The following is a 114,711-nucleotide window of genomic DNA, read 5'->3' as shown; positions in this document are numbered from 1 at the left end:
CTTCGTTGAGCATCGCGCCCCATTCCGGCATCGGCGGCTGCGCGCCCATGCCGAGGAACGACAGGCTGGCGGCGGTAATGATGGAAGTGCCGATGCGCATGGTGAAATACACCACTACCGCCGACACCGTGCCGGGGAAGATGTGGCGCAGGATGATGGTGCGGTCGTTGGCGCCTATGCTGCGCACCGCTTCGATGAAAGTCAGGTGCTTCAGCGCCAGCGTATTGCCGCGCACCAGGCGGGCGAAAGTCGGGATGCTGAAAATCGCCACCGCGAAAATCACGTTCGACATGCCGTTGCCGAGGATCGCCACGATGCCGATCGCCAGCAAGATGCCGGGAAAGGCGAACAGCACGTCGCAGATGCGCATGATGATGCGGTCAGGCCAGCCTTCGTAATAACCGGCAATCAGGCCGGCCAGGGTGCCGGCCACGGCGCCTACCGCAACCGACGAAAAGCCGGCGGTCAGGGAAATCCGCGTGCCCATCAGGATGCGGCTGAAAATGTCGCGCCCCAGGGAATCGACGCCGAACCAGTGCGCCAGCGACGGCCCGGCGTTCAGGGCGTCGTAGTCGAAATAATTTTCGGCGTCGTAAGGCGTCAGCCAGGGCGCGGCAATCGCCACCACGATCAGGAACAGCACGAAGCAGCCGGCCGCAACCGCCAGGTGCTGCTTCTTGAACTTGCGCCAGAATTCGCTCCAGGGCGTACGTATGGTGCTCGGCAGCGGCGCGGCGGCAATCGCAGTTGTGGCTGAAACCACGGGATTGGATGGCGTAGACACGGATGGCCTCACTTGTAACGGATGCTTGGGTTGATGACGGCGTACAGCACGTCAACCACCAGGTTGATGAAAATGAATTCCAGCGAGAACAGCAGGATCTCGGCCTGGATCACCGGGTAGTCGCGCATTTCGACGGCATCGATCAGCAAGCGTCCCATGCCGGGCCAGTTGAACACTTTTTCCACCACGATGGAGCCGCCCAGCAGGAAGCCGAACTGCAGGCCCATCATGGTGACTACCGGGATCAGGGAGTTGCGCAGGCAATGCTTGAGCACCACGATGGTTTCCGACAGGCCTTTGGCGCGCGCGGTGCGCACAAAATCTTCCTGCAGGATTTCGACAAACGAGGAGCGGGTGAAGCGCGCCATCACGGCCGCCACCGCTGCGCCCAGGGCCAGCGACGGCAGGATGTAGTGGCGCCAGCTGTCGGCGCCGATAGTCGGCAGCCAGCCCAGCTTGACTGAAAACAGCTCCATCAGCAGCATGCCCAGCGCAAACGACGGAAAGGAAATGCCGGACACCGCGAGCGTCATGCCCAGGCGGTCCGGCCACTCGTTGCGCCATACCGCGGAGACGATGCCGATCACCAGGCCGAACAGCACCGCCCACACCATGCTGGTGACGGTGAGCCAGAAAGTAGGCCAGAAGCGTTCAGCGATTTCGGTGCTGACCGGGCGCTTGCTGCGCAGGGAGGTGCCGAAGTCGCCGCGCAAGGCCTTGCTGAAATAGTTGATGAATTGTTCGTGCATGGGTTTGTCCAGGCCCAGGTCCTGGCGGATCAGCTCGACTGTCTGCGAGTCGGCTTCGGGTCCGGCCACCAGCCGCGCCGGATCGCCCGGCAGCAGGTGGACAAACAGAAATACCATGACCGCCACGATCAGCAAGGTCGGTATCAGGCCCATCAGGCGTTTTAATATATAGGGAAACATGGCATCCAGTCTGTTGCGGTAAGACGCAGGCCGGACCGGCGCGGCCGGCCTGCTGATCTTGCTTGTGTATTGCTTGTGTCTTGCTTGCGCGCCGCTTATTTCAATTCGATTTCATCGAAATTGAAGGAGCCGTCAGGCATGACATAGATGCCTTTCAGGTTCTTGCTGCGTACATACAGCAGTTTTTCAGTCACTAGGAAAGCCCACGGCGCATCTTTCCAGATTTCCGTTTGCGCATCTTTATAGAGCGCGGTCTTTTCCATGCGGTCGGTGGTGGTCAAGGCTTTGGCGATATCAGCGTCGACTTTTTCGCTCTTGTAATAGGCTGTGTTGAACAGCTTGGGCGGGAACGATTCCGACGCCAGCAACGGACGCAGGCCCCAGTCTGCTTCGCCAGTTGAGGACGACCAGCCGGTGTAGTACATGCGCACCGGCGCGTTGGCAGGGACCGGTGCGCTTTCGACTTTCTCTACACGCACACCGGCTTCCAGCGCCATGACCTTGGCCTTGATGCCTACCTGCGCCAGCTGCTGCTGCACGAACTGAATGATCTTTTGCGCGGTAGTGTGATTGTAGGCGGACCACAATTCGGTTTCGAAACCATTCGGATAACCAGCTTCAGCCAGCAGTTGCTTGGCCTTCTTGGGATCGTATGGCCATGGCCCGGTCTTCAACGCATAGTCGACACCTTGCGGCAGCACGCCATCCTGTGGCGTTGCGTAGCCGCTGAAGGCTACTTTGACGAGTGCTTCCTTGTTGATCGCATAGTTGATCGCCTGCCGTACTTTCGGATTGTCGAAAGGCTTTTGCAGCGTATTCATCGAAATGTAGCGTTGCACGATCGACGGCGAGGAGATCAGGTCCAGATTTGGCTTGCTTTTCAGCAGCTCGGCTTGTTCGAAAGGGATACGGAAGGCGAATTGCGCTTCGCCTGTCTGCATCACGGCGCTGCGGGTATTGTTGTCGATCACCGGCTTCCAGGTGATGCTGTCGATCTTTGGATAGCCCTTTTTCCAGTAGCCGTCGAATTTGGTGACCTTCATGTAGTCGGTCTGTTTCCATTCCACGAACTTGAACGGACCGGTGCCGACTGGGTGAAAACCGATGTCCTTGTTGCCGTACTGTTTCAGTGCGGCCGGCGAAATCATCGCGGCGGAAGAGTGCGCCAAGGTATTGATGAACGGCGAGAACGGCTCTTTCAGCGTGATCTTGACTTCATAGTCGTTGACGATGTCGACCTTGGAAATGCGGTTGAACAGGTTGAAGCGCTTGAGCTTGTTTTCCGGGTTGATGACCCGTTCCAGGCAGATCTTGACCGCATCCGCCTTGAAGTCGGTGCCGTCCTGGAACTTGACGCCCTTGCGCAGGCGGATGGTGTAGACCAGGCCGTCCTTGCTGACTTCGTAACCGTCGGCCAGCACGTTGACCACCTTCAGGTCCTTGTCGAAACCGAACAAGCCTTGGTAGAACGACTTGATCGCCGCCTGCGACAGCGTGTCGTTGCTGTCGTACGGATCCAGCGTGGTGAAGGTCGAGTCGACCGCCAGCGTGACGTCCTTGGCGGCAAAAGCGTGGCCGGCGGCAAACTGGGCGGTCAATGCAACGGCGGTGCCGGCCAGCAGTTTTCCGAAATGTCGATTAGTGCGCATGTGCTACTCCCCTGGGTCAAAAAGTCATCGAAGATAAACAAACAGATAAACAAGCAGATAAGGCAGACAACAACGGTTAAGCGGTTAAAAAGCAGCTGAAATCCGGTGGGTCGCAACAAAGTGTCCCGGTCCCACCTGTTTCAGCGGCTCGACCAGCGGCAAATCGCCGACATTGCGGATCGGGCTGGGAATTTCTTCCGGCAGCATCTCGCGCAGGCGATGACGCTGGTTCGGATCGGCGACCGGCACCGCCGCCATCAGTTTCTTGGTGTACGGATGCTGGGGGTTTTCAAAGATCGCGCGGCGCGGGCCGATCTCGACGATCTGCCCCAGGTACATGACCGCAACCCGATGGCTGATGCGCTCCACCACGGCCATGTCGTGCGAAATGAAAATGAAGGAAATCCCCAGTTCACCCTGCAGGTCGAGCAGCAGGTTGACGATCTGGGCCTGGATCGAAACGTCCAGCGCTGACACCGATTCATCGGCGATCACGATCTTCGGGTTCAGCGCCAGTGCGCGGGCGATGCAGATGCGCTGGCGCTGGCCGCCGGAAAATTCATGCGGATAACGCTGCGCATGCTCCGGCAGCAAGCCGACCCGTTCCAGCAGCGCCGCGACTTTTTCTTGCGCGCCTTCAGCCAGGCCGTGCACTAGCAGCGGCTCCATGATGGAATAGCCGACTGTCAGGCGCGGATCGAGCGAGGCGAACGGGTCCTGGAAAATGAACTGGATTTCGCGCCGCAGCGAACGCAGTTCCGAGCGCGGCAGCTTGGCCAGGTCGCGCCCGCCGAACTCGACGCTGCCGCTGGTGATGTCGACCAGCCGCAGCAGCGAGCGGCCGGTGGTCGATTTGCCGCAGCCGGATTCGCCCACCAGCGCCAGCGTTTCGCCCGGATACAGGTCGAAGCTGATCTGCTCCACCGCATGCACGCGTTGCTTGACGCGGCTGAAGATGCCGCTTTTGACGTCGAAGCGGGTGGTCAGGTTGCGCACTTTCAGCAGGGGCTGCTGCTGCGGATCTGAACCTGGAATGCTGCGCACCAGCTTGGCTTCCGCTTCCATTTCAGGAGTGATTGTTGCGCCGGCGATGGCGATCCGCTGCGGCAGGTCGGTGCCATGCATCGCACCCAGGCGCGGCACGGCCGCCAGCAGGGCGCGGGTGTAAGGATGCTGCGGCGCTTCAAAGATCGCATGCACATTGTTTTCTTCGACTTTTTCGCCGCGGCACATGACCACTACCCGGTCGGCGATCTCGGCCACCACGCCCATGTCGTGGGTGATGAAGATCACCGCCATCTGCATTTCATCCTGCAGCGCGCGTATCAGTTGCAGGATCTGCGCCTGTATCGTCACGTCCAGCGCCGTGGTCGGCTCATCGGCGATCAGCAGCGACGGCTTGCAAGACAGGGCCATGGCGATCATCACGCGTTGCCGCATGCCGCCCGACAGCTGGTGCGGATGGCGGTCCAGGATGCGCCGCGCTTCCGGGATGCGCACCGTTTCCAGCATGCGCAAAGCCTCGGCGCGCGCGGCAGCCATGCTCTTGCCCTGGTGCAGGCGTATCGATTCGGCGATCTGCTCGCCGACCGTGAACACCGGATTGAGCGACGTCATCGGCTCCTGGAAAATCATGGCGATTTCCGAGCCGCGGATGTGGCGCATGGTGTTCTGGTCGGCGCTGGCCAGGTCTACCGTGCTGCCGTCGCGCCGCTGGAAATTCATCTTGGCGCCGGTGATGCGGCCGCCGCCGTAGTCGATCAGGCGCATGACCGATTGCGACGACACCGACTTGCCCGAGCCCGACTCGCCGACGATGGCCAGCGTTTCACCGGCGTCGATATGGAAGGACAGGTTGCGCACCGCTTCCACCTTGCGTTCGGAAGTGGTGAAGCCGACGCTCATTTGTTCCACCGTCAGCACCCGGCGGCCGATTTGTCTGTTCATGGAATTGCTTCCTGTGGTTGGCTGCGTCATTTGTAGATCGCCGTTACCGGCGCCATGCCGACCTTGGCGTAACCGCGATACATGCCTTCAGTATTGAACGGCAATGCCAGGTTGCCTTGGGCGTCGATGGCGATCAGGCCGCCACGGCCTTTATACCGCGGCAGCAGGTCCATCACCACCTGTTCGGCGGCGTCCGCCAGGGATTGCCCGGCATATTCCATGCGCGCCGAAATATCGTAGGCCGCTACCGTGCGCATGAATGCTTCGCCGGTGCCGGTGGCGGAAACCGCCACGGTGCGGTTGTTGGCGTAGCAGCCGGCGCCGACCAGGGGCGAGTCGCCGACCCGGCCGACGCGCTTGTTGGTGATGCCGCCGGTCGAAGTGGCCGCCGCCAGGTTGCCGTGCATGTCGACCGCAACGGCGCCCACCGTGCCGAACTTGTTGTCAGGATCGATGGGGGCGATTTCGGCCGCCTTGCTGGTAGCGTCGTGGTCGAGCAGCAGCATACCTTCCTGGTCGCGCGCGCGCAGCCATTGGGCGTGGCGGGCTTCGGTATGGAAGTAGTCCGGCTCCACCAGTTCCACGCCGTGCTGGGCGACGAAAGCTTCCGCGCCGGCGCCGACCAGCAGGATGTGTTCGCTGTGTTCCATCACCGCACGCGCGCCCAGTATCGGATTGCGCACGTGGCCGACGTTGGCGATGGCGCCGGCATCCAGCGTGGCGCCGTCCATGATCGCCGCATCCAGTTCGTGGGTGCCGGCATGGGTGTAGACCGCGCCTTTGCCGGCGTTGAACAGCGGACAGTCTTCCAGCATGCTGACGGCGCAGGCGACGGCGTCCAGCGCGCTGCCGCCTGCGGCCAGGATCTTCTGGCCGGCGCCGAGGATTTCCGCCAGGGCGTCGTGGTATGCCTGTTCCTGCGAGGTGTTCATGGCGCTGCGCAAGATGGTGCCGGCGCCGCCGTGGATGGCGATGGTGGCGATGTCGCCGGGAATGGTCGTACTGTTGTTCACGTTATTTCGCTTTCGCTGCGGATTTTTTGGAAACGGGTTTGCCAGCCTTGTCGGGTGTGCGGCCATCCGGATGATGCAGCCAGGGCAGCACGGCTTCAGTCATCTTCGAGGCGGCATGCACCGAACGGTTGGCGCGGTGGGCGACGGCATCGCATACCGCCTGGATCAGGGCCAGCGCGGCCGCATCCGAAGTCGGCGACAGCAGCCGCTCGGTCTGTGCGTACAGCGTGACGTCAGCCAGCGGCACCAGCGGCGAAGTCGGCGCATCGGTGAGCGCCAGCACCGGCGCCGTGCGCTCCTTGGCGCGGCCGGCCAGTGTCACGGTATCGGTGACGTAGCGCGGGAAGGCGAGGGCGATCACCAGGTCGCGCTGGTCCAGCTTGAAGAATTGGCGCGCAGCCTGCGAAGGGCCGCCAGGGCCCGCCACCGACAGCACCGTGCGGCAATACGGCTCCAGCGCATGCGCCATGATGCCGGCCAAAAAGGCGCTGGCGCCGAAGCCGAGGATGAAGATGCGGTCAGCGTTGATAATCATGCTGACGGCCCGGTCGCAATGCGCCGGCGACAAGGCGCGCTGGGTAGCTTCCAGGTTTTGCATGTCGGCCCTCAGTGCGGCAGCCATGATTTCGGCGCTGCTGGCGGGGCGCAGCACCTGGTCGCGCAGCTTTTCCACCGGCGCCAGCGACGAGGCGAAATCCAGCACCAGCGCCGCGCGGAATGCGGGGTAGCCGTCGAAGCCCAAGGCATGGGCGAAACGGTTGGCCGTCGCCAGCGAAACGCCGACTGCGTCCGCCAGTTCGTCGATGGTCATGGTGGCGGTATGGAACACGTTCGCCAGTACATAATCGGCGGCCTTGCGGTGTGCTTTCGACAGTTCTGGATAGGCTTTGCCTATGCGCGCTGCGACCGCGCTTTCGCGTTGCCATGCCGTGATTGCGGAATGTTGCACCATCTGCCCCTTGGATTGATTTTTATAATTTGTGTAAATATATTTTCATTTTCATCGCAAGTAAAGGAAATTTATTTTCTTTTTTGAGGTGTGTATTTTGTGCCATCGGATATGCGCGCAACTGGTGCGCGGATGGCTTGGAAATGCGGCTTTGCACCATTTTTGCCGGGTGATTGTCTGCAACGGTGCATGGGGAAACCAGGGAGGAATTACGGCGGAACGTAGTTGCGTGTATTCTGCTGGGCAGGCGCAAAGCGCAGTTCATGACGCCGCCATAACGGAGAAAAAATGAGTGAAAACGCAGAGAGTTTGAGCCGCCGGCTGATCCGCAACTTCAATGACGTGCCGCTGGAGCATCAGGTGCGCGAACCTATGTACGACACGCTGTGCGCGCGCCTGGCCACCGGCAGCGCGGCCCGCAAGCTGGGCGCCAGCGTGGATATCGTCGCCCCCGGCAAGATATCCTGCCCGTATCATTTTCATTACGCGCAGGAAGAGATGTTTATCATCCTGGAGGGCAGCGGCACGCTGCGGGTGGCGGGGGAAATGCTGCCGCTGCGCAGCGGCGATGTGATCTTCATTCCGCCCGGCCCGGAATATCCGCACCAGCTTGTGAATACTTCAGACCAGCCGCTGAAGTATCTTTCAATCAGCACCAAGGAGCAGCCCGAGGTCTGCGAATATCCCGATTCCGGCAAGTTCCTGGCGATGGCCGAGGCCGGAGGTGAAAGGGTTTTCGACGTGATCCAGCGCAAATCGAATGACCTGGATTACTGGGAAGGCGAGCCTTAAGGAAAACAGAGCCTGCCCGCCCGGCGCAGGATCAGGCAGCCGCGTTGCTGTTCTGGTCAAGGCCGACATCGCTGTTGGCCGCATTGTAGATTTCCAGGTCCAGCAAGCCTTCTTCCTTCGCCACCAGCACCGGCACCAGCATCTGTCCGGTAACGTTGGTCATGGTGCGCATCATGTCGAGGATGCGGTCGATGGCGACCAGGTAGCCGATGCCTTCCAGCGGCAGGCCGGCCGAACTCAGCACCAGCGTCACCATCACGATTGCGGTGCCGGGTACGCCGGCGGTGCCGAACGAACCGAGCACCGAAGCCAGCATGATGATGAAATACTGCGACAGGTCCAGGTGCAGGCCGAAATACTGGGCCACGAAAATCGACGCGATCGCCGGGTAGATGGCGCCGCAGCCGTCCATCTTGATGCTGGCGCCGAGCGGCACTGCGAACGCGGCATATTCCTGTTTCACGCCGAGGTTATGCACCACGCTGCGCAGGGCGATAGGCATGGAAGCAAAACTCGATGAGCTGGTGAAGGCTACCTGCATGGCCGGGAAGGCGCCGCGGAAAAAGCGGATCGGGTTGAGGCGGTGCGTGAGCAGCAGGCCGCCGTACACCACCACGATGTGCAGCGCGCAGGCGATGTACAAGGTGAAGACGAAGTTCCCCAGCGGCAGCAGGCGTTCGAAACCGTAGGAGCCGACCAGCGCGGCGATCAGGCCGAAGGTGCCGAGCGGCGTCATTTCCAATACAAAACGGGTGATCTGGATCATGGCGCTGCTGGCTTCGCCCATCAATTCGCGCACTTGCTTGACCTTGTCGCCCAGCTTGACCAGCGCCATGCCGAGCAGCGCGGCGAAGAAAATCACTTGCAGGATCTTGCCTTCGGTCAGCGCCTTGAACGGGTTCGACGGCACCACGTCGAGCAGCACCTGGATCGGCGTCGGCACTTCACGCACGGTGTAGTCGGCGGCAATCGCGAGCTGGCCCAGGTTCTGGCCGGGATTGGTGAAATTGGCGACCAGCAGGCCGACGCCGACCGCCAGCACCGCGGTGATGGCGAACCAGAGGAAGGTCTTGCCGCCCAGTGCCGCGACGCTCTTCATGCCATGCAGGCTTGAAATGCTGTTGGTGACGGCAAAGAAAACCAGCGGCACGGCGATCATCTTGATCAGCGTGACATACAGCTTGCCGAGCGGGCCGAACCAGGTTTCGGCAGGGGCGCCAACCAGCCAGCCGGCCAGTGCGCCAAGTACGAAGCCGCCCAGTACACGTTGCCAAAAGGGGATGCGGAACCAGAAAGAAAAAATGTTCATAGAGTGATCAGGGAATAAGTATGTGTCTTGCCGTAAAGCGGAGGCAAGAGCGTGGCAAGCCCGAGAAGGCGCGTAAACCGGATGACCCGAGAGTATCGGGGCTGGCCGCACGTGCGTCCAATATTTTTTTGCTCTATCGATATGTTTTGTTGTTATGTTGATATCGAAGCCGCATAAATAAGAAAGACGGTGAGTGGGCACATCTTGCCTACGCATTACGTCGAAAGAAATAGCAGACCTGATTAGCCGAAACACACCGAATAAACCGGCGGCATGGAGTTGGAAATGGTCTGCCAGCTGTCGCCGCTGTTTTCCGACAGCCAGACGTTGCCGGTAGTCGAGGCCATCAGCAGGGTGCGTCCGTCATCCGCCACAGCCAGGCCATGGCGATAGATCAGGTCGTAGCAGTGCTGCTGCGGCAGGCCGTTGCGCAAGGCGGTGAAGGACTTGCCACCGTCGGTGGTGCGTGTGACCGCCAGGGCGGCATCCGACGGGATGCGTGTCTGGTCAGCCTGGGCCGGGGCAAACCAGGCGGTATTGCCGTCGCCTGGATGCACGGCCACGGCGAAACCGAAATTCGACAAAGGCGCGGTGCTGACTTCCTGCCAGTCTGCGCCAAAGTTGCTGGAGCGCCAGATGCCATTGTGATGCTGGCACCAAAGCTGATCGGGGGTATCCCTGGCTCCTGCAATCCGATGCGGATCTTGAATATTCTGATCGTCGACGCGCTCCGGCGGCATGTAGCTGGCGCTCATGCCTTTTGCGCTCAAGCGCCAGTTGTCGCCGCCGTCATGTGTAACCCAGGCGCCGCCGCAGGAAATGCCGACCAGGACATGGCGGCTGTCGCGCGGGTCGACGCAAATGCTGTGAATTCCCGGAACGTCGTAGCCGCCGCCGAACCATTCCCTGCGCTCGGGCGCATCCCACAGGGAACTTACGAGTGCCCACGATTCGCCGCGGTCGCTGGAACGGAACAAGCCGCCCGGCAAGGTGCCGGCCCAGATGGCGCCGGGCTGGTCGGCGCCGCCGCAAGCGAGCGACCAGATGAATTTCACGCTCCAGTCGACCGGATCGCTTGCGTCTTCGGGCTTGAGGGGATAAGCCGGCGCGGCAATTTCAGTCCAGTGCTCCGCCCCGGCATCCTTGCGATGCAGCTTTACACCGAAATGGCCAAGGTTCAGCGCGGCGTAGAGTGCGCCGTCGCGCGGGTCCGCCAGCACCATGGAAACCGGCTCGCCGAGAAAGGCAATTGGGCCCAGGGCCCAGCGGCCATCTTGCTTTTGCAGTGAAAATAATCCTTTGCGGCTTGCGATCCAGGCGCGGTCATTCATGGTCAACCTCCGGAGAGAGCTTGCAGAACGTGCACCTTGCTGTGCGCCGCCAGCGGCGCGTTCAGATGCACATGGTCGCGTACGGTATGGCCGTCGATGAAAATCGCGACATTCGGCCGCAGGCTGCCTTGTTCATCGAGCAGATAAGAGCGCAAACGCGGGTTGGATGCGAATGCTGTTTCCAGCCCTGCGCGCAAGGTGAGGGCGTCGGTGTGGATTTCCGGCACGGAAATAAAGCGGGCAAGCTGCGGTGTAAAAATGAGTGTCGCCATGGATAATCACCATCGGTCACCAGAACTGTTGAATCGCAGCCACAGTCATATTGCGCCTGCTGTAGCTACTATAAATCGATACTGTATTTTTTTGCGATGCCTAGGTGATAACTGCCGCTGAGGCCCTAGGCAACAGTTTGATTTTTATTATTTTCACTATAATGAGCCCATCCTTGGCCTCTGTCACCGTCCGGTTTGAAAACAACGCGCCAACCCCTCTACCAACGTTTTGCCGAGCAGATCAGGGCTTCGCTGCAGAATGGCGTGCTGCGTCCCGGCGATCGCCTGAGTTCGGTGCGGCAGGCCAGCCAGCAACACGGCTTGAGCATCACGACCGTGGTGCGTGCCTACGAACTGCTGGAAAGCGGCGGCTTGATCGAAAGCCATCCGCAGTCGGGTTATTTTGTGCGCGCCCGGTTTGGCGCCGAATCGACGTCGACCTTGGCATCGGCCTTGGCGCATGATCCAGCGTTTCCTGTCGCCCATGTGTCACCGGCTGAACCTGACCGGTCGCAGCCGCTGCCGGTATCGGCCGAGGTAGATGTCAGCCGCCACGTATTGGCGACCCTCAAATCGATTCACCAGAACGATGCCGTCCCGCTCGGTTCGCCATACCCCGATCCGACCTTGTTTCCGGCCCGCCGCATCAGCCAGTACAACGGCGCCATCTTGCGCAGCGGCGGCCCGCTGGGTGTGCTGGACGATTTGCCGCCAGGCCATCCGGACCTGATCCGGCAGATCGTCAGGCGTCACCTGGAAACCGGCCTTAGCGTCGATCCCGGCGATGTGGTGATCACGGTGGGCGCCACCGAAGCCATCAACCTGTGCTTGCAGGCGGTGGCGAAAGCGGGCGATACGATCGCGGTAGAGTCGCCGACCTTTTACGCGATGCTGCATGCGATCGAACGGCTTGGCATGCGCGCCATCGAAATCCCAACCGATCCGCGCTTGGGAATGGATATCGCGGCGCTGAAGAAAGTCATGCAGAGCCAGCCGGTTGCGGCTTGCATGGTGATGCCGAATTTCCAGAATCCGCTGGGTTTCGAAATGCCGGAAGAAAATAAACGGCAACTGGTTGAGCTGGGTTCACGCTACAACATGCCGATTATCGAAAACGGCGTCTGCAACGAGCTGTATTTCGGCACGGCGCATCCGAGCGTCCTGAAGGCTTACGACAAGCGCGGCATCGTGCTGTACTGCTCATCGTTTTCCAAGAGCCTGACTTCCGCTTACCGCATCGGCTGGACCTTGCCGGGACGTTATCGGGAGCAGGTGGAAAAGCTGAAATTCCTCAACACGCTCAGCACTTCGACTTTGCCGCAACGGGCCATCGCTGCTTATCTGACGGCTGGCGGCTACGACCGTCATCTGCGCCGGGTGCGACGCACCTTGCAACAACGCTGCGACATCATGAGCGCTTTTGTCGGCCGTTTTTTTCCAGCCGGCACGCGCATCACGCGGCCGGCCGGCGGTTATGTGCTGTGGATAGAATTGCCGGCGGCGATCGACTCCATGATCTTGTATCGGCAAGCGCTGGCGGAAGGCATCACGATTGCGCCGGGCCGCTTGTTTTCCACTTCAGACGCCTACCGCAGCTTCATCCGCATGAACTACAGCTACAGCTGGACGCTGCAGATCGAACAGGCGATCCGGCGCCTGGGCGAGATGCTGGCCGCCATGCTGGAATGACTCAGGCGGTTGCCGCCTGGCTTTCATCCAGGGCGTCGAAAATCGCCATCCCGAACGGCGTCAGGGCAGCGCGGCCGGTGCCGTCTTCGTTGAGCGCGACGCTGACGATTTCCGCGTTTTCCAGCGCGCTGAGATGACGCCGCAAGGTGCTCATCCTTTGCTCCACCCGCTTGCTGAGTTTTGCCAGCGACATGCCGGGGCCGGCGCTGCGAGCGCGTCCATCGCCGGCCTCGGCATGCAGCGCGGACAAGATCGCCAGCACCGCATCGTCAATCTGATCGTCCCGATTCATCATTGCATCACGCTGCCATCTGCATGGAGCGGCGCATCAGCACCGGGATCGACTTCGAGGTTGGCGTCCGTGCTTTATCCGCAAAGCTGTTGAGCGGCACCAGCGGATTGGTTTCCGGATAGTAGCTGCTGATGCAGCCGCGCGGGATATCATATTCCACCAGCAGGAAACGGTCGGCGCGGCGTTCGATGCCGTCGTCCCAGACGCCGACCAGGTCGACCCAGTCGCCCGGCGCGAAACCCAGCATCTGGATGTCGAGCAGGTTGGCGAACACTACGCGCCGCTGCCCGAACACGCCGCGGTAGCGGTCGTCGAGCCCGTAGATGGTGGTGTTGTACTGGTCGTGCGAGCGGGTCGTCATCAGGGTCATCAGCTCGGGCCCGTATTTGCGGCGCGCCTGGTGGATCGGCGTGTCCTTGGGAATCGCATGGACGATGAACTGGGCGCGGCCGCTGGCGGTTTTCCAGACCCGCTCGCGCGAAGCGACGCCCAGGTGGAAACCGCCCGGATGCTTGATGCGCGCGTTGTAGTCCTTGAAGGCGTCGTACACTTTTTCGATGTCGTCGCGGATCAGGGAGTAATCCTTGACGTAGTCCAGCCACTGTATGCGGCTGTCCCTGAGCGTGGCGTGCGCCAGGCGCGCCACGATGTCGATTTCGGACAGGCAGGTCTTGGCCACCGGCTTGTTGATGCCGTAGGAAATGTGCACCATGCTCATCGAGTCTTCCACCGTCACGCCTTGTGCGCCGGTTGCCTGGATGTCGATTTCGGTGCGGCCGATGGTCGGCAGGATCAGGGCTTCCTTGCCATGGATCAGGTGGCTGCGGTTGAGCTTGGTGGTGATGTGCACGGTCAGCGCGCAAGACTGCAGCGCTTCCCAGGTGCGCGGGGTGTCGGGCGTCGCCATGGCGAAATTGCCGCCGAGGCCGATGAAGACCTTGACCTGGCCTTGCAGCATGGCTTCGATGGTGCCGACCACGTCGAGCCCGTGTTCGCGCGGCGGCTTGAAGCCGTACACCTTTTCGATGCGGTCGAGGAAAGCGGCGGTCGGCTTTTCGTCGATGCCGACGGTGCGGTCGCCCTGCACGTTGGAATGGCCGCGCACCGGGCACAGGCCGGCGCCGGGACGGCCGATATTGCCGCGCAACAGCATCAGGTTGGACACCATCTGGATCGTCGCCACGCCATGCTTGTGCTGGGTCAGGCCCATGCCCCAGGTGGCGATCACGTTCTTGCCGCGCACGTACACCTGGGTCAGGCGTTCGATGTCATCCCTGGCGACGCCGGATTCGGTGACGATGTCGTCCCAGCTTTCGGCGCGGATGTCGGCTGCGAATTCTTCAAAGTAAGCGGTGTGCTCGGCGATGAACTGGACGTCGATGATACGTTCGCCATTGTCCTGCAGGGCTTGGTCGTCCAGCTCCAGCACGCGCTTGATCACGCCCTTGACCAGCGCCAGGTCGCCGCACAGGGTAGGACGGATGAACATGTTGCTGATCGCGGTGCCGGCGCGCGACAGCATGTCGGACGGGTGTTGCGGGCTGGAGAAACGTTCCAGGCCGCGCTCGCGCAAGGGATTGATGGAAACGATGGTAGCGCCGCGCTTGGCGCACTCGCGCAGTTCGCCCATCATGCGCGGGTGGTTGGTGGCCGGATTCTGGCCGAAGATCAGGAAGGTGTCGGCCAGGTCGAAATCGTCCAGCGTCACCGTGCCCTTGCCGACGCCTACGGTTTCGGGCAAGCCGACGCTGGTCGGCTCGTGGCACATGTTGGAGCAGTCGGGAAAATTGTTGGTGCCGTATTCGCGCACGAACAGCTGGTACAGGAACGCCGCTTCATTGCTGGTGCGGCCGGAGGTGTAGAACGACGCCTGGTTCGGATCGTCCAGCGCGTTCAGGTGATCGCTCATCAGGGTGAACGCGTCTTGCCAGGTGACAGGCCGGTATTTGTCGCTGGCGGCGTCATACGCCATCGGTTCGGTCAGGCGGCCGTGTTCTTCCAGTTCATAGTCCGATTGCTGCAGCAGGGCGCTGACGCTGTTCTGCGCAAAAAAATCCGCGGTAACCCGTTTGGAGGTGGCTTCCGCCGCCACCGCCTTGACGCCGTTTTCGCAAAACTCGAAGGTCGATGCGTGATCGCGGTCCGGCCAGGCGCAGCCGGGGCAATCGAAGCCGTCCGGCTGGTTTTGTTTCAGCAGGGTGCGTATCCCGCCGCCCGGCACTTTTTCCTTCAGCAAATGCAGGGCCACATATTTGAGGGCGCCCCAGCCGCCGGCGGGGTGGTTGTACTGCTCGATTTTCTGGTCGCTCAATTTCATTCCTTGTGGCGCTGCCGGCCTGTAACGCGGGTCCGGTGCTTGCGCAAAACGCGCAGGGTCAGGTGGAGTGTAGCCAGGGCTTTGCTGCGGTAGCACATACAGTGGACGCGGTAGATTTAGAGCACAGTTACATATTTATGAATTACTGTGCTTTTATTGTAAAAAAAGAAATGAATCCCGAGTGTTGGGTAGGGATATTGGTCGGCATTTGTGAACACTGCATACAGGAAATGTGTCTATTTCCAGCTTTTAATTAACTTAAAATTAATCGCGCTGCATGTCTGGCCTGCAAAAATAACGATCTGATGCGTGTGCGATAAACAAGGGAAGCGTGATGACTACACTCAATATCAATGGGACTGCGCATCAGGTCGATGCGTCCAATCAGAAACCGCTGTTATGGGTCTTGCGCGACGAACTTGCCATGACGGGCACCAAGTTCGGCTGCGGCGCTGCCTTGTGCGGCGCCTGCACCGTGCATGTGGACGGCTTGCCGGTGCGTTCTTGCGTGACGCCGGCGGCGGCTTTGGAAGGCAGGAAAATCACCACGATCGAGGCTATCGGCGACCACCCGCTCGGCAAGAAGGTACAGCAAGCCTGGGAAGAGCTGAATGTGCCGCAATGCGGTTACTGCCAGTCCGGACAGGTGATGGCAGCGGTTGCCTTGCTGGCCAGCACGCCGAAGCCAAGCGATACGGATATCGACCAGGCCATGTCGGGCAACATCTGCCGCTGCGGCATGTACCCGCGCATCCGCGCCGCCATACATAGCGTTGCACAGGGCGGAGCGAAAAAATGAGCATAGCCAATCCTCCCCAAATTTCGCGCCGCGGGTTTCTGCAGGTGAGCGCCCTGGTCGGCGGCGGCATGCTGGTCGGCTGGCACATGAGCAGCACCATGCGCGGCGCCATCGCCGCCACGCCGCAAGCCGGGACAGTGCTGCAGCCTAACGCCTTTGTCCGCATCACGCCGGATAACTGGATCACCGTAATCGTCGGCCACACCGAAATGGGGCAGGGTGTTTCTACCGCCTTGCCGATGCTGGTGGCGGAAGAGCTGGATGCCGACTGGGACAAGGTGCGCTGGGAACAATCGCCGACGGCGCCTGCGTATGCCCATCCCCTCATGCATACGCAACTTACCGGCGGCAGCATCACCACCATGGCGCAATACGAGCCGCAGCGCAAGGCGGGAGCGGCGGTGCGGGCGATATTGCTGGCGGCCGCAGCCAGGCGCTGGAACGTCGACAGCGCCAGCCTGCATGCGGAAAAGAGCCGGGTGATCCACGCCGCCAGCGGCCGCAGCGCCAGCTACGGTGAGCTGGCCTCGGAAGCGGCCGGGCTGGCGGCGCCCGAGAAGGTGGTGCTGAAAGATCCCCGGGATTTCAAGATCATCGGCCGTCCCGTCAAGCGCCTGGACGGCAGGACCAAGTCGGACGGCAGCGCGAAATTCGGCATGGACGTGATGGTGCCCGGCATGCTGACCGCCTTGATTGCGCGCCCGCCGATTTTCAAGGGCAAGGTGCGCAGCTTTGACGATAGCAAGGCGCGCCAGGTTGCCGGCGTGCTTGGCGTGTACCAGGTGCCGGCGGGCATAGCGGTAGTCGCCAAGGATTTCTGGGCGGCCAAGCTGGGGCGCGATGCGCTGGCGATCGAGTGGGATGCCGTGGTGGGCGAGCGGGTGTCGTCGGACATGCAAAGCATCGTCTACCGGCAGCTGATGGATGTGGCCGGCACGGCGGCGCGCAACGACGGCAACGTGGCCGCGGCCCGAAAGAATGCAAAACAGAGCTTCACGGCGGACTACCAGTTCCCCTACCTGACCCACGCCACCATGGAGCCGCTGCACGCCGTGTTCGATGTGCGCGCCGACGGCTGCGAAGTATGGCTGGGCACGCAATGGCCGGGCGGCGACCAGCAGGCGATTGCGGCGGTGCTCGGGATGAAGCCGGAGCAGGTCAAGCTGAACACCATGTTCACCGGCGGCGGGTTCGGCCGCCGCTCCAGCCTGGGATTTGACGTAGTGGTCGATGCCGCGCACGTCGCCAAGGCGGTGGCGCAGGACCTGAAGAAGCCGGTGAAAGTGGTCTGGACCCGCGACCAGGACATCAAGGGCGGCTACTACCGTCCCGCGTCGTATTGCCGCCTGAGCGCAACCCTGGACGAACAGGGGCAGGTCACTTCATGGACCGACAGGATCGCGGTGCAGTCGATCGGCGGCGGCAGCATCATGGAGCCGTTTATCGTCAAGGACGGCATCGATTCCCTATCGACCGAGGGCGCGCAGGATATTCCCTATGCCATCCCGAATGTCATGGTCGACCTGCATACCACGCACTACCAGGTTCCGGTGCTGTGGATGCGTTCGGTGGGGCATTCGTTCAATGCCTATGCGGTGGAAACCTTCATCGACGAGCTGGCGCATGCGGCGGGCAAGGATGTCTACCAGTTCCGGCGCGCGCTGCTGAAAGACAAGCCGCGCCACCTGGGCGTGCTGGATGCCGTGGCAAAAGCTTGTTCCTGGCCGCAGCCGGCGGCAAACGGCGTGCACCGAGGCATCGTGGTGCACGATTCCTATGGCAGCTTTGTCGCCATGGCGGTCGAAGCCAGCGTCGACAAGAGTCGCAAGCTCACCGTGCACAAGGTGTTCTGCGCCATCGATTGCGGCGTGGTGGTGAACGCCGACCTGGTGCGGGCGCAGATGGAGTCGAGCGTGGTGTTCGGCTTGTCGTCGGCACTGTTCGGCGAGATCACTTTGAAGAACGGCGTGGTCGAACAAAGCAATTTCGACGACTATCCGGTGCTGCGCATGTACCAGACGCCAAGGATCGAAGTGATCCTGGTGCCGAGCAGCGCGCATCCCGGCGGAGTGGGCGAGCCGGCGGTCGCTTGCGTCGCTCCGGCACTGGCGAACGCTATATTTTTTGCGACAGGCGAGCGTATACGTTCGCTGCCGCTGAAAAACCATCAGTTCCAGATTGCATAGGGTGACGCGATGAAATATCTCAATTTGCTTGGCGCACTGCCTGCCTTGCTGCTGGGCTGCGCCGCGGCGCTGGCCCAGCAAAGTCCGGCGCCGACCGGGCAGCAATTGTTCGAGCCGATCGCCAGCGTGGTGATGGGGCCGCGCTGCCTGAACTGCCACCAGGTGCAGGCGCCGCATCAGAAAGACATCGGCATCGAGCATGCGCAGATGGTGATGCGCGGCCAGCACGACAGCGGCGTCGCGACCCTGCAATGCGCCGCTTGCCACCAGGCCGGCAACAGCGCCGACGGCAAGGTGCCCGGCGCGCCGCACTGGAAGATGGCGCCGGTCAGCATGGCCTGGCAGTCGCTGAGCAAGGTGCTGATTTGCCAGTCGATGAAAGATCCGAGCAAGAACGGCAACCGCAAAACCATGGATGAAGTGATCGAGCACATGAAGACCGATCCTCTGGTCTTGTGGGCATGGAATCCCGGAGCAGGCCGTACCACGCCGGTGATGTCGCACGAAGAATTCGTGCAGAAACTGCAGGCCTGGGCGGCAGCCGGCGGACCTTGTCCCGGCGACCCGGTCAAACCGGCCGCTAAATAAGTGCTGTTATCGGTGCTGCAGCAGCAGGTTTTCTATCCAGTCTATGAATACCTGCACCCGGCGCGACAAATGGCGCCGGTGCGGGTATAGCGCATAGACCGGCATGGCGCCGGCGCGCGCTTGCGGCATGACTTCCTGCAGTTCGCCTGCGCGAATATGGCCGCGCACGTCGTAGGCCGGTATCTGGATCAAACCCAGGCCGGCGAGGCAGCAGGCGATATAGGTTTCGGCGTTGTTGACCGCCATGCGACTGCGCATTTCCACGGTGCTGAGCACGCCGTCCTCGATATATTCCCAAGGCGCGTTGCGGCCGCTGGTGGGCGACATGTAGCTGATCGCCCAGTGCCGCGCCAGTTCCGACGGCGTCGCCGGCACGCCATGCTGCCGCAGGTAGGCCGGGCTGGCGCAGTTGATCAGTTCAAACTGGCCCAGCGGACGCGCAACCAGGCTGCTGTCTTCCAGCTGGCCGACACGCACCACGCAATCGACGCCTTCCTGGATCAGGTTGATGGAGCGGTCGGTGCAGCGCAGTTCCAGCTCGATGTCGGGATACAGCTTGAAGAATTCCGGCAAGGCGGGAGCCACCACCAGCCTGGCGAGGCGGCTGGGGACATCCACCTTGAGCTTGCCGCTGGCTTGCGCCGGGGTTTGTTTGAACAGTCCCGATATCTCTTCAAAATCGGACAGCAGCTGGTGGCAGCGTTCAAGCAGGGCGCTGCCATCCTGCGTCAGGTGAACCCGGCGCGTGGTGCGCTGTAGCAGGCGCGCGCCCAGGCTGGCCTCCAGCTGCTGGATCGCGGCGGAGACGGTGGCGCGCGGCAGTCCCAGGCCGTCGGCGGCCTTGGTGAAGCTGCCGGTTTCGGCCACCCGCACGAACACTTGCATGGTTTCTACTCTGTCCATCGTCGCTCTTTGGTTTGCGGGTTCTGGATAGTCTAGTAAATTTGCAGCGGTTTGTATCGGATTTATTGAGCAATGGGCGCTGTTGTGACGTTTGTTAACACAATGCCGCCGCTAAAAAGAAAAAGCCCGGCGCCGTCTTGCGAGACGGACCGGGCTTGTTTCTTGCGACGGAGACTTAGACGTTAAACAGGAAATTCAAGACATCGCCATCCTTGACCACGTATTCCTTGCCTTCAGCACGCATCTTGCCGGCTTCCTTGGCGCCTTGTTCACCCTTGTGGCTGATGAAGTCATCGTAGGCGATGGTCTGGGCGCGGATGAAGCCGCGTTCGAAGTCGGTGTGGATCACGCCTGCCGCTTGCGGGCCGGTGTCGCCGACATGGATGGTCCATGCGCGCACTTCCTTGACGCCGGCGGTGAAGTAGGTCTGCAGGCCGAGCAGCTTGAAGGCGGCGCGGATCAGGCGGTCCAGCCCTGGTTCTTCCATGCCCATGTCGGCCAGGAATTCGTGCTTGTCGGCTTCGTCGAGGTCGGCGATTTCCGATTCGATGGCGGCGCAGATGGCGACGATAGGGGCGTTCTGCGAAGCAGCGTAAGCAGTCAGCTGGTCCAGCAGGGGATTGTTGGTGAAGCCGTGGTCGGAAACGTTGGCGACATACATGGCCGGCTTGGCGGTGATCAGGCACAGCGGCTTGATCAGGGCCATTTCTTCCGCGTCGAGGCCGCAGGCGCGCACCGGCTTGGCCTGGTCCAGTTCCGGCATCAGGCGTTCCAGCAGGGCCACCAGCTTGGCGGCATCCTTGTCGCCTGAACGGGCTTTCTTGTTTTCGCGATGGATGGCTTTTTCCACCGTGCCCATGTCGGCCAGCGCCAGCTCGGTCTGGATCACGTCGATGTCGTCCAGCGGGTTGATCTTGCCGGCGACGTGGATCACGTTGTCGTCTTCAAAGCAGCGCACCACGTTGACGATAGCGTCGGTTTCGCGGATATGGGCGAGGAACTGGTTGCCCAGGCCTTCACCCTTGGAAGCGCCAGCCACCAGGCCGGCGATATCGACGAATTCCACGGTGGCAGGCAGGATGCGCTCCGGCTTGACGATCTCGGCCAGCGCCTTGAGGCGAGGATCAGGCACTTCAACCATGCCGACGTTCGGCTCGATGGTGCAGAACGGGTAGTTTTCGGCAGGAATGCCTGCCTTGGTCAGGGCATTGAAGAGGGTAGATTTGCCGACGTTAGGGAGGCCGACGATGCCGCATTTGAGACTCATGGAAAAACTTTCTAAATCAATAATAGGTTAGCTGTGTTTTATATTCGTTTTACAAGCCAACTACGATCGAGTTAGGCTGAATTGAAGTTGCACAGTGAAAATTAAAACCGGGACAGGCCGAGCACGTTTTGCCGTTTTTTCCGTGCTCTAATCCCAAATATGCCAATTGTAACTCTGTCGGGGGCGCTTATCCAAAGGCCGACGGTAAAAGGCCGCCGGACATTTGGGGGACATCACTGGCCCGGAATCTCCCTTACGGCCTCGCTTGCGGTCCCGCCTTCATTCGGATTTTGTCCGTAAGCGCACCTCGGTCAGTCCGAAATAACGGGCAAAACAAACATTTTCCCACTCCGCGGGGCTGGCTTTGATTTCATTGAAGAAGGTGATCGGTTTCGGTTCGTGCGTATATCCGGCGACTTCCAGCGACTTTCCTCTTGCCTGTCCAGCTGCGGCAAAGCGGGCCGAGAGGAGGGATTTCAAATCGGCGGATGCAGTCATGCCCTCGACAACAGGTCGCCATGTGTGGTTTGGATAGAAGATGAAACCCGCCACCACCAGCACAGTCACGCCTGCAAAGAGGGCGCCGGCCAGCGCGGATTTACGTTTCTGCTGATCGGCAGGGCGGCGCCGCGCATGAAGATGGGCGGCAATCAGGAACGCCATGGCGTTTACCAGCATGAAGTCGATCGTTCTCGCGCGCTCTGGCCCGAGGTCGTTGAGGACAAATGTCCTGGCAAAGATGCTTGCCCACAGGGCCAGCACCAGGAACACCGAGAATCCGAATACCACACGAGCCGGGAATGCGATTTCCCTTCGCGGCTTGACCAGCGCGAAGAAACAATAAACGAGCAGCAGGCTTACCAGAAACGAAGCTACGTATTTAACCAGGATCAGCTTGAGGGAACTCCAGACAGCCAGCACCACATTGATGTGTTGCGGCATCGTTGCAGCCCGCAAGAAATTACCTGGAGCAGCTCCCGAAATAACGGCGCCGATGATCGCTGCTGCCAATATGCAGGCGACAGCCCTGTCCGTTTTCCGTACGAAGCAGCAAATCACGAGGGGAAACAGCAGCGCGATGTGGGCCAGCATGACCGTTTCGTTAAAACTGGCCAGCAGCACGCTCGCCAGCGACAATACGGCAATGCGTTTCCTTGAAAGAGCGGCATTTCCGCGGAATATGCGCAACTCTTCGGCGATCAGGGCCAGGAAAAGTGCACAAGAGACGCCATAGGTTGCGCCGCCGGCCAGCCAGAACAACGATTCCCGCACGCGGAACGTCGCCATCAGCATGACAAAGAAAAGCAGAAGGAAAGCGGCGTTCTTGATACCCGCGGTTGACAAGAAATGGCGCGCAGCCAGGAAATTCAGCGCCAGGATAAGCAATGGCACGATGTAGTAATGGTGCAGCAACACCTCATCGGAGACTGCAAATGCGCTAATCAGCAATGCCGGCGTATAACGGCCACCCCAGGTCAGATATTCTGTCACTACATTTTGGAAAACGCCGCGGCTTTGCGCTCCAAAGCCATAGCAGAAGTCGTCCGCCGAGGGAACCGCGTGGAATGCGTTCCAGAAAATCCATAGTAAAAATAGTACTGCTATCGCCAGCAAGCCGTTGCGGGCAAGAGCGGTCGACCCCTGGGAAATATTGAGAATGCCGTTTGGCAGAGCGCGGACAGTTTGCACTTCTTCAATCTTCAATTTGATCTCTTTTCTCGGTCGTTTGACATCGGGTCGCGGAATTGCCGGCAGCGCGCTTATTTGGCGGTATGCAATTGCATGGTCGCCGCTTCGAATTTGCCTTCGCATAGCAGCGGGATGATCTTCAGGCTGTCGGCAATCGCTTCTTCGATGGGAACCTGCTCGTCCTTGCGCGGCCGGTGCAGCACGAAATCGGCCACCACCTGCTGCAGGTTCAGCGTGCGCGGATGGCCGATGCCCAGCCGCAGGCGCCAGTAATCCTGGGTGCCGAGCGCGGCCGTGATGTCTTTCAAGCCATTGTGCCCGCCGGACGAACCGCCTTTTTTCAGCTTGGCGCTGCCGGGCGGCAGGTCCAGTTCATCGTGCACCACCAGGATCTCGTCCGCTGCGATCTTGTAGAAACGCGCCAGCGCGCCGACCGACTGGCCGGAGCGGTTCATGAACGTCTGCGGCTCCAGCAGCCAGACTTCCTGGCCGGCGATGCTGGTCTTGGCGACCAGGGCGTTGAAGCGCGCTTCCCGGGCCAGCTTGCGGCCGAGGTCGTTGGCGAGATTGTCGACCAGCCAGAAACCGGCGTTGTGGCGCGTTTGCTCGTATTCCTGTCCGGGATTGCCGAGGCCGGCGATGAGGCGGATAGACATGGGCTATTGATTTTCGTATGGATGGCTTGCGCAAATTATAGAAGAAGACAGCGGCCAACAATAAAAAACCCGCCACGAAGGCGGGTCTCAGCTTGCTGATTACTGCCAGAAAGCTGCTCTGGCAAATAGCTTGCTATTACTTCTTGTCGGCAGCAGGAGCATCGGCAGCTGGTGCTTCGGCAGCTGGTGCGTCAGCTTCGACCTTGCCTGCAGGGATCGATGCAGTAGCGATAGTCAGGTTCTCTTGCGACACTGCAGCAACGCCCTTAGGCAGCTTCAGGTCAGCCAGGTGGATCGAGTGGCCGACTTCGATGTTGGTCAGGTCGACTTCGATGAACTCTGGCAGGTCGGCTGGCAGGCAGGTTACTTCCAGTTCAGCAAAAACGTGGCTGATGATGGCGCCGGACAGTTTCACTGCAGGAGCTACGTCTGCATTGATGAAGTGCAGAGGCACTTTCACGTGGATTGCCTGTTTTGCATCAACGCGCTGGAAGTCAGCGTGCAGGACCAGTTGCTTGTATGCGTGGACCTGGAAGTCGCGCAGCAGGACTTTCTGTACCTTGCCGTCGATTTCGAGATCGAGGATCGAGGAGTGGAAAGTTTCTTTTTTCAGCGCGTGGTACAGCGCGTTGTGGTCCAGCGAGATATTGACCGGCGCGTCGGAACCACCATAAACGATACCTGGTGTCTGGCCAGCATTGCGCAGGCGGCGGCTCGCTCCGGTCCCCTGCTCTTTGCGTACAAATGCGATTACTTTCATTTTGAAGCTCCATTGTGTGCCGGATTGAAGTCCGGCGGTAAAAACCCTCCGCGACCAGAGGGTTTTGTTAGCCTGCCATGCCTGCCTTTCGGCCGACGCAACAGGGAATACGAATTCAGCAGACTGAATATTTATTCGGCAAACAGCGACATGACCGAGTCGCCCTTGGTAATACGCTTGAACGTCTCGGCCAGCAGCTCCGCACACGACAACTGGCGGATCTTGCCGCAAGCCTTGGCTTCCGCCGACAGCGGGATGGTGTCGACCACCACCAGCTCGTCCAGCGGCGAATTGACGATGCGCTCGAGGGCAGGGCCGGACAGCACAGGGTGCGTACAGTAAGCCACCACTTTCTTGGCGCCGCGCTCTTTCAATACTTCAGCGGCCTTGGTCAGGGTGCCGGCGGTATCGACCATGTCATCCATGATCACGCAGTTGCGGCCTTCGACTTCACCGATGATGTTCATGACTTCCGACACGTTCGCCTTCGGCCGGCGCTTGTCGATGATCGCCAGGTCGCAGTTCAGGCGTTTTGCCAGCGCCCGGGCGCGCACCACGCCGCCGACGTCCGGCGATACGACCAGCAGGTCGTCGTAGTTCTTGCTTACCAGGTCGCCCAGCAAAATCGGCGATGCGTAAATATTGTCGACCGGGATGTCGAAGAAACCCTGGATCTGGTCAGCATGCAGATCCATGATCAGGACGCGTTCGACACCGGCTTCCTGCAACATGTTGGCGACCACCTTGGCTGAAATCGCAACCCGCGCCGAACGCGGGCGGCGGTCCTGGCGCGCATAGCCGTAATAAGGAATCGCGGCAGTGATGCGGCCAGCCGAAGCGCGCTTGAGCGCATCGACCATCAGCATGATTTCCATCAGGTTGTCATTGGTCGGCGCGCAGGTCGATTGCAGCACGAAGACATCCTTGCCACGCACATTCTCGTTGATCTCGACCATTACTTCGCCGTCGGAGAATTTGGTGACGTTGGCTTTGCCTAGCGGGATACCGAGTTGCTTGGCAACTCCAATAGCTAGTTCCGGGTTTGCGTTGCCGGTAAAAACCATCAGGTTTTCGTTTGCCATGGAGATCCCTGGATACAGTCGTTAAAAAGTTGAAAAGCCGACAATGCCCGACTATTCTAGTCTTGCGTTGGCGGCTTAAGTATTCGCTGTGTGCTGTTGTTGTATTTCTGAAGCGGCTAAATCGGCTGCCGCTGTAAGACCCGCAATGACACTATTTCTTGCTGGACATTCTTGTCCGTATTTAATGGCAGGGGAACAAGGATTCGAACCTTGGAATGCTGGAATCAAAATCCAGTGCCTTAACCAGCTTGGCGATTCCCCTACGCAACTTGTTGTCTATCATAAATCCGCGCCGCATATCAAAACAGCGCTTGAATCTGATGCTAAACCGAATTCTGTATTACCTTTTCAACGATCTGCCAGTCCTGCGAGCGGATGTTCCTGCATCGCCTTGGCCTTCCATGCTTTCCAGTGACCCGGCACCAATTTCAGTACCTCATCTGCCTGTTTTTCTTGCGTAAAACCACAAAAAACACAGGCGCCGGATCCGGTCATTCTGGCATCGCCATGATTGCCTAGCCATTTTATGGCATCCGCAACTTCCGGGAACTGCCTGGCGGCCACGGGTTCCAGATCGTTTTTTCCGAAGAGCTTTTTGCTAGCTATCGAAAAGTCCGTCATTTTGACGGGTTTCGTATTCCTTGTCAATTCCGATGATGAAAAAATTAATGCGGTCGGAATTGTTACGCCGGGCTGAATTATAACGAACCATAGGTCGGGCGTGTCAAGCTTTTGCAGGCTTTCTCCGATTCCTTCTGCAAACGCATTTCGGCCGAACAGGAAAAACGGCACATCGGCGCCCAGCTGCAGGCCCAAAACCATCAATTCCTCGCGCGACAGGCCGCCTTGCCACAGGTGGTTGAGCGCCATCAGCGTGGTGGCGGCGTCGGAGGAGCCGCCGCCCAGCCCGCCGCCCATGGGCAGTTTTTTTTCAATGGCGATGTCGGCGCCGAATCCGCCGGCGCCGGTGCGTTCCCGGATCGCGTTTTGCAGCAGCCTGGCGGCGCGTACGATCAGGTCGCTCTCTTGCGGCACGCCCGGAATCTCGGTAGTGCGCCGGATCTGGTCGTCGGCGCGCGTCTGGAAATGCAGCAGATCGCTGAAATCGACCAGCTGGAACACGGTTTGCAGCAGGTGATAGCCATCCGGGCGGCGTCCGGTAACGTGTAAAAACAGGTTCAGCTTGGCTGGCGCCGGGCAGTTGTTCAGCGTGCGGGTCATTGCGGGTTTCAGTGTGGTTGGCGGCTGTCGATGACGATGCGGATTGCAACCTCGCCGGCTTGTGCGGTATTGCGGGCCAGGTCTATCCGTTTCGGATAACTTTCGGCGCCGTTGTCCTGGGCTTGCCAGTTGGTGTACTGGATCAGCCATTTGTCGGCGGTGGTGACGCTGAAGCCGTCATCCGCGGCCGCGGATGGCGCGGCGCTGAAGCGCTGGCCGGCGGCGTTCTGGCCGAAACCCTGCAGCCAGTCGCGCAGGCCGGCGATCGGCAGGGGCCAGCCCAGGGCTTGCACCGTCAGGGCGTCGACATCGCCGGCGCTGCGCGCAGGCTGGCCGCTTTGCTTGAGGGTCGCCTGGTCAGCCGCGATATTGATGGTGGCCAGGGTTTGCCCAAGCGGCGAGAGCAGGGTGATCACGGTTTCCTGCTTGCCTTGGGCCCAGGTGAAGCTGCCGTGCATGGCTTGTTCCTTGCCGTCTTGCTGATAGCGGATCGACAGGCGGCCGCTGACATCGATGGCCTGGTGGTATTGCCGCGCCGCGCCGCTGGCTGCGGTAGCAGCCGGCGCGGACGATTGCGACAGCGTGCTGCAGCCGCTCAGCGCCATGGCAGCCGCCGCCGCGGCCAGCAGCGCGCCGCGCCGGATCGCCGGCAATACCTGCCAAGCGTTCTTGCCAGGCGCCCGCATCATAATCTGGCGCCCAGCCGCGCCAGGGTGTTTTTCAGGGCGTCGTTCTGCGGATCTTTCTGCTGCACTTCGCGCCACAGTTTTTGCGCATCGGTTTTTTGTCCCTTGACCCACAGGACTTCACCGAGGTGCACGGCGATTTCCGGATCGGGCATCAAGCTGTAGGCGGTGCGCAGCCGGGTCTCGGCTTCGCCCAGGTTGCCCAGGCGGTATTGCACCCAGCCCATGCTGTCGACGATGAACGGGTCCTGCGGCGCCAGCGTCAGCGCTTTCTGGATCAGCGTCAGCGCTTCCGGCAAGCGGATATTGCGGTCGGCCAGCGAGTAGCCGAGGGCGTTGTACGCCTGCTGGTTTTCCGGCGCCAGCGCGATCAGTTTGCGCAGCGCGGTTTCCATGGTGCCCAGGTTATTCAGTTTTTCTGCCGCCATGGCGTAGTCGTACAGCAGGTCGGGGTTGTCGGGCTGCGCCTTGAGCGCGGTTTCCAGGACCTTGAACGCTTCCTGCGGACGGTTGGCGTCGCGCAGCAATTGGGCTTCCACCTGGGTTACCTGGGTTTTCTCGCGTTCGCCGTTGGTGTCGATCTCTGCCAGCACGCGCCGTGCGCCGTCGAGGTCGCCGCGTTTGGACAGCAGCTGGGCGCGGCGCAGCTGGGCGTCCAGGTAGGCGTCGCCCGGTTCGACCTGCGCCAGCCATTTCAATGCGGTGTCGGTGTCATTCCGGTCTGCCGCAATCTGCGCCAGGATCAGCAGCGCCTGGGTGCTGTCGCGCGCTTCGTCCGGATGCTTGGCCAGCTGGTCGATATAGCTGACCAGGTAGCGTTCGGCAGCTTTGGTATCACCGATTTGTGCATTCAGCAGGCCCAGCGCGAGCAGGGTGGTGGCGTCCTGCTTGTCGCTCTTGAGCAGGATTTCAAATTGGCTGCGGGCTTTTTCGTATTGCTTCTGGTCGATCAGGGTGCGCGCATAGGCCACCCGCACTTCACGCGAGCCGGGATATTTCTTGAGGAAATCGGTGAGGATGCGTTCGACCTCGGTATTGTCCCCCGCGACTTGCGCGCTGGTCAGGATCGCCAGTTCAGAGTCGGGTTTCAGGTTCAGCGCAATTTTCGCTTCTTCCTGGGCGCGGGTGCTGTTGCCTATGCTGAAGGCTTCCTGCGCCAGCGCCAGATGCGCTTCCGGCATCGCCGTGTAAGGCGTGACCAGCTGCTCGAGCAGGGCGAACGCGCCGGCCTTGTCCTGCGCCCGCGCCAGCAGGCGCTGGATCTGCAGCATCATGACGCCGCGCGCTTGCGGCGGCGCATCTTGCAGGCGCTTTTCGAGGATCGGCTTGGCTTCCGCCAGGTTGTTGCTGAGCATGATGAAGCCGAGGTAATACTGGGTCGCCTCTTCGGAATCGGGAGCCAGTTCACGCCACAGGCGGATGGCCACCAGCGCTTCGCTGGCCTGTTTTGCGCTCAGCGCCATTTCCGCCGCGCGTCGGGCCAGGCGCGGATCGCGCGTCTGCTGGGCGGCTCCCAGCAGGGTGACGTATGCGGATTGCCAGTTGCCGCGCTGGAAAGCGATTTCGGAGCTGAGTACCTTGAACAGGATTTCCTTGGTCAGCGGCACCGCCGGCAGATGTTCTTCCGGTGGTTTGACCGGTGTTGCCCTGGTTGCCAGCTTGCGGCTTGCGATCTGCTCGGGACTTGCTGCAGGAGTAGCCGCAGGCGGCGTGCTGGCAGCAGGATTTGTGGCGTCGTTGCCCGGCGTTACACCGGCGCAAGCCGACAGCAAGGTAGAGAGCGTTACAATGGCAAGGGTTTTTTTCAAGGGATATGTCCTGGCATTCAAAGGTAAGCTTGATTTTACGCCCAACCAGAGAGCAGCGCGCAGCGGCCGCCCCTGGATTTGTTTCAAAAAATTTATAGCCGATTATGCCATTTCATTCCGGACGCGCTTTTCCAACGATGCCTGACGATGCCAGAATTACCTGAAGTAGAAGTCACCCGCCGCGGCGTCGCGCCGCATCTCGACGGCCGCGTGGTGACTGCCGTCACCTTTCGCCACCGCGGCTTGCGCTGGCCGTTTCCGCTAGACCTGCCGGCGCTGCTGGTCGGCCGCAAGGTGCGCGGCACCGGCCGCCGCGGCAAATACCTGCTGCTGCGTTTCGACCATGGCACCGTGATCATCCACCTGGGCATGTCGGGCCACCTGCGGATCCTGGAGCTCGGCGTTGAGCCGCAAAAACACGACCATTTCGACCTGGTGGTCGGCCGCCAGCTGCTGCGGCTGACCGATCCGCGCCGTTTCGGCGCGGTGCTCTGGCATGCCGACGCCGACGGGCCGGTGGAGCAGCATGTGCTGCTGGCCGGGCTGGGGCTGGAGCCGCTGGAAGATGTTTTTTCGGCGCAGATCCTGTTTCAAAAGACCCGCAACCGCAGCGCGCCGATCAAGCAAGTGCTGCTGGCCGGCGATATCGTGGTCGGGGTAGGCAATATCTATGCGTCAGAAAGCCTGTTCCGCGCCGGCATCAATCCCAAAACGCAGGCTCACCGCATCAGTCTGGCACGCTACGAACGGCTGGTTGATGCCATTCGGATAATCTTAGCGGCCGCAATTGACAAGGGCGGCAGCACTTTACGTGATTTTATTGGGGCTGATGGGCAATCCGGTTACTTCCAACAGAGTTATTTCGTCTATGATCGTGCTGGGTTGCCTTGTAGAAATTGCGGCACCCTGATTACGCAGATCAAACAAGGGCAGCGTTCGACGTTTTATTGCAAAAAATGTCAAAAATAAATATCAGAGAACATAGGCGAGAGAGATAGTGAGCAATCTAGTCCAAAAATTCCAGGAATACAGTGAATGGCGCACCGGCGTGGCCAGTGCATTACGGCGTTACCAGACATGGGCCAGCGCCTCGAAATTGTCGGACGTGGCCAGCGAACAGCGTATCGGCCGAGCCTTGGCGCGCCTCACCGACGACAAATTGTCGATCGCATTCGTGGCGGAATTTTCGCGCGGCAAGTCAGAACTGATCAACGCCATCTTTTTCGCCGACTACGGCCAGCGCATCCTGCCGTCCGCCGCCGGCCGCACTACCATGTGCCCGACCGAGCTGCTGTATGACGCGTCTTTCCCGTCATGCATCCGCCTGCTGCCGATAGAAACCCGGGCCGAATCGCAGTCGACCAGCGATTACAAGGGCGCGCACCACGTCTGGACCGTGTTGCCGCTGGATATATCCTCCACCGACGGCATGCTGGAAGCATTCAAGCAGGTCAGCCTGACCAAATGGGTGCCGGTGGAAGAGGCCAAACGCTACGGCCTGTATGACGAAGACGATCCCGACGCGGCCCTGGCGGTCGACGTGCTGGGACGGGTCGAGATTTCCCAATGGCGCCATGCCATCGTCAACTTTCCGCATCCCTTGCTGAAAGAAGGGCTGGTGATCATCGATACGCCGGGCCTGAACGCGATCGGCACCGAGCCGGAGCTGACGCTCAACCTGATTCCCAACGCCCATGCGGTGCTGTTCATCCTGGCGGCGGACACCGGCGTCACCAAGAGCGACATCGATGTCTGGCGCCATCACATCGGCAGCGGCGCCGGCCGCATGGTGGTGCTGAACAAGATCGACAGCATGTGGGACGAGCTGCGCTCGCCGTTCGAGGTCGAGCAGCAGATCAGCAGGCAGGTGTCGAGCGTGGCGCAGACGCTGGGCCTGGCGGAGGCGCAGGTATACCCGGTATCGGCCCAGAAGGGCCTGGTCGGCAAGATCAACGGCGAGCCGGACCTGCTGAGGAAAAGCCGCTTGCCGGCTTTGGAAAATGCCCTGTCGCGCGAGCTTATCCCGGCCAAGCGCGACATCATCCGCTCGCAGCTGATCGGCGATATCCATGACCTGACGGTCACCAAGCAAGCCCTGATGTCGGCGCACATCCGCAGCGTGGTCGAGCAGCTGCTGGAATTGAAGAGCCTGCGCGGCAAGAACACTTCCATCATCAGCCACATGATGAAACGGATCGACATCGAGAAAAAGGAATTCGACGAAAGCCTGCTGAAGCTGCAAGGCACGCGCATGGTGTTCGCGCGGCTGTCGGCCGGCGTCTTCACCACGCTCGGCATGGGCTTGCTGAAAGAAGAAATCCGCAAGACGCGCGAGACCATGGAAGGCAGCATGTTCACCGCCGGCTTCCGCCACGCGGTCAAGGAATTTTTCGACAAGGCACAGGAAAACCTGATGCTGTCGGGCCAGAAGACCGATGAAATTTCGGAAATGATGACCATCATGTACCGCAAATTCTCGACCGAGCACGGGCTGGCCTTGTCGACGCCCATGGCATTTTCGCTGGACAAGTACCGCAATGAGATCAAGGTGATCGAGACCGCCTATCATCGCCAGTTCGGCACGGTGACGCTGGTCAAGACCAGCCAGGTAGTGCTGATGCAGAAGTTCTTCGATTCGATCGCCTCGCGCGTCAAGCAGAGTTTCCTGCAAGCCAACCGCGACGTCGATGCCTGGCTCAAGGTGGTGATGGCACCGCTGGAAGAGCAGATCCGCGCCCACAAGTCGCAGCTCAAGCAGCGCACCGATTCGATCGAGCGGGTGCATGTGGCGATCGATAGCCTGGAAGAAAAAATCCAGTCGGTGGAGATGCTGCAGAACGAATTGACGGCGCAAAGAAACACGCTGGTGGCGCTGGAAACGGATTTGAGGAATGCGCTGGGAAGTGAGAGCTATGCCGGGACAGAGTTCAATAGCCACCGAAACGTGGCGAATTACTCTGTACCCATCTGATCAGATGGGTAGTTTGAAGCACGTACATGTCGTTATAAAACCGCAGTGAGACAGAGTTGAAAATTATTTGCAGCACCGCGAACGACCTCGCATCAGCTGAATTTGCCGATCCGTCATTTTCCGCCGCGGTGATTGCGTGGCAGAAGCAGCACGGCCGCCACGCATTGCCCTGGCAGCAGACGCGCGATGCCTATCGCGTCTGGCTGTCGGAAATCATGCTGCAGCAGACCCAGGTGGCCGCGGTGATTCCTTACTACCAGCGTTTCCTGGCCAGCTTTCCCGACGTGCAGGCGCTGGCAGCGGCGCCTAGCGAACAGGTGATGGCGCATTGGAGCGGCCTGGGTTATTACACCCGGGCGCGCAATCTGCATCGCTGCGCGCAGCAGGTGGTGGCTGAGCATGGCGGGATATTTCCGCGCGATCCGCTGCTGCTGCAAGAGCTGCCTGGCATCGGCCGTTCCACCGCAGCCGCCATTGCTGCGTTTTCCTACGGCGTGCAGGCCGCGATTTTGGACGGCAACGTCAAGCGTGTGTTCTCCCGGGTGTTCGGCATCGACGGTTATCCCGGCGCCAAGCCGATCGAAGAAGCGATGTGGCGCCGTGCCGTGGCCTTGTTGCCGGAGCAGGGCGTGGAGTCGTATACCCAGGGCCTGATGGACCTGGGAGCGACGCTCTGCACACGCAGCAAACCTTCCTGCCAGGCCTGTCCGCTGGCGCAGCGCTGCGTCGCCCTGGCAACCGACCGGGTCAGCCAGCTGCCGGTGCGCAAACCGAAAAAAGCGATTCCCGAAAAACATACCTGCATGCTGGTGATCGTCGACCGGCGCCAGGTCCTGCTGGAGCAGCGTCCCGACAGCGGCATCTGGGGCGGCTTGCTGTCGTTGCCGGAAATTGCGCCGGGGCTTGCCTCGAAAGACGATTTCGACGCCGCGCTCAATCGCGCCACTGCAGCCTTCGGCCCGGTGGCATCGTGCGAGCCGCTGCAGCCGTTTACCCACGTCTTCACGCATTTCAAATTGCAGATAGCGCCGTTCCAGATCGCTCTTGAACATCGGCTGGATGGCGTCGCCCATGCCAACCATGTCTGGTATCCGGCTGACAAGCTGGCCGGCGCGCCGTTGCCGGCGCCGGTCAAGAAGCTGCTGCTGGAAGTTTTTCGCGAAGCGGACTTGTTTGCCTGAAGCGGCTTGTCAGATGATGTGGTGTTGCCGCAGATATTGATGGACTATGCCGAGCCGCTCGCGGCCGTCGGTCAGTTCGAGCAGCTTCTGGCGCGCTTTCAAGGGAATCGGCAGGATTTCGCACCAGCGGTTGGCGACCCAGCCGGCATTGTCGAATTGCAGCGGCAAGGCAAACGGGCTGGCGAAATTCTCCCCATGCGCGGCGCGGCCTTTCTTGTTGATATCGTCGATCACCAGCTTCAAGGTGCTGGCGCATTGCAGATGGGCTTCGTCAGGCAGCGTCGCCGCGTCGGAGTCGATCAGCGTTACCTGCGCTTCCAGGCGCTGGTCGGACAATACGCGCTGCTGCACGATCCGGAAACGCTGGCCGCCCTCGGTGCGCAGCATCATCACGCCCAGGTCTTGCATGTCCCATTCGATGATCCTGGTCAGGCAGCCGACGCTTTCCGGCTCGGCGGCATTGCCGACTTCCTGCCCTGACTTGATCAGCACCACGCCGAACGGCTGCTCCAGCCGCATGCATTCGCGCAGCATGTCGAGGTAGCGTGTTTCAAATACCTTGAGCGGCAGGACGCCGCCGGGAAACAGCACCGCGTTGAGCGGGAACAGCGGTATCCAGGAATTATTTTCGGGCATAGGTTGTGACGTCGACTGCGGAGAGAGAGTGAACTGCGTTGCGGGGGCTGCGCAGCCGGCTAATTGTCGCCGGCGCGCCTGGCCAGTTCGCGATGGCGCCGCACCACGCGTTCGGATACCTGGAAATATTCCGCCAGCCGCTCCACCATGTAGACCGAGCGATGCTGGCCGCCGGTGCAGCCGATGGCTACCGTCAGGTAGCTGCGGTTGTCATCCTTGAACGACGGCAGCCATTTTTCGACAAAATTGCGGATGTCGTTGAGCAGGTCGCCCACTTTCGGCAAGTCTTCCAGGAACGCGATCACCGGCTGGTCGCAGCCTGTCAGCGGCCGCAGTTTCACGTCGTAATGCGGATTCGGCAGCATGCGCACGTCGAACACCAGGTCGGCGTCCAGCGGCACGCCGCGCTTGAAGGCGAACGATTCGAACAGCAGGATCAGCGGCGCCGGTTCGGTATAGACCAGCTCCTTGATCCAGCTGCGCAAGCGGTTGGCGCTCATGTTCGAAGTATCGATGGTGTGGGCGATGCTCTCGATCCCGGCCAGCATCTCGCGTTCATTCAGGATGCACTCGGTCAGGGTCAGGCGGTCGGCCGGATTCTGGCCGGGACGCAGGCGGTGCGACAGCGGATGGCTGCGGCGGGTCTCGGAGAAGCGGGCGATCAGCGATTCGGTCTGGGCGGTCAGGAAGAACACCTTGACGTCGTGTCCTTCGGCTTTCAGTTGCCGGATATCCGAGGGCAGGCCGGCCAGCGAGTCGGCGCTGCGGGCGTCGGTGGCTACCGCCAGCATTTGCGCGCCTTCGTCGATGCGGGTGGCGACCAGGTCGCGCAGCAGGATCGGCGGCAGGTTATCGACGCAAAAATAACCGGCGTCTTCGAGCACGCGAAGAGCGACCGATTTACCTGAACCGGAAATACCAGTGATGAGAATTATGCGCATTGCGCAATGATACCGTAACTACGGCAGTCGAGAGCGCGGGCGGCCTGCCCGCTATCTTTAAAGATCGCTGTCGCTGTCCATTGCAATGCGCTGGCGCGCGATGAAATCCTTGAGCGTGTCGATGCCGCGCAGCTGCAGGATGGTGTTGCGCACCGCGGCTTCCAGCAGCACCGCGATGTTGCGGCCGGCGGCTACCGGAATGATGACTTTGCGGATCGCCAGCCCCAGTACTTCCTGGGTATGGGCGTCGAGCGGCAGGCGCTCGTAGTTTTCTTCCAGCGTCGCGCGCCGCACCAGGTGCACGATCAGCTTGAGGCGCATTTTGCGGCGCACCGCGGTTTCGCCGAAGATGGTCTTGATGTCGAGCAGGCCCAGGCCGCGCACTTCCAGCAGGTTCTGCAGCAGGTGCGGACAGCGGCCTTCGATCATGTTCGGCGCGATGCGGGCGAATTCGACCGCATCGTCGGCCACCAGGCCGTGGCTGCGCGAAATCAGTTCCAGCCCCAGCTCGCTTTTGCCGAGCCCGGATTCGCCGGTGATCAGCACGCCGACTCCCAGCACATCCATGAACACGCCATGCATGGTGATCCGTTGCGCCAGTTTTTTCGACAGGTATACCCGCAGGTAATCGATCACCTGCGCAGCCGGCAACGGCGTCGAAAACAGCGGGATGTTCTTTTCATCGCAGATTTCGAGGATGTCCGGCGGCGTCGCCAGGCCCTGCGCGATGATGAAGGCGGGCGGCGCGCCGGCCACCAGTTCAGCGGTCTGGTAGACCCGCGAAGTGGCCGAAAGGCGCTGGTAGTATTCGGTTTCCTGGTGCCCGAAGACCTGGATCCGGCCCGGGTGGATCAGGTTCAGGTGGCCCACCTGGTCGGCGGCCGAAGCGGCGTCGCCGGAAATCAGCCGCTCGCCGCCGGGGAAGCCGGCAAACCAGCCCAGCTGCAGCGATTCGCGGTTTTCGTCGTACAGCTGCTGAATCGAGAGGGGCGTGGAAACTGGCATGGTCGGCGTCTGACGTGGTTAAGGGGTTAGATCGCCTGCAGGCGACTCAGACAGGGTGATGTCTTAAACTAAATTATGTCGCATTTTCCGTGCCCATGGGCTGCCAGGCCACGATGTGTGCGTGCACCGAAGCGGGATCGGGATCGCTGCTCAGGATGGAGCGGAAGGCGTCGCTGGAAAACATCTCGGCGATTTCCGACAGGATTTCCAGGTGCTGCTGGGTGACGTTGTCAGGAATCAGCAGGAACACCAGCAAGCGGACCGGTTCGCCATCCGGCGATTCAAACGGAATCGGTTCGGCCAGGCGCACAAAGGCGGCCAGCGGCGCTTTCAATCCCTTGACGCGGCCATGCGGCACGGCGACGCCATGGCCAAGGCCGGTAGAACCCAGGCGTTCGCGCGCAAACAGGTTGTCGGAGACGGTAGAGCGGGCAATGCCGCAATTGTTTTCGAAGAGTAAACCGGCTTGTTCGAAGGCGCGTTTTTTACTGGAGACTTCCAGATCCAGCGCTACATTTTGTGCAGGCAGGATTTTTGCAAGATTAGTCATAATACAAATTGGTATGCGGCACAATACGGGTGGTTGTGTCTAAGTCATTGTAAGCCACCACTAATATGGCCGCAGCACTTCAAAAACATGCCAATCCCGGGCTGGCGCTGCTAGCCGCGATAGCGTGCGGCAGCTGTTGTCATGGTAACGCCTTCCCGATCCTGGCCCGAGTCAGCATAGCCCAGGCTACGGTCTTAATGGCTCCCAACCCGGATTATAGACTTGATTCCGGCCAACAACACCAACTTGCGGTCATGGTCTTGCTGGAGCCGTGCGATGGCTTTTATTTAACTTCAAAGCGCGCAAATATCAGCCAGACGTCGCCGTTGCCTTTGTTCTGCGACAGGCGAGGCACGTAAGATCCCATCAATTTGGCTCCCTTGACGCCCAGCGAGACCACGGGCAAGGCGATCGGGAACGGGAAGCCGCCGAAATAATCCTGGCGGCTCATCATCATGGCGGTATAGCCGGCGCCGACTTCGACCGGCGTCTTGGGGACATTCCAGATCCATTCATAGGCATATCCAGCCATGATCTGCGGCTTGAAATGCGAGTCGCGGATCGCGAACAGGTACAGCGATTCGTCGTTGCCGTCGGCGTTGCGGATGGTGCGGCCGCCGCCCAGGCCCCAGGCCTTTTCATTCAGTTCTTCGATGCGCTCTTTAGTGTAGGTGCGGCGGCCGTGATAGGCGTAGCCCGACAGATACACTTCCATGTCGCCGTTTTCGACGATGTTGTCGAGACGATTCTTGGTCTGCGAGAGAGTTTTGCTGAACCAGCCGGTGGTGTCCGGGGTTTCCTGGGCCTGGGCTGGAGCAGCCACGGTGACCAGTGCTGTAATGCAAGAGATCAAGGCAGTGCGCTTGAGGGTAGTGAAACGAGAAAAAAATGTCATAAGCGAAAGAGTCCTTTTACGGCGAGGTCGTACGGTAGACGTTGATCCTATGGACGTCAATATTCCCGACCAAATTACTACTATTTAGTCACTTGAGTGCTGTTTTTTTGCTACGGTTTGTAACCGAACGTAAATTATTGCCTTGCCTGGCGCCAATTCAACGGTGGCTGCGATGTGGAGAAATTGCTGCGCCAGGGATTGATATCGAGACCACCGCGCCGGGTATAGCGCGCATAGACAGACAGCTTTTGTGGCCGACAGTTGCGCATCAGGTCCATAAATATGCGTTCCACGCATTGTTCGTGGAATTCATTGTGCTCGCGGAAGCTGATCAGGTACTTGAGCAGGCTCTCCTGGTCGATGGCGGCGCCGACGTAATGGATCTGCACGCTGCCCCAGTCCGGCTGGCCGGTGACCAGGCAATTCGATTTCAGCAGGTGCGAGACCAGGGTCTCTTCCACCACTACCTGGTCCGGATCGCTTTTCAGCAGCGACGGATTAGGCTGGTATTCGTCCACTTCGATATCGAGCCGGTCCAGCAGCAAGCCTTGCGGTTCTTGCAGCTTGAGCCCGGAAAAGGCCTCGGCCGTGGCCAGGGTGACATGCACCGGTGCGCCGAAACCGTCCGATATGTCAGTGCGCAGCAGCTGCAGCAGCGCGTCCTTGTCCGCCAGCCTGGTCTGGTTGAAGGAGTTCAGGTACAGCTTGAACGACTTCGATTCGATGATGTTGGGGGAATCCGCCGGTACCGTGAAAGTGGCGATCGCCACTTGCGGCTTGCCGCGCAGGCTGAGCCAGGACACCTCATATGCATTCCAGATATCGACGCCGAAAAACGGCAGCGTGCCGCTGATGCCGATTTCTTCGCGCTTGCCCAGGCGGGCAATCGGGAACAGCAGCGAAGGCTGGTACTGGGTCTGGTAGGCGGCGGGTTTGCCCAGCGGCGAGGCGTCAGGCGTGTTGGGGATAGTCATGGCTTCTGCTTGTGCTTAAAAGCAGTATTTTGCCAGATAAGCTACAGCTCCCCGATATTCGCCGCTTGATGGCGCCTATCGGGAGCGTGGCCGGGCGTCTTAGCCGAGGAACAGCTTGTAGACCGGATTGCTGCTTTCATCCCAATAGCGGTAACCCAGGCTGGACAGGAAAGTGCGGAAAATCTTCATTTCTTTTTTCGGCACTTGCAGCCCGACCAGGATGCGGCCGACGTCGCCGCCCTGGCTGCGGTAATGGAACAGGCTGATGTTCCAGTCGGGCGCCATCGAATTGAGGAAGCGCATCAGGGCGCCCGGACGTTCCGGGAACTCAAAGCGGTACAGCAATTCGTTTTCCGCCAGCGGGCTCTTGCCGCCCACCAGGTGCCGCACGTGGACCTTGGCCAGTTCGTCATGGGTCAGGTCAAGCGTGCTGAAGCCGTGTTTCTCGAAATTCCTGGCGATCTGCTTGGCTTCTTCGCCGCTGGTCGTCTGCACGCCGACAAACACGTGCGCGACTTTCTCGTCGCTGATGCGGTAGTTGAATTCGGTGACGTTGCGCGGCCCCACCAGTTCGCAGAAACGGCGGAAGCTGCCGAACTGTTCCGGGATGGTGACGGCGTACACGGCTTCGCGCAGCTGGCCGATGTCGGCCATTTCGGCGACGAAACGCAAGCGGTCGAAATTCATGTTGGCGCCGGAGGCGATCGTCACCAGGGTCTGGTCCTTGACCGGCTTGCGCGTGGCCTTGGCGCGTTCGACATAGGCTTTGGCGCCGGCCACCGCCAGCGCGCCGGACGGTTCCAGGATGCTGCGCGTATCCTGGAATACATCCTTGATCGCGGTGCAGACGGCGTCGGTATCGACCAGGATCACTTCGTCCACATGCAGGCGCGCCAGGCGGAAGGTTTCTTCGCCGACCAGCTTGACCGCGGTGCCGTCGGCGAACAGGCCGACATCCGCCAGGGTGACGCGGCGGCCCGCCTTCAGGCTGCGCGCCATGGCGTCGGAATCGGTGGTCTGGACGCCGATGATCTTGATCTCGGGCCGCACCGCCTTGACATAGGCAGCGATGCCGGCAATCAAACCGCCGCCGCCTATCGGGACGAAGATTGCATGGATGGGCCCGGCGTGCTGGCGCAGGATTTCCATGCCGATGGTGCCTTGGCCGGCGATCACGTGCGGATCGTCGAAAGGATGGACGAAGGTCAGCTTGAGTTTCTTTTCCAGCGTCAGCGCGTGGTTGTAGGCGTCGGTGTAGGAGTCGCCGAACAGAACGACTTCGCCGCCGCGCGCCCGTACTGCGTCGACCTTGACTTGCGGCGTGGTGGTCGGCATCACGATCACGGCGCGGCAGCCGAGCTTGGCCGCCGACAGCGCCAGTCCTTGCGCGTGGTTGCCGGCCGAAGCGCAGATCACACCGCGCTTGAGCTGGGCCGGGGTCAGGCTGGCCATCTTGTTGTAGGCGCCGCGCAGCTTGAAACTGAACACGCTTTGCACGTCCTCGCGCTTGAAATAAATCTGGTTCTCAATACGCTTCGACAGCGTTGGCGCCAGTTCAAGAGGGGTTTCGACCGCGACGTCGTAGACGCGGGCGGTGAGGATCTTCTGCAAATAATCTGTGGTCATGTCGTTGTCAAATTGGGGATGTCGAGCGCGCTCGACAACAGGATCAGGCCGGGGGAAACAGCGGATCATTATAATGGACGGCTTTTAATCGTCACCAGGTTTTGTCGGCCGCATGCCATTTATTCGCGTGCGGCCGGGTCTGCCGTCTTTCTCCGAATAGTTTTCCATGATCGAATCCGCTGTTTTATGGTTGCTCAAGACGCTCGCCGTGCCGACGGTCGGCCTGACTTCCGTCTTCATCATCAGTTTTGTCGCCGCCACCCTGCTGCCGCTGGGTTCCGAGCCGGCCGTGTTTGCCGTGATCAAGGCCAACGGCGCGCTGTTCTGGCCGGTGATCCTGGTCGCGACCGCGGGCAATACGCTAGGCGGCGTGGTGGATTACTGGATGGGTTACGGCGCCAAGCAGGCATTCGCCCGCGAGCGCGGCAGCGGCTGGTTCAACTGGCTGCAGCGTTACGGCGCCAAAACCATGCTGCTGGCCTGGGTGCCGGGCATAGGCGACCCGATCTGCACCCTGGGCGGCTGGCTCAAGCTGCCGTTCTGGCCCTGTGTCGCGTATATGGCGGTCGGCAAGTTCGCGCGCTATGTGTTCGTCGTCTGGCTGCTGATGAACGTGCCGGACGGATTCTGGCGGCAAGTCGCAAGCTGGCTGGCGTGAACCGGAACAAGAGCCGGATCGCCGCCGAGATCGCCGCCGAACTGCGGCGGGTTTGATCAGAGCGCGGAAAGGCCGGCCCAGAACATCGCCGGCGTGATCAGCAGCAAGATCAGGTAGGGCAGCATGCGCAACGGCCATGCGCGCTGGCGCAGCAGGTAGGACATGCCGAAATAGGGATTCCTGCGCGATAAGGAAACGGGTGTCATGGCTTGCCTCCGGGGTACGGTGAATCAGCCCTTGCACTGGCCGTAGTCGGCCAATGTGCAGGAAATGCTGTCGAGGATTTCACTGATGATCTCGCTAAACATGATGGCTCCTGAAAAAATGGGTATGGATACATTGTAGTTAAAGACTATTAATATATGAAAATTGATTGTTTTTATTGATTTCATTGCATTTGCCTATTCGCAGCCGCTCAATGCCTTGCACTGCACAAATCGGCATCTTGCCCTCGTGACGCAGCGCGATAAGCTAAAATGCAGGTTCAGTAGCCGCAGTCAACTTTCATAGACCAATGAACGCCCCAGTCAAAATCCAGGCATTATTGTCAGACGCGCCACACGGCGCCGCTCCTACGCGCTTGCGCGAGATTCCTTATAACTACACCTCGTTTTCAGATCGCGAGATCGTGATCCGCCTGCTGGGCGAAGCATCCTGGCGCCTGCTCGACGAACTGCGCAGCAAGCGCCAGACCGGCCGTTCCGCCAGGATGCTGTATGAAGTGCTGGGCGACATCTGGGTAGTGCGGCGCAATCCGTATCTGCAAGATGACATGCTGGATAACCCGAAGCGCCGCCAAGCCCTGATTGATGCGTTGCATCACCGGCTCGGCGAAGTCGACAAGCGCCGTATCGTCACCGGCGAGGGCGATGCCGCCGGCGATGAAGAAGCGAAAAAACGCAGCGAGAATGTGGAAGCGCTGCTGGCCGCCGCGCGCAAGGCGATCGCCGCCTTCGCCGACGAATTCCGCCAGACCTACGATCTGCGCAAGCGCGCCAACAAGATCCTGGGGCGCTATACCGCCAAGGACAACATCAAGTTCGACGGCCTGTCGCGCGTATCGCATGTGACCGACGCCACCGACTGGCGCGTCGAATATCCGTTCGTGGTGCTGACGCCCGACAGCGAAGATGAAATGGCCGGCCTGGTCAAGGGCTGCATCGAGCTCGGCCTGACCATCATCCCGCGCGGCGGCGGCACCGGCTACACCGGCGGCGCGATTCCGCTGACGCCGTTGTCGGCAGTCATCAACACCGAAAAACTGGAACAGCTGGGCGCAGTCGAAATGGCCGTCCTGCCAGGACTCGACAAAGAATACGCGACGATCTATTCCGGCGCCGGCGTGGTCACCAAGCGCGTGTCCGACGCCGCCGAAAAAGCCGGTTTCGTGTTCGCGGTCGATCCGACTTCGGCCGAGGCATCCTGCGTCGGCGGCAATATCGCCATGAACGCCGGCGGCAAGAAAGCCGTGCTGTGGGGCACCGCGCTGGATAATCTGGCGAGCTGGCGCATGGTCGACCCGAACGGCGACTGGCTGGACGTGACCCGTCTCGACCACAATTTGGGCAAGATCCACGACACGCCGCTGGCGCGCTTCCAGCTGGAGTGGCGCCATCCGGCGGAAAAGGGCCGGCCGAGCGAAAAGCCGTTCAAGACCGAGATCCTGGAAATCGCCGGCCGGGTATTCCGCAAGGAAGGCCTGGGCAAGGACGTGACCGACAAATTCCTGGCGGGTTTGCCGGGAATCCAGAAAGAAGGCTGCGATGGCCTGATCACTTCCGGGCGCTGGATCCTGCACAAGATGCCGAAGCACACGCGCACCGTCTGCCTGGAATTCTTCGGCCAGGCGCGCGATGCGATTCCTTCGATCGTCGAGATCAAGGACTTCCTCGATGCCGAAACCAGGAAGGGCGGCGCCATCCTGGCCGGCCTGGAGCACCTGGACGAGCGTTACCTGCGCGCGGTCGGCTACACCACCAAATCGAAGCGCGGCGTACTGCCGAAGATGGCCTTGTTCGGCGACATCGTCGGCGACGATGAAAACGCGGTGGCGCAAGCGGCGTCGGAAGTGGTGCGCATGGCCAACAACCGGGTCGGTGAAGGTTTCATTGCAGTCAGCCCGGAAGCGCGCAAGAAATTCTGGCTGGACCGTGCCCGCACGGCCGCCATCGCCAAGCATACCAACGCCTTCAAGATCAATGAAGACGTGGTGATTCCGCTCAACCGCATGGGCGAGTACACCGACGGCATCGAACGCATCAATATCGAGCTGTCGGCCAAGAACAAGCTGCAGCTGGTGGATGAGTTGCGCGATTTCCTGCTCAAGGGAAATCTGCCGCTGGGCAAGGGCGACGACGCCGACGGCGACGACATTCCCGCTGCCGAAATACTCGAAGACCGCGTGCACCAGGCCGAGCAATTGCTGGTCGAAGTGCAGGCGCGCTGGACTTACCTGCTGGCCAACCTGGACAAGCCGCTCAAGGATGCGAAAGACGAGCTGGCCGCGCTGGGGCTGGAAAAACTCGGCCTGGTGTTCGAGCAGCGCCTGCTGCAGCAGCCCAACGCCACCGTGTTCGACGTGGTGCAGGACCGCACCGTGCGCGTGTCCTGGAAACAGGAAGTGCGCGCCTTGCTGCGCCAGATATTCAACGGTGCTTCGTTCAAGCTGATCCTCGACGAGTGCAGCGCGATCCACAAGCGGGTCTTGCGCGGCCGCGTATTCGTCGCCTTGCACATGCATGCCGGCGACGGCAACGTGCATACCAACCTGCCGGTCAATTCCGACCACTATGAAATGCTGCAGGATGCGCACGCCGCAGTGGCGCGCATCATGACCCTGGCGCGTTCGCTGGACGGCGTGATTTCGGGCGAACACGGGATCGGCATCACCAAGCTGGAGTTCCTGACCGAAGACGAGATCAAGGACTTCCGCAGCTACAAGCTGCGGGTCGATCCGGAAGGCCGTTTCAACAAGGGCAAGCTGCTCAACCTGCCGGGTTTCGAGGCCGACCTGAGCAATGCCTACACGCCGTCGTTCGGCCTGATGGGACACGAATCGCTGATCATGCAGCAAAGCGATATCGGCGCCATCGCCAACAGCGTCAAGGACTGCCTGCGCTGCGGCAAATGCAAGCCGGTGTGCGCCACCCACGTGCCGCGCGCCAACCTGCTGTACTCGCCGCGCAACAAGATCCTGGCGACCTCGCTGCTGGTGGAAGCCTTCCTGTACGAGGAGCAGACCCGGCGCGGCATCTCGATCAAGCATTGGGAAGAATTCGAAGACGTGGCCGACCACTGCACGGTCTGCCACAAGTGCGTCACGCCATGCCCGGTCGACATCGATTTCGGCGACGTCTCGATGAACATGCGCAACCTGCTGCGCAAGATGAACAAGAAATCGTTCAATCCCGGCACCACGGCTGCGATGTTCTTCCTGAACGCCACCGATCCGGCCACCATCAACATGACGCGCAAGGTCATGACCGACTGGGGTTTCAAGGCGCAGCGCCTGGGCAACGACATACTGAAGAAATTCGCCAAGAAGCAGACCAAGAAACCGCCTGCCACGGTTGGCAAGGCGCCGATCAAGGAACAGGTGATCCACTTCATCAACAAGAAGATGCCGGGCAACCTGCCGAAGAAGACCGCGCGCGCCTTGCTGGATATCGAAGACGACAAGATCGTGCCTATCATCCGCGATCCGAAGAGCACCACCGCCGATACCGAAGCCGTGTTTTATTTCCCGGGCTGCGGTTCCGAGCGGCTGTTCTCGCAAGTCGGCCTGGCTACGCAAGCCATGTTGTGGCAGGTCGGCGTGCAGACCGTGCTGCCGCCGGGTTACCTGTGCTGCGGTTATCCGCAGCGCGGTTCGGGCGATTTCGACAAGGCGGAAAAGATCATCACCGACAACCGCGTGCTGTTCCACCGCATGGCGAATACCCTGAACTACCTCGACATCAAGACCGTGATCGTTTCCTGCGGCACTTGCTACGACCAGCTGCAGGGCTACCAGTTCGACAAGATCTTCCCGGGTTGCCGCATCATCGATATCCACGAATACCTGCTGGAAAAGAATCTCAAGCTGGAAGGCGTGAGCGGCACGCGCTACATGTACCACGATCCTTGCCACAGCCCGATGAAACTGCAGGACCCGATGAAGACGGTGAACGCGCTCATCACCACCGACAGCGGGACCAAGATCGAGAAGAACGAACGTTGCTGCGGCGAGTCCGGCACCTTCGGCGTGAGCCGTCCGGATGTCTCGACCCAGGTCCGTTTCCGCAAGGAAGAGGAGATGAACAAGGGCGCGGACAAGCTGCGCGCCGACGGTTTCGGCGGCGACGTCAAGATCCTCACTTCCTGCCCGTCTTGCCTGCAAGGGCTGTCGCGCTACAACGATGATTCCGGCACCACAGCAGACTACATCGTGGTCGAGATGGCGCGCCACCTGCTGGGCGAGAACTGGCTGCCGGACTATGTTGCACGCGCCAACAACGGCGGCATCGAACGGATCCTGGTGTGACCATGGCAATGCATTCAGCTGATTGCGAACTGTGCAACGGCGACGGTGGGGAAGTACTCCACTACGCCGAAAAATTCCGCGTGGTGCTGGTCGACGATGCCTCTTATCCAGGGTTTTGCCGTGTCATCTGGAACGATCATGTGAAGGAAATGACCGATCTGCCGGTGGCTGATCGCAGCACATTGATGGCTGCGGTCTGCAAGGTGGAGTCTGCGGTGCGTGCTGTCATGCAGCCGGAAAAAATCAACCTGGCCAGCCTCGGCAACATGACGCCGCATCTGCACTGGCATGTGATTCCACGCTATGTGGACGACGCTCATTTCCCTGGCCCGGTGTGGGCCGAAGCGCAACGGCAGCCATCGCCAGCCACGCTGGAGCAACGGCAGGTGTTGCTGGGCGCATTGCGTTCTGCCGTCTCCGGGCAGTTTTAATCTCATTTACGGGCAACCCCAATGACCGGTTCCAAGCAATCAGCCCCGGCGCCTGCGCCGGTGTCATTCGTAGTGCACAAGCAATCGTGCAAGCTGGAAGTCGCCTTCGACGACGGCGCGGTTTTTTTGCTGCCGTTTGAATTGATGCGCGTGTATTCGCCCTCCGCCGAAGTCAGCGGCCATGGTCCCGGGCAGGAAGTGCTGCAGACCGGCAAGCGCAATGTCGAAATGGCGGCGCTCGACCCGGTCGGCAATTATGCCGTCAAGCCGACGTTTTCCGACGGCCATGTCAGCGGCATTTTTACCTGGGCCTACCTGTATAAATTAGGACGGGACCAGGAGGCGATGTGGGAAGACTACCTGCAGCGCCTTGAAGCAGCCGGCCATACCCGGGAATCCGGCCGCGACCTGCCGATGACAGCCAAGGCCGCGGGCGGCCACGGTTGCGCATAAGCTAGCCGGACCCCGTCTCCGCAATATCCGGCCGGCTTGCATCGTCAAGAATTGCCGGCGTTCCTTGCCTTGATTCCCATCTCGCGCAGTGCATCGCCGATCGCATGCACTGCCTGCCGCATTTCCTGCGCGCCGATAGAACCGATGCAACCCACGCGGAAAGTCTCGGCCTGGGTCAGCTTGCCTGGGTACAGGATGAAGCCCTTGTCGCGCACCCGGTTATAGAAATCCTTGAATGCGTAACTGGCGCTGTTCGGCGCATGTATCGTGACGATGATGGGCGCCTGGATTTTTGCCGGCAGAAACTGGATCAGCCCCAGTTCGCGCATGCCCGCCATCAGGGTATCGTAGTTCCTGGTATAGCGCGCCAGCCGGGCCGGCTGGCCGCCTTCCGCAAAAAACTGGTTCAGCGCCGCATGAAAAGCCACCACGATGTGGGTCGGCGGCGTGAAGCGCCATTGCGTGGTTTTTTCCATGTAGGTCCACTGATCGTGAAGGTCGAGCGACAGCGACCTTGAATTGCCCGCGCTTTTTTCCAGTACGCTTTTGCGGACAATCACGAAGCCCATGCCCGGTGGTCCTTCTATGCATTTGCCGCTGGCCGCGATCAGCGCATCGAAACTGATTTTCGCCGCATCGATTTCCAGTGCGCCGAAAGAACTCATGGCGTCGATGACCAGGCTTTTCTTGTGCTGCGCCACTACTTCGGCAATTTCATATAGGGGATTGAGGATGCCGGTGCTGGTTTCGCAATGGATCACGCCGATGTGCGTGATGCTGCGGTCGTTGCCCAAGGCGCGCTCGACATCGGCAGCGGTGGTCGGCACATCCTCGGCCGTTTCCAGCACGGATACCTGGCGCCCCATCATCTCGACGATTTTCGCCATGCGCTTGCCGTAGGCGCCGTTGATCAGCACCAGCATGTGGCCGTTGCGCGGCAGCAGGGTGTTGATCGCCGCTTCTATCGAGAACGTGCCGCTGCCCTGCATCGGCACGCACACATGGCTTTCGTGCGCATTGGCGATGTCGAGCAATTGCTTGCGTACTTTGGCCGTGATGGCGTTGAAGGCGGCATCCCAGGAGCCCCAGTCCTGCAGCATGGCGCTCTTGGTGGCGAGGGAAGTGGTCAGTGGTCCGGGGGTCAGCAGAATCGGATCGCGGCTATGCAGGCTCATGGGGGTGTCCTTGGTTTGATATCACACGTTGTTTCATGTATATTGTAGACAATCTACACTTGCTTGAGTTAAAGTGCAATCATCAAACGTCTAAAAAGAACGCCATGACCGTCAACCGCACCATGAACACTATCGCCCTGGTCCAGAAAAACTCGCTGCCTTCCTTAGTGCAGAAAGAACTGGAGCGCATGATCCTCACCGGCGACCTGGTCGCCGGCGACAAGCTCAACGAGGTTTCTCTGGCGGAAATGCTGGGCGTTTCGCGCGGCCCGGTGCGCGAGGCGTTTCGCGCGCTGGAAGAGGCGGGGCTGGTGCAGCAGGAAAAAAACTGCGGCGTGTTCGTGCGCCAGATTTCGGTCGAGGAAGCCGACGAGATTTATGAGGTGCGGGCGGCGCTGGATGAATTGATCGGGCGCAAGCTGGCGGCGGCCATCAAGCCGGCCCAGGTGCAGGAGCTGCGCACGCTGCTCGATCGCATGGACGGCATGGTGGCGCTGGGCGACGTCGACGGCTACCTGAAACTGAACCTGGCCTTCCATGATGCGCTGGTGCAGTTCACCGCCAACAAGAAGCTGCTGCATACCTACCGCCGCCTGGTCAACGAACTCAGCCTGTTCCGCCGCTCGGCGCTGGCGCAAAAGGGCAGCCTGCCGACCTCGACTGCCGAACACCACAAGATCGTCGACGCCATCGCCGCCGGCGATCCGCAAGCCGCCGGCGACATCATGCGCGAGCATGCGGTGGCCGGGCGCAACCGCATGCACAAGGCGCAGGCAAAAGCTGCCTCGGCCGCGCCGATCACCTTGAAGTAAAACCTACAAGCAAGTCTGACCCACAGCGAAAGCAATGCCATGTCCAATACCAGAACCCTTAACGTCAATGGCCGCAGTTATCAATCGATGCGGCAGCCGCTGGTGGTGGTCTGCGTCGACGGCTGCGAACAGGAATACATCAACCAGGCGATCCAGGCCGGCGTCGCGCCGTTCCTGAAAAAGATGACGGAGCAGGGCACGGTGCTGGGCGCCGACTGCGTGGTGCCGAGTTTCACCAATCCGAACAACCTGTCGATCGTGACCGGGGTGCCGCCGTCGGTGCATGGCATCTGCGGCAACTACTTCTATGACCTGGAAACCAGGCAGGAAGTGATGATGAACGACGCCAAGTACCTGCGCGCCGGCACCATCCTGGCCGCCTTCGCCGATGCCGGCGCCAAGGTGGCGGTGGTGACCGCCAAGGACAAGCTGCGCGGCCTGCTCGGCCACAAGATGCGCGGCATCTGCTTTTCCGCTGAAAAAGCCGACCAGGCTACGCTGGAACAGAACGGCATAGAAAACCTGCTGGAACTGGTCGGCATGCCGCTGCCGTCGGTGTACAGCGCCGAACTGTCCGAGTTCGTGTTCGCCGCCGGCGTCAAGCTGCTGGCCAGCGAACGGCCGGACATCATGTACCTGTCGACCACCGACTACATCCAGCACAAATACGCCCCCGGCACGCCCGGCGCCAACGCTTTCTACGCCATGATGGACCATTACCTGACCCAGCTCGATGCGCTGGGCGCGGTGATCGGCCTGACCGCCGACCACGGCATGAACGCCAAGACCGACAGCGCCGGCAATGCCAACGTGGTCTATCTGCAGGATGTGCTGGACGCCAAGGTCGGCGTCGAGAAAACCCGCGTCATCTTGCCGATTACCGATCCCTATGTGGTGCACCACGGTGCGCTCGGCTCCTACGCGACCGTCTATCTCGGCGCGGCCTCGAACGCTGCCGAGATCGCCGACAAGATCGCCGACAAGATCCGCGCCATCCCCGGCATCGAACTGGTGCTCACACGCGAACAGGCAGCGCAGCGTTTCGAACTGCCGCCGGACCGCATCGGCGACCTGGTGGTGGTCAGCGAACGCTTGGCCGTGATCGGCACCGCCGCCAGCCGCCATGACCTGTCCGAGCTGAAACTGCCGCTGCGTTCGCACGGCGGCATTTCCGAACAGCGGGTGCCGCTGATGTTCAACCGCAAGCTGGGCGCCATCCCGGCCGACCACCGGCTGCGCAATTTCGATGTGTTTTTCCTGGCCATGAATTTCACCCGATAAGCGCGCAATAAATTTTCTCCACGCTGACCGACAGACCCGAGGACATGATGCTGACCGAACTGAGCAAGCTCAAGCAAGGCGAGCCTTTACACCAAGAGATGCGGATTGCCGGCAAGCTGGTCGGCAACCTGCGCCGCATAGAAATCCGCAATCCTTTCAACGGCGCGCTGGTCGGTTCGGTGCCGAAAGCCACGGTGGATGACATCCGCCATGCTTTCCATGCGGCGCGCGCCTTCCGTTCGCCGCTGACGCGCTATGAACGGTCGCGCATCATGTTGCGCACCTCAGAACTGCTGCGCGCCAATGCCGATGCGATTTCCGACCTGATCACGGCAGAAGCCGGCTTGTGCAAGAAAGACAGCCTGTATGAAGTCGGCCGCGCCTGCGATGTTTTCGTGTTCGCCGCCAATCAGGCGCTGGTGGATGACGGCCAGGTGTTTTCCTGCGACCTGACGCCGCACGGCAAGCAGCGCAAGGTCTATACCTTGAAAGAACCATTGCTGGGCGCGATTTCGGCGATCACGCCGTTCAACCATCCGCTCAACCAGGTTGCCCATAAGGTTGCGCCTTCGATCGCCACCAACAATCGCATGGTGCTCAAGCCGACTGAAAAAACGCCGCTGTCGGCGCTGCTGCTGGCGGACATCCTGTACGAAGCCGGCCTGCCGCCGGCAATGTTCTCGGTGGTCACCGGCGATCCCGCTGAAATCGCGGATGAAATGCTGACCAATCCCGATGTCGACCTGGTGACATTCACCGGCGGCGTACCGATCGGCAAATACATCGCCGGCAAGGCGGTCTACAAACGCCAGGTGCTGGAGCTGGGCGGCAACGACCCGATCATCGTGATGGAAGACGCCGACCTGGAGGAGGCGGCGACGCTGGCGGTTTCCGGTTCGTACAAGAATTCCGGCCAGCGCTGCACGGCGATCAAGCGCATGATCGTGCACCAGGCGGTGGCCGATGAATTCGTCGAGCTGCTGGTCAGCAAAACCAAGGCCGTCAAATACGGCGATCCGATGGATCCGCACAACGACATGGGCACCGTGATCGACGCCCGCTCCGCCAGCGCCTTTGAGGCCAAGGTCAAGGACGCCCAGCAGCACGGCGCCAAGCTCCTGTTCGGCAACCTGCGCGATGGCGCACTGTACTCGCCGACCGTGCTTGACCACGTGCCGGCCGATTGCCTGCTGGTCGCAGAAGAAACCTTCGGCCCGGTGTCGCCGGTGATCCGCTGCACCGATATCGCCGACGCCATCCGCATCTCGAATTCGACGCCCTACGGCTTGTCGTCCTCGGTCTGCACCAACCGCCTCGATTACATCACCCGTTTCGTGCGCGAACTGCAGGTCGGCAGCATCAACGTGCGCGAAGTGCCAGGCTATCGCCTGGAACTGACGCCGTTCGGCGGCATCAAGGATTCCGGCCTGGGCTACAAGGAAGGCGTGCAGGAAGCGATGAAGAGTTTCTGCAACACCAAAACCTATTCTCTGCCTTGGAATTGAACTGGAGCTGAACCTATGCTGACCATTCCGCAAATCTGCGAACTGTTCGAACGCGGCGGCCACCAGATGTACAGCGGCGAGCCGGTCAGCCAGCTCGAGCACGCGCTGCAGTCGGCAACCCTGGCCGAGCAGGCCGGCGCCGCCCCGGAACTGGTGTGCGCCGCCTTGCTGCACGATCTCGGGCATTTGCTGAACCCGCAAGGCGAGACGCCGTCCGCGCGCGGCGTCGACGATACCCATCAATATTTCGCGATACCGTATCTGCGCGGCTTGTTCAGTCCGGCAGTACTGGAGCCGATCCGCCTGCACGTCGACGCCAAGCGTTACCTGTGCGCGACAGATGCCGGTTATTGGAACCGCCTGTCTGAAGACTCCAAGCGCAGCCTGGAATTGCAGGGCGGCGTGTTTTCCGCCGCGGATGCGGCGCAGTTCATCGCCCGTCCTTATGCCGCCGATGCAGTCAGCCTGCGCCTGTGGGACGACCAGGCCAAGGTGAAAGGCATGGCGACCCCCGGCCTGCAATATTTTTTCAAGCTGATGTCGGCCTGCGCCTTGGCCGCTGCTTAACCGTTACGTTGCCCATTCAGGATAGCTGATCCATGCGCCCATTCTGGCTTGAAGAAGCATTGTTCGACGGCGGCGAGCTGGCTCCCGCCCTGCAAGGCCGGCAAAAGGCGGACGTCGGCATCGTCGGCGGCGGCTTTACCGGCTTGTGGACTGCAATCCAGCTCAAGCAGCAGGATCCGGCGCTGGACATCGCCATCATCGAGAGCGACCTGTGCGGCGCCGGCGCCAGCGGCCGCAACGGCGGCTGCCTGCTGACCTGGTCCACCAAGTTCTTCACCTTGCGCCGCTTGTTCGGCGAGGCTGAAGCAGTGCGCCTGGTAAAGGCTTCGGAGGCGGTGGTCGACCACATCGGCAATTTCTGCCGCGAACACAAGATCAATGCAGAGTTCCGCCAGGATGGCACCTTGTATACCGCCACCACCAAGGCGCAGCTGGGAGTGCTGGACCCGGTGCTGCAGGAACTGCAGCGGCAGGGCATCAGTTCCTATCATGAGCTGCCTGGCGCTGAAGTGCAGCGCCGTTCCGGTTCCGCGCGTAACCTCGCCGGCGTGTTCTCGCCGATGGCGGCGACGGTGCATCCGGGAAAACTGGTGCGCGGCCTGCGCCGCGTGGCACTGGACATGGGCATACGGATCTACGAAAGGACGCCGATGCTGTCGTTCACGCCCGGCGCCGCGGTCACGCTGCAGACGCCGGCCGGCAGCCTGCAGGCCGGCAAGGTGGTATTGGCCATCAACGCCTGGATGGCCAGCCGTTTCCCGCAATTCGAACGGACCCTGGCGGTGGTCTCCAGCGACATGGTGATCACGGAGAAATGCCCCGATCTGTTGCAGCGCATCGGTTTGACGGACGGCGTATCGGTGCTCGATTCGCGCACTTTCGTGTTCTATTACCGCACTACCGAAGACGGCCGCCTGATGCTCGGCAAGGGCGGCAACACTTTCGCCTGGCGCGGCCGCATCCTGCCGGTATTCGACCAGCGCTCTCCCTATGAGCAGCAGCTCAAGCGCAGCCTGCACGATTTTTTCCCGGCGCTGGCCGGCGTGCCGATCACCGCCAGCTGGAACGGCCCGTCCGACCGCTCGGTCACCGGCTTCCCCTTCTTCGGCCGGCTCAACGACATGCCGAACGTGTTCTACGGCTTCGGTTATTCAGGCAACGGCGTCGGCCCCAGCTACATGGGCGGGCAATTGCTGTCGTCGCTGGTGCTGGGCCTCGACAACGCCTGGAGCCGCAGCCCGCTGGCAGCCGGCCCGCGCGGCCAGTTCCCGCCGGAACCGCTGCGCTACATCGGTTCGCTGGTGGTGCGCGACGCTATCCGGCGCAAGGAACTGGCGGAAGACCAGGACCGCAAGCCTTGGCTGCTGGACCAGATGCTGAGCAAGCTGGCGAATGCCGCGGGCAAGGCTGACAAGGCTTGATTGCCTGAGTGTCATGCAAAGCCGGTTCCAGCCGGCAGGAAACCGCGCATAGTTTATTTGGCAAGCCGAGCACGCAGCGGCTGGACTTGTATAATGTAAGTCTGCCAAAACAAGCTTGCCACCATGACCAACACCACGCATTTCGGTTATAAAACCGTCTCCGAGGACGATAAAGTCCACAAAGTCGCCGAAGTTTTCCACTCGGTTGCGCCCAAATACGATGTCATGAACGATCTGATGTCGGCCGGCTTGCATCGGGTCTGGAAAATTTTCACGATCGCCCAGGCAGCGATCCGTCCCGGCTTCAAGGTGCTGGACATTGCCGGCGGCACCGGCGACCTGGCCAAGGCTTTCGCCAAGCGCGCCGGGCCGACCGGCGAAGTGTGGCTGACCGATATCAACGAGTCGATGCTGCGCGTCGGCCGCGACCGTCTCTTGAATAACGGCCTGTCCACCCCCACCTTGCTGTGTGACGCGGAGAAATTGCCGTTTCCCGACAATTATTTCGACCGGGTGTCGGTGGCCTTCGGTTTGCGCAACATGACGCACAAGGATGCTGCGCTGGCAGAGATGCGGCGCGTATTGAAGCCGGGCGGCAAGTTGCTGGTGCTGGAGTTCTCGAAAGTATGGGAGCCGCTGAAAAAGCCTTACGACGTGTATTCGTTTTCCGTGTTGCCGTGGCTGGGCAAGAAAATTGCCAACGATTCCGAAAGCTACCGCTACCTGGCTGAATCGATCCGCATGCATCCCGATCAGGACACCCTGAAGCAGATGATGACGGATGCCGGCCTGGCGCGGGTTGAGTATTTCAATTTAACTGCCGGTGTGGCAGCTTTGCATACCGGCATAAAACTGTAGGAGCTCGCATGAAGAGATTTTTGCTGGTGTTGCTGATGGTGGCAACTACCTTGTCGCTGACCATATCGAACGCCGACGCGCGCCGCCTGGGCGGCGGCGGTTCGTTCGGCAAGCAGTCGTCCGGGATTTCGCGCCAGGCGCCAAGCCAGCCGACGCAGAATTTGGGCAGCGCCAACCAGGCCCGTCCGGCCACGCCGGCCGCCACGCCGCAGGGCGTTCCGCCCAAGCCGGCCAGCCCATGGAAGGGCATCCTTGGCGGCGCCTTGCTGGGCCTCGGCCTGGGCGCCCTGATGTCGCACTTCGGCCTGGGCGGCGCATTCGGTTCTTTCCTGATGATGGCGCTGCTGGCGGTCGCGGTGATTTTTGTTGTGCGATTGGTAATGCGCAAGGGCAGCAGTACGCCGGCGCCGGCGGCTTATTCAGGCGCGAATTCTCCTGCAGCCAGTTTTGACAGCAATTCTTCCGGCTTTACCCCGGAAATCGGCTCGCGCATCAACTCCGGTCCTTCGTTCCAGTCCGCGGCGCCGGCGGCACACAGCGCGCCTTGGGGCATTCCCGACGATTTCGACGTGCCGGGTTTCGTGCGCAGCGCCAAGACTTACTTCATCCGCCTGCAAGCCGCCTGGGACAAGGCTGACATCAACGACATCCGCGAATTCACCACGCCGGAAATGTTCGGCGAACTGCGCCTGCAGCTGCAGGAACGCGGCGCATCGCCCAACAACACCGATGTGGTGCAGCTGGACGGCGAGCTGATGGGCATCGAAACCATCGGCAGCGATTACCTGGCCAGCGTCAAGTTCACCGGCCTGATCAAGGAAGTGCCGGAAGCGTCGGCGGAACCGTTCACCGAAGTCTGGAACCTGTCCAAGCCGCAAACGGGGCAGGGCGGCTGGGTGTTGGCTGGGATCCAGCAGATCAATACATAAATGCCAAGGCTGTAGCGGGCTTTGAGCCCGACAAACTGATAAACTTGGGACCGCCCGTGAATAGTCACGGGCGGTTTTATTTTATTAATACCGAATTCGGCAATTGACCGCTGGTTTACATTTAAACAGCAGCATGACTCCTCCAATCAATTTCACGCCGATCACCGCCGCCGTCAATCATCTGCTGGCGCAAGAACCGTGGGCGCAGCGCATCCTGGCAGCGCATGCGGACAAGGTCGCCTGCTTCGACGGCGGCGCCGTCAAGCTGAGCTGGCAGGTCAGCGCCGACGGCTTGCTGCAGGCGCCGCCGCCGGAGGTCCCAGTGAATGTCACGATCCGCGTCAACCTGGCCGACCTGCCGTTGATTGCGCAAAACCGGGAACGCGCATTTTCCTACGTGAAGATCGAGGGCGACGCCGATTTCGCCAACGCCATCTCGCAAGTCAGCCAGGGTTTGCGCTGGGACGCCGAGCACGACCTGAGCAAGCTGGTGGGCGATATCGCTGCCGTGCGTCTGGTCGCCGGCGGCAAGGCGCTGGCGGCCGGCGCGCTGGCTACCCACAAGAAACTGGCGGAAAATGTCGCCGAATATTTCCTGGAAGAGCAACCTATGCTGGTGCGGCCGCAGGCGGTGTCCGACTTCACGAATGATGTCACCAGGCTGCGCGACGACCTGGAACGACTCGCCAAACGCATCAACAAACTGAAAAATTCATGATTCTGAAATTCCTGCGCCTGTTCAAAATTGTCCGCGTCGCCGTGCGTTACGGCCTGGACGATATCGCCATGTCGGGCTTCGACACGCCGCGCATCTCCAAGCTGATCGACACTCTGATTTTCTGGCGCGATATTTCGGCGCCGCGCGGCGAACGCTTGCGCATGGCGCTGGAAGAGCTGGGGCCGATTTTCGTCAAGTTCGGCCAGGTGCTGTCGACCCGCCGCGACCTGCTGCCGGGGGACATGGTCGACGAACTGGCGCGTCTGCAGGACCGGGTGCCGCCTTTCAGTTCCGAGCTGGCGATCGCGCAGATCGAAAAATCGTTGAAAGCCCATCCGGACGACCTGTTCGCCGGCTTCGAGCGGGAGCCGGTGGCTTCTGCTTCGATCGCCCAGGTGCACTTCGCCACGCTGAAGAACGGCAAGGAAGTGGCGGTCAAGGTGCTGCGGCCAGGCATGAAAAAGTCGATCGACGAAGACGTCGCGCTGATGCACATCGCCGCCGGCCTGGTGGAAAAACTGTGGGCCGACGGCCGCCGCCTGAAGGCGCGCGAAGTGGTCGGTGAATTCGACAAATACCTGCACGACGAACTGGACCTGATGCGCGAAGCCGCCAACGGCAGCCAGCTGCGCCGCAATTTCGCCGATTCCGAGCTGCTGGTGGTGCCGGAAATGTACTGGGACTACTGCTCGCCGTCGGTGATCGTGATGGAGCGCATGCACGGCATCCCGATCTCGCAGCTGGACCGCCTGCGCGACGCCGGCGTCGACCTCGGCAAGCTGTCGCGCGACGGCGTCGAGATTTTTTTCACGCAGGTGTTCCGCGACGGTTTTTTCCATGCCGACATGCATCCCGGGAATATCCTGGTGTCGGTGGCGCCGGCTACTTTCGGCCGTTATATCGCGCTTGATTTCGGCATCGTCGGCACCCTCAACGATTTTGATAAAGACTACCTGTCGCAAAACTTCCTGGCGTTTTTCCAGCGCGATTACAAACGCGTCGCCGAAGCCCATATCGAATCCGGCTGGGCGCCGAAGGAAACCCGGGTCGACGAGCTGGAATCGGCGGTGCGCGCCTGCTGCGAACCGATCTTCGACCGGCCGCTGAAAGATATCTCCTTCGGCCAGGTGCTGCTGCGCCTGTTCCAGACTTCGCGCCGCTTCAATGTCGAAGTGCAGCCGCAGCTGGTGCTGCTGCAAAAGACCCTGCTCAACGTCGAAGGACTGGGCCGCCAGCTCGACCCTGACCTCGACCTGTGGAAAACCGCCAAGCCGCACCTGGAACGCTGGATGAGCGAACAGCTGGGCTGGCGCGGCCTGATCCAGCAGCTGAAGATCGAGATGCCGCGCTACAGCAAGCTGCTGCCGCAATTGCCGCGCCTGGCGCACCAGGCCTTGACCCAGGTGGTGGAGCCCAAGACCGAGCAAAACAATGAACTGATGTGGCGGCTGATTGCGGAGCAGCGCCAGACCAACCGTTTCCTCGGCATGCTGGTGTATGTCGGCGGCGGCCTGGCGGCCGGCGTGCTGTTGACCCTCCTGTACCTGCGTTTCGCACACATGATCTGGTGGTAGCCATGACGACGCCGGATCCTGTCCCCAAGTTCGCCAGCCGCGACCCCTCGCATCCCGATTTCTGGAGCGAGCGCTTCGAGCAAGACTTTATTCCCTGGGACAAGGGCGGCGTACCGCAGGCGCTACAGGAGTACCTGGCGCGCAGCCAGCCGGCGGCGACCCTGATTCCCGGCTGCGGCAGCGGCTACGAAGTGGCCTTGCTGGCGGAGGCCGGCTGGGACGTGACCGCCATCGATTTTTCCGGCGCTGCCGTCAGCGCTGCCCGCACCGTGCTGGGCAAATGGTCGGAACGGGTGCTGCAGGCCGATTTCTTCACCTACCAGCCGCCGCGGCCGCTCGGGCTGATCTATGAGCGCGCCTTCCTGTGCGCCTTGCCTGCGGCCAAGCGCGCCGACATCGCCGGCCGCTGGGCCGAGCTGTTGCCGGCGGGCGCCGCATTGGCCGGCTTCTTCTTTTTCGATGACAATCCCAAAGGACCGCCGTTCGGCATCAGCCGGGCCGAACTGGAACGCTTATTGCATGCCGATTTCGAGCTGGTCGACGAGCGCGAGGTAGGCGATTCCATCCCGGTGTTTGCCGGCAAAGAACGCTGGATGGAATGGCGGCGGCGCGCCTAGACCGTTGTTTTTACCAAGATCGCAGGGCGGCTTTTTTTACATAAATTACAGACGCCTTGCTACAATTGGCGGTTTTTCGCACCCCTGGATCTGAAGACATATGGCGCTGCTCGAAATCCGTAATGTCAGTCGTCGTTTTGGCGACTTTGCCGCAGTTGACAACATCAGCCTGTCGATTGAGGCCGGCGAATTCTTTACCTTGCTGGGACCTTCCGGCTGCGGCAAGACCACCTTGCTGCGCATGATCGCCGGTTTCGACCTGCCGGATTCGGGCCAGATCCTGCTGGACGGCGTCGACCTGGTCGGCATCCCGCCGGAACAGCGGCCGGTCTGCACCGTGTTCCAGAACTACGCCCTGTTTCCGCACATGACGGTCTCGGCCAATATCGCGTTTCCCCTGAAAATGGCCAAGGTGCCGGCCGACCAGATCCGCAGCCGGGTCGAGGAAGCGCTGGAAGACGTGCGCCTGACCGGATTTGCCGCGCGTTTCCCGCATGAGTTGTCAGGCGGTCAACGGCAGCGAGTGGCGGTGGCCAGGGCGCTGGTGTCGCGGCCCAAGCTGCTGCTGCTGGATGAGCCGCTGTCGGCGCTGGACGCCAAGCTGCGCGAACAGATGCAGATCGAGTTGATCAACCTGCAAAAGGAAGTCGACATCACCTTCGTCTACGTCACCCACGACCAGGGCGAAGCGCTGGCGCTGTCGCACCGGATCGCGGTCATGAACCGCGGCAATGTCGAGCAGCTGGACGAACCGTCGCGCATCTACAGTTATCCGCGTACCCGTTTCGTGGCCGATTTCATCGGCACCTGCAACCTGCTGGACGGCGCCATCGCCAGCGTCGACGGCGCTTCGATGAAACTGGATGTGCCCGGCCTGGGCCCGGTCAAGAGCGCACTGCCAGCAGACGCTGCGGTAGGCCGCAAGGGCACGCTGGCCCTGCGCCCGGAAAAAATCCACATCAGCGCCGAGATCGGCACCGACACCGCCGAAAACCACTTCAAGGGTTTCGTCAAAGAGCTGTTGTACCTGGGCGACGTCACGGTCTATATCGTGCAGACCGAGGGCGGCACCACCATCGAGGCGCTGCTGGCGAATTCCGCGGCCGGCCGCGCCAAGTTCTTCGAAGTCGGCGACATGGTCGACATCGCCTGGCAATTCGATGCGGGGCATTTCCTGTATGAGTAAGCTGTCCAACGCCGCGGAAAAACGCGGCCGCATGGCGCGCTGGCTGATCAGCGGCCCGCCGCTGTTCTACCTGCTGCTGTTCTTCGCCATCCCCAGCCTGATCATGGTGTTCGCCTCTGTGCGTTATGCCGGCGATTACGGCGGCCTGGCGCCGGTGTTCGACGAAGCCGGCAAGCTGAACCTGACGCTGGAGAATTTCCAGCGCTTCACTTCCGATTTCATCTACACCGCGATCTTCCTGAAATCGCTGATGTACGCGCTGGTCACGACCTTCTGCTGCCTGCTGATGGCCTATCCGCTGGCGCTGCTGATCGCGCGCAGCCCGAAGAAATACCGCGACCTGCTGATCCTGCTGGTGATCCTGCCGTTCTGGAGCAACTTCCTGATTCGCGTCTATGCCTGGATGATCATCCTCGGCCCGCAATCCGGCCTGACGCAAGCCGTCAACTATATATTGGGCCTGGCCGGCATCGAGCCGGTGCGCCTGTTGTTTACCGGATTTTCAGTGATCGTCGGCCTGGTCTATGTGCACCTGCCGTTCATGGTCTTGCCCTTGTACGCTAACCTGGAAAAGCATGATCCGGCGCTGGTCGACGCCGCCCAGGACCTGGGCGCATCGGCCTGGCAGCGCTTCTGGCGCATCACGTTTCCGCTTTCCCTGCCGGGCGTGTACGCCGGCGCGGCGCTGGTCTTCATTCCTGCGCTGGGTATTTTTGCGGTATCCGACATCCTCGGCGGCACCGGCAGCGACATGATCGGCAACGTCATCAAACAGCAGTTCCTGGAAACCCGCGACTGGCCGTTCGGCAGCGTGCTCTCCATCGTCCTCACCGTGGCGGCCCTGATTGCCGCCGGCATCGCGGTGCTGGTGGCCAGGCCGAGGAGGCAAGCATGAGCAACGTGATCCGACGCCCGCTGGGTTTGTGGCTGGTGGCGCTGGCCGTTTATGCCTTCCTGTACGTGCCGCTGATCATCGTGGTGGTGTATTCCTTCAACGATTCGCAGCTCAACGCGGAGTGGGTGGGTTTCACGCTGGACTGGTACCGCAAGCTGTTCCATAACGATGAGATGCTGCGCGCCGCCGGCAATTCCCTGATGATTGCGCTGGTCGCCAGCGCCGCTTCGACCATGCTCGGCACCATGGCCGGTTTCGCCATGCATCGCTACAAGCTGAAGCTGCTGCCCTTGCTGGTGCTGACGCCGATAGCGATTCCCGAAATCCTGGTCGGCGTCTCGCTGCTGATCTTCTTCGTGATGCTCAACATTACCTTGGGACTGGTGTCGATCGCCTTGGCGCATATCGCCTTTTGCATCGGCTTCGTGGCGATCGTGGTGCGTTCGCGCCTGTCCGGCATGGACGAAAGCCTGACCGAGGCCGCGCGCGATTGCGGCGCGACGCCGATGCAGGCGTTCCGGCTGGTGACGCTGCCGCTGATCATGCCAGGCGTGGTGGCGGGAGCCCTGATGGCCTTCACCTTGTCGATCGACGACTTCGTGATCACCTTCTTCACCGCCGGCGCCAATGCCTCGACCCTGCCGCTGCAGATCTATTCGATGATCAAGATCGCCGTTACGCCCGAGGTCAATGCCGTCTCGACCTTGTTGATGGGGCTGACGCTGCTGCTTATAATCATCGCGTCCAAGCTTGCGCCTAACGCCCTCCGTTCCTCCTAATTGCCTACCAGGACAGCCATGAAAAAACTGCTCACCATCGCATCGCTGCTGTTTGCCAGCTTCTCGGCCCACGCCGCCGATGAACTGCACCTGTATAACTGGAACAACTACATCGCGCCGGAAACCGTGCAGCGCTTCGAAACCTTCTGCAAGTGCAAGGTGGTGCAGACCTATTACGGCGACAACGAAGAAATGCTGGCCAAGCTGGCTGCCGGCGCCAAGGGTTACGACATCATCGTGCCGACCGGCAATGCGCTGGATGCGCTGATCAAGCAGCAAGCCTTGCTGCCGCTCGACAAGGGCCAGCTGCCTAACCTGAAGAACGTCAATCCGTCTTACCTGAACACCGATTTCGACAAGGGCAACAAGTATTCCGTGCCGTATGCCTACACGGTGACGGTGATGGGCTACAACGACCAGAAGATGAAGGAGCTGGGAATCAGCGTCGACAGCTGGGCGGCGATTTTCGATCCGAAGATCCTGGCCAAGATCAAAGGCAAGGTGACCGTGCTCGATTCCGCCAACGAACTGATGGCCGCCGCGCTCAAATACCTGGGCTATTCTGCCAACGACACCGACGAGCAGCACTGGCAGCAGGCCAAGGACGTGATCCTCAAGGCCAAGCCTTACTGGGCAGCGTTCAACGGCAGCAGCTATATCAAGGAATTGACTGTAGGTAATATCTGGCTGGCCCACGGTTATTCGAATGATATCTTCCAGGCCGATGTCGATGCGCAAAAAGCCGGCCGCAAATTCCATATCCGCCATGGCATGCCGAAAGAGGGCGCAGTGCTGGCGCTGGACAGCATGGTGATCCACAAGGCCGCGCCGCGTCCCGACCTGGCGCTCAAGTTCATCAATTTCATGTTGGACGGCAAGAATGCCGCCGAACTGAGCAACCTGATCGGCTCGGGCAACCCGAATGCCGACGCCGCCAAGTACATCAAGCCAGAGATTGCCAACAACCCGGTGATTTTCCCGGACAAGGCGGGTTTCGCCAAGCTGGAGATGCTGAAGGACCTGAACAGCAAGCAACGGCGCGCCATCAACCGTATCTGGACCGAGATCCGGGCGCGCTAGCAGCCGATCATCCTAAGTCCGACAGACTGCCAGACACGCCGGATTGTCGTTTTGATACGATGCGGATGTGGCGTCGCAGGCAATTCTGTGCTGCGCCGCCACAAGCTATTGCCGAAGCCGGTGTACACTGCAAAAAAACCTTTATAATTCAGGGTTTTGTACTGTTTTTGTACTGATTTTTGCGGAGTTTCACCATGCCGATTTATGCGTATCGCTGCGAAGCCTGTGGTTTCGCCAAAGATGTGCTGCAAAAGATGTCCGACGAGCCGCTGACGGTTTGCCCGTCCTGCAGCAAAGCCGCGTTCAAGAAGCAAGTGACCGCGGCTGGATTCCAGCTCAAGGGCACCGGCTGGTATGTGACCGATTTCCGCGGCGGCGCAGGCGCGGCCGTGCCGCCGGCAAGTCCGGCCGAGCCGGCAGCGGCCGGCAGCACAGCCGCCGCGCCCGCCGCTGCGGCAACACCTGCCGCGGCGCCAGCTGCCGCCCCGGCCGCTCCGGCTGCCGGCAGCAACAGCGGCGGCACGCCGGCCGCCGCGACATAATGTCATCCATGTAACCTGCAGGCGCACGTACCCGGTACGTGTCGTCCGACAAAGAAAGCCATGCGTAAATATTTCATCACCGGTCTACTGGTTCTCGTGCCCCTGGCAATCACGCTGTGGGTGCTGAACCTGGTCATTGGCACGATGGACCAGTCGCTCTTGCTGCTGCCGGAACAATGGCGGCCGAAAGCCTTGCTGGGGATGGATATTCCCGGCCTGGGCACGATCCTGACCTTGCTGGTGATCTTCCTGACCGGCCTGGCGACGCGCAATTTCATCGGCCGCCAGATCGTCTCGGTCTGGGAGGGCGTGCTGACCCGGATCCCGGTGGTCAGCTCCATCTACTCCAGCGTCAAGCAAGTCTCGGACACACTGTTTTCATCGTCCGGCAACGCTTTCCGCAAAGCCCTGCTGGTGCAATACCCGCGCGAGGGATCGTGGACCATCGCCTTCCTGACCGGAGTGCCTGGCGGCGACGTCAAGAACCACCTGGCGGGCGACTATGTCAGCGTCTACGTGCCGACCACGCCGAACCCGACTTCCGGTTTCTTCCTGATGCTGCCGCGCGCAGATACCATCGAACTCGACATGAGCGTCGACGAAGCCTTGAAGTACATCGTTTCCATGGGCGTGGTTGCGCCCGAGCAGCAGCCCGGCAGGAAACTGGTGATCGATTCGCCGCCCGGCAGCGACGCAGCGGCCAGCAATTGACGCTGATCCGCTGTGCGATCGACCGCCCGCTTATATTAATCAATACTTACAACATCTGAACTGCGAAAACCTGAACATGTCCATGCGAACCCAATACTGCGGCCTCACTACTGAGGTACTTCTCGGCCAAACCGTCAGCCTGTGCGGCTGGGTCCATCGTCGTCGCGACCATGGCGGCGTCATCTTCATCGACCTGCGCGACCGCGAAGGCCTGGTGCAAGTAGTGTGCGATCCAGACCGCGCCGAAGTATTCAAGAACGCGGAAGCGGTGCGCAACGAATTTTGCCTGCGCATCACCGGCGTGGTGCGCCTGCGCCCGGACGGCACCAGCAACGCCAACCTGAAATCGGGCAAGATCGAAGTGCTGGCGCATGAACTGGAAGTGCTGAACCCGTCGGTCACGCCGCCGTTCCAGCTGGACGACGACAACCTGTCGGAAACCACCCGCCTGACGCACCGCGTGCTGGACCTGCGCCGCCCGCAGATGCAAAGCAACCTGCGCCTGCGCTACAAGGTGACGATGGAAGTGCGCAAGTTCCTGGACGCCAACGGCTTCATCGACATCGAAACACCGATGCTGACCAAGTCGACCCCGGAAGGCGCCCGCGACTACCTGGTGCCGTCGCGCGTCAACGCCGGCCAGTTCTTCGCCTTGCCGCAGTCGCCGCAGCTGTTCAAGCAGTTGCTGATGGTGGCCAACTTCGACCGTTACTACCAGATCGTCAAATGCTTCCGCGACGAAGATTTGCGCGCTGACCGCCAGCCGGAATTCACCCAGATCGATTGCGAAACTTCCTTTATGTCGGAACAGGAAATCCGCGACATGTTCGAAGGCATGATCCGCCTGGTGTTCAAGAACGCGCTGGACATCGACCTGCCTAACCCGTTCCCGGTAATGGACTTCGCCACCGCGATGGCCCTGTACGGTTCGGACAAGCCGGACATGCGCGTCAAGCTGGCTTTCACCGACCTGACCGCCGTGATGAAAGACGTCGACTTCAAGGTGTTCGCCGGCGCAGCCAACATGGAAAACGGCCGCGTGGTCGGCCTGCGCGTACCCGGCGGCGCCGCCATGCCGCGTTCCGAGATCGATGCCTACACCCAGTTCGTCGCCATCTACGGCGCCAAGGGCCTGGCTTACATCAAGGTCAACGAAAAAGCCAAGGGCCGCGACGGCCTGCAATCGCCTATCGTCAAGAACCTGCACGACGCCGCGCTGGCGCAAGTGCTGGAACTGACCGGCGCTGAAGACGGCGACCTGATTTTCTTCGGCGCCGACAAGGCCAAGGTGGTCAACGACGCCATCGGCGCGTTGCGCGTGAAGATCGGCCACAGCGAATTCGGCAAGAAAGTCGGCTTGTTCGACGACACCTGGCGTCCATTGTGGGTGGTCGATTTCCCGATGTTCGAATACGACGAAGACAGCGACCGCTGGAACGCCTTGCACCATCCGTTCACTTCGCCGAAAGACGGCCACGAAGACTTCATCGAGACCGATCCGGGCAAGGCTATCGCCAAAGCCTACGACATGGTCTTGAACGGCTGGGAGCTGGGCGGCGGTTCGATCCGTATCCATCGCGCCGAAGTGCAGAGCAAGGTGTTCCGCGCGCTGAAGATCGACGCCGAAGAAGCGCAGCTCAAGTTCGGCTTCCTGCTCGACGCCCTGCAGTACGGCGCGCCTCCGCACGGCGGCCTGGCGTTCGGCCTGGACCGTATCGTCACCATGATGTGCGGCGCCGAATCGATCCGCGACGTCATCGCTTTCCCGAAAACCCAGCGCGCGCAATGCCTGCTGACGCAAGCGCCGTCGGCGGTCGACGAAAAGCAGTTGAAAGAACTGCATATCCGCCTGCGCCTGCCGGAAGCCAAGGTAGTCTGATTTCCAGGCAAAAAGCAGCAAAAGGAAAAGCGCGGTTTACCGCGCTTTTTTTATGCCGGGGCCAAACAGGTTTATAGTGGTGCTTTATGACGCGATGGCGCTTTTTCAATTTTTTGCCGACTTTTCCTGCATGTATAAAATTCCCGAATCGGTGCTGGTTGTTATCTATACAGAAGATCTCCAGGTGTTGTTGATGGAGCGGGCCGACAAGCTGGACTATTGGCAATCGGTCACCGGTTCCAAGGACTTCCCGGACGAAACCCTGGAGGTGACGGCGATGCGTGAAGTAAAGGAAGAAACCGGCATCGTGGTGGCTGCCGAGGCGGGCGCCGTGCCGCTGTCCAACCTGCGCGACTGGGGTGTCGCCAACGTGTATGAGATTTATCCGGTCTGGCGCCATCGCTATGCGCCTGGCGTCACAAAAAATACCGAGCACGTGTTCGGCCTGCTGGTGCCGGACGATGTCCCGGTGACGCTCGCGCCGCGCGAACATTTGCAGTACAAGTGGCTGCCGTACCGGGAAGCTGCGGACGCGTGTTTTTCGCCGTCGAATGCCGAAGCCATCCTGCAGTTGCCGCGCCATCTTGTTGAATAGCTGAAGAGTCATGAAACTGCGCATTGCAACCTACAACATCCACAAAGGGGTGTCATCGCTGGGCAGCCGGCCGCGCGTGCATGCGCTGAAACAGGCGCTGAGCCAGATGGAAGCCGACATTTTTTTCCTGCAGGAAGTGCAGGGCAGGCATGACCTGATGGCGGCGCGCCACGCGGCGCACTGGCCGGAGCAGGCCCAGCATGATTTCCTGGCCGGCGATTCGCACCACGCTGCCTACGGCATGAACGCCGTGTACGACCACGGCCACCACGGCAACGCCTTGCTGAGCCGTTTTGAAATCGGTTCGCAAAGCAACCAGGATGTGTCAGACCATGCGTACGAGGCGCGCGGCATCCTGCACTGCGTCCTCAAGACCGAATTCACCGATATCCATTGTTATGTGGTGCACCTGGGCTTGTTCGGCGGCGGCCGCCGGCGCCAGACCGCGGCCCTGATCGAGGCGGTGCGCAGCTCGTCGCCGCCGGGCGCGCCGCTGATCATCGCCGGCGATTTCAACGACTGGGGCAATCGCCTCAGCGAATTGCTGCGGGCGCGGCTCGATGTCGCCGAAATATTCGACGAGCGGATCGCCACCGCGAGCGTCATGCAGGGCGTCGGTTCTTACCTGCAGCAGCTGATAGGGCGCAAGCCGAAACTGAAGCCGGCGCGCACTTTTCCGGCGGCTTTTCCCTGGCTGCGGCTGGACCGGATTTACCTGCGCGGCTTTACGGTAGAATCGGCGGAAGTCCTGCATGGCGCGGAATGGGCAAAACTGTCCGATCATGCGCCTATCGTGGCGACGCTCAAATTGCGATAATGGCAGCATCAACCATGACTTCAGAAAGACCGGCCGGATGTCGTCTCTCCTCTTTTCCATCGCATGCGCGCGGTAACCCTCTGCGCAGATAACCACATCACGCTGTTGCACAACGGCGCGGCCTTTTTTCCGGCGCTGGTTGCCGCCATCGACGCTGCCCGCGCCGAAATTTACCTGGAAACCTACATCTTTGCCGATGACGACACCGCGCAGCTGGTGCAGGAGGCGCTCACTCGCGCCGCCCAGCGCGGCGTCGCGGTCAGGGTAATTGCCGACTGGCTGGGCACCGGCCGCCAGCGCTCGGCGTCGCTGCAGCAGGAGTTCGCGGCCAGCGGCGTCATGTACCGCAGCTTCAACCCCTGGTTCCGGCGCGGCGTGGCCCGCATGCACCGCAAGATCTGCGTGGTCGACCGCCAGGTCGGTTTTGTCGGCGGCCTCAACATCATCGACGACATGGTGTCCGACGACGACCTGCGCCTGCCGCTGCCGGCGCCGCGCTGGGATTTTGCGGTCGGCATCAGCGGCGCGCTGGTGAACGTGATCCATATCGAACTGGAGGCGCAATGGCTGCGCCTGGGCGAGATGAAACTGCTGGCGCGTCTCCGGCAATTCAAGCGCACCCGTTTCAAGGGCCGCGGCCTCGCCCATGGTCCAGCCTCGGCCGGCCTGGTACTGCGCGATAACCTGCGCAATCGCCGCACCATCCAGCGCGCCTACCTGCAGGCGCTCGGCCATGCGCGCGAGAGCGCCTTGCTGACCAGTCCTTATTTCGCACCCAGCCGGAAATTGCGGCGCGGCCTAGAACAGGCAGCGATGCGAGGAGTCGATGTCACTTTGTTGCTGGGAGTGGGGCAGTTCCGGCTGCAGGATGCCGTCAGCCATTCCTATTATCCGAAACTGCTGAAAGCCGGCGTCAAGATCGTCGAATACCGCAAGACCGCGCTGCATGCAAAAGTGGCGGTGATCGATGACGATTGGGCCACCGTCGGCTCCAGCAATTTCGATGGCTTCAGCCTGCTGGTGAACCAGGAAGCCAATGTAGTGGTGACGGACGCCGATTTTTCGCGTGCGCTGCGACAGCAGATAGCAAGCGGAATTGCCGACGGCGAGCCGATATCCGCCGACGCCTTCAACCATCGTTCCTGGCGCACGCGTCTCTGGCACGGCACGGCTTTTTTTGTATACCGCTTCCTGATGCGCATCATCACCATCGGCAACGACGAGCGCTGACGGCCGCTATATACGGACCCAGGCGCCTTTGAACAGGATCGGGCCGGTCGGTCCCTTGGGGTCCTGCGATCCGCCTTTCGGCTCCAGCGTCACCGCCAGCAGCGGCACCGTCTGCGGCGTGGCGTCGGCCGGCAGCGCCAGGCTGATGCTGCCGTTGGCTTCCAGCAGGCCGAGCGAGCGCGGCGGCCCTTCCTTCGGCACCGCCCACAATTCCAGGCTCTTGTCGGATGCGATCTTCTGCGGGACCACCAGCTTGACCAGCAGGCGGCCGCCTGGTGCGTCGCCAGTCACCACGGCGATCGGCTGCGCCTGTTCGTTGCTCAGCATGGCGATATACGATACCGCAGGTGCCGCTGGCACCGGCGGCAGCTCCTGCCTGGACAGCAGCAGCGAGGTCAGGATGATGGCGGCGGTGGTCGAAACCAGGCCCAGGCCGCGCCAAAAGCTCAGGTCTTCGCGCAGCTCGAACCAGATCGAGCGCTTGCGCTGCGGTTTGCGCGGCAGGTCGAGTTTGGCTGCGATGGCCGACCAGACTGCTGCGGGTGGCTGGGCCGTCGGCGCCAGTTCGGCCATGGGATGCAGGCGGTCCTGCCATTCGGCGACAGCCTGGCGCAGCACGGCGTGCCGCCGCAGCAGCGTTTCAAAACGGCGCCGCGCGCCGCCCTGCAAGGCGCCGAGCGCGTATTCGGAAGCCAGCTTGTCGACCAGGACGGGATTGCGTTCGATATCCATCAGGCGCTCCCCAGCTTGCCGAGGCAGCCCTTGAGGCGCTCCAGGCCGCGCCGGATCCAGGTCTTGACGGTGCCGATCGGCAGCTGCAGCTGCGCCGCCACTTCGCTATGCGACAGGTCGTGATAAAACGACAGGGCAATCGCTTGCCGTTGCATGGCTTCCAGGTGCGCCAGGCAATGCGCCAGCGCCTTGGCGTCGGCAGTCAGCTGCAGCGCCTCCAGCGGCGTCGGGTCGGCGCTTTCCATGGCGTCCATGACTTCCTTGTCAAATGTATCGGCATCGATTTCGACCGCGCTGTCCGTGCGCCGCAGGAAATCGAATGCCTTGTTGCGCACGATGGTGGTCATCCAGGTCATCGGAGCCGCCAGGCTGGCCTGGTAGCTGTCGGCGTTGTTCCAGATGCTGACGAAACTTTCCTGCAGCACTTCTTCCGCCCACTCGCGCTTAACTAGTATACGCAGCGCGAAGCCGAACAGTTTCGGCGAGGTGGCGTCGTAGAGCGCGCGGAAGGCGGCGGCGTCCTTGCGCACGGCTGCGGCAAGCCAGGCTTTCAATTGTTCCGGTTGCAAGTCCTGGGAGGGCAATTCGGCTTCCTTTGCGCGCAGTGCCGCCGTTGTGTGCCGCGCCTGGATTTTGTTGTTGCGGAGCCAAGCCGGTTATTGTGCAGATTAACGCATGGTAACTTGTGCCGCAACCTGCAAATCGGCTATCCCGGGCCCGCCAAAAACAAAAGCCCGCTGCTGGCAGCGGGCTTCGGCGATCGGCGCAAGCGTCGGTTACTTTTTCAGCGAGTCGCGGATCTCGCGCAGCAGCACGGTGTTTTCCGGATCGGCGGCAGGCGCCGGCGGCACTTCGCCGCGCAGCTTGTTGATGATGCGCACCATCTGGAAAATCACGAAAGCCAGGATGATGAAATTCAGCGCAATGGTGATGAAGTTGCCGTAGGCCAGCACAGCGCCGGCTTTCTTCGCTTCCGCCAGCGTCAGTTCAGTGCCCTGGCCGTTGAGCGGAAAGTAGTGGTTGGCAAAATCAAGGCCGCCGAAGATCTTGCCGACCACCGGCATGATGATGTCTTGCACCAGGGAGTCGACGATCTTGCCGAACGCGCCGCCGATGATCACGCCGACCGCCAGGTCCATGACGTTGCCTTTGAGGGCAAAGGTCTTGAATTCTTGCATCATGCCCATGTGTTGTTTCTCCATAACTAATGTTGATCATCGGGAAGATACTGCGATCGCGGCCGGATTAAAAGGACAAATTTGTCAATTCTTGTTATTTTCCACCCCTGGGCAAGCTTGCTGCAGTGCAAGAATGAGCTTCTGAAGGAAATTGTGCCAGATTTAGCAGCAGTTTCCATGGATTTGGCTGATTTTGTACATGGCTGCATGTATTTCCTTTAAAACAGTCCTTAGCTTCGATATAATCTAGGGTTGCTAGAAGTTCCGTGCAAGTTTCGTATTTTGACTGATTGGGGTTGGTATGAGTATCGAAAAGCAGGTCGACTCCGGTCGACGTGGATTGCTCGTGGCTACATGCGCGGCAGGCGGTGTGGCCGGTTTGGCGACGGCGGGGGCCTTTGTCTCCACTTTCCAGCCATCCGAACGCGCAAAAGCCGCGGGTGCACCGGTGGAAGTGGATATTTCCGGCATTAAACCCGGCGAGATGCAAGTGTTCGAATGGCGCGGCAAGCCAGTCTGGATCATGAAACGCACCCCGGAACAGATGAAGGGGCTGGAACACACCGCCTCCGAAGTCGCCGACCCCGAGTCGCTCAAGCCCTACACCATGGACTTGCCCGACTACTGCAAGAACAAGTCGAACAACCGCGGCCGCGCCGGCCACGAAGAAACCCTGGTGCTGGTCGGGATCTGCCCGCACCTCGGCTGTTCGCCATCCTCGAAATTCGTCCCTGGCGCCCAGCCTTCGCTGCCGGACGACTGGCAAGGCGGCTTCCTTTGCCCCTGCCACGGTTCGACCTTCGACCTGGCCGGCCGTGTTTTCAAGAACAAGCCGGCGCCAAACAACCTCGACGTGCCACGCTACATGTACCTGTCCGATACCAAGATCGTCATTGGTAAAGACGAGAAAGGTGAGGCTTAATCATGGCATTCCACGAAAAACAGCTGCCGGCCGATGCTCCCATCGCCGACAAGGCGCTGAACTGGGTCGATGCGCGTTTCCCCGTCACCTCGACCTGGAAAGCCCATCTGTCCGAGTACTACGCGCCAAAGAACTTCAACTTCTGGTACGCCTTCGGTTCGCTGGCGCTGCTGGTGCTGGTGATCCAGATCGTCACCGGGATCTTCCTGGTCATGCATTACAAGCCGGACGCCGCCCTGGCGTTTGCTTCCGTCGAATACATCATGCGCGACGTGCCATGGGGCTGGCTGGTGCGCTACATGCACTCGACCGGCGCTTCGGCTTTCTTCATCGTGGTCTACCTGCACATGGTGCGCGGCCTGCTGTACGGCTCCTACCGCAAACCGCGCGAGCTGGTATGGCTGTTCGGCGTCGGCATTTTCCTGTGCCTGATGGGCGAAGCGTTCATGGGCTACCTGCTGCCATGGGGCCAGATGTCTTACTGGGGCGCGCAGGTTATCGTCAACCTGTTCGGTGCGATTCCTTTCATCGGCCCTGACCTGTCGCTGTGGATCCGCGGCGACTACGTGGTCTCCGACGCTACCCTGAACCGCTTCTTCTCGTTCCACGTGATCGCGATCCCGCTGGTCCTGATCGGCCTGGTGGTGGCGCACATCATCGCCCTGCATGAAGTGGGTTCGAACAATCCTGACGGCGTCGAGATCAAGGAAAAGCTGGACGCCAAGGGCGTGCCGCTGGACGGCGTGCCGTTCCACCCTTACTACTCGGTGCACGACGTGATGGCGGTTGCCGTGTTCCTGATCGTGTTCAGCACCGTGGTGTTCTTCGGTCCTGAAATGGGCGGCTACTTCCTCGAGTACAACAACTTCGTCCCGGCCGATTCGCTGAAGACGCCGCCGCATATCGCCCCGGTCTGGTATTTCACGCCTTACTACTCGATCCTGCGCGCAGTCACTTCTGACTTCATCGTCTACCTGCAAGTCGGCGTCGCCGCCTTTGTCGCCCTGCTGTGGCTGAAATCGAGCCTGAGCAGCATGCTCAAGATCGCCGCTTCGGTCATCGGCCTGGCCATCATCGGCGCCATGTTCGTGTTCGACGCCAAGTTCTTCGGCGTGGTGCTGATGGGCGTCTCGGTCGTCATCCTGGCCGGCCTGCCTTGGCTGGATCATTCCAAGGTGAAGTCGATCCGCTACCGTCCGAGCTGGCACAAGTACATCTACATCCTGTTCGCGATCACCTTCGTGGTGCTCGGCTACCTCGGCGTGCAGCCGCCTTCGGCGATCGGCGGCCTGGTGTCCAAGGTCTGCACTTTCATCTACTTCGGCTTCTTCCTGCTGATGCCATGGTGGAGCGCCGCAGGTACATTCAAGCCAGTGCCGGACCGTGTTGTCTATCACCCGCACTAAGCCAGAGGATAAGAACATGACATTGCTAAAAAGCGCATTGATAAAAAAATTGATGGCGACTCTGGTGCTGCTCCCGGTCCTGGCTTTTGCCAGCGAAGAGGGCGGTTATCCGCTGGATACCGCGCCCGAACAGAGCAACAACCTGTCCGCGCTGCAGAACGGCGCCAAGCTGTTCGTCAACTACTGCCTGAACTGCCACTCGGCATCGTCGATGCGCTACAACCGCTTGCACGATATCGGCCTGAGCGACGAGCAGATCAAGAACAACCTGCTGTTCACCGGCGATAAAGTGGGCGACCTGATGACCATCGCCATGTCGCCGAAGGACAGCAAGGCATGGTTCGGCGCAGCGCCTCCGGACCTGTCGGTGATCGCCCGCGCCAAGGCGTCCGGCGCCGGCAGCGGCCCGGACTGGCTGTACACTTATCTGCGTACTTTCTACAAGGACGACACCCGTCCAACGGGCTGGAACAACATGGTCTTCCCTAACGTCGGCATGCCGCACGTTCTGTGGGAACTGGAAGGAATTCGTACTGCCAAATACGAAGACGTGAAAGATCCGCACGAAGAGGGCAAGACCGAACACAAGTTTGTCGGTTTCGAGCAAGTCAAGCCGGGCAAGATGAACAAGGTCGAATACGATGTTGCAGTCGCCGACCTGGTGTCCTATCTTGCATGGATGGGCGAGCCTGCTCAGAACACCCGCAAGCGCCTTGGCGTCTGGGTCCTGCTGTTCCTCGGCATGTTCTTCGTTCTGGCATGGCGTCTCAACGCGTCATACTGGAAAGACGTCAAGTAGTTTTCATGCCCGCGATTTTGCGGGTATGCGTTTTGGGGTGAGCCGTATCGGGTCTCACCCTTTTGTTTCTAAGGAACTATAAAAATGATGGTTCTCTATTCGGGTACAACCTGCCCATTTTCACAACGCTGCCGTCTCGTTCTGTTCGAGAAGGGCATGGACTTTGAAATTCGCGATGTCGACTTGTTCAACAAGCCGGAAGACATCTCGACCATGAATCCGTATGGCCAAGTGCCGATCCTGGTCGAGCGCGACCTGATCCTGTACGAATCCAATATCATCAACGAATACATCGACGAACGTTTCCCGCATCCGCAGCTGATGCCGGCCGATCCGCTGATGCGCGCCCGTGCGCGGCTGATGCTGTTCAACTTTGAGAAAGAACTGTTCATCCACGTGCACACGCTGGAGAACGAGAAATCCAAAGCGGCAGAAAAGAGCCACGAAAAGGCACGCTCGGAAATCCGCGACCGCCTGACCACGCTGGCGCCTTTGTTCCTGAAGAACAAATACATGCTGGGCGACGAGTTCTCGATGCTGGACGTAGCCATCGCGCCGCTGCTGTGGCGCCTGGATCACTACGGCATCGAACTGTCGAAGACGGCTGCCCCGCTGATGAAGTATGCTGAGCGTATCTTCTCGCGCCCGGCCTACATCGAAGCGCTGACGCCGTCCGAAAAAGTCATGCGTCGTTAAGATCGTGTAGATTACCGGCATGCGCCGCCGCTGCGGCGGCGCATGCCGGCCCGTGCCTAATTTTGTACCGTTGCTTCCCATGTCAGAAACTTCTACCAAACCGTATTTGTTGCGCGCCATTTATGAATGGTGCACCGACAATGGCTACACCCCGTATCTGGCGGCCAGGGTAGACGCGCACACGCGCGTGCCGATGCAGTTCGTCAAGAATGGCGAGATTGTATTGAACATCAGTTTCGAAGCCACCAGCGGCCTGAAGATGGACAACGAGTTCGTCAATTTCAGCGCCCGTTTCGGCGGAGTCTCGCGGGAAATCTCGGTGCCGGTGGATAACGTGATCGCGATCTATGCGCGCGAAAACGGCCAGGGCATGGCGTTCGAACCATCGGCTCCAGCCGCTGAAACAGACACCGAAGCCGCCTCCGAACAGGAGGCTAATCCTGAACCGTCAGCCTCGGTAACGCCGATCCTGAGCTCGGTGCCGTCATCAACCGGCGACACAAAACAGAATTCGCCAGGGACGGATCCGGAAAAAGATCCGGAACCGCCAAAAAAAGGCGGAAGGCCTACCCTAACTCGAATTAAATAGGTATAATTGCGGACTTCGCAGTTTAGCTGGCTTAGCTCATCTGGTAGAGCACCTGACTTGTAATCAGGGGGTGGCGGGTTCAAGTCCTGCAGCCAGCACCAATATCTAAAAGGCCCACCGTTCGGTGGGCCTTTTTCTTTTGTTCCGCAAAAAGTCATTTTGTAGGTTTGACTAGCCTGCCCCTGCAGTGTCGAACATAGTGTTCAGTCATTGTCACGGTTGCGTGGCGTTGCTGGTCCTGTGCGGCAGAAATGCCATCAATTTCCTTCTTGTCGGTCCCTGCTTTCGCCCGCAAATCACGGAATTGGAATTCCTTTATTCCGTTTGCAAGTTCGGGATAGGCTTTGATGGCGCTATCTCGTGCACGCGTAAATAAGCTGCGCAATGTGCTCGCGTTCATTGGATAAGCGATCAAAAAAAAGAACAATATCGAAGTGGATATCGCGGATAGGAAATCGGTTATCGGGTATATATATCCGATTCTCTAAAAACTCGCCAAGTGGTATTTCATGAGGCTTAGCGGCCAATGCTGGGCGAACAAATTTTGGCCAAAAACTGAAAATGCTGACAAATTTTGGTAGCGCTAACACCAATTGCTATCTTTGAATGAGCTATTCGTCATTGGCACAGTATTTGCAAAAAATGGATCGCATGATGGAGTGTCGTGCCGAACAATATTTCGACGTCATTGAAATCAAAACCGAACGTCGGGTTTGGCGTACCCGCATAGCCGCCTGGATATGACAGAAAACGAGCCGAGAAACTTCAGCAGATTGCATATCGCGGCCAGATAGACATTCAATTTCCAATGTGATTTCCAAGATATATGAAAAGGTCAGAGCGTGAATAAGCCAGGGATCTATGGCAGCGGCAAATTTCCACTAACACTTCTTGATACAAGCGACACCATTAACGATGAGTGGCATGCCAATGCCATGACGCGTCGCAATTTCAGGTCCAGCCTTGGCGCCTTGTGCCTGGCCGGCTGTGGCAGTGGCGATATGGCGTCCGCGAGCACCGGTGTTGGTTCACCGGCCGCTGCTGTCACTCCGGCGCCAATATCAACGCCAGCATCAAGACTGCCAGAAACCACGCCACCGGAAACGGCAACTCCTTCCGCAAACAACACATTTGTTCATCCTGGTTTGCTGCACGCGCAAGCTGATTTTGACCGCAGCGCAGGTCGCGGCTTTGGTGTGGGGTTCCGACTGTCGTCAGGTTTCTTGCCAATACCTGGCGGCGGTCAACTACCTATTGGAATTTTTCCTGCAGAAAATGCTTGCAGGAAAACCGCGACGATTGTTAGGGAATATGTTTCAGATATCAAGAATTAAAAAGTTCGCCGCGTGTTTGTTCGGGCTTCTATTATTTTCGCATACAACTGCGGTGCGTTGTGACGATCGGTTTTATGTTATTTGGCGAGATTTTGGATTGTCTGATGCAGCACGTCTAGTCAGTCAATATTCAGGCCGTTCGATTCGTTTAGCTCCAGAAGTGCGAGGAGTAATCAATCTTGCTTCAACCGATCCGCTTTCACCAGATGAGATTTTTTTCCAGTTCCAAAAATCACTTCGGGAGCGAGGACTGAAATTGGTACACCTTGATGGCAATGAATATCAAATAGAGACGACAAATTCAAGTGCAGCAAGCGATCAGGCCGCGATTCGACATACCCCGGAAATTGTCACATCAGAATCGGCGAGGACACCGGCTACGTTTGCAAAATCCACTTGCAGCCTGGAAGAGCCGGTCGGCAGGCGCCGATATGTAGGTGCTGTATTTGCGTTCGAGCAACGCGCGCAGAGAATTGCCTCGCGACTCTGTGCGGCTGGAGCCGAAGCTATCGTCCTTGCGTCGAACGATCCAACGGATATGGGTTTTTCAGTTGTATTGCAGTACCGGGACAGTAGAGAAGGCTATCAAGCAATGATTTCTGCGGTAGAGCAGGCAGGATTAAATGATCTGATTTCCACACCGACGTTATCTGCCGAATTTTCCATGCCGGCAGGTAGCGCGGGTGAGGTCAAAGACAAATGAAGCTGCTGCTGTTTTCCCGTTGTCCGTGACAAAGCGTCATCCTCAAAGATCGGCGGGGGAGCATGTACATTTTCTATAACTGTTCAGAACATGGAGGGGCACTTTACGTCACTTTCCGGGCTAAGCGGGGTATCTGGCTTTGCCGTAAAAGCAGGCATGGTTCCTGCAGCGTGCGTGGACGTTGATGGCGATCATGCCAAGCAATACGGCGACACGTTTTTAGCCACAAATGCCGGCGGCGAAGCCTTGGGTAAAGCTGTTTTATCGGCTGCGGCATCGCGATGCGTCTCATGTCGAAGCTTGATCGGGATCGCTGACAGATCTCCGGTATCAGCTTAAGCGGCGCGCGCGGAGATTGGTTTTCCTTCAATTTCACGGAGTTTCAGATGATTAGATTTTCGCTTCGACATGCTGCGGCACTGCTGCTCGCATCCCTCCTTTTCGGTTGCGGTGGCGGAACCGATAGCGCTCAAGGCGGCAACATGTCAGGAAGCACAGGCGGCAACACGTCAGGAAGCACTGGTGGCAGCACGTCAGGAGGCACGGGTGGCGGCACGTCAGGAGGCACTTCAAATGCCGCAGCGACTGCCACTTTAGTGGCCAAGCTCGGCAAGCCTTCTCGAGTGCTGGTCGGACTCGGCGCGGGCAATTCATTGGCGCAAATGCAAAGCCAGAGCATTCATCCGGATATCGTCGATACCTACCTGGTGGGCGTCGGTGCGGGCGCGTGGCCTACCTGGAACAGTCCAGACGGCGCCTACATCACCTATACCGCGCAAGCTGTCCAAGCCTACGGCGCGACCCCGATGTTTACGTTTTATCAGATGGCCCAGAACGGCGGCGGCAACTTGAGCGGAATCAAAGATGCGACGTTCATGAACAACTACTGGGCACAGGCCCGGCTAATGTATCAACGCATTGCCGCGCTTAATGCGCCCGTTCTGATCAATCTGGAGCCGGATTTCTGGGGTTTCGTATGGGCGCAGGCGCCGGGGCATGATCCGGCCCAGATACCAGCCGTCGTCAGCAGCCAGGCCGAATGTAGCGGATTGCCGAATACCGCCGCCGGCATCGGCCAGTGCCTGGTGCAGATGGGCAGGAAGATCGCACCTAATGCGTTGCTCGGATTCCCGCCCTCGTTCTGGTCTGGCTCCCCGGCTGAGATTGGCGCCGAAATGAAAGCGGTTGGAGCACATCAGGCGGATTTCATCGTTGCCCAGACGAGCGATCGAGACGCCGGCTGCATGGAAGTCGCATCGCCTCCAGCGGAATGCGCAGGACGAACCGGGTCGTTCTATTGGGACGAAAACAATATCGCTACACCGAATTTCCACCAATCGCAGAGCGCGATCTCGGACTATCGCACTGCGCTGAGCAATGGACTCCCGATCCTGTGGTGGCAGACGCCGATGGGCGTACCGTCCTCTACGCCAGGCGGTACCAATCAGCACTATCGCGACAACCGCGTCGACTACATGCTGCGCAACACGCAGGAATATGGCGACATCCACACCTTCGCCATCGTCTTCAGTTCAGGAGGCACCTTCCAGACCACGATCAACACTGACGGTGGACAATTTGCTCGCCTCCTGAGTCAGTATCTGGTGCAAGGTGGCGCCGCTCTGCGGTAGCGATCGGCCGCCGCCGGCAGCGCTGCAGTCAGGCACGCGCCGGTACTGAAAAGCAAAAAGCTCGCGTAACCAACGCGAGCTTTTAAACTTCCGATAGCCTCCCTGCCAGTGAGCGTATGCGGACACGCTGATATTCTTCTCGGTCAAAAACGCCTGGCGCCAAATGCGGCGAGGCCATCCAGCCAGGCGCTATCCGAGGTACTTCACCGCAAAAACGTAAGCGCAGTTGGTAACGAAGAGGAATGGCTTAAAGCGAGCGGGCAAAGACGCTGCAACTACTTGCCACACAGGGAGGTGCGCAGGATGTATATCTTCCACAATCAGATAACCGCCGCGTCTTAGTTTCGGCAGTCCGAAAATCATCGTGGCCAGGTTCGCGTTTGGCGAATGGAGACCGTCATCGATGATCAAGTCGAACTCCATCTGCAATTCTTTGCCGAGCGCGCTGATTGTGTCCAAGTCAGTCTGGTCGATAAAGAAGGTCTCGATCCGTTCCTCGCGGAACAAGATGCGTTTATCGATATCGGCGCCGAAAATCCGCGCATTCGGCAGGAAATCACGAAACGCACGCAGCGATGCACCCGGGCGTCCCGCACTCCCCATGTTCGACACCACGTCCTCGTTATTGGTGCCCAGGCCGACTTCAAGCACATTGGCGACTGCTGCGGGATTGCTCAGTATCGCGCCGTACAGGTGGTGATAGTTGTGTGGTTGCGCCTTGTCGCTGCCATATCGGTCGAACAGGATTTTAAGCGCTGCTGCTGCTGCCTGGGCATCGGGGGTTGATGCGAACTCTTGCGCAGGTATCGCCCGCAGCTCCGTGTGCCCAAGGTCGCTGAGAAGGCGCGCCAAAAAGGGAACGGTCTGGTTTGCCGCTTGCAATACCAGCGCCGCGACGGTATCGATCTCACCGGCTGAAGAAACTGTAAATATGGGAAGGGCATCAATAATTTGCCGGCTGTCAACTATCATTTATTATCCATTCTGGAAATTATGCTGGGGTTGATGCTCAATTTGAGGCGGGCGCTGATCTTCCACGAATGTTAGCATAAGAGAAAGGGACCCTTGAAGGCTTAGCGGTTAATGCGATGACACATAAATCGAAGCAGGATCGGCCTCAGGCAAGGCGAACGCCTGCTGCATTCTCGCTACTTCCTCAATCGGCGTCCTGCCGAACAGGCGTTTGAATTCGCGGCTGAATTGCGAGGCGCTTTCATAACCCACTTCGACGCAGGCGCTGGCAGCAGTCAGGCCATTTCGCGCCATCAAGAGCCGCGCCTGGTGCAGGCGTGTCGACTTCAGGTATTGCATCGGTGAAGTCGCGGTGACGTTCTTGAAATGGGAATGAAACGACGGCGCGCTCATGCCGGCTTCCTTGGCAAGTTGATCGACGTCGAGTTTCTCGTTATATGACGCGTGGATCTTTTTGATCGCTTTCGCGATTTTGCCGAATTGTCCCTCATTCACGAGGGCTGTGCGCATTGACGCTCCCTGGTCTCCAGTCAATACACGCAGGTAGATTTCTTTCACCAGTGCCGGACCGAGGATCTTTGCTTCCATGGGTTCGTCCATGGCTTCCAGGAATCGCAGAACCGACGCCGACATTTTCTCGTCCATTGCGGTGGCGAACATGCCTTGAGGAATTGCATCGCCTGGCTCAGCAACTTCCATCTGCAATAACAGGTCGGCGAGCATCTTGAAATCGAGCCGGAAATAAATTGCCAATAGCGGCTCCTTTTCACTTGCGTCGGTTTCCATCGTGAACGGCACCGGCACCGATACGGCCAGGTAGTGCTGCGCATCGTAGACGTAGGTTTGATCGCCTAAAAATCCCCTTTTTCTCCCCTGGCATACGACCACAATTCCCGGTTCATAGAGAACCGGCGTCACGCTCAGCGGGTGGTTGGACCGAAGAAACCTCACGTCTCGCAGATACGAGAGGTTATACCCTTCGTTTGGCGCGAGTCTTGTCAGCAGGCTTACCATGCGCTGGTGCTGCTGTTTGCTGTTGTTCGTCAACACGGTCACCTGCTGTGGATTGATCAAAGACTTAAGGTTAAAGCGCCCGGGCTAATAGGTTTAGGCAAGAACCGCATGTAAACCGGCATTTAGATATTTTGCGTTCGCTCATAAGATTACGTCAAGCCTGACAGACTTGGCTGATTGATTGATTCGCGCCGTCAGCGTGTTCGTAAATAAACCGTAAAGGATTAAATCCATGGGAAAACCAGCTGAAATGAAGTTTCTGATTACTGGTGTCAGTTCAGGGTTCGGCCGGGCATTTGCCTTGGCAGCACTGGCCGCTGGCCATACCGTAATGGGAACAGTCAGAAATGAATCGGCAAAAAAAGATTTCGAGGATTTGGCTATCGGTCGCGCGATTGCAGTCGTGCTCGATGTGACCGATTTTTCTGCAATCGACGCCAAAGTCGCAGAAATGACGGAAAAAATCGGGCCGATCAACGTCCTGGTCAACAACGCCGGTTACGGACATGAAGGAACGCTCGAAGAGTCGCCATTGGAAGAAATGCGCCGTCAGTTCGACGTCAACGTGTTTGGCGCGGTTGCCATGATCAAAGCCGTGTTGCCGTCCATGCGAGAGCGCCGGAGCGGTCACATCATCAACATCACGTCAATGGGGGGCTTCATTACAATGCCAGGCATCGCCTACTATTGCGGCAGCAAGTTTGCGTTGGAAGGTATCTCGGAAACCTTGGCAAAAGAAGTCGCAGGCTTCGGCGTGAAAGTAACCGCGGTCGCACCAGGCTCCTTCCGCACCGATTGGGCGGGCCGTTCAATGGTTCGCTCGCCGCGCCATATCCAGGATTACGATGCCTTGTTTGACCCTGTTCGTGGCGCGCGGCAAGAAAAAAGCGGCAAGCAGCTTGGCGATCCAGCCAAGGCTGCGGAAATATTGCTGAAGATTGCCAACGCGCCTGACGCACCGATGCATTTATTGCTCGGCAGCGATGCGGTGGCATTGGTGAAAAATAAAATTGCAGCCATGTCAGACGAAATGAAGTCGTGGGAAAGCGTTTCGGCGTCGACGGATCACTGAGATCAGAATTTAAAAGGCCCTCAGAAATGAGGGCCTTTTTCTTTTGCTCCGCGATTTGCCATCCAGCATCAGAATTTCCTCTGAACCTACATCGACCATTTCCTGCCCAACTCCTCAAGCCCGGCTCTTTTCAAGTCCTCCGGCGTCATGATCACTTTTAATTCCACATTGGCGTTAAAGGTCAGGAACCATGGTTCTGCAAGCATGGGAATTTTCGCCGGGTCGTCGATGTCGACGATCAAGAGGGCCGATCGTTGTCCACCCTGTTCGGTGAAGTAAGCCGCTTCCGGTTTTATTTCCTCCAGGATCTCGCCCATTTTACTGCTGACAGAGCCGTCCCTTACGGCCGCGTTGAACTCGGTGTTAGGAAGTTTGACATTCAAAAGCATCCGCATGATTGCCTCCTTAGAGATTTTAATTATTTGACTGCCGAAGTTTTTGATTACCGTCCTCGAAGGTCAATTTCCATTGTAGGTTTTCTCGTCGATTTAGCCAGCCGTCATTTCGAACGGATCTGGATGTTTCCAGAGGCTGCCCGATCTGGGGCGAGGCTAACGGAATGATTGCTTGTGCTCCGGAAAATACGCGGTGCCCCTGACGAGTGTTGAGATGCGGCAATAGTCGTCGGGATATGGAGAATGTAAAACAGTTTCGGACTTCGTCTCAACTCTCTGCCTCGCCAACCGCACGATCAAGATTGGCATTCACCCGCAGCAGCAGCGCCATCAACTGATTCCGCTCCTCTTTGGTAAAACCCGCCAGGGCTTGCCGGCTGGCTGAGTCCATGACGGCTTTCCCCTTCGGCATGCGCTCAGAGGCGCCGGCAGTCAGCGAAACCAGCTGGCTGCGTTTGTCCTCAGGATTGGGAGCCCGCTGCACCAGCCCGTCGCGTTCCATGCGATTCAGCAGTTGCGCCATGCTGGGCTGTTCTACCTGTGCCAGCCGCGCCAGCTCGGCCTGCGAAAGGGCGCCGCTTTTCTTGAGCGCTACCAGCACCGGCAGCTGCCCCATGGCGAACCCCAGCGCGCGCAGCGGGCTGTCGACCAGCCGCATGGAAGTGCGGTAGGTCTGGCCGATAAGTCTCATGGGGTTGTTCGACAGATCAGTTTTCGTCATGTTGACATTCAATAGGTGGCTATGTTTATATATAGGTGCCTATTATAACTGATTCAATCCATCCTGTGAATACACAATTACACATCGCCATAGTCGGCGCCGGCCCGGGCGGCCTGACCCTTGCCCGTATCCTCCATCTGCACGGCATCGCCGCGACGGTGTTCGAGCAGGAATCCCATCCGCTGGAACGCCCGCAGGGCGGCACCCTGGACCTGCATGAGGGGTCGGGCCTGCAGGCGCTCAGGCAGGCCGGCCTCATCGAAGAGTTCCAGGCCATCGCCCGCTACGAGGACCAGGGTTCGCGCCTGCTGGACAAGGCGGGTAACCTGCTGTTTGAAGACCAGGACGCGGCCAGCGGCAACCGCCCTGAAGTGGACCGTACCGAGCTGCGCGCCATGCTGCTGCAGGCATTGCCTGCCGCGTGCCTACGCTGGGGCTGCGCCATGCGCGAGGTGCAGGCGCGGGACGACGGGCGTTGGGACCTGGTTTTCGAGCACGGCAGCGAGGGGCCGTTCGACCTGGTGGTCGGCGCCGATGGCGCGTGGTCACGGATACAGCCGCTGCTGTCGCCATACCGGCCGCAATACAGCGGCCTTACCTTCATCGAATGCGGCATCGACGACGTCGACCGTTGCCATCCCGCGCTGTCGCAGCTGGTGGGGCGCGGCAAGATGGGCGTTGAAGCCGACGGCAAGGAAATCATCGCGCAGCGCAACGGCAATGCGCACATCCGCGCTTATGCCATCTTCCGCGTGCCGGCAGGCTGGGCGGCGCGGCGGTTTGACCTTGCTGCGCCCGCTTCCATGCGTGCAGAGTTGATCAAGGAATTCGACGGCTTCGCTCCCGAGATCCTCGACCTGTTCCGGGCCAGCAACGATAACTTCGCCATCCGCCTGATCTGCGCGCTGCCGGTGGGGCATTGCTGGCAGAACCTGCGCGGCCTCACGCTGCTTGGCGATGCGGCGCATGTCATGTCGCCTTTTGGCGGCGACGGGGTAAACAACGCCATGTTCGATGCCGCAGAGCTGGCGCGGTTGCTGATCGAGCGCGCCGACTGGGCGGAGGCCGTGGCTGAATATGAAGCGCTGATGTTCGCGCGTGTTGCCGAGTCCGCTGAAGGCGCGGCGGAAGGGGCTGCAACCCAGCTGTCGCATGTCGGCCAGGCGCTGACGCTGGAAATGTACCGGAGCCACGCCGGCGGCCAGGGTCAGAAATAGGCTTTTGCGCCCGGCTTGAGGATCGGCTGCAATGCGCGTATCGGCATGACAAGCTGAGGCCCCAGGCATACACCCATGGCGTGGCCGATGCCGGAAACGACAAAGGAAATCTTGTCCGGCTCGTCAAATTCAAAATCCAGGTTTTGCGGCAGCACGTCGGTGCAATCGACATCTGGATCCACTTTGTCGCGGCTCTTCTTTGACTCCACCTTCTTGCTGATGAAGTCTGCAAGAACAGGAGCAATATCGGACCCGTCCTTATTGCTTATCCGGACTGGAAACAGGCGGTTGAAATCCAGGTAACCGCCGTGGATCAGGTCAAATGTGAACGGATCGTAATGGTTGTTCGGATGCGCTCCTCCGCAAAAGGTGCTTCCCGCTTCGACGATGCTCATCAGTTTTTCTGACAGGTAGCGAACTTTGATTGTCTCCGAGTCATAGTCTCCCAGGGTCCCGGAAGCAGGCCCGTCCATGGTGTAGAGCGTTGCCTTGCATTCCAGCGCCGCCAGGCTCATCTGCCAATGGCGCTGCTCAAGGATCTGGTTGATGCTCGCCAGTATCTCTGGATTGGGATGGCGGGTCAGCCGCGGATAGGCGAACTTGGTTCTCGGATCCGTCACCATTCTGTAGCCGACGTTTTTGCGGATGATTTCGGGCCCAGGCTGCGGCGGGAATTGCATCTTCAGGTAATCGTAGGGAGCATTCTTGAGCGAGATCGCCGTGCCATACGCAATGTCGTTGCCGATGCCAGGCGTGATGGCGGCAGTAACTGCTTCCACACCGGCCGGCCTGACGGCGTGGGGATCATAGCGGCCGACCTGGTGCAATTCAAACGCCAGGGTCTTCTTTGTTTTGGCGTCGCTCCAGCTGCCTTGGTATGTATCGCCATCGATTTTTCCGTGCCAAATGCTGCGCGGTTTTTTCGTGGCGGGATCGATGTATATCGGCAGGCCACGGTTATCGTCGCCTGCCAGGAGCTCGCCGTGTTCATATCTGGGCAGTGCTTCATTGAGTGATGCGAGGGAGCCATGCAGGGGAATGTCGACGCCATGGCGCAGGTAGAAATAGCGGCCGTCATAGCCGTCGGATTTCTTTTCAAGCTCCAGCACGACTTCGGCATTTGCCCCCAGCGTCCCTTTGAAAACGATGCGTTCGCCGGCCAGCGCTGTACCGGCGGCGGCACAGGACAATGTGCTAAACATGATCAGATGTTGAAAGAAGGTTTTCATTATCGGGCCGGTTAATTAGTGGAGCGGAAAAAGCGCATTTCAGAATCGTGTCGAAAATTCTATCTTTAAATGTTACTGTTTCCTCGTTATTGCAAAAATAATCTGCAGCCAAAACACATGAAAGGAAACATTCATGATGGATCAAGGAAAATTCCTGAGGACATCCAATGTCCTTGGTTCTGCTTTGTTGGGGATGATGCTGCTGTCCAGCGGATGCGGCGGTGGCGAGCTGCAGTTCGGCACCCCGGTCAGCTGCAGCCAGTTGAACGGCATGGCCATATCGGCGCAGGCCATCGGCTTGCCGACCAGCGGCGCTGTCGTGACCGATGCGCACACTGTGCCGCCTGCCGGCAGCGGCGTGGCGGCGACAGGCGAGTACTGCCAGGTGAAGGGCGAGATCAACCCGGTCGATCCGACCGCGCCGAAAATCAAATTCCAGCTCGATTTGCCGACCGCCTGGAACCGCAAGGCGCTGATGTTCGGCGGCGGCGGGTATAACGGCACTGTGCCCGATGTCAGCGGCAACGTTCCCGCCGGCCCGCAAGACAAGGCCAAGCCGCTGGCGCGCGGCTACGCCACCTTTGCCAGCGATTCCGGGCACCAGGCCAACCAGATGGGCAGCCGCGACGGCACCTTCGGGCAGAACGACGAGGCATTGCGGAATTTTGCCGGCGATGCGCTCAAGAAAACACGCGATGCGGCGCTCTACCTGATCAGGCAGTATTACGCCGGCGCGCCGCAAAAATCCTACTTCGCCGGCGGTTCGACCGGCGGCCGCGAAGCATTGGCAGTGGCGCAGCGCTGGCCGCAAGACTGGGATGGCGTGATTGCGCTGTACCCGGCCTGGGCGGCGGCCAGCCTGGACCTGCAGTTCGGCCGCATCACGCGCGCGTTTGCCATGCCGGGCGCCTATCTGAATCCGGCAAAACGCAAGACGCTATACGACGCGGCGATGGCCAGCTGCGATGCGCTGGACGGCGTCAAGGATGGCTTGATCAGCAATATCCAGGCATGCAACGGCCTCTTCGATCCCGCCAGTGCGATGCTGAATGGCCTGCCGCTGCGTTGTGCCGGCGGCGCGGATAGCGGCGACAGCTGCCTGTCCGATGCGCAGATCGCTGCGTTGAAAACCTACGGCACGGCGATCTCGTTCAGTCGGCCTCTCGGCAGCGGAGAAACCCAGTATCCCGGCTTCAATGTGTGGGGCGCCGATCTCGGCCTGCCCGGCGATTCGGCGGCGCAGAAAACGGTCAGGCTGCTGGCCATGGGTGATAGCCAGCCGGCGCAGCCGATGCCGTCCGATGCGCCATACTGGGCGACGTTCTGGGATCAGTGGGTAAAGTATTTCATCACGCGCAATCCGGCATTTGATTCCTTGTCGCTCGATCCCCAGAATGCAGGGCCATGGCAGGCGCGCATCGATCAGCTCACGCTCATGCAGGACATCAACAAGACGGATTTGTCGGCATTCCAGGCCAAGGGTGGAAAAATCCTGATGGCGCATGGCATGTCGGATGCGCTGGTCAGCACCCGTTCCAGCGAAGATTATTTCCGGCGCCTGCAATCGGCCATGGGCCGCGCCGCGGTGGACAGCTTTGTCCGCTACTACGAAATCCCCGGTTACGGCCATTCGTTGTCGACCGTCTTCAATGCCGCATGGGATTCGCTGACGGCGCTGGAAAACTGGGTGGAGCAGGGCAGCGCGCCGGTATCGCAGGTGGTCGCGGATACGGCCGGCATCCCGGGCCGCAGCCGGCCCCTGTGCGAGTTTCCCGCGTGGCCCAGGTACAACGGCGCGGGCGATGTCAACCTGGCGGCGAGTTTCAGTTGCGCTACACAGTAGGGGCCTGGCTGGGTGAGTCATCAGGCGCATCGGCTTCGCCCGGGAAAGAGCCATTTTAGCCACACAAATCGGGTGATTTCCAGCCGTGGCATGCGTGGCAATGAAATTATAGAGACGACAACAAATCCGAGGAATACAATAAAGCCAAGGGGAGGATGCGGCCAGCATGGGATAAGGCCCCGTGTGGCTGCATTGGCTTATGAGAACCATCAAGTACAAGAAAATGACCGGGATGGGCGGCATCGTCGCCCTCGGATGGCTGATTTTTACCACCGCGGTCGCGGTCAGCCAGCGCAAGCTGATTTTCAAGCCGGTGCGCACCAAGGAAGTCGAACATCCCCATAGCATCGGACACCGCTCCCGCCTGGTCGTACTGCGCTGCGCCGACGGCACCCGGCTCTCGGGATGGCTGTTGACGCCGCGCGTACCCGGCCCCCATCCAGCGGTAGTGTATTTCGGCGGCCGCTCGGAGGAAGTTTCCTGGGTGGCGCGCGATGCCTGGCGCATGTTCCCGAACATGACAGTGCTTGCCGTCAACTACCGCGGCTACGGCGATTCGGAGGGTGTCCCGGGCGAGCCGAAAATGATAGAAGACGCGCAGATGCTGTTCGACTGGTTTGCCGAGCATCGCCACATCAACGCTGGACAAATCGCCGTGGTCGGGCGCAGCCTCGGTTCGGGCGTGGCGGTGCAGATAGCCGTCAGCCGGCCGGTCGCGGCGATCGTGCTGATTACCCCCTATGACTCGCTGCTGGCCCTGGCCAAGCGCCGTTTCCCGGCCGTGCCGGGGTTCGTTCTCAAGCATCGTTTCGATTCAATCAAGCATGCGCCTTTGCTGTCCGCGCCGACGTTCATCATCCGTGCCGCATCCGACGATGTGGTGCCGCCTTCCCATACCGACCTGCTGGTTGCCAAACTGGCCAAAGCGCCGCAGGACGAAACCATTCCCGGTTCCGACCACCACAACATTCCCTATCTTGACGCTACCCAGGAGCGGATTGCCAGCTTCCTGACCGCGAAATTCAGCGTGGCGACGGTAAGCCATAGTGCTGGCGAGCTGTAAGCGGCGCCTGTTTCCCCCTTCATTTCCGCCGTCCTTGTCGATGGACCGGAGCGCCGCCCGTACCTGACACTTTCACCAGTATTTTTTCTTTGCGCATCGGACTAGCATGGGTTTCTCTTCGGCATGGCGGCATCGATCTTGCCAAGCCTGGAGATGACCTGGTGCCGTCAATCCAGGCCTGCGTTGTAATTTTTGCAGCCTGTGACTGGACGGTCGCAACAGTTACGGGCATCCGACCATGCGGCCATCGCAAGGGGAACATCATGACGACAGATCTGGCCGGTGGTTGGAGTCATTTCGACTATGAAATAACCGCCGCTGCACGGGCAGTATTCAAGGAAGCGCTGGAAGGCTTTACCGGCGTGGCTTACACGCCATCCGCGTTTGCCACGCAAGTGGTAGCGGGCACCAATTACTGCTTCCTGTGCACCGGCACAGTTGTAGTCCCGGGCTCGCCGCAGTTCCCAGCCTTGTTGTATATCTTCAAGCCGCTTTCCGGCAAAGCCCACATCAGCGAAATTACAAGAATCAAGCCCTGAAGGCGCATCGGCCTTAGAGATCAGGGAGGGAAATGCAAAACCCCGGCAAGCGCAAGCTGCCGGGGTTTTGTTTTTGCATATCGCAGGGCGCGCTGATTGGTGTTCTTCTCCGGCGCACTTCCCGGAACTGGTAACGCTAACGGCCTGGCGTTGACTCTCCCGCTTATTCAGTCTTTTTGGTACGCGCGATCGATCCGCTGCTTGCATCTTCCCGGTAGGCATAAGCCACCTTGCCATTGCGGATTTCCCCCATGACGATCATGTTGAGGGCAATCGCTTCATGGTCGGTCGCCGAGAACGGCTTGAAGTAGCGCGAGACGATGGTCGACGTGGTGTGCACCTGCAGGTTCTCGAGGGCGTCCTTGACCTTGGCGCCGTCTACCGTGTTGGCCTGGAATATCGCCAGCGTGATCAGGCGCAGCGCATCATAGGTCTGGGCGGCGGCCACGGCGGACGGGATGCGGTTGGTCTTGTTGACGTTGCGATAGGTCAGCGAGAACTGGTTGCTGACCGAGCTCAATTCGTTTTCGATGAACGTCACCGAGCTGCGTACGCCTTCCGCGCTCTGGCCGGCCTTGTCGATGAAGGTTTGCTGCGACATGCCCCACGGCCCGACTATCGGCAGCCGCAGTTTCAGCTTGTCTGCGCTCTTGACCACCATCGCACCCTCTGGGGCGAGGCAGTACATCACGATGGCCTGGGCGCCATTGTCGCGTGCGTGCTGCAGCTGCGCCGTCATGTCCTGGTCGCCGACCTTGAATCCCTCCACCAGCACCGGCTTGATCTTGCGCCGGTCCAGCTCCGCCAGCATGCTTTGCTTGCCGAACTGGCCGTAGGGGCTTTCGTCGTGCAGCACGGCGATCTTGTCGATCTTGCGGCGGTCGATGACGTCGTTGAGAATCACGATAGGCTGCAGCGCGTCGCTGGCGGAAGTGCGGAAGATGTAGCTGACCGGGTAGGCCGGCGGCATGAAGGACTTGGTGATGGTGGCGCCGGTAGCGCCGGTGACGATCAGCGGGATCTTGGCTTCCTGGAACAGTTTCGCCGCAGGCAGGGCGACGCCGGTATTGCCGAAGCCGACCACGGCCACCACGCCATCCTTCTCGATCATTTCCTTGGCCATGGCCGCACCGACTTCCGGCTTGGCGCGGTCGTCGCGCTCGACCAGTTCGATCTTGCGGCCAAGCACGCCGCCGACCTGGTTGATGTCAGCCAGGAACACCCTGGCGCCGCCTATCATGCTCTGCCCCATGTCTTCCGAGGGGCCGGTGATCGGGCCGATGACGCCGATCTTGATGGGCGGCAGTTCGGCTTGTGCGCTTGCGCTGAATCCTGATGCTGCCAGACAAAAAATGAAACCGTACGTGCTGCGTTTTTGCATCGCCATCTCCTAGATTTAATTGCCGTTATTAGTTTCTTTTTGGAAATATACAGCAGAGCGATGAAAAACAAGGGGTTTTCAAACCTTCCAATCGAAATATAAGGTTGTCGTTTTAAACTGACCGGGTCCTGTTCTCAACAAAGGGCCAGCCGGATATCAGGCTGATGGCGCGTCGCGCCGGCGCGGCCGTATCGAGCAGGATGTTGCTAATTTAAAATTAAATAAATTTCCAATGCATTTCTCCTTGGAAATTTTAAGAAATCAGAGCGACTCCCGGAAAAAGCCTGTCGGCAAGTGTGGCAAAATTCCCAAAAAGTCAGATTTATTTCTGCGTAGAAATAATTGTTATTCTGACTGGTGATACAATTGTTTGCAATCTTGCATGCTTATATGGTTGTAAGATTGCTGCACGGAATGCGTTCAACAGGTTTTCTCATGCCGCCGTTCGTAGCGCGAGGACGTCTCAGGGCCCGTCGCGCTGTGTCGTTTCTCTATCGACACACTTCCAGTTTCACGAACTTTCAGTTTCAATCCGCTTGCTTGCGGAACAACCAGCGTTATCCAAGTTTTACTTAATTCATAAGGGGTATCACCATGGCAATAGACGTTTATCTGCAAATCGACGGCATCAAGGGCGAGTCCACGGACAGCGCGCACAAAGACTGGATCGAATGCAAATCGGTACAGTGGGAAGTGCTGCAGCCGAAGTCGGCAACTGCATCCACCGGCGGCGGCCATACAGCCGAGCGTTGCGAGCACAAGGACATCGTGCTGACCAAGATCGCCGACCTGGCGACACCGCTGCTGCTGCAAAACTGCTCGTCGGGCAAGACCATTCCAAAGGCCAAGTTCGAATTCCTGCGCGCTGACGGCAAGGGCGACCGCATCAAGTACTTCGAAATCGAGCTGGTCAACCTGCTGATTTCGGATGTCACGCCATCGGTCCAGGAAGGCGATGTGCTGAGCGAGACTGTCAGCCTGAAATACTCCCAGGTCAAATGGAAGTACACACAGCAAAAGATCGGCGGCGGTTCGGGCGGCAACACTTCCGGCGGCTGGGATCTGTCGACCAACAAGGTCGTCTGATTTTCATGCACCGATAAAAAAAACCGCAGCATGCTGCGGTTTTTTTTCGTTTACGCCGGCAGGTCATGCATGCCGCCAGGCCGCGATGATGAACAGTGCAGCGGCAGCCAGGCAGCATATGGTCCGGACATGGTTCCAGCTGGTCCAGGTGCTGAGATAATTCTGCCAGACCTGGGACGACTCGGGCCTGACCGGATCTACGACGGCCAAGGCGTTATTGAGCGGCACGTTGAATCCCATCGTGACCAGGAAGCCGCCGATCAGGTAGAACAGGCTGCCCGCCAGGAACCAGCCGGCATACGGCTGCTGCCAGCGCAGAACGGCAAACACGATCAGGACCGCGCAAAGCAGGGCAGTGCCGAGGAACAGGAGCAGGAACAGCGGGTTAAGCACAGTGATATTGACGGACTGCATTGCCGCAATTCCACTGGCAGGCGAGATGCGCGACAGGGCGTTCATCACAAAATTGGAAAACGCGAAGAACAGCCCGCCCAGCAGTCCGCACGCGAGCGCGGCATATAGCGAGATGGGGAACAACAGGTTTTCAATGAAAGTCATGTGAAGCGCTCCGTTGAGATAAAACCGTTGATAGTCACCCGCGCACATGCAGGCGCCAGGCCGCACTCCATCACTCTAGATGCGATATGTCAATAAATGCAGGGCGGCTCTCGAGTACCGGCCGCTGCCGCGCCGGCATTGGCGCCAGGTCTCTTTTTGTTGATCAGAGGCCGTTTTCTCATGTACCATGCTGGTCCGTTTGCGCTTTGGCGCAAGCTTGCCATCAGGGGCGAGGCCCTGCCGCCGGCACCAGGTTTTCTAAAGCCTTCAGCAATGAGGGCTTTTTTATTTTTCCAGCAGAACGTTGATATTTTCGCAAAATCTGTTCATTGCGTTAATGCCGATCTCTCTCCGCGACGCCAGTGCGGGTCGACAGTTTTTGTATTTTTTGTATTTTTGTATGTCTAACGGCCGGATACGTAAATGAAAAAAATTAAAGCAACGACTTGGATCATGGTCGGCATGGTCCTCGGGATCGTGGTCGGCTATATTTGCCACAACCTGGCGCCGGACGAAGCGGCGGCAAAGGAAATCGCCGGCTACTTTTCCATCATCACCGATGTATTCCTGCGCCTGATCAAGATGATCATCGCGCCGCTGGTGTTCGGCACTTTGGTGTCGGGCATTGCCGGCATGAAGGACAGCAGCTCGGTGGGCCGCATCGGCGTGCGCGCCTTGGGCTGGTTCGTGATCGCCTCCTTGCTGTCGCTGGCGCTGGGCATGCTGTTTGTCAACGTGCTGCAGGTCGGCCATGCGCTCAACCTGCCGCTGCCTGCGGTAGGAGCCGACACCAAGCTCAATACCAGCGGCTTCAACCTGAAAGATTTTGTTTCGCACGTGTTCCCGAGCAGCTTCGTCGACGCCATGGCGAAGAATGAAATCCTGCAGATCCTGGTGTTCTCGCTGTTTTTCGGGTTTGGCCTGGCTTCGGTCAAGGGCGAGGCCGGCAAGGCCGTGACCAACGCCGTCGACGGGCTGGTGCACGTCATGCTGAAAGTGACCGATTACGTGATGCGCTTTGCGCCGCTCGGCGTGTTCGCCGCCATCGCCGCCGTCATCACGGTGCAGGGTTTCGGCGTGCTGACAACCTACGCCAAGTTCCTCGGCGGTTTCTATGCCGGGCTGGCGACCTTGTGGGCATTGCTGATCGCGATCGGCTACATCTTCCTGCGCGGTTCGATCTTCACTTTGCTGCGTTTGCTGAAAGAGCCGATCATGCTGGCGTTTTCCACTGCCAGCAGCGAGGCGGCTTATCCGAAGACCATGGAGCAGCTGGAAAATTTCGGCGTGAACAACAAGATCACCGGTTTCGTGCTGCCGCTTGGTTACTCCTTCAACCTTGACGGCTCGATGATGTACCAGGCGTTCGCCGCCCTGTTCGTGGCGCAGGCTTACAACATTGAAATGTCGTTCGCCCAGCAGCTGACCATGCTGCTGGTGCTGATGGTGAGCAGCAAGGGCATGGCCGGCGTGCCGCGCGGTTCACTGGTGGTGGTGGCCGCCATCCTGCCGATGTTCCACCTGCCGGAAGCCGGCATCCTGCTGATCATCGGCATCGACCAGTTCCTCGACATGGGCCGCACCGCCACCAACGTGGTCGGCAACGGCATTGCCACCTCGGTCATTGCGAAGTGGGAAGGTGAGCTGGACGAAGACGCCGGCCGCCGCGCCCTGGAAAATAGCAGGGCCTGACCGCCAAGATGTGAAACGTAGGATTTGAGACACAGCGCCCGCGAGGCGCTGTCTTTCATTCTGGAATATGCTAATTTAGCGGCTGTTGATTGATCACTTCATCCCGGCACATCATGTATATCCCCAAGCAATTCGACGAACCGCGTATCGCGCTCTTGCATCGACGGCCTGCATGCGCAGGGCAGCGATGAATCGCGGGCGATGGCGGTACTGGTCGAGGCGGGAAAAATTGCGCGCTGATCCCCGGCCCGGGCGAAGCAAAGCGTTGGCGAGGTTGTGGTTTGGCTGGATGCTGTTGGCTGCAGCAGTCGTACCGATGGCCGCGCATGCCGACGATGTTGAGGAAGAATCCTGGGGCATCAAAGGCCAGGCTACTTATATCTGGCAGAAAAAACCATCTTTCGACGCCGCCTATTCAGGCGCCAACAGCTTGGGCACGCAGCCAGAAAAGGGGTATTCCTTTTCTGGCACGCTGTTCTTCGGCATGCGGCCTTGGCGCGGCGGCGAACTGTATTTCGATCCGGAAGTGGTACAAGCAGTGCCCATGTCCGGCCTGACCGGACTGGGCGGGATGATGGATTCGGAGCAGCAAAAGGGCAGCAGTCCGAATCCCACCTTTTATCGCGCCAGGCTGTTCCTGCGCCAGACCTGGGGTTTTGGCGGCGAGCGGCAGCCGCTGGAATCCGCGCCTAACCAGCTGGCCGGGATGGTGGACAAGCGGCGTCTGGTGCTCACGGTGGGCAACCTCAGCATCATCGATATCTTCGACAGCAATGCCTATGCCCACGATGGCCGCACCCAGTTCCTGAACTGGGCTTTGTCAACCTACGGCGCCTACGACTATGCCGGCGACACGCGCGGATACAGCTGGGGCGCCGCCGCCGAATATTATGGCGACGACTGGGTGCTGCGCGCGGGCAGGTTCATGGTGCCGCTGGAATCCAACGGCCAGCGCCTCGATACGCGCCTCACCAAATACCATAGCGACCAGGTCGAGCTGGAACATGGCCACGTGATCGGTACGCAGCCGGGGAAAGCACGCTTGCTGTTGTTCCGCAACAAGGAAGTCATGGGAAGTTTTTCCGATGCGCTGGCTTACGCTGCGCTCAACGGCGGCACGCCGGACGTGGCGCAGGTGCGCAAAGGGCAGGCCAAGTATGGCTATGGAGTCAACCTGGAGCAAAATCTGAGCGACGATCTCGGCGTTTTTGCCCGCGCCAGCCGTAACGACGGCAAGACGGAAACCTATTCGTTTTCTGAAATCGAGCGTTCCGTGAGCGCGGGCCTGGCGCTCAAGGGGCGCGGCTGGCATCGCGATAACGATACGGTCGGCCTGGCCCTGATACAAAACGGATTGAGCAAGGCGCACCAGGATTACCTGGCTGCCGGCGGCCTCGGGGTATTCATCGGCGACGGCCGCCTGAACTACAGGCCGGAGCGCATTCTGGAAGCGTATTACAGCTTCGGCTTGTCCAAGGCGATTTCGTTGACGGCCGACCTGCAGCATTTCTGGAACCCTGCCTATAACGCCGACCGTGGGCCGGTGACAGTGGGATCGCTGCGGTTGCACGCGGAATTCTGACTGTCTCGCCGGCGTGACTGGATCGCGCGCTGCGGCCTGCGTTCAGCCGGCCGCAGCGTCCTTGGTTTATTTCAAGGTCATGGCGAACACATGCATCAAGGCGCCGTTGTCGGTCTGGTACGGCAAGGTGATGCTCTTGACCGCGCGCTTCTTGTCGAGCTGCGCATCCCAGTAGAAGACATAGGCTTTGGTGGTGTCGGCATTGCCGTTCTGGTCGATCCGGTGGGCGCTGGTCAGGGCGATCTTGTTGTAGCTGCCGACCTTGCCGGAGCCTCCGCCCAGGGTCCAGTCGTCAAAACGCAAATCGAAGCTGGCCTGGGTGTTGTCGGTATAGGTAACGACCAGCTTGCCGGCAGGCGCGGCCGAGGCATTGGTCGCACTGCCGAGCAGGGCCAGCGTATCTGCCGCCTGCGGTTTGGCGAACGTGATCACCTGGCCCTGGGTGACCATGTTATCCAAGCCCGACTTGCCCTCCGGCCAGGTGAACGTGACGCCGTTGAAACTGAAGCTGGCGCCAGGCGTTGCGCCTGCCGTCGCCAGCGCTTGCGAGGAATAGCTCCAGCCTCCCATGTCGTAGGTATAACCCTCCAGGCCGCGCACCGTCTGCTGGCCGTCGCTGCCTATGCCGCGGTTGTTCAACGCATCGGCCAGGGTGCTGAAGCCGTCGAGCCCGAACGATGGCATCTTGGCCGACGAATCCTTGCCCCATTGCGACTGGCTCGCTGCCAGAGAGAAGTCCAGCGTTGCGCTGTCCTTCAGGTCTTTCAGCCACAGCCACGGCATGTCGAGCGCCTGGCCGTTCAGCGCCAGGCTCTGGATGTACGGCGAGTTGGCGGCGGCGCCGCTGGCGTTGATCACCAGCTTCTTGGCGCCGTCGGCCCAGCGGATCACCACCTTGTCGAACATCGGGCTGCCGATGGTCAGGCCGCTTACCGCCTGGATTTCCGGATACAGGCCGAGCGCCGCCCACACATACCAGGACGAGACCGCGCCCAGGTCGTCGTTGCCGGGCAAGCCGCCCGGATCGTCGGAGAACACGGTGTTGGCGACATCGCGCACCACTTTCTGGGTGCGCCATGGGGCGCCGGTCCAGTTGTACAGCCACGGCGTGGCGAAGCTCGGCTCATTGCCCATGTAGAAATTGGGTTTGTTCATGCCGGCGTTGAGATCCTGGAAGAAGGCGTCCAGCCGCTTGATGGCGGCGTCGTTGCCGCCGACCAGGCCGAACAGTCCGCGCGCATCGTAGGCTGACATCCAGGTGTATTGCTCGGCGTTGCCTTCCACCATGTCGGCATTGGGCTGCGGATTGAGCATCCAGGAACCATTGCGGTAACGCGGCAGCAATTGCTTCTGGGCCGGGTTGAACTGGTTCTTCCAGTTGGCGGAGCGGCTCAGGAACAGTTGGTAATTCATGTTGTCGCCGAGGGCCTTGGCCAGCTGCGAAGTAGCGAAGTCGGCGGTGCCGAATTCGAACGTCAGCGAGCCGGCCCACCAGCCGTTGTCCATGCCGGCGTAACCGTGCACCAGGTAGTCGTTCATCCTGTCGGTGCTGTCCCTGACATGGTCGCCGGTACATTGCACGTCGGCCTTGTTGCCGACCAGGGTCATGTAGTCCAGCGCTTTCCTGGCGTCGAAGCTGGTGGCGCCGAAGGCATAACCGCCCATGATGGTCGGCACCCCCGAATCGCCCGGCATGATGCCGGCGTCGACATTGATCGGCGCCCAGCGCGGGATGGCGCCGCACTGGTCGGCGTCGTTCACCAGCGATTGCATCATGTCGCTGGTTTCCTTGGGAAACAGCATGCTGGTCAAGGGAATCAGGCTGCGGTACACATCCCAGTTGGAATAGTTGACGTACTGGGTGCGGCCGGCCGCGACCTGATGCATTTTCTGGTCGAAGCCGATGTAGTCGCCGGTGACGTCGTTGCTGGTGTTGGGCGACAGTAGCGAGTGGTAAAGCGCGGTGTAGAACTTGCGCTTTTCGGTATCGCTGCCGCCGCTCACCTGGATCGTATTGAGGCGGGTGTTCCAGGCGTCGGCGGCGGCATCGTGCACGGCGTTGAAATCCCAGTTCGGGTTTTCCTGTTCCAGGTTCTTGCGCGCATTGTCGCTGCTGACATACGACAGGCCGATCTTCATCAGCACGGCCGGGCTGGTGCTGGCGTCGAAGCTGACGTTGGCCTTGCCGTTGCTGATGGCGGCGCTGATGTTGCGGTCGAACTTGGCGTAGAAATACAGCGTGTAAGTGCGGGCGCCGCAAAACTTGCCGCCGACGGTGGAGCCGGACAGCGCGTCCTTGCCTTCAGTCTTGATCACGCCGGTGGTGGCGGCGATGGTGTTGGTGCGGGTGGCGTCGAACACCAGGTAAGGCGTCTTGTTGGCGCTGGCTATGGCCGATTTTGCCGGGAAGGTAAAGCGGCCGAAACCGGTCCTGGTAGTAGCGGTCAGTTCAGTGTTGATGCCGTCGTTGAGGGTCACCTGGTAATAGCCGGGACGCGCCGTTTCATTCTTGTGATCGAAGTTTTCCTTGGCGTTGACGCCGACTGCGCTGGTGTCGAAGGTCGGCATGACCGGCAGTTCGCCTTCATTGCCGTCGCAGCCGGAGCCGCTCATTTGCGTCAGCGGAAAGCCGGTGATGGTTTTTTCCTTGTAGATGTAGCCGACCGGATGGTTCTGGCCGCCGTTGCTGGGTGTCATCGGCGTCCATTGCACCATGCCGAACGGCGTCGTGGCGCCGGGGAAGGTGCCGCCTCGGGCGCCGGCCGGCACCGGGTCGGTGGCTGGTTTCGATGAATCGGCGGTGCCGACGAATGGATTCACATACCGGGTCAGGTTTTTTTTGCCGGCGGCGTCGCTGCCTGGCTGCGGCGCTCCCGCAAGGGCAGCGGCTGCTTGCTTGCCGCTGGCGTCTACCGGCGATGAATCGGAGCCGCCGCCGCAGCCAAACAGCAGGCCAGCGGCAAGACCGATGGTAACGTTTTTCTTCAAGTGCAGATTCATTGTTCCTCCAATGGTTTTTTTGAAAGTCCAAGTTTCTGGATAGTGCTGGCATGTTTGAACAAAGGCGCAGGCGCCCGCGCCAGCAGCGGGCGAACGCCGGCGGACCGCCTGGGAGCGGTCCGCGCTGTTCAATATGGATCAGGGAGTCTGCGAGAAATTGCCGCCGGCGCCGGATGGCGGCGTACTGGCCTGGCCCCATGCGGTGGGGGTGTCGGCGGTGCTGAAATCCAGCGTGCCGCCGGACTGCACCTGGTTCAGTGGCAGCCAGGTGCTGTTCCAGTCCTTGCCGTTCACCTTGAGGCTTTTGACAAAAGCGGCATTCTTGTCGCGCTTGATGAGCAGCCGTTTGCCGTCGGCCAGCTGGATGGTGACGCTGCCGAACTGCGGCGTCGCCATGGTCAGCCCGGGTACGCCGGGAATCATCGGATATAGCCCCAGCGAAGCCCACACATACCAGCCCGAGGTGGCACCGACATCGTCGTTGCCGGGCAAGCCTTGCGGTTTGCTGGAGAAGGTGGCGGCCATGATCTGCGGCAGCACGAACTGCGTGCGCGATGGCGTGCCGCTCCAGTTATAGGCCCACGGCGCGGCGAAGCCGGGTTCATTGCCCATGTAGAAGTCGTTCGAGTTTTCGCCGCCGTTCAGCCGGCTTGGATCGAGCGCCAGCCCGGCCGGCGTTTTTTTTGCCGCCGCTGATGTGGTGCTGACGGAAAACAGGGTGTCGAGCCGCGCCACGGCAGCAGCGTTGCCGCCCAAGGCGGCGACGATCTTGCCCAGGTCGTGCGGGATGGCCCACAGGTATTGGGCCGCCGTGCCCTCATGGTAGCCGTCATCCTGCGAAGGCGAAGCCCAGTTGCCGGCAAGGTCCTTGACCGCCATCACCTTGGTATCCGGCTTGAACAGGTTTTTCCAGTTCTCGCCGCGCAGCAGCAGCGTGCCGGCGATCTTCTTGTCGTCGGCGCTGACGGTGGCCGGATCGAGGTTGCTGATGAAGCGGCCGATGGCGAAATCGCGGCTGGCGCCTTCGATGGTGATGGAGCCGGTATGGATGCCGCTGGCGTCGCTGCCTTCAGCGACGTAACCGAGTTTCAGGTAATCCGGCATGTTGCCTTGCGCGCTGCCAGCCACGTTCCGGCCGAAGGCAGGGTTGCCGTTGCAGGCCGGCCATTGCGGCGAGTCGGCAGTGGGGGCGAAGGCCGAGCGTTTCAGGTAGCCCAGGGCGGCGGCGCTGTCGAAGCGGGTTGCGCCGAAAGCCTGCAGGCTGGCCAGCAGCATCGGCGCATGGTCGCCTTCCATCGGCACATCGTCGACATTGGCGTCGGCCCAGTGCGGGAACGCGCCGCATTGCGCCGCGTCGTTCACCAGCGATTGCGCCATGTCGGCAGCCTGATCGCGGAACAGCCAGGCATGCATCGCACCCAGCGAACGGTAGGTGTCCCAGATCGAGAAGGTGGTGTAGTGGTTGCGGCGCACCAGCTTGCCGTCCTTGTCCTTGTAAGTGTCGGTCTGGTGGCGCTGCTTGTCCATGCCGATGTAGCTGCCGTCGACATCGCTGAACAGGGTAGGACCGGACATGACGTGATAAAACGCCGTATAGAATTGCTGGAGGGCGTCGGCGCTGGCGCCGGCGGCATCGACCTGGATCGTATTGAGCCGGGTGTTCCATTCGGCGCCGGCTTTTTTCGCAATGGCGTCGAAATCAAAGCCGGGATTTTCCTTTTTCAGGTTGAGGCGCGCATTGGCCGGACTGACGTACGACAGTCCGATCTTGACCACGGCGCTGCTGGCGGCCGATTGCGACAGGTCGAAATTCAGGATCAGCGTGCCGTTGTTGTTGATGAAGCGCGGCGCCTGGGCGTAAGCCGATCCGGCCTGCAGGTAGAAATAGGCATCGTAGCCGCCGCCGCAGTTGAACTTGTTGCTGGTCTTGCCATAGAAGCCGTTGGGGTCGGCCGGGTCTTGCCAGATCTGGGCGTTGATGCCGCTCATGGAATTGGTCTGGGTGGCGTCGACCACCAGGATCGCCTTGCTCTTGTCGGGGTAGGTGAAGCGCGCCATGCCGCTGCGGGCAGTGGCGGTCAGCTCGGTCACGATGCCGTCGTCGGCCTGCACTTTGTAATAACCGGGCACGGCCTGTTCGTTCTTGTGGTCGAAAGTGCTGCTGCTTTGGCGCATGACCAGGTTGCTGTTGCTGGTGAGCTGGGTGGTCAGCATGGTCGGCATGATCGGCAGGGTGCCGCCGCTGCGGCAGCCGGGGCCGCTGATGCGCGTCATGCTGAAATAATTGATCATCGTGCTGTCGTAGTTGTAGCCCGACCCGCTGGAATAGTATTGATGATCGATATCGGTATCCGGTCCGAACGACACCATGCCGAACGGCAGGGTGGCCGCGGGACTGGTGTTGCCGGGATGGGTGCCGCCCGGCTGCTGCCGGGTGCCTAGGAAAGGCTTGACGTATTGCGTCAGCGCCAGCTCGGGCAGCGGCTTGATCTGGTTGGCGTCGACCGTTACGGGCGTGGTTGCCGCCGGGCCGGCCAGGCCGCTCGCGCCTGTTGCACCGGGCTGGCCGGGAGCGCCTGCCGCACCGGTTGCGCCGGCCACGCCGGCAGTTCCTGCCGCGCCGCCGCTGCCCGGCAAGCCGCTTGAGCCGTCGCTGCAGCCGAACAGCATTGCGGCGGCCATGCCAATTGCAAGATTCCTGCATGATTGCTTGTTCATTGTTCCTCCTTATAATCGCCGCCCGGTTCGGACCGGGCAATCGGATACACCTGCCTGCTACAAAATGCGGTTGCCGGTAAAGCCGGCATTGCCAGAATCCGGGCGTGAGCCGGCCCGGCGCGGCGCCTGGATAGCGCCGCGTATCAAGAGATGTTCAAGAGAAAAATGCTGTCGACAGGATCGACGGATTCAAGGTCGGCGGTAGTTCGGTTTCCTCCGGGGACGCGGCGTTTGCGCCGCGTGTGCTGCTACAGATTCATGGTTCGGACAAGGCGCCCAGCACTTCATAACAAGCGCCCATGGTGTGATAGTCGGTCTTGCCGGCTGGGCTTTTTTCGTCGCCATACTTGCGGTTGTCGCGCGTCAGGATGCGGTACCAGGCGCCATACTGGTGATCGACGAAGTGTTGCCAGCTGTACTGCCAGATATGTTCGTACCAGTCCCAGAAACGGTTCTTGCCGGTGCGTTTGGCGAGCAGGGCGGCAGCGGCGAAGCTTTCTGCCTGGACCCAGAAATACTTGTCCTGGTCGCAGATCACGCCGTCCGGCGCGAAGCCGTAGTAGATGCCGCCGCAATCGATGTCCCAGGCGGCGTCGAGGCCGGCGTCGAACAGTTCGATGGCGCGCGGCAGCAACCAGTCTTGCGGCCGGTGCCGTTCCAGGATCAGCAGCAGCTTGGCCCATTCGGTGTGATGGCCGGGCTGGAAGCCCCACGGGCGGAAAATGTTGCTGCTGTCTTCCTTGTTGTAGTTCCAGTCCGGGGTCCAGTCCTGGTGGTAATGTTCCCAGATCAGGTCGTTGCTGAGCGCGGCCTGGCGCAGGGTGATATTGCGCGCCACGGTTTCCGCGCGATCCAGGAATTTCGCATCGCCGCTGGCTTCATAGGCTGCCAGCAGCGCCTCGGTCATGTGCATGTTGGCGTTCTGGCCGCGATAGCTTTGCAGCTGCCAGTCGGCGCTGGCCTCGTCGGCATACAGGCCGGCGCCGGCTTCCCAAAAATGCTGTTCGAGCAAATCGTAGGTCTGGTGCAGGTCTTCCTTTGCGCTTGCGACGCCGGCCATCAAGGCATGTGCGTAAGCCAGCATGACGAACGCCAGGCCGTAGCAGTGGCGGGTCGGATCCAGCACCTGCTTGCGGCCGTCTTTCCATGAAAGTGTCCAGTCGTAGCCCTTGTGCAGCGGATCCCAGTGCACTTCGCGCAGGAACGCCAGCCCGTGCTTCAGCGCATCCAGGTAAGCGGCATCGCCGAACCGGCGATAGGCCATGGCGTAGTTGAAGATGAAGCGGGTGCTGCTGACCAGGTGCCGGGTTTCGCTGTCGTAGATGCTGCCGTCGTCCTTGAAGAAATGATAGAAGCCGCCAGAGGGATCGAGCGCCGCCGGATGATAGAAACGCATGGTGTCGCGGATGTGCTGCAACAGGAAAGCGGGATTGCGGAATTCGGCTTTAGGCATTGCGGTCGGTTCAAGCATGTTCATGGCGGTAGCGGATCAGTTGCCCAGCGTGCTGGCGCGCTGGATCAGCTCCACCGGCAGCATCACTTCAGGTTGTACGAGCGTGTCTTCCAGCAGCAGCTTGATGCCCAGTTTGCCCAGGGCTTCCTTGTCCACCGCCAGCGTGGTCAGCGGCGGGGTGGCGCTGGTGGCGGCGTCGATATTATCAAAGCCGACAATCGCGATATCTTCGGGAATCCGCAGGCCGCGCGCCTGGCATACGCTCATGACGGCCAGCGCGGTGGCGTCGTTGTAGCAGAACACGGCGTCAGGCGGAGAATCGGATTGCAGCAGGCTTTGCATTGCGGCGGCGGCATGCAGGTGGAGTTCCGGGCCGGGCAGCAAGGTGACTTCCAGGCGCGGATCGAACAGGCGGCCGGCCTCGAACAGCGCCTGGCGGTACCCCAGCGCGCGCTGCGCAATACTGTAGTGCGACAGCGGGCCGCTGATGAAGGCTAGCCGTTTGCGGCCAAGCGCGATCAAGTGGCGGGTAGCGGCCAGGGCGCCGCCCAGGTTGTCTGAATTGATGGAGCGGAAACCGGGCGCCCACAAATCGATCAGCACCACCGGCTTGCCAGTCTGGGTAAGCAGTTCCAGCACCTCCGGCTCCATGAAGCCGGCCACCGCCAGCGCATCGGGTTCGTGCAGGCGGATCTGTTCCATCACGTTGTCGGCCGGGCCGATCGATAATACGGTGGGCACGATGCTGCGTTCGCGGCAGGCGGTTTCCACGCCGTGCAGCACATGCGAAAAAAAAGGGCTGGCGACAAAATTGTTGTGCTGGCGATGCAGCAGGAAAGTCAGGCGCCGGATTTTCCCCTGGCGCAGGTTGGATTCGTTATAGCCCAGCTGGCTGGCGATCTTTTGTACATGGATGCGCGTCTGTTCGGTCAGGCCGGGCTGTTTTTTCAAGGCGCGCGATACGGTGCCTATGGATACGTTCGCTGCGGATGCGATATCCCGAATCGTTGGTCTCATGATCTCTTCCTGCAAGCCGTGGCATGCATTGTCCTGGGTAGACGCCGCGGTCTGCGGCGGCGGTTGTTGCCGCCCAGGATTGTTTTAGTTGAGTGGTAATGTATAGTAAAAAACTTAAATTTACAATTATTACGAAAAATAAATTCACATAACACATTGTTATATAAGGATTTATTGATTGTAAAATGGATTTATTTGTTTATTAAACATACTAAAAATTTGTTTCTTAAACAGCCCGTCATGCGGATTTGTGGAGAAACAGTATCGAAAGCCGGGCAGAAGGATATTTTTTCCGTGCGCAGGATTTGCCAGGCCTCATTCGCCGGCGCCGGAAATAAAAATGGCGGACCACCGTTTCCGGCCGTCCGCCATGCTCCGGCAACCGGCTTTTATTGCGGCGTCAAATGCTTGGACAGGAATCCTTCCATCGCCGTATAAAAATCGAAGCGGTTTTCTTCATTGTGGAAGCCGTGGCCCTCGTTGTCCTTCACCATGTATTCGACCGGCACGCCGCGCTTGCGCAGGTTTTCGACGATCTGGTCCGACTCGGCCTTGTTGACGCGCGGATCGTTGGCGCCCTGCGCCACGAACAGCGGCGTCTTGATGCGGTCGGTATGCAGGGCCGGCGAGACCGCCGTCAGCAGCTCCTTGTCCTTGACCGGATCGCCGACCATCTCGTACATCTGGTCGAGGAAGGGTTTCCAGTACGGCGGGATGGTCTTCATGAAGGTGAACATGTTGGAGACGCCGACATAGTCGACTGCCGCCGCGTACAGGTCAGGCGTGAAGGCGACCCCGGCCAGCGTCGCATAACCGCCGTAGGAGCCGCCGTAGATCGCCACCCGCTTCGGATCGGCGATGCCTTGCTTGACCAGCCATTGCACGCTGTCGGTGATGTCGTCCTGCATGGTCTTGCCCCATTGCTTGAACGAGGCTTCCCAGAACTGGCGGCCATAGCCGGTCGAGCCGCGGTAGTTCATCTGCAGCACGGCGTAGCCGCGGTTGGCCAGCAGCTGCACTTCCGGGTTGTAGCCCCAGACATCGCGCACCCACGGGCCGCCGTGCGGATTGACGATCACCGGCAGGTTCTTCGGGTCTTTGCCCAGCGGCAGGGTAAGGTAGCCGTTGATCAGCAGGCCGTCGCGCGCCTTGTATTGCACCGGCTTCATTTCCGCCATGTCCTGTTCGGCGATGGCGGGATTGATCTCGGCCAGCTTGGTCAGCGCGCCGCTCTTGCTGTCGAACAGGTAGCGGCTGCCTTGGGTGCGGTCATTGTAGGCAGCCACGATCCAGGTCGACTCGTCCTTGGTGTGGGACTGCGTGATGACTTCGTAGCCCGGCAGTTTTTCCTGCAGGGTTTTATGCAGGGCTTCGCTTTGCGCATCGAGGAATTTGTACTGGGTTTTCCAGGTGGTGTAGCTGATCTCGGTGAGCACCTTGCGTTTCCTGGAGTAAGCCAGGCCTTCGACGTCGACCTCGGGATTTTCATACAGCAGCTCTTCTTCCTTGGCAGTTTCGGGATCGAGGATCACGATCGCTTTTTTATCGCGGCCTAGGTTGGACGATACATACAGTTTCTTGTTGTCGAAGGTGAAGAACAGCGGGTCGACCGAATCCTTGAACGAGGTCGTCAGCACGGTCTTGAACGGCGCGCTTTCGGTGGCGCGATACAGCAGGCTGGTGTTGACGCCGTCGGACGTGGTGGCGGCCCTTACCTTGCCGTCGTGGTCGGTGATCCAGCCCTGGATGTTGCCGGGATTTTTGGCCACCAGTTTTTCGGCGCCGCTCTTGACGTTGACGCGGTAGACATCGAACACTTCGGGATCGCGCTTGTTATGGCTGACCAGGATTTCATCCTTGTTGTCTTCCAGGTCGTCGACGATCTGGGCCCTGACCTTGGGGTAGGGCGTCAGGTCTTTCAGGCCCTTGCCGTCGCGGCCCACCGACACCACGTGGAAATTCTCATCGCCGCCGAAGTCCTTGGCGAACAGGATGTGGTCGTCGCCTTTCCAGAAGTAGCCGCTGATGTCGCGTGCATCCTCGGAGGTGATGCGCAGCGGCGCGGCGTCTGAACCGACGGTCCTGACAAAGATGTTCATGCGGCCCTTCCAGGGTTGCATGAAGCTGATGTATCTGCCGTTGGGGGAAATCTGGAAACCGCTTTGCTCCGGGTTGCGGAAGAAGTCGCGCACCGAATATTGCTTGAGCGGGCTAGCCGCCAAGGCATCGCCGCCCAGCATCGACAAGCTGAAACATGTTGCGGTGACCACATGATAGATAGTGCGCATCAAAAACCTCCAAAAATACTTCAAGTTGTCGTCGCGTCGCGCCGGGATCGTCCGGCTGACAACTTATTATATGGATAAAATGGAAATGAATCTCAATCAGGCTTTACTTGAGACATATCGACATGCGAAATCGTTCGTTAGCGCTTGCCGGGGCTTGTGTGAATATCGTGTTTTATCGCCAGCATCTTGGCCAACATATTCGTCCCGGAGAAAAAATGCATCGCCTCATCCTCAAGACCTTGCCGGTTTTACTGCTGGCAGCCAGCATCGCCACCGCCCATGCGCAGGACAAAACCAGGATCAAGGTCGGCGTCTCGGTCGGCAATGCCGAGCAGACTTTTGAAGTGGTGAAGAAAGTGGCGGCGCAAGAGGGCCTGGATATCCAGGTGATTACCTTCAGCGATTACCTGCAGCCGAATGAGGCGCTGGCCGCCGGCGACCTGGACGCCAATGCATTCCAGCACAAGCCTTTCCTCGACAGCCAGATCAAGGCCAGGGGCTACAAGATCGTGCCGGTGGCCTTGACCATCACGGCGCCGCTGGGCATCTATTCAAAGAAATACAAGCATGTCGACCAGCTGCCGCAGGGCGCCAGCATAGGCATCCAGAACGATCCGTCGAACGGCAACCGGGCCTTGCTGCTGCTGAAAAAGGCGGGTTTGATCAAGCTGAAAGCGGGCGTCGGCGAAAACGGCGTCAACGCGACGCCGCTGGACGTGGTCTCGAATCCCAAGAAATTGAAGCTGGTGGAGCTGGACGCCGCGCAATTGCCGCGTTCGCTGGACGACCTGGCGGCGGCTTCGGTCAACAACGATTACGCGGTGAAGGCGGGTTTGTCATTGCAGCGCGATGCGATTGCGGTGGAGGATGCCAAAGGGCCATACGCCAACCTGATCGCCACGCGGGCGGAGGATAAAGATAAGCCGTGGGTGAAGAAACTGGTCAAAGCCTACCAGTCGGCCCAGGTGCGCAGTTTTATCGAAACGGAATTCAAGGGTTCCCTGATTCCGGCATTTTGACCTTGCCGCCTGGCGCCGGGTTTCAGTTATCGAACAGGCGGCCTAGCTCGACACCAGGCTGCGGCGCGCGCATGAACGCCTCTCCCACCAGGAAAGCGTTGACGCCGGCGTCGCGCATGCGTTTGACGTCGTCGCGGGTGTGGATGCCGGATTCGGTGACCACCAGCTTGTCTGCCGGTATCTGCGGCAGCAGGTCCAGGGTGTTTTGCAGCGAGGTATCGAAGGTGCGCAGGTTGCGGTTGTTGATGCCGAGCAGGTCGGTTTTCAGTTTCAACGCCGCCTGCAGTTCTTCCGCATTGTGCACTTCCACCAGCACGCTCATGCCCAGCTCATGGGCGACAGCTTCCATTTCCGCCATCAAGCCGTGGTCCAGCGCCGCCACGATCAGCAGGATCGCATCGGCGCCCCAGGAACGCGCCTGGTATACCTGATACGCATCAATCATGAAATCCTTGCGCAGGGCTGGCAGCTTGCATGCGGCGCGCGCCTGTTTCAGGTAATCGGGCGAACCCTGGAAAAACTGGATATCGGTGAGCACCGACAGGCAGGCTGCGCCATGGGTCGCGTAGTCGACGGCGATGTCGGCCGGATGGAAGTCTGCCCGGATCACGCCTTTGGACGGCGAAGCTTTCTTGACTTCGGCAATCACGCCGGCATGGCCAGCGGCGATTTTTGCGCGCAGGGCGGCTTCGTAGCCACGCAAGGCGGCGCGCGCTTCTGCGTCCGACTCTACCTCGCGGCGCAGGCTGGCGAAGTCTTGCTGTTTTTTTGCCGCGGCGATTTCATCGGCTTTGACCGCCAGGATTTTATTCAAGATGTCAGACATGGTGCGTTTCCTTTACTGCGCTTGCCCTCAACCGGCGGCAGCGATGGTTTGCGTGGCTTGCACGAATTGATCGAGTTTAGCTTTGGCGGCGCCGGAAGCGATGACGGCGCGCGCTGTCTGCAGCCCGTCCGCAATCGAACTGGCGACGCCGGCGGCATACAACGCAGTGCCGGCATTGATGGCGACGATGTCGCGCGCCGGGCCTGGCTGGTCTTCCAGCGCTTCCAGTACTTTCTGCTTCGATTCCGTCGAGTTCGACACTTTCAGGTTGCGGCTGGCGATCATCTGCATGCCGAAATCTTCCGGATGGATTTCGTATTCGCGGATTTCGCCGTTCACCAGTTCGCCCACCATGGTGCCGGCGCCCAGCGAGACTTCATCCATGTTGTCGCGGCCCCACACAACGATGGCATGCTGCGCGCCCAATCGCTGCAGCACGCGCACCTGGATCCCGACCAGGTCGGCATGGAACACGCCCATCAGGATATTCGGCGCGCCGGCCGGGTTGGTCAGGGGGCCAAGGATATTAAAGATGGTGCGCACGCCGAGTTCCTTGCGTACCGGCGCTGCATGCTTCATCGCTGCGTGGTGGTTCGGCGCGAACATGAAACCGATGCCGGTCTGTTCTATCGACTCGGCTACCTGCGCAGGCGTCAGGTTGATAATGGCGCCAAGCGATTCCAGCACATCGGCGCTGCCGGACGATGACGATACGCTGCGGCCGCCATGCTTGGCGACCCGCGCGCCGGCGGCGGCGGCGACAAACATGGAGGCGGTCGAGATATTGAAGGTTTGCGCACCGTCGCCGCCGGTGCCGACGATATCCACCAGGTTAGCGGTGTCGCGGCAGGGAACGGGCGTGGCGAACTCGCGCATGACCTGCGCCGCTGCGGCGATTTCGCCTATGGTTTCTTTTTTGACGCGCAGGCCCATGGTCAGCGCCGCAATCATGAGCGGCGACATTTCACCCTTCATGATGCGGCGGAACAGCGACAGCATTTCATCGTGAAAGATTTCGCGATGCTCGATGCAGCGCAACAGGGCTTCTTGTTCGGTGATTGGCATGATTTCCTTGCTAGCGATTAGGAGGACGGCGCCTTGTTTGCTATTGATGCGCCGGCGCTAAGCGTTCAAACAGCTCTGTGAACAAAATTACGCAGCAAGGCGTGGCCATGCTCCGACAAGATCGATTCCGGATGGAATTGCACGCCTTCGATATCGTAGTCTTTGTGCCGCACTCCCATGATTTCTCCGTCGTCGGTCCATGCCGTGATTTCCAGGCAGTCCGGTATCGAGTTGCGTTCGATGGCCAGCGAATGATAGCGAATCACCGTAAACGGGTTGGGCAGATCCTTGAATACGCCGACCCCGGTGTGGTTGATTGGCGAGGTCTTGCCATGCATGACTTGCTGCGCGCGGATTACTTTGCCGCCGAACGCTTCGCCGATCGCTTGATGGCCAAGGCAAACACCGAGTATCGGCAGCTTGCCGGCGAACTGCTGCAGCAAGTCGACGCAGATCCCGGCTTCCTTCGGACTGCAGGGGCCTGGCGACAGGCAGATACGATCAGGTTTCAGCGCATTGATTTCTTCGAGCGTGATTTCGTCATTGCGGAAGGTACGGACATCTTCACCAAGTTCACCGAAGTATTGCACCAGGTTATAAGTGAAGGAGTCGTAGTTGTCGATCATTAGCAGCATAGTAGTTCCAACCCATTGATTTTATTTGGGAATTCTGCCCGCGATATGGTTGCTTGCCAAGTTGTCCTGTTGCTGCAACACAATCACAAAAATCTTGCGGGCGACACAAACTCAGCCCTGAATGACAGGGCGCGGTGTGGTTTCGGCTTTCCACCAACCTTAGTCTAGGGACGCCATCGCAGCTGCGGAATCGCAAGCGGGATAAAGTTGGCAGTGAGGCGGGGTATATTCATCTATGGAGATAAGTAAGCTCAGTGCAAGCACATGTCGTTGATGCAAAGTATAGCGTCGTGGCGGCAAAGCGTGGCAATAATCATGATCATAAACGGAAATATCCGAACCGGTTCGATTTTATCCAAATAGCGCGCCTGGACACAGCGGGCCGCCGTGGTTGTCGATTGCCAATATTGGCAAGGGGCAAACCAAATGCCGGTGCTGCGTTGACAAACGCCTGCTTGATTCCTAATATTTATTCTCAAGCGAGCTCGCAGCAGGCCGTTTGTGTGCATCGGATTTGCGCAACCACATTGCTGCAATGAAGGAGTTCACCATGACACGCAAATACATCGACTGCCGCGAATACAAGAGCGACACCAACTGTTCAGTGGCGATCGCTGCAGATAACGACGACGAATTGCTGGCAGCGGCAGTCCAGCACGCAGTAAGCGTTCACGGCCACACCGACACGCCGGAATTGCATACCCAGCTCAAGCAGCTATTCAAGGAAGGCACGCCGCCGCTGAAAATCTGACGACAGCAGCCATTCTCCAGGGGATGGGGTATCAGTCCGGCCATGGCCGGATCAGATTTCTCCATCCAGACCGTCTTGCACCTGCTCCGCTGCACGCAGGACTGCGCGCGCCTTGTTTTCAGTTTCTTGCCATTCCATTTCAGGCACCGAATCGGCGACGATGCCGGCAGCAGCTTGCACGTACAGCATGCCATCCTTGATGACGCCGGTGCGGATTGCGATGGCGACATCCATTTCGCCGCCGAATGACAGGTAGCCGCAGGCGCCGCCGTAGATGCCGCGCTTGGTCAGTTCCAGTTCGTCGATGATTTCCATCGCCCGTACTTTCGGCGCGCCGGACAGGGTGCCGGCCGGGAAGGTGGCTTTCAGCACATCCAGGTTGGACAGGCCGGACTTGAGTTCGCCTTCGACATTGGAAACGATGTGCTGCACATGCGAATATTTTTCGATCACCATCTGGTCGGTGACCTTGACGCTGCCGGTTTCGGCGATACGGCCGATGTCGTTGCGCGCCAGGTCGATCAGCATCACGTGTTCGGCGATTTCTTTCGGGTCTGCCAGCAATTCGGTGGCCAGCTGCGCATCCTGCTCCGGGGTGGCGCCGCGCGGACGAGTGCCTGCCAGGGGGCGGATGGTGACTTTGCGCTTGGCTTCGCCGTCGGCTTTCGGCGCCGAGGTCTGTTCGTTCCGCACCAGGATTTCCGGCGAAGCGCCGACGATCTGCATGTCGCCGAAATTGTAGAAATACATGTACGGCGACGGATTCAGCGAGCGCAGGGCGCGATACAGCATCAGCGGCGAATCGACGTACGGTTTCTTGATGCGCTGGCCGATCTGGACCTGCATCAGGTCGCCGGCCATGACGTATTCCTGGGCTTTTGCCACCGCCTTCAGGTAATCTTCTTTCTTGAATTCACGGATGGTTTCAGTGCGTACCGACGCCGATGTGACCGGCGCATCGGCCGGGCGGCGCAGCATGTTGCGCAAGTCTTTCAGGCGCTGGCGGCCTTTGGAGAATGCTTCCGGCTGGGTCGGGTCGGCATACACGATCAGGTACAGCTTGCCGGACAGGTTGTCGATCACCGCCAGCTCTTCCGTCAGCAGCAGCTGGATGTCGGGCAGGCCGAGATCGTCCTTGGGCGTCGAATTGGCCAGGCGCTTTTCGATATGGCGCACCGTGTCGTAGCCGAAGTAGCCGGCCAGGCCGCCGCAAAAGCGCGGCAGGCCAGGGCGCAGCGCCACTTTATAGCGCGACTGGAATTCAGCGATGAAATCGAGCGGATTGCCTTCGCGGCTTTCGATGACCTTGTCGTTCTTGAGTACTTCGATGCGTGTGCCGTAGCTGCGCAACAGCGTGCTGGCCGGCAAGCCGATGAAGGAGTAGCGGCCGAAACGTTCGCCGCCGACTACCGATTCCAGCAGGAAGGTGTTCTTGCCGGTCTGCTGGGTTTGCGCCAGCTTCAGGTACAGCGTCAGCGGCGTTTCCAGATCGGCAAAAGCTTCTGCGATCAATGGGATGCGGTTGTAGCCTTGCGTGGCCAGCGATTTGAATTCGAGTTCGGTCATTGTTTCTCTCCAGGCCGCTATTGTAAAACAGCGGTGGTGCACTACAAAAAACGTTGCCTGCGTTTAAATGCTGCGGGGGCAGCAGGCAGCGGCGATCTACGGACTTAGTTAGCCCAGGATTGCCAGCGTCGCCATAGCCAGGCCTCAGGGGCGGCCAGGTAGACGGAGTGTTTTTTGTCGAGAAACATGAGTGGTTTGATAAAGCAGTCAGTGACTTATATGTTGTGCTGCAACGAGCAGTGAAGCGACTATACCATCGGAATCGACATTTTGTATAGACTCGCCGTGATTGTATCCGTAGGGCACATTAAACACAGGACAGCCGGCGGCGCGGGCCGCCTGGGCGTCATTGCTGGAGTCGCCGATGGCGACTACCTGCGCCGGTTGCAGCTGGAAATCGGCGCACACCGCCAGCAGCGGCATCGGGTCGGGTTTTTTCAGCGGGAAGGAATCGCCGCCGTAGACCACCTCGAAATAACCGCGCAAGCCGGTTTTCTCCAGCAAGGCTTCGGCGAACGCCAGCGGCTTGTTGGTGACACAGGCCAGCCGCAGGCCTTTGTCGCGCATGGCTTGCAAGCCGTCCACCACGCCTGGGTAAAGCGTGGCGTAACTGCCGTTGACTACCGCGTAGTGGCTTTGGTAGGAGTCCAGCGCCGCGCTGAAACGTTGCTCTACTTCGGGCGCCGGATAATCGACGCCGAGTACGCGCCGGATCAGGTTTTCGCTGCCCTTGCCGACAAAATCGACGATCGTCTGCTGCGTCAGCGGCGCCAGGTCCAGCTCGGCGCGCATGCGGTTGACGGCGACCTGGAAATCCGGCGCCGTGTCCAGCATGGTGCCGTCGAGGTCGATGATGGCGGCGGCGATGCCCTTCAGTGCAACGATTGCTGGCGCTGCCGCGTTCATGCGCTTGCCAGCTGGGTGCGCATGTTGTCGATCACGGCCTTGTAGTCAGGCTTGCCGAAGATGGCCGAGCCGGCGACAAAGGTGTCGGCGCCGGCCTTGGCGGCAGCGGCGATATTGTCGACCTTGATGCCACCGTCCACCTCCAGCATGATCTCGCGGCCCGAAGCGTCGATCCGCTGGCGCGCTTCGGCGATTTTCTTGAGCGCTTCCGGGATGAACGACTGGCCGCCGAAACCCGGGTTGACCGACATGATCAGGATGATGTCGATCTTGTCCATGACGTAATCGAGGTAATGCAGCGGCGTGGCCGGATTGAACACCAGGCCGGCCTTGCAGCCGTTGTCGCGTATCAGCTGCAGCGAACGGTCGACGTGGTCCGATGCTTCCGGGTGGAAAGTAATGATGTTGGCGCCGGCCTTGGCGAAGTCGGGAATGATGCGGTCTACCGGCCTGACCATCAGGTGGACATCGATCGGCACCTGCACATGCGGCCTGATTGCTTCCAGCACCAGCGGGCCGATGGTCAGGTTGGGAACGTAATGGTTGTCCATCACGTCGAAATGGATCATGTCGGCGCCGTCGCGCACGACATTGCGTACTTCTTCGCCCAGGCGGGCAAAATCGGCGGAAAGGATACTGGGGGCGATACGATAGGTTGGCATGGCGGGCAATCCAGGGAAGGGCGCTAAAAAGAGCGCTATTTTACCCTTTCGCCTTGCTCCTGGCTTCCTTGCAGCTTGCGTCGCGGGGGAAATTCGTGTGCAATGACCTGCTAGTTATATATGGTGTCTGCAGTATTAATCGAGGAAATCAGCATGGCCGCCTATGAATTTACCGTTTCCGTCAAAACCCAGTACCTGGAAGAGCAGTCCCAGCCTGACAGTTCGCACTATGTATTCGCCTATGCGATCACGATCAAGAACACCGGGCAAGTCGCTGCCCAGCTGATTTCGCGCCACTGGGTGATCACCGACGCCAACAACCATGTCGAAGAAGTGCGCGGCCTGGGCGTGGTCGGCCACCAGCCTTTGCTGCAGCCGGGCGAGCAGTTCGAGTACACCAGCGGCACCTCGATGGCGACGCCGCAAGGATCGATGACGGGAGAGTATTTCTGCGTGGCTGAAGACGGCGAACAGTTCGAGGCGCGGATTCCGGAGTTCATCCTGTCCTTGCCGCGCACCCTGCATTGACGCATGGCGTATTGAACTATTGGTCCTTGCCGTCGTCTTTTGGTGGTAGCGGTTTGGCGGGCGGCTTCTGGTCCGGCTTGCGGCCGGAAAACATGGTCCACCAGACAATGAATGCAAATAACAAGAAAGCGAAACACGCTTCGAGAGCCACTAACCACATAAAGAATCCTAAATGCCATTTAAACGTATCAGTCTACCCGCTTCTGCTGCCTTAATCATCGCACTTAGCCTAGCTGCCTGTACTACCACCCCAGTCACCGCACCCGCGCCGGAAACGCCGCGCCAGCCGGGCACGCCGACCGCGCCTTCCGCCGCGCCCGGCGCCAATTTACGCGCTGTAACCTTTGCCGCCCTGCCGGGCTGGGGCAGCGACGACCTGCGCCAGGCATTGCCTGCTTTCCTGACCTCATGTTCGACCCAGGCGCGTAAAAGCGACTGGAAAGAACCTTGTGCAGTGGCGGCCGGCCTGGATGGCGGCAATGAAAATGCGATACGGACGTTTTTCGAGTCCTTTTTCACGCCTTATCAGGTTATCAACTCCGACGGCAGCGACAATGGGCTGGTCACCGGGTATTACGAACCTTTGCTGAAAGGATCACGCAAGCGCGGCGGCCCTTACCAGACGCCGATTTACCGGGCGCCGGAGGATTTGCTGACGGTCGAGCTGGCGAGCATTTATCCCGAACTGAAGGGCCTGCGCTTGCGCGGCCGCCTGGTCGGCAATAAGGTGCTGCCTTATCCGAACCGGGCCGAACTGGACAAGTCCGGGGCCCTGGCCGGCAAGGAAATCCTGTGGGTGGACGATCCTGTCGATGCGTTTTTCCTGCAGGTGCAGGGTTCCGGCCGGGTCCAGCTGAATGACGGCAGCAGTGTCGTGCGGGTTGCTTATGCCGATCAGAACGGCTATCCCTACAAATCGATCGGCCGCTACCTGGTGGACAAAGGCGAGCTGACCCTGGCGCAGGCGTCGGCGCAGGGGATCAAAGCCTGGCTGGCGGCCAACCCGGGCCGGCAGCAGGAACTGCTGAATGCCAATCCTAGCTATGTGTTCTTCAAAGAAGAAAAAGTGGTCGATCCGAGCAAGGGGCCGAAAGGCGCGCAAGGCGTGCCGCTGACGCCGTTGCGCTCGATCGCGGTGGATCCGCAGTTCGTGCCGCTGGGTACGCCGGTATTCCTGGCGACGACGCAGCCGAATAACAATGTGCCGCTGCAGCAGCTGGTAATGGCGCAGGATACCGGCGGCGCCATCAAAGGCGCGGTGAGGGCCGACTTCTTCTGGGGCTTCGGCAACGAGGCCGGCGACAAGGCCGGCAAGATGAAGCAGCGCGGCATGATGTGGCTGTTGCTGCCAAAGCTGGCGGCCGCGCGCTAAGGAAACCGGGTTCGGCGCCGGCTGGCGCCGAGGGCGATTTAGCGCAGGACCAGTACTGGAATCGTGGAATGGGCCAGCACCCGCTGGGTTTTGCTGCCCAGGAACAGCCGGCTCAGGCCGCTGCGCCCGTGCGACGCCATGAAAATCGCATCGCAATGGTATTTCTCGGCGGCGTTGATGATTTCCTCGTCGGGATTGAAGGCTTGGGCCGTCAGCATTTCGCAGGGAACGCCGGCATTCTTGGCGGCGTCGGCGACTTTTTGTACATTGAGCTTGGCTAGCGCCAGCATGTTTTCTTCATAGGTGCCAGGGTCGGTGGCCATGGTGCTTTCAGCCATCGGCGAGAACGGATAAGGTTCTGCAACCGAGAGGGCAATGATCTTGCCGCTGCTGAATTTGGCAAATTCAATCGCTGTATTGATGGCCTTGTCCGACAAATGAGAGCCGTCGGTAGGTACAAGAATGGTTTTGAACATGGCTTGCCTCCTTCTGGTTGAAAAAGGGGTGTCGGTCAAAATCGAGCGATCTTGTCGGTAATCGTGTCGGTAATATATAGGCCTGGTGCCGAGATGCTTGGTACTTGGCCATGATTCAGCCTTGCTTAAATGTATAGACAGTTTGCGAGCAGGAAGATTCCTTGGCTGTTTGTAAAGTATCCTGGCTATAACCATCCTATCTCTTATATAGCGGCGCTACAATTAAGTTTATTCGACTCAAGTAAATAAATGGGATCTGCAATGACATACGAAAACATTCTGGTTGAAACACAGGGAAAAGTCGGCATCATCCACCTGAATCGTCCCAAGGCTCTGAATGCCCTGAACGATCAGCTGATGAGCGAGCTGGGCGAAGCTTTGCTGAAATTCGACGCTGATCCCGAGATCGGCTGCATCGTCCTGACCGGCAGCGAGAAAGCATTTGCCGCCGGCGCCGACATTGGCGGCATGGCCGGGCTGAGTTACATGGATGTGTTCAAGGGCGACTACATCACCCGCAACTGGGAGACGATCCGCAGCGTGCGCAAGCCGGTGATTGCCGCCGTGGCGGGTTTCGCCCTGGGCGGCGGCTGCGAACTGGCCATGATGTGCGACTTCATCATTGCCGCCGACAATGCCAAGTTCGGCCAGCCGGAAATCAAGCTGGGCATCATCCCCGGCGCCGGCGGCACCCAGCGCTTGCCGCGTGCCGTATCGAAATCGAAGGCAATGGATATGTGCCTGACCGCACGCATGATGGACGCCACCGAGGCTGAGCGTGTGGGCCTGGTGTCGCGCGTGGTTCCGCTGGACAGGCTGTTGCAGGAAGCGCTGGAAGCGGCGATCGTGATTTCCTCCATGTCGTTGCCGGCAGTCATGATGATCAAGGAATCGGTCAATCGCGCCTACGAAACCACCCTGGCGGAAGGCATCCAGTATGAGCGCCGCCTGTTCCACAGCACCTTCGCCACAGAGGATCAAAAAGAAGGCATGCAGGCGTTCCTTGGAAAGCGTTTACCTGTTTTTAAAAATCTTTAACAAATCGCTTGCCATAGGGGGAAATGGTTTGCTATAGTTCGCCTCCCGTTGAGAACGACGCGAAATGAACGAAGCAGCTGAGGTAGGAAAGAGGCTGATTTGTGA

Annotated in this window: 104 protein-coding genes and 2 tRNA genes (1 of these 106 only partly in view); 53 read left to right on the top strand and 53 right to left on the bottom strand. The window is 60.0% G+C overall.

Translation table 11 applies throughout. From position 1 onward, the window contains the following. The 6 genes from gsiD to V8G57_RS06835 form a co-directional block, all read right to left on the bottom strand. Positions 1–784, bottom strand: partial view of a glutathione ABC transporter permease GsiD gene (gsiD, locus tag V8G57_RS06860; RefSeq protein WP_425458242.1) — the 5' portion only. The gene continues 134 nt to the left of window position 1, outside the view; only the first 784 of its 918 coding nucleotides appear in the window; the start codon lies at positions 782–784; its stop codon lies beyond the left edge, outside the window. Positions 785–792: 8 nt separating this feature from the next. Beyond that, complete coding sequence (gene gsiC, locus V8G57_RS06855; RefSeq protein WP_061542200.1) at positions 793–1,713, bottom strand: glutathione ABC transporter permease GsiC; 921 nt, start codon at positions 1,711–1,713, stop codon at positions 793–795. A 95-nt stretch (positions 1,714–1,808) separates the two neighbouring features. Continuing rightward, positions 1,809–3,362, bottom strand: a complete 1,554-nt coding sequence (gene gsiB, locus V8G57_RS06850) for a glutathione ABC transporter substrate-binding protein GsiB (protein WP_342828760.1) — start codon at positions 3,360–3,362, stop codon at positions 1,809–1,811. 84 nt (positions 3,363–3,446) lie between these two features. After that, complete coding sequence (locus V8G57_RS06845) at positions 3,447–5,309, bottom strand: dipeptide ABC transporter ATP-binding protein (protein ID WP_342828759.1); 1,863 nt, start codon at positions 5,307–5,309, stop codon at positions 3,447–3,449. A gap of 26 nt (positions 5,310–5,335) precedes the next feature. After that, a complete protein-coding gene (locus V8G57_RS06840; protein WP_342828758.1) occupies positions 5,336–6,322 on the bottom strand; it encodes an isoaspartyl peptidase/L-asparaginase family protein in 987 nt (328 codons plus the stop codon). A gap of 1 nt (position 6,323) precedes the next feature. Beyond that, positions 6,324–7,274, bottom strand: coding sequence for a MurR/RpiR family transcriptional regulator (locus tag V8G57_RS06835; RefSeq protein WP_342828757.1), 951 nt, complete (start codon positions 7,272–7,274; stop codon positions 6,324–6,326). A gap of 285 nt (positions 7,275–7,559) precedes the next feature. Here V8G57_RS06835 and V8G57_RS06830 point away from each other — a divergent pair, with 285 nt between their 5' ends. Continuing rightward, complete coding sequence (locus V8G57_RS06830) at positions 7,560–8,063, top strand: cupin domain-containing protein (protein ID WP_144739839.1); 504 nt, start codon at positions 7,560–7,562, stop codon at positions 8,061–8,063. Between the two features lie 31 nt (positions 8,064–8,094). Here the strand turns inward: V8G57_RS06830 and V8G57_RS06825 are convergent, their stop codons facing one another. The 3 genes from V8G57_RS06825 to V8G57_RS06815 form a co-directional block, all read right to left on the bottom strand. Continuing rightward, entirely contained in the window at positions 8,095–9,372 is a 1,278-nt protein-coding gene (locus V8G57_RS06825) for a dicarboxylate/amino acid:cation symporter (RefSeq protein ID WP_092394835.1), read from the bottom strand. Between the two features lie 242 nt (positions 9,373–9,614). After that, entirely contained in the window at positions 9,615–10,703 is a 1,089-nt protein-coding gene (locus V8G57_RS06820; protein ID WP_342828756.1) for a WD40/YVTN/BNR-like repeat-containing protein, read from the bottom strand. Positions 10,704–10,705: 2 nt separating this feature from the next. After that, the gene (locus V8G57_RS06815) at positions 10,706–10,975 is read right to left on the bottom strand and encodes a MoaD/ThiS family protein (protein ID WP_342828755.1); all 270 of its coding nucleotides are present in this window, start codon (positions 10,973–10,975) and stop codon (positions 10,706–10,708) included. A 195-nt stretch (positions 10,976–11,170) separates the two neighbouring features. Here V8G57_RS06815 and V8G57_RS06810 point away from each other — a divergent pair, with 195 nt between their 5' ends. After that, positions 11,171–12,664, top strand: a complete 1,494-nt coding sequence (locus V8G57_RS06810; protein ID WP_342828754.1) for an aminotransferase-like domain-containing protein — start codon at positions 11,171–11,173, stop codon at positions 12,662–12,664. A 1-nt stretch (position 12,665) separates the two neighbouring features. Here the strand turns inward: V8G57_RS06810 and V8G57_RS06805 are convergent, their stop codons facing one another. Both V8G57_RS06805 and V8G57_RS06800 read right to left on the bottom strand, forming a co-directional pair. Continuing rightward, positions 12,666–12,959 carry a helix-turn-helix domain-containing protein gene (locus V8G57_RS06805; protein ID WP_342828753.1) on the bottom strand — a complete coding sequence of 98 codons (294 nt, stop codon included), beginning with the start codon at positions 12,957–12,959 and terminating at the stop codon, positions 12,666–12,668. A 4-nt stretch (positions 12,960–12,963) separates the two neighbouring features. Further along, positions 12,964–15,273, bottom strand: a complete 2,310-nt coding sequence (locus V8G57_RS06800; RefSeq protein WP_342828752.1) for an FdhF/YdeP family oxidoreductase — start codon at positions 15,271–15,273, stop codon at positions 12,964–12,966. Between the two features lie 334 nt (positions 15,274–15,607). Between V8G57_RS06800 and V8G57_RS06795 the strand changes: the two genes are divergently transcribed. From V8G57_RS06795 to V8G57_RS06785, 3 genes are read left to right on the top strand one after another with little or no spacing between them, the layout of a single operon-like run. Then, on the top strand, positions 15,608–16,072 hold the full coding sequence (locus V8G57_RS06795; protein WP_342828751.1) for a (2Fe-2S)-binding protein: 465 nt from the start codon (positions 15,608–15,610) through the stop codon (positions 16,070–16,072). Next, positions 16,069–18,258 (top strand): xanthine dehydrogenase family protein molybdopterin-binding subunit, encoded by a 2,190-nt coding sequence (locus tag V8G57_RS06790; protein WP_342828749.1) that lies wholly within the window; start codon positions 16,069–16,071, stop codon positions 18,256–18,258. The genes V8G57_RS06795 and V8G57_RS06790 overlap by 4 nt, the downstream gene beginning before the upstream one ends. 9 nt (positions 18,259–18,267) lie before the next feature. Next, positions 18,268–18,846, top strand: coding sequence for a hypothetical protein (locus V8G57_RS06785; RefSeq protein ID WP_342828747.1), 579 nt, complete (start codon positions 18,268–18,270; stop codon positions 18,844–18,846). 6 nt (positions 18,847–18,852) lie between these two features. Here V8G57_RS06785 and V8G57_RS06780 read toward each other — a convergent pair whose 3' ends face one another. From V8G57_RS06780 to V8G57_RS06735, 10 genes are all read right to left on the bottom strand, one after another. Next, positions 18,853–19,749 carry a LysR family transcriptional regulator gene (locus tag V8G57_RS06780; RefSeq protein WP_342828746.1) on the bottom strand — a complete coding sequence of 299 codons (897 nt, stop codon included), beginning with the start codon at positions 19,747–19,749 and terminating at the stop codon, positions 18,853–18,855. Positions 19,750–19,924: 175 nt separating this feature from the next. Continuing rightward, on the bottom strand, positions 19,925–21,016 hold the full coding sequence (gene ychF, locus V8G57_RS06775) for a redox-regulated ATPase YchF (RefSeq protein ID WP_014004598.1): 1,092 nt from the start codon (positions 21,014–21,016) through the stop codon (positions 19,925–19,927). Positions 21,017–21,295: 279 nt separating this feature from the next. After that, on the bottom strand, positions 21,296–22,720 hold the full coding sequence (locus V8G57_RS06770; protein ID WP_342828745.1) for a DUF6056 family protein: 1,425 nt from the start codon (positions 22,718–22,720) through the stop codon (positions 21,296–21,298). Positions 22,721–22,776: 56 nt separating this feature from the next. Beyond that, positions 22,777–23,361, bottom strand: a complete 585-nt coding sequence (gene pth, locus V8G57_RS06765; protein ID WP_342828744.1) for an aminoacyl-tRNA hydrolase — start codon at positions 23,359–23,361, stop codon at positions 22,777–22,779. Positions 23,362–23,497: 136 nt separating this feature from the next. Continuing rightward, the gene (locus V8G57_RS06760) at positions 23,498–24,121 is read right to left on the bottom strand and encodes a 50S ribosomal protein L25/general stress protein Ctc (protein ID WP_092394868.1); all 624 of its coding nucleotides are present in this window, start codon (positions 24,119–24,121) and stop codon (positions 23,498–23,500) included. 131 nt (positions 24,122–24,252) lie between these two features. Then, positions 24,253–25,203: a ribose-phosphate pyrophosphokinase gene (locus V8G57_RS06755; protein WP_038485244.1), complete on the bottom strand. Its 951-nt coding sequence runs from the start codon at positions 25,201–25,203 to the stop codon at positions 24,253–24,255. Between the two features lie 185 nt (positions 25,204–25,388). Then, positions 25,389–25,465 (bottom strand) — tRNA-Gln (locus V8G57_RS06750). A gap of 86 nt (positions 25,466–25,551) precedes the next feature. Beyond that, positions 25,552–26,424, bottom strand: a complete 873-nt coding sequence (ispE, locus tag V8G57_RS06745) for a 4-(cytidine 5'-diphospho)-2-C-methyl-D-erythritol kinase (protein ID WP_342828933.1) — start codon at positions 26,422–26,424, stop codon at positions 25,552–25,554. An 8-nt stretch (positions 26,425–26,432) separates the two neighbouring features. Beyond that, positions 26,433–27,113: a lipoprotein insertase outer membrane protein LolB gene (lolB, locus tag V8G57_RS06740; RefSeq protein WP_342828743.1), complete on the bottom strand. Its 681-nt coding sequence runs from the start codon at positions 27,111–27,113 to the stop codon at positions 26,433–26,435. Then, positions 27,110–28,918, bottom strand: a complete 1,809-nt coding sequence (locus tag V8G57_RS06735) for a tetratricopeptide repeat protein (protein ID WP_175500907.1) — start codon at positions 28,916–28,918, stop codon at positions 27,110–27,112. The genes lolB and V8G57_RS06735 overlap by 4 nt, the downstream gene beginning before the upstream one ends. A 147-nt stretch (positions 28,919–29,065) precedes the next feature. Here V8G57_RS06735 and mutM point away from each other — a divergent pair, with 147 nt between their 5' ends. The 3 genes from mutM to mutY are packed head-to-tail and all read left to right on the top strand — an operon-like array spanning position 29,066 to position 33,070. Beyond that, positions 29,066–29,887, top strand: coding sequence for a bifunctional DNA-formamidopyrimidine glycosylase/DNA-(apurinic or apyrimidinic site) lyase (gene mutM / locus V8G57_RS06730; RefSeq protein ID WP_092394880.1), 822 nt, complete (start codon positions 29,066–29,068; stop codon positions 29,885–29,887). A gap of 28 nt (positions 29,888–29,915) precedes the next feature. Next, positions 29,916–31,889, top strand: coding sequence for a dynamin family protein (locus V8G57_RS06725; protein ID WP_254784961.1), 1,974 nt, complete (start codon positions 29,916–29,918; stop codon positions 31,887–31,889). Positions 31,890–31,945: 56 nt separating this feature from the next. After that, the gene (gene mutY / locus V8G57_RS06720) at positions 31,946–33,070 is read left to right on the top strand and encodes an A/G-specific adenine glycosylase (protein WP_425458241.1); all 1,125 of its coding nucleotides are present in this window, start codon (positions 31,946–31,948) and stop codon (positions 33,068–33,070) included. A 9-nt stretch (positions 33,071–33,079) separates the two neighbouring features. On the opposite strand, the gene V8G57_RS06715 is transcribed toward mutY, so the two are convergent. The 7 genes from V8G57_RS06715 to ilvA all read right to left on the bottom strand — a co-directional run bounded on the left by V8G57_RS06715 (position 33,080) and on the right by ilvA (position 39,766). Beyond that, a complete protein-coding gene (locus V8G57_RS06715) occupies positions 33,080–33,706 on the bottom strand; it encodes an LON peptidase substrate-binding domain-containing protein (RefSeq protein WP_342828742.1) in 627 nt (208 codons plus the stop codon). A gap of 59 nt (positions 33,707–33,765) precedes the next feature. Beyond that, entirely contained in the window at positions 33,766–34,647 is an 882-nt protein-coding gene (rapZ, locus tag V8G57_RS06710; RefSeq protein WP_092394886.1) for an RNase adapter RapZ, read from the bottom strand. Positions 34,648–34,704: 57 nt separating this feature from the next. Continuing rightward, positions 34,705–35,652 carry an HPr(Ser) kinase/phosphatase gene (gene hprK, locus V8G57_RS06705; protein ID WP_014004611.1) on the bottom strand — a complete coding sequence of 316 codons (948 nt, stop codon included), beginning with the start codon at positions 35,650–35,652 and terminating at the stop codon, positions 34,705–34,707. A gap of 73 nt (positions 35,653–35,725) precedes the next feature. Further along, a complete protein-coding gene (locus tag V8G57_RS06700) occupies positions 35,726–36,202 on the bottom strand; it encodes a PTS sugar transporter subunit IIA (RefSeq protein WP_092394889.1) in 477 nt (158 codons plus the stop codon). 283 nt (positions 36,203–36,485) lie between these two features. Next, complete coding sequence (locus V8G57_RS06695; protein ID WP_092394891.1) at positions 36,486–37,097, bottom strand: hypothetical protein; 612 nt, start codon at positions 37,095–37,097, stop codon at positions 36,486–36,488. Between the two features lie 134 nt (positions 37,098–37,231). Continuing rightward, positions 37,232–38,071 carry an NADPH-dependent 7-cyano-7-deazaguanine reductase QueF gene (gene queF, locus V8G57_RS06690; RefSeq protein WP_342828736.1) on the bottom strand — a complete coding sequence of 280 codons (840 nt, stop codon included), beginning with the start codon at positions 38,069–38,071 and terminating at the stop codon, positions 37,232–37,234. Between the two features lie 99 nt (positions 38,072–38,170). Beyond that, positions 38,171–39,766, bottom strand: a complete 1,596-nt coding sequence (gene ilvA / locus V8G57_RS06685) for a threonine ammonia-lyase, biosynthetic (RefSeq protein WP_342828734.1) — start codon at positions 39,764–39,766, stop codon at positions 38,171–38,173. Between the two features lie 97 nt (positions 39,767–39,863). On the opposite strand from ilvA, the gene V8G57_RS06680 reads away from it, so the two are divergent. Next, positions 39,864–40,355: a YqaA family protein gene (locus V8G57_RS06680; protein ID WP_092394900.1), complete on the top strand. Its 492-nt coding sequence runs from the start codon at positions 39,864–39,866 to the stop codon at positions 40,353–40,355. 56 nt (positions 40,356–40,411) lie between these two features. On the opposite strand, the gene V8G57_RS06675 is transcribed toward V8G57_RS06680, so the two are convergent. Beyond that, a complete protein-coding gene (locus V8G57_RS06675; RefSeq protein WP_175500908.1) occupies positions 40,412–40,561 on the bottom strand; it encodes a hypothetical protein in 150 nt (49 codons plus the stop codon). A 308-nt stretch (positions 40,562–40,869) separates the two neighbouring features. Between V8G57_RS06675 and V8G57_RS06670 the strand changes: the two genes are divergently transcribed. Genes V8G57_RS06670 through V8G57_RS06660 form a run of 3 tightly spaced genes read left to right on the top strand, consistent with a single transcriptional unit; the run spans position 40,870 to position 45,761 of the window. Next, a complete protein-coding gene (locus tag V8G57_RS06670; RefSeq protein ID WP_092394902.1) occupies positions 40,870–44,877 on the top strand; it encodes a DUF3683 domain-containing protein in 4,008 nt (1,335 codons plus the stop codon). Positions 44,878–44,879: 2 nt separating this feature from the next. After that, positions 44,880–45,308, top strand: coding sequence for an HIT family protein (locus V8G57_RS06665; RefSeq protein ID WP_092394905.1), 429 nt, complete (start codon positions 44,880–44,882; stop codon positions 45,306–45,308). Positions 45,309–45,329: 21 nt separating this feature from the next. Next, the gene (locus V8G57_RS06660; RefSeq protein ID WP_342828729.1) at positions 45,330–45,761 is read left to right on the top strand and encodes a gamma-butyrobetaine hydroxylase family protein; all 432 of its coding nucleotides are present in this window, start codon (positions 45,330–45,332) and stop codon (positions 45,759–45,761) included. Between the two features lie 44 nt (positions 45,762–45,805). Here V8G57_RS06660 and V8G57_RS06655 read toward each other — a convergent pair whose 3' ends face one another. Continuing rightward, positions 45,806–46,936, bottom strand: coding sequence for a 2-aminoethylphosphonate--pyruvate transaminase (locus V8G57_RS06655; RefSeq protein ID WP_342828727.1), 1,131 nt, complete (start codon positions 46,934–46,936; stop codon positions 45,806–45,808). 104 nt (positions 46,937–47,040) lie between these two features. Here V8G57_RS06655 and V8G57_RS06650 point away from each other — a divergent pair, with 104 nt between their 5' ends. From V8G57_RS06650 to V8G57_RS06555, 20 genes are all read left to right on the top strand, one after another. Further along, positions 47,041–47,748, top strand: a complete 708-nt coding sequence (locus tag V8G57_RS06650; RefSeq protein ID WP_342828725.1) for a phosphonate utilization associated transcriptional regulator — start codon at positions 47,041–47,043, stop codon at positions 47,746–47,748. A 39-nt stretch (positions 47,749–47,787) separates the two neighbouring features. After that, the gene (phnA, locus tag V8G57_RS06645; protein WP_342828723.1) at positions 47,788–49,029 is read left to right on the top strand and encodes a phosphonoacetate hydrolase; all 1,242 of its coding nucleotides are present in this window, start codon (positions 47,788–47,790) and stop codon (positions 49,027–49,029) included. Between the two features lie 47 nt (positions 49,030–49,076). Beyond that, positions 49,077–50,534: a phosphonoacetaldehyde dehydrogenase gene (gene phnY, locus V8G57_RS06640; RefSeq protein ID WP_425458250.1), complete on the top strand. Its 1,458-nt coding sequence runs from the start codon at positions 49,077–49,079 to the stop codon at positions 50,532–50,534. Positions 50,535–50,549: 15 nt separating this feature from the next. Further along, positions 50,550–51,101 carry a phosphonate degradation HD-domain oxygenase gene (locus V8G57_RS06635; protein ID WP_342828719.1) on the top strand — a complete coding sequence of 184 codons (552 nt, stop codon included), beginning with the start codon at positions 50,550–50,552 and terminating at the stop codon, positions 51,099–51,101. 32 nt (positions 51,102–51,133) lie between these two features. Next, positions 51,134–52,522 carry an FAD-dependent oxidoreductase gene (locus V8G57_RS06630; protein ID WP_342828717.1) on the top strand — a complete coding sequence of 463 codons (1,389 nt, stop codon included), beginning with the start codon at positions 51,134–51,136 and terminating at the stop codon, positions 52,520–52,522. A gap of 123 nt (positions 52,523–52,645) precedes the next feature. Further along, positions 52,646–53,380, top strand: a complete 735-nt coding sequence (gene ubiE, locus V8G57_RS06625; protein ID WP_342828716.1) for a bifunctional demethylmenaquinone methyltransferase/2-methoxy-6-polyprenyl-1,4-benzoquinol methylase UbiE — start codon at positions 52,646–52,648, stop codon at positions 53,378–53,380. Positions 53,381–53,388: 8 nt separating this feature from the next. Beyond that, the gene (locus V8G57_RS06620; RefSeq protein WP_342828714.1) at positions 53,389–54,309 is read left to right on the top strand and encodes a Tim44 domain-containing protein; all 921 of its coding nucleotides are present in this window, start codon (positions 53,389–53,391) and stop codon (positions 54,307–54,309) included. A 133-nt stretch (positions 54,310–54,442) separates the two neighbouring features. Beyond that, complete coding sequence (locus V8G57_RS06615; RefSeq protein ID WP_092394934.1) at positions 54,443–55,027, top strand: ubiquinone biosynthesis accessory factor UbiJ; 585 nt, start codon at positions 54,443–54,445, stop codon at positions 55,025–55,027. Continuing rightward, positions 55,024–56,601, top strand: a complete 1,578-nt coding sequence (gene ubiB / locus V8G57_RS06610) for a ubiquinone biosynthesis regulatory protein kinase UbiB (RefSeq protein ID WP_342828712.1) — start codon at positions 55,024–55,026, stop codon at positions 56,599–56,601. Before V8G57_RS06615 ends, ubiB begins: the two co-directional genes overlap by 4 nt. Before the next feature lie 2 nt (positions 56,602–56,603). Next, positions 56,604–57,218, top strand: coding sequence for a methyltransferase domain-containing protein (locus tag V8G57_RS06605; protein WP_092394939.1), 615 nt, complete (start codon positions 56,604–56,606; stop codon positions 57,216–57,218). 100 nt (positions 57,219–57,318) lie between these two features. Next, positions 57,319–58,404, top strand: a complete 1,086-nt coding sequence (locus V8G57_RS06600) for an ABC transporter ATP-binding protein (RefSeq protein ID WP_092394941.1) — start codon at positions 57,319–57,321, stop codon at positions 58,402–58,404. Then, positions 58,397–59,299, top strand: a complete 903-nt coding sequence (locus V8G57_RS06595) for an ABC transporter permease (RefSeq protein ID WP_092394943.1) — start codon at positions 58,397–58,399, stop codon at positions 59,297–59,299. Before V8G57_RS06600 ends, V8G57_RS06595 begins: the two co-directional genes overlap by 8 nt. Then, positions 59,296–60,078, top strand: a complete 783-nt coding sequence (locus V8G57_RS06590; RefSeq protein WP_092394945.1) for an ABC transporter permease — start codon at positions 59,296–59,298, stop codon at positions 60,076–60,078. The genes V8G57_RS06595 and V8G57_RS06590 overlap by 4 nt, the downstream gene beginning before the upstream one ends. 18 nt (positions 60,079–60,096) lie before the next feature. After that, positions 60,097–61,158, top strand: coding sequence for an ABC transporter substrate-binding protein (locus tag V8G57_RS06585; RefSeq protein ID WP_342828706.1), 1,062 nt, complete (start codon positions 60,097–60,099; stop codon positions 61,156–61,158). Between the two features lie 194 nt (positions 61,159–61,352). Then, positions 61,353–61,700 (top strand): FmdB family zinc ribbon protein, encoded by a 348-nt coding sequence (locus V8G57_RS06580; RefSeq protein WP_092394949.1) that lies wholly within the window; start codon positions 61,353–61,355, stop codon positions 61,698–61,700. A gap of 60 nt (positions 61,701–61,760) precedes the next feature. Next, positions 61,761–62,411 (top strand): DUF502 domain-containing protein, encoded by a 651-nt coding sequence (locus V8G57_RS06575; protein ID WP_092394951.1) that lies wholly within the window; start codon positions 61,761–61,763, stop codon positions 62,409–62,411. A gap of 76 nt (positions 62,412–62,487) precedes the next feature. Further along, positions 62,488–64,290: an aspartate--tRNA ligase gene (gene aspS, locus V8G57_RS06570; protein ID WP_342828702.1), complete on the top strand. Its 1,803-nt coding sequence runs from the start codon at positions 62,488–62,490 to the stop codon at positions 64,288–64,290. Positions 64,291–64,420: 130 nt separating this feature from the next. Beyond that, positions 64,421–64,885, top strand: a complete 465-nt coding sequence (gene nudB / locus V8G57_RS06565) for a dihydroneopterin triphosphate diphosphatase (RefSeq protein ID WP_342828700.1) — start codon at positions 64,421–64,423, stop codon at positions 64,883–64,885. A gap of 10 nt (positions 64,886–64,895) precedes the next feature. Beyond that, on the top strand, positions 64,896–65,702 hold the full coding sequence (locus tag V8G57_RS06560) for an endonuclease/exonuclease/phosphatase family protein (protein ID WP_092394956.1): 807 nt from the start codon (positions 64,896–64,898) through the stop codon (positions 65,700–65,702). 63 nt (positions 65,703–65,765) lie between these two features. After that, positions 65,766–66,932 carry a phospholipase D-like domain-containing protein gene (locus V8G57_RS06555; RefSeq protein ID WP_342828699.1) on the top strand — a complete coding sequence of 389 codons (1,167 nt, stop codon included), beginning with the start codon at positions 65,766–65,768 and terminating at the stop codon, positions 66,930–66,932. Between the two features lie 6 nt (positions 66,933–66,938). Here the strand turns inward: V8G57_RS06555 and V8G57_RS06550 are convergent, their stop codons facing one another. From V8G57_RS06550 to mscL, 3 genes are all read right to left on the bottom strand, one after another. Then, a complete protein-coding gene (locus V8G57_RS06550; RefSeq protein ID WP_342828698.1) occupies positions 66,939–67,664 on the bottom strand; it encodes an anti-sigma factor in 726 nt (241 codons plus the stop codon). After that, on the bottom strand, positions 67,664–68,248 hold the full coding sequence (locus tag V8G57_RS06545; RefSeq protein WP_342828697.1) for an RNA polymerase sigma factor: 585 nt from the start codon (positions 68,246–68,248) through the stop codon (positions 67,664–67,666). Before V8G57_RS06545 ends, V8G57_RS06550 begins: the two co-directional genes overlap by 1 nt. Positions 68,249–68,440: 192 nt before the next feature. After that, complete coding sequence (gene mscL, locus V8G57_RS06540; protein ID WP_342828696.1) at positions 68,441–68,851, bottom strand: large conductance mechanosensitive channel protein MscL; 411 nt, start codon at positions 68,849–68,851, stop codon at positions 68,441–68,443. Between the two features lie 292 nt (positions 68,852–69,143). Between mscL and petA the strand changes: the two genes are divergently transcribed. From petA to V8G57_RS06500, 8 genes are all read left to right on the top strand, one after another. Continuing rightward, the gene (gene petA, locus V8G57_RS06535; RefSeq protein WP_342828694.1) at positions 69,144–69,764 is read left to right on the top strand and encodes a ubiquinol-cytochrome c reductase iron-sulfur subunit; all 621 of its coding nucleotides are present in this window, start codon (positions 69,144–69,146) and stop codon (positions 69,762–69,764) included. Then, positions 69,764–71,170 carry a cytochrome b gene (locus tag V8G57_RS06530; RefSeq protein WP_175500914.1) on the top strand — a complete coding sequence of 469 codons (1,407 nt, stop codon included), beginning with the start codon at positions 69,764–69,766 and terminating at the stop codon, positions 71,168–71,170. The genes petA and V8G57_RS06530 overlap by 1 nt, the downstream gene beginning before the upstream one ends. 16 nt (positions 71,171–71,186) lie before the next feature. Beyond that, positions 71,187–71,969, top strand: a complete 783-nt coding sequence (locus tag V8G57_RS06525) for a cytochrome c1 (RefSeq protein WP_144741942.1) — start codon at positions 71,187–71,189, stop codon at positions 71,967–71,969. An 84-nt stretch (positions 71,970–72,053) separates the two neighbouring features. Further along, entirely contained in the window at positions 72,054–72,665 is a 612-nt protein-coding gene (locus V8G57_RS06520; RefSeq protein ID WP_092394978.1) for a glutathione S-transferase N-terminal domain-containing protein, read from the top strand. 79 nt (positions 72,666–72,744) lie between these two features. Then, on the top strand, positions 72,745–73,254 hold the full coding sequence (locus V8G57_RS06515; protein ID WP_342828931.1) for a ClpXP protease specificity-enhancing factor: 510 nt from the start codon (positions 72,745–72,747) through the stop codon (positions 73,252–73,254). A 25-nt stretch (positions 73,255–73,279) separates the two neighbouring features. Continuing rightward, positions 73,280–73,355: transfer RNA gene (locus V8G57_RS06510), tRNA-Thr, on the top strand. Between the two features lie 1,030 nt (positions 73,356–74,385). After that, the gene (locus V8G57_RS06505) at positions 74,386–75,291 is read left to right on the top strand and encodes a hypothetical protein (protein ID WP_342828691.1); all 906 of its coding nucleotides are present in this window, start codon (positions 74,386–74,388) and stop codon (positions 75,289–75,291) included. A gap of 386 nt (positions 75,292–75,677) precedes the next feature. Then, positions 75,678–76,922 (top strand): hypothetical protein, encoded by a 1,245-nt coding sequence (locus tag V8G57_RS06500; RefSeq protein ID WP_342828690.1) that lies wholly within the window; start codon positions 75,678–75,680, stop codon positions 76,920–76,922. 189 nt (positions 76,923–77,111) lie between these two features. Here the strand turns inward: V8G57_RS06500 and V8G57_RS06495 are convergent, their stop codons facing one another. Together V8G57_RS06495 and V8G57_RS06490 are read right to left on the bottom strand one after the other, a co-directional pair. Next, positions 77,112–77,894, bottom strand: coding sequence for a class I SAM-dependent methyltransferase (locus V8G57_RS06495; protein WP_342828689.1), 783 nt, complete (start codon positions 77,892–77,894; stop codon positions 77,112–77,114). A gap of 108 nt (positions 77,895–78,002) precedes the next feature. Next, positions 78,003–78,908: an AraC family transcriptional regulator gene (locus V8G57_RS06490; protein ID WP_342828930.1), complete on the bottom strand. Its 906-nt coding sequence runs from the start codon at positions 78,906–78,908 to the stop codon at positions 78,003–78,005. A gap of 232 nt (positions 78,909–79,140) precedes the next feature. On the opposite strand from V8G57_RS06490, the gene V8G57_RS06485 reads away from it, so the two are divergent. Further along, positions 79,141–79,980 (top strand): oxidoreductase, encoded by an 840-nt coding sequence (locus V8G57_RS06485; RefSeq protein WP_342828687.1) that lies wholly within the window; start codon positions 79,141–79,143, stop codon positions 79,978–79,980. Positions 79,981–80,066: 86 nt separating this feature from the next. Here V8G57_RS06485 and V8G57_RS06480 read toward each other — a convergent pair whose 3' ends face one another. Together V8G57_RS06480 and V8G57_RS06475 are read right to left on the bottom strand one after the other, a co-directional pair. Beyond that, positions 80,067–80,375 (bottom strand): panthothenate synthetase, encoded by a 309-nt coding sequence (locus V8G57_RS06480; RefSeq protein WP_092394990.1) that lies wholly within the window; start codon positions 80,373–80,375, stop codon positions 80,067–80,069. A gap of 268 nt (positions 80,376–80,643) precedes the next feature. Further along, positions 80,644–81,096: a MarR family winged helix-turn-helix transcriptional regulator gene (locus tag V8G57_RS06475; protein ID WP_342828685.1), complete on the bottom strand. Its 453-nt coding sequence runs from the start codon at positions 81,094–81,096 to the stop codon at positions 80,644–80,646. 65 nt (positions 81,097–81,161) lie between these two features. On the opposite strand from V8G57_RS06475, the gene V8G57_RS06470 reads away from it, so the two are divergent. Further along, positions 81,162–82,313, top strand: coding sequence for an FAD-dependent oxidoreductase (locus V8G57_RS06470; protein WP_342828684.1), 1,152 nt, complete (start codon positions 81,162–81,164; stop codon positions 82,311–82,313). On the opposite strand, the gene V8G57_RS06465 is transcribed toward V8G57_RS06470, so the two are convergent. Next, complete coding sequence (locus V8G57_RS06465; RefSeq protein ID WP_342828683.1) at positions 82,304–83,515, bottom strand: hypothetical protein; 1,212 nt, start codon at positions 83,513–83,515, stop codon at positions 82,304–82,306. The genes V8G57_RS06470 and V8G57_RS06465 overlap by 10 nt on opposite strands. 160 nt (positions 83,516–83,675) lie before the next feature. Here V8G57_RS06465 and V8G57_RS06460 point away from each other — a divergent pair, with 160 nt between their 5' ends. From V8G57_RS06460 to V8G57_RS06450, 3 genes are all read left to right on the top strand, one after another. Next, positions 83,676–85,385, top strand: coding sequence for a tannase/feruloyl esterase family alpha/beta hydrolase (locus V8G57_RS06460; RefSeq protein WP_342828681.1), 1,710 nt, complete (start codon positions 83,676–83,678; stop codon positions 85,383–85,385). Positions 85,386–85,584: 199 nt separating this feature from the next. After that, a complete protein-coding gene (locus V8G57_RS06455) occupies positions 85,585–86,448 on the top strand; it encodes an alpha/beta hydrolase (protein ID WP_342828679.1) in 864 nt (287 codons plus the stop codon). A gap of 263 nt (positions 86,449–86,711) precedes the next feature. Next, positions 86,712–86,987, top strand: a complete 276-nt coding sequence (locus tag V8G57_RS06450) for a hypothetical protein (protein ID WP_092395003.1) — start codon at positions 86,712–86,714, stop codon at positions 86,985–86,987. Positions 86,988–87,150: 163 nt separating this feature from the next. On the opposite strand, the gene V8G57_RS06445 is transcribed toward V8G57_RS06450, so the two are convergent. Next, complete coding sequence (locus tag V8G57_RS06445) at positions 87,151–88,368, bottom strand: ABC transporter substrate-binding protein (protein WP_254784965.1); 1,218 nt, start codon at positions 88,366–88,368, stop codon at positions 87,151–87,153. 594 nt (positions 88,369–88,962) lie between these two features. Here V8G57_RS06445 and V8G57_RS06440 point away from each other — a divergent pair. Then, complete coding sequence (locus V8G57_RS06440; RefSeq protein ID WP_014004678.1) at positions 88,963–89,454, top strand: Hcp family type VI secretion system effector; 492 nt, start codon at positions 88,963–88,965, stop codon at positions 89,452–89,454. A 63-nt stretch (positions 89,455–89,517) separates the two neighbouring features. On the opposite strand, the gene V8G57_RS06435 is transcribed toward V8G57_RS06440, so the two are convergent. Then, complete coding sequence (locus V8G57_RS06435; RefSeq protein ID WP_342828675.1) at positions 89,518–90,012, bottom strand: anthrone oxygenase family protein; 495 nt, start codon at positions 90,010–90,012, stop codon at positions 89,518–89,520. A 423-nt stretch (positions 90,013–90,435) separates the two neighbouring features. On the opposite strand from V8G57_RS06435, the gene V8G57_RS06430 reads away from it, so the two are divergent. Both V8G57_RS06430 and V8G57_RS06425 read left to right on the top strand, forming a co-directional pair. Continuing rightward, entirely contained in the window at positions 90,436–91,704 is a 1,269-nt protein-coding gene (locus tag V8G57_RS06430) for a dicarboxylate/amino acid:cation symporter (RefSeq protein WP_041741188.1), read from the top strand. A gap of 289 nt (positions 91,705–91,993) precedes the next feature. After that, positions 91,994–93,286 (top strand): carbohydrate porin, encoded by a 1,293-nt coding sequence (locus tag V8G57_RS06425; RefSeq protein WP_342828673.1) that lies wholly within the window; start codon positions 91,994–91,996, stop codon positions 93,284–93,286. 66 nt (positions 93,287–93,352) lie between these two features. On the opposite strand, the gene V8G57_RS06420 is transcribed toward V8G57_RS06425, so the two are convergent. From V8G57_RS06420 to V8G57_RS06400, 5 genes are all read right to left on the bottom strand, one after another. Then, positions 93,353–96,286, bottom strand: a complete 2,934-nt coding sequence (locus V8G57_RS06420) for a GH92 family glycosyl hydrolase (protein WP_342828671.1) — start codon at positions 96,284–96,286, stop codon at positions 93,353–93,355. A gap of 138 nt (positions 96,287–96,424) precedes the next feature. Beyond that, positions 96,425–99,004, bottom strand: a complete 2,580-nt coding sequence (locus V8G57_RS06415; RefSeq protein WP_342828669.1) for a GH92 family glycosyl hydrolase — start codon at positions 99,002–99,004, stop codon at positions 96,425–96,427. A gap of 256 nt (positions 99,005–99,260) precedes the next feature. After that, positions 99,261–100,481, bottom strand: a complete 1,221-nt coding sequence (locus V8G57_RS06410) for an AGE family epimerase/isomerase (protein WP_342828667.1) — start codon at positions 100,479–100,481, stop codon at positions 99,261–99,263. 12 nt (positions 100,482–100,493) lie between these two features. Then, complete coding sequence (locus tag V8G57_RS06405) at positions 100,494–101,474, bottom strand: LacI family DNA-binding transcriptional regulator (protein WP_092395020.1); 981 nt, start codon at positions 101,472–101,474, stop codon at positions 100,494–100,496. A gap of 389 nt (positions 101,475–101,863) precedes the next feature. Next, positions 101,864–103,753, bottom strand: coding sequence for a S9 family peptidase (locus V8G57_RS06400; RefSeq protein ID WP_425458249.1), 1,890 nt, complete (start codon positions 103,751–103,753; stop codon positions 101,864–101,866). A 224-nt stretch (positions 103,754–103,977) separates the two neighbouring features. Here V8G57_RS06400 and V8G57_RS06395 point away from each other — a divergent pair, with 224 nt between their 5' ends. Further along, complete coding sequence (locus tag V8G57_RS06395; protein ID WP_342828664.1) at positions 103,978–104,781, top strand: MetQ/NlpA family ABC transporter substrate-binding protein; 804 nt, start codon at positions 103,978–103,980, stop codon at positions 104,779–104,781. Between the two features lie 22 nt (positions 104,782–104,803). Here the strand turns inward: V8G57_RS06395 and trpC are convergent, their stop codons facing one another. From trpC to V8G57_RS06380, 3 genes are all read right to left on the bottom strand, one after another. Next, the gene (trpC, locus tag V8G57_RS06390) at positions 104,804–105,607 is read right to left on the bottom strand and encodes an indole-3-glycerol phosphate synthase TrpC (protein WP_342828662.1); all 804 of its coding nucleotides are present in this window, start codon (positions 105,605–105,607) and stop codon (positions 104,804–104,806) included. Between the two features lie 27 nt (positions 105,608–105,634). Beyond that, the gene (gene trpD / locus V8G57_RS06385) at positions 105,635–106,672 is read right to left on the bottom strand and encodes an anthranilate phosphoribosyltransferase (RefSeq protein WP_342828660.1); all 1,038 of its coding nucleotides are present in this window, start codon (positions 106,670–106,672) and stop codon (positions 105,635–105,637) included. A gap of 65 nt (positions 106,673–106,737) precedes the next feature. Continuing rightward, positions 106,738–107,307, bottom strand: coding sequence for an aminodeoxychorismate/anthranilate synthase component II (locus V8G57_RS06380; protein WP_342828658.1), 570 nt, complete (start codon positions 107,305–107,307; stop codon positions 106,738–106,740). Positions 107,308–107,857: 550 nt separating this feature from the next. Between V8G57_RS06380 and V8G57_RS06375 the strand changes: the two genes are divergently transcribed. After that, positions 107,858–108,058, top strand: a complete 201-nt coding sequence (locus tag V8G57_RS06375) for a DUF1059 domain-containing protein (RefSeq protein WP_092395118.1) — start codon at positions 107,858–107,860, stop codon at positions 108,056–108,058. Positions 108,059–108,109: 51 nt separating this feature from the next. Here V8G57_RS06375 and trpE read toward each other — a convergent pair whose 3' ends face one another. The 3 genes from trpE to rpe all read right to left on the bottom strand — a co-directional run bounded on the left by trpE (position 108,110) and on the right by rpe (position 111,192). Beyond that, positions 108,110–109,624 (bottom strand): anthranilate synthase component I, encoded by a 1,515-nt coding sequence (gene trpE / locus V8G57_RS06370; RefSeq protein ID WP_092395035.1) that lies wholly within the window; start codon positions 109,622–109,624, stop codon positions 108,110–108,112. A gap of 207 nt (positions 109,625–109,831) precedes the next feature. Further along, positions 109,832–110,530 carry a phosphoglycolate phosphatase gene (locus V8G57_RS06365; RefSeq protein ID WP_144741802.1) on the bottom strand — a complete coding sequence of 233 codons (699 nt, stop codon included), beginning with the start codon at positions 110,528–110,530 and terminating at the stop codon, positions 109,832–109,834. Further along, positions 110,527–111,192, bottom strand: coding sequence for a ribulose-phosphate 3-epimerase (gene rpe, locus V8G57_RS06360; protein WP_092395041.1), 666 nt, complete (start codon positions 111,190–111,192; stop codon positions 110,527–110,529). Before rpe ends, V8G57_RS06365 begins: the two co-directional genes overlap by 4 nt. A 153-nt stretch (positions 111,193–111,345) precedes the next feature. On the opposite strand from rpe, the gene apaG reads away from it, so the two are divergent. Then, positions 111,346–111,720, top strand: coding sequence for a Co2+/Mg2+ efflux protein ApaG (gene apaG, locus V8G57_RS06355; protein ID WP_014004694.1), 375 nt, complete (start codon positions 111,346–111,348; stop codon positions 111,718–111,720). 16 nt (positions 111,721–111,736) lie between these two features. Here apaG and V8G57_RS06350 read toward each other — a convergent pair whose 3' ends face one another. Further along, positions 111,737–111,880 carry a hypothetical protein gene (locus tag V8G57_RS06350; protein WP_342828646.1) on the bottom strand — a complete coding sequence of 48 codons (144 nt, stop codon included), beginning with the start codon at positions 111,878–111,880 and terminating at the stop codon, positions 111,737–111,739. Positions 111,881–111,892: 12 nt separating this feature from the next. Here V8G57_RS06350 and mltA point away from each other — a divergent pair, with 12 nt between their 5' ends. Then, positions 111,893–113,092 carry a murein transglycosylase A gene (mltA, locus tag V8G57_RS06345; protein ID WP_342828645.1) on the top strand — a complete coding sequence of 400 codons (1,200 nt, stop codon included), beginning with the start codon at positions 111,893–111,895 and terminating at the stop codon, positions 113,090–113,092. Between the two features lie 38 nt (positions 113,093–113,130). On the opposite strand, the gene V8G57_RS06340 is transcribed toward mltA, so the two are convergent. Further along, positions 113,131–113,568 (bottom strand): universal stress protein, encoded by a 438-nt coding sequence (locus V8G57_RS06340; RefSeq protein WP_092395047.1) that lies wholly within the window; start codon positions 113,566–113,568, stop codon positions 113,131–113,133. A gap of 261 nt (positions 113,569–113,829) precedes the next feature. On the opposite strand from V8G57_RS06340, the gene V8G57_RS06335 reads away from it, so the two are divergent. Then, a complete protein-coding gene (locus tag V8G57_RS06335; protein ID WP_092395050.1) occupies positions 113,830–114,606 on the top strand; it encodes an enoyl-CoA hydratase in 777 nt (258 codons plus the stop codon). Positions 114,607–114,711: the final 105 nt, after the last annotated feature.

This window comes from Collimonas rhizosphaerae, assembly GCF_038896935.1.
In the GTDB taxonomy this organism is placed as follows: Bacteria; Pseudomonadota; Gammaproteobacteria; order Burkholderiales; family Burkholderiaceae_D; genus Collimonas; species Collimonas rhizosphaerae.
This window is presented reverse-complemented; position numbering and strand designations above follow the sequence as displayed.

Coding starts and splice junctions, on each gene's coding strand:
- gsiC (WP_061542200.1), bottom strand. CDS start 1,713: ATGTTTCCCTATATATTAAAACGCCTGATGGGCCTGATACCGACCTTG.
- gsiB (WP_342828760.1), bottom strand. CDS start 3,362: ATGCGCACTAATCGACATTTCGGAAAACTGCTGGCCGGCACCGCCGTT.
- V8G57_RS06845 (WP_342828759.1), bottom strand. CDS start 5,309: ATGAACAGACAAATCGGCCGCCGGGTGCTGACGGTGGAACAAATGAGC.
- V8G57_RS06835 (WP_342828757.1), bottom strand. CDS start 7,274: ATGGTGCAACATTCCGCAATCACGGCATGGCAACGCGAAAGCGCGGTC.
- V8G57_RS06830 (WP_144739839.1), top strand. CDS start 7,560: ATGAGTGAAAACGCAGAGAGTTTGAGCCGCCGGCTGATCCGCAACTTC.
- V8G57_RS06825 (WP_092394835.1), bottom strand. CDS start 9,372: ATGAACATTTTTTCTTTCTGGTTCCGCATCCCCTTTTGGCAACGTGTA.
- V8G57_RS06820 (WP_342828756.1), bottom strand. CDS start 10,703: ATGAATGACCGCGCCTGGATCGCAAGCCGCAAAGGATTATTTTCACTG.
- V8G57_RS06815 (WP_342828755.1), bottom strand. CDS start 10,975: ATGGCGACACTCATTTTTACACCGCAGCTTGCCCGCTTTATTTCCGTG.
- V8G57_RS06805 (WP_342828753.1), bottom strand. CDS start 12,959: ATGATGAATCGGGACGATCAGATTGACGATGCGGTGCTGGCGATCTTG.
- V8G57_RS06800 (WP_342828752.1), bottom strand. CDS start 15,273: ATGAAATTGAGCGACCAGAAAATCGAGCAGTACAACCACCCCGCCGGC.
- V8G57_RS06795 (WP_342828751.1), top strand. CDS start 15,608: ATGACTACACTCAATATCAATGGGACTGCGCATCAGGTCGATGCGTCC.
- V8G57_RS06790 (WP_342828749.1), top strand. CDS start 16,069: ATGAGCATAGCCAATCCTCCCCAAATTTCGCGCCGCGGGTTTCTGCAG.
- V8G57_RS06785 (WP_342828747.1), top strand. CDS start 18,268: ATGAAATATCTCAATTTGCTTGGCGCACTGCCTGCCTTGCTGCTGGGC.
- V8G57_RS06780 (WP_342828746.1), bottom strand. CDS start 19,749: ATGGACAGAGTAGAAACCATGCAAGTGTTCGTGCGGGTGGCCGAAACC.
- ychF (WP_014004598.1), bottom strand. CDS start 21,016: ATGAGTCTCAAATGCGGCATCGTCGGCCTCCCTAACGTCGGCAAATCT.
- pth (WP_342828744.1), bottom strand. CDS start 23,361: ATGTCTATCCGCCTCATCGCCGGCCTCGGCAATCCCGGACAGGAATAC.
- V8G57_RS06760 (WP_092394868.1), bottom strand. CDS start 24,121: ATGAAAGTAATCGCATTTGTACGCAAAGAGCAGGGGACCGGAGCGAGC.
- V8G57_RS06755 (WP_038485244.1), bottom strand. CDS start 25,203: ATGGCAAACGAAAACCTGATGGTTTTTACCGGCAACGCAAACCCGGAA.
- ispE (WP_342828933.1), bottom strand. CDS start 26,424: ATGACCCGCACGCTGAACAACTGCCCGGCGCCAGCCAAGCTGAACCTG.
- lolB (WP_342828743.1), bottom strand. CDS start 27,113: ATGATGCGGGCGCCTGGCAAGAACGCTTGGCAGGTATTGCCGGCGATC.
- mutM (WP_092394880.1), top strand. CDS start 29,066: ATGCCAGAATTACCTGAAGTAGAAGTCACCCGCCGCGGCGTCGCGCCG.
- V8G57_RS06715 (WP_342828742.1), bottom strand. CDS start 33,706: ATGCCCGAAAATAATTCCTGGATACCGCTGTTCCCGCTCAACGCGGTG.
- rapZ (WP_092394886.1), bottom strand. CDS start 34,647: ATGCGCATAATTCTCATCACTGGTATTTCCGGTTCAGGTAAATCGGTC.
- hprK (WP_014004611.1), bottom strand. CDS start 35,652: ATGCCAGTTTCCACGCCCCTCTCGATTCAGCAGCTGTACGACGAAAAC.
- V8G57_RS06700 (WP_092394889.1), bottom strand. CDS start 36,202: ATGACTAATCTTGCAAAAATCCTGCCTGCACAAAATGTAGCGCTGGAT.
- V8G57_RS06695 (WP_092394891.1), bottom strand. CDS start 37,097: ATGACATTTTTTTCTCGTTTCACTACCCTCAAGCGCACTGCCTTGATC.
- queF (WP_342828736.1), bottom strand. CDS start 38,071: ATGACTATCCCCAACACGCCTGACGCCTCGCCGCTGGGCAAACCCGCC.
- ilvA (WP_342828734.1), bottom strand. CDS start 39,766: ATGATCCGCTGTTTCCCCCGGCCTGATCCTGTTGTCGAGCGCGCTCGA.
- V8G57_RS06680 (WP_092394900.1), top strand. CDS start 39,864: ATGATCGAATCCGCTGTTTTATGGTTGCTCAAGACGCTCGCCGTGCCG.
- V8G57_RS06675 (WP_175500908.1), bottom strand. CDS start 40,561: ATGACACCCGTTTCCTTATCGCGCAGGAATCCCTATTTCGGCATGTCC.
- V8G57_RS06670 (WP_092394902.1), top strand. CDS start 40,870: ATGAACGCCCCAGTCAAAATCCAGGCATTATTGTCAGACGCGCCACAC.
- V8G57_RS06665 (WP_092394905.1), top strand. CDS start 44,880: ATGGCAATGCATTCAGCTGATTGCGAACTGTGCAACGGCGACGGTGGG.
- V8G57_RS06660 (WP_342828729.1), top strand. CDS start 45,330: ATGACCGGTTCCAAGCAATCAGCCCCGGCGCCTGCGCCGGTGTCATTC.
- V8G57_RS06655 (WP_342828727.1), bottom strand. CDS start 46,936: ATGAGCCTGCATAGCCGCGATCCGATTCTGCTGACCCCCGGACCACTG.
- V8G57_RS06650 (WP_342828725.1), top strand. CDS start 47,041: ATGACCGTCAACCGCACCATGAACACTATCGCCCTGGTCCAGAAAAAC.
- phnA (WP_342828723.1), top strand. CDS start 47,788: ATGTCCAATACCAGAACCCTTAACGTCAATGGCCGCAGTTATCAATCG.
- phnY (WP_425458250.1), top strand. CDS start 49,077: ATGCTGACCGAACTGAGCAAGCTCAAGCAAGGCGAGCCTTTACACCAA.
- V8G57_RS06635 (WP_342828719.1), top strand. CDS start 50,550: ATGCTGACCATTCCGCAAATCTGCGAACTGTTCGAACGCGGCGGCCAC.
- V8G57_RS06630 (WP_342828717.1), top strand. CDS start 51,134: ATGCGCCCATTCTGGCTTGAAGAAGCATTGTTCGACGGCGGCGAGCTG.
- ubiE (WP_342828716.1), top strand. CDS start 52,646: ATGACCAACACCACGCATTTCGGTTATAAAACCGTCTCCGAGGACGAT.
- V8G57_RS06620 (WP_342828714.1), top strand. CDS start 53,389: ATGAAGAGATTTTTGCTGGTGTTGCTGATGGTGGCAACTACCTTGTCG.
- V8G57_RS06615 (WP_092394934.1), top strand. CDS start 54,443: ATGACTCCTCCAATCAATTTCACGCCGATCACCGCCGCCGTCAATCAT.
- ubiB (WP_342828712.1), top strand. CDS start 55,024: ATGATTCTGAAATTCCTGCGCCTGTTCAAAATTGTCCGCGTCGCCGTG.
- V8G57_RS06605 (WP_092394939.1), top strand. CDS start 56,604: ATGACGACGCCGGATCCTGTCCCCAAGTTCGCCAGCCGCGACCCCTCG.
- V8G57_RS06600 (WP_092394941.1), top strand. CDS start 57,319: ATGGCGCTGCTCGAAATCCGTAATGTCAGTCGTCGTTTTGGCGACTTT.
- V8G57_RS06595 (WP_092394943.1), top strand. CDS start 58,397: ATGAGTAAGCTGTCCAACGCCGCGGAAAAACGCGGCCGCATGGCGCGC.
- V8G57_RS06590 (WP_092394945.1), top strand. CDS start 59,296: ATGAGCAACGTGATCCGACGCCCGCTGGGTTTGTGGCTGGTGGCGCTG.
- V8G57_RS06585 (WP_342828706.1), top strand. CDS start 60,097: ATGAAAAAACTGCTCACCATCGCATCGCTGCTGTTTGCCAGCTTCTCG.
- V8G57_RS06580 (WP_092394949.1), top strand. CDS start 61,353: ATGCCGATTTATGCGTATCGCTGCGAAGCCTGTGGTTTCGCCAAAGAT.
- V8G57_RS06575 (WP_092394951.1), top strand. CDS start 61,761: ATGCGTAAATATTTCATCACCGGTCTACTGGTTCTCGTGCCCCTGGCA.
- aspS (WP_342828702.1), top strand. CDS start 62,488: ATGTCCATGCGAACCCAATACTGCGGCCTCACTACTGAGGTACTTCTC.
- nudB (WP_342828700.1), top strand. CDS start 64,421: ATGTATAAAATTCCCGAATCGGTGCTGGTTGTTATCTATACAGAAGAT.
- V8G57_RS06560 (WP_092394956.1), top strand. CDS start 64,896: ATGAAACTGCGCATTGCAACCTACAACATCCACAAAGGGGTGTCATCG.
- V8G57_RS06555 (WP_342828699.1), top strand. CDS start 65,766: ATGCGCGCGGTAACCCTCTGCGCAGATAACCACATCACGCTGTTGCAC.
- V8G57_RS06550 (WP_342828698.1), bottom strand. CDS start 67,664: ATGGATATCGAACGCAATCCCGTCCTGGTCGACAAGCTGGCTTCCGAA.
- mscL (WP_342828696.1), bottom strand. CDS start 68,851: ATGGGCATGATGCAAGAATTCAAGACCTTTGCCCTCAAAGGCAACGTC.
- petA (WP_342828694.1), top strand. CDS start 69,144: ATGAGTATCGAAAAGCAGGTCGACTCCGGTCGACGTGGATTGCTCGTG.
- V8G57_RS06525 (WP_144741942.1), top strand. CDS start 71,187: ATGACATTGCTAAAAAGCGCATTGATAAAAAAATTGATGGCGACTCTG.
- V8G57_RS06520 (WP_092394978.1), top strand. CDS start 72,054: ATGATGGTTCTCTATTCGGGTACAACCTGCCCATTTTCACAACGCTGC.
- V8G57_RS06515 (WP_342828931.1), top strand. CDS start 72,745: ATGTCAGAAACTTCTACCAAACCGTATTTGTTGCGCGCCATTTATGAA.
- V8G57_RS06500 (WP_342828690.1), top strand. CDS start 75,678: ATGATTAGATTTTCGCTTCGACATGCTGCGGCACTGCTGCTCGCATCC.
- V8G57_RS06495 (WP_342828689.1), bottom strand. CDS start 77,894: ATGATAGTTGACAGCCGGCAAATTATTGATGCCCTTCCCATATTTACA.
- V8G57_RS06490 (WP_342828930.1), bottom strand. CDS start 78,908: ATGGTAAGCCTGCTGACAAGACTCGCGCCAAACGAAGGGTATAACCTC.
- V8G57_RS06485 (WP_342828687.1), top strand. CDS start 79,141: ATGGGAAAACCAGCTGAAATGAAGTTTCTGATTACTGGTGTCAGTTCA.
- V8G57_RS06480 (WP_092394990.1), bottom strand. CDS start 80,375: ATGCGGATGCTTTTGAATGTCAAACTTCCTAACACCGAGTTCAACGCG.
- V8G57_RS06475 (WP_342828685.1), bottom strand. CDS start 81,096: ATGACGAAAACTGATCTGTCGAACAACCCCATGAGACTTATCGGCCAG.
- V8G57_RS06465 (WP_342828683.1), bottom strand. CDS start 83,515: ATGTTTAGCACATTGTCCTGTGCCGCCGCCGGTACAGCGCTGGCCGGC.
- V8G57_RS06460 (WP_342828681.1), top strand. CDS start 83,676: ATGATGGATCAAGGAAAATTCCTGAGGACATCCAATGTCCTTGGTTCT.
- V8G57_RS06455 (WP_342828679.1), top strand. CDS start 85,585: ATGAGAACCATCAAGTACAAGAAAATGACCGGGATGGGCGGCATCGTC.
- V8G57_RS06450 (WP_092395003.1), top strand. CDS start 86,712: ATGACGACAGATCTGGCCGGTGGTTGGAGTCATTTCGACTATGAAATA.
- V8G57_RS06445 (WP_254784965.1), bottom strand. CDS start 88,368: ATGCAAAAACGCAGCACGTACGGTTTCATTTTTTGTCTGGCAGCATCA.
- V8G57_RS06440 (WP_014004678.1), top strand. CDS start 88,963: ATGGCAATAGACGTTTATCTGCAAATCGACGGCATCAAGGGCGAGTCC.
- V8G57_RS06435 (WP_342828675.1), bottom strand. CDS start 90,012: ATGACTTTCATTGAAAACCTGTTGTTCCCCATCTCGCTATATGCCGCG.
- V8G57_RS06430 (WP_041741188.1), top strand. CDS start 90,436: ATGAAAAAAATTAAAGCAACGACTTGGATCATGGTCGGCATGGTCCTC.
- V8G57_RS06425 (WP_342828673.1), top strand. CDS start 91,994: ATGCTGTTGGCTGCAGCAGTCGTACCGATGGCCGCGCATGCCGACGAT.
- V8G57_RS06420 (WP_342828671.1), bottom strand. CDS start 96,286: ATGAATCTGCACTTGAAGAAAAACGTTACCATCGGTCTTGCCGCTGGC.
- V8G57_RS06415 (WP_342828669.1), bottom strand. CDS start 99,004: ATGAACAAGCAATCATGCAGGAATCTTGCAATTGGCATGGCCGCCGCA.
- V8G57_RS06410 (WP_342828667.1), bottom strand. CDS start 100,481: ATGAACATGCTTGAACCGACCGCAATGCCTAAAGCCGAATTCCGCAAT.
- V8G57_RS06405 (WP_092395020.1), bottom strand. CDS start 101,474: ATGAGACCAACGATTCGGGATATCGCATCCGCAGCGAACGTATCCATA.
- V8G57_RS06395 (WP_342828664.1), top strand. CDS start 103,978: ATGCATCGCCTCATCCTCAAGACCTTGCCGGTTTTACTGCTGGCAGCC.
- trpC (WP_342828662.1), bottom strand. CDS start 105,607: ATGTCTGACATCTTGAATAAAATCCTGGCGGTCAAAGCCGATGAAATC.
- trpD (WP_342828660.1), bottom strand. CDS start 106,672: ATGCCAATCACCGAACAAGAAGCCCTGTTGCGCTGCATCGAGCATCGC.
- V8G57_RS06380 (WP_342828658.1), bottom strand. CDS start 107,307: ATGCTGCTAATGATCGACAACTACGACTCCTTCACTTATAACCTGGTG.
- V8G57_RS06375 (WP_092395118.1), top strand. CDS start 107,858: ATGACACGCAAATACATCGACTGCCGCGAATACAAGAGCGACACCAAC.
- trpE (WP_092395035.1), bottom strand. CDS start 109,624: ATGACCGAACTCGAATTCAAATCGCTGGCCACGCAAGGCTACAACCGC.
- V8G57_RS06365 (WP_144741802.1), bottom strand. CDS start 110,530: ATGAACGCGGCAGCGCCAGCAATCGTTGCACTGAAGGGCATCGCCGCC.
- rpe (WP_092395041.1), bottom strand. CDS start 111,192: ATGCCAACCTATCGTATCGCCCCCAGTATCCTTTCCGCCGATTTTGCC.
- apaG (WP_014004694.1), top strand. CDS start 111,346: ATGGCCGCCTATGAATTTACCGTTTCCGTCAAAACCCAGTACCTGGAA.
- V8G57_RS06350 (WP_342828646.1), bottom strand. CDS start 111,880: ATGTGGTTAGTGGCTCTCGAAGCGTGTTTCGCTTTCTTGTTATTTGCA.
- mltA (WP_342828645.1), top strand. CDS start 111,893: ATGCCATTTAAACGTATCAGTCTACCCGCTTCTGCTGCCTTAATCATC.
- V8G57_RS06340 (WP_092395047.1), bottom strand. CDS start 113,568: ATGTTCAAAACCATTCTTGTACCTACCGACGGCTCTCATTTGTCGGAC.
- V8G57_RS06335 (WP_092395050.1), top strand. CDS start 113,830: ATGACATACGAAAACATTCTGGTTGAAACACAGGGAAAAGTCGGCATC.